This is a genomic window from Salinimonas profundi, from assembly GCF_014750655.1.
Classification (GTDB): domain Bacteria; phylum Pseudomonadota; class Gammaproteobacteria; order Enterobacterales; family Alteromonadaceae; genus Alteromonas; species Alteromonas profundi_A.
The window spans coordinates 173,014-266,202 of the sequence record NZ_JABBXD010000005.1 but is presented as its reverse complement, the minus strand read 5'-3'; the positions used below and the strand labels follow the sequence as shown (position 1 = coordinate 266,202).

Below are 93,189 nucleotides of genomic sequence, written 5' to 3'. Positions count from 1 at the left end.
GTTAAGCTAACCTGTACTAATTGCCCGAGAGGCTTAACCATACAACCCAAAGCGGCAAGGTCTGCATGGGTTGTGGACAAGCTAAGACATAAAGTAAGAGTAGTTAGGTTACTCGATAAGATTGAATATCAGACTTTCCCGAATTGTTAGTTTTTAAGTAAGGCTGACTTGACGCACAACAACGTGTACTGATAGTCCTCCTTGCGCAGAATATGAAAAGATATTCTGCACGATAAGTTTTTTGCTTGGCGGCCATAGCGACGTGGCACCACCTGATCCCATTCCGAACTCAGAAGTGAAACACGTTAGCGGCGATGGTAGTGTGGGGTCTCCCCATGTGAGAGTAGCACACCGCCAAGCTCCCATTCTACGAAGAAGCCCACTCATTGAGTGGGCTTTTTTCGTATAAGCGCAGTGTAGCTACGCACATTCACACAGAGGCTCTTGACCAGTCTGACGTTGAGTCGATGCATTCGGACACATCCATGTGGCGCAGTGCCAGTGCGTACGTCCTGTACGCCCGTTCGTTTACGCCCGTTCGTTCCTTTTGAGGTGACTTAACGTCACCTCAAATCTGCTTCGCAAACCGGAGCCTCACCCATCCCTGGTGCATCGTCCAGCTCGGCATTCATGCCTGGCGCTTTACCCATGGTGCAGCTGACAATGAGTGCGTTCCTTGTTAAAGAGTAAGTATCTATGCAGATAAACAAGGGCTAGTTAGCTTCTGACGATGAGGGGATATCCTGGCGCATATCATAGTAGCTCATACTATTTAGCGTATTATAAACGCCCTCAATATTTTGCTCGCGCCATTCTTTAAACATCTTCAAGTGACTGAACTTGGATAGTAGCAGCGATTTTTGAATTGATTGCAGGCTATGACCCTGACGCATGCGCGTTTCAACACCGTTATATAGCGCCCGCAAATAGCCTAAATAACTTTCTACATCTTCGCGGGTTCCAATATCAGCATGTCCCCCGATAAATACATCGAATGGTGGCTCATTTAACACAGCTTCTGTGGATGCAATCATCCCCTCAATGTCATAACCCTTCAGGTTTTTATAAGGCAATCGGTTAAGCGTTATCCAGTCCACTACAAACAAAACATTGGCTGGTTCAAAACGCATGCTTACTGAACCGTATCCATTGTTGCGCCCATAATATTGTAATTTTACCTGACTCTCATCCAGCTTAATTGTAAGTTCATCACTAAACGTGACGTCAGGAAGCGCTGTTGGCAATTGTGTATTGACAATATTCTTAGCTGCCTCACTTTGAGCTACTACTATCGTATCCGCTGCTTTCAGATTCTGCCCGCCCGCAGTATGATCGACGTGATTGTGGCTGTAGGCCATATAGGAAACTGGCACATCAAATTTTTCTTTTATATAGCGTCTGAGGTAGCTGGCAGACTGGGCATCAATAGGATCGGTAACGAAAGCACCTGAGCGGGTAATCATAAATGCTGAATGATATTTGCCGCTGGTAAATCGGAAGACATTATCTTTTATTTTCTCTACCTGATATTGACTGTCGGAAGCGGCGCAAATGCTACCGGAGAAGCTGAGTAGTAAAAGCAGAGCGCTAAGCCCGGGATAGTTAGACATAGATTTCTCCCTGGTATGAGGTATTTATAAAGCAAACAGGGAGCAGTTGATCAGTGAAGAAGTAAAGCGTTAATTGGCAGCGGTGTCCTGCTCGACTTTTGTGTTTAATCGCATTCTGAAAAACAACATCGTTTCTAAAGAGCAGAAAGAAACAAACGCAGCAAATATTATCTGGGGCTTTTCGATGAATTCGAAGACAAAGAATAAGATACTAGCCATAATTGAAAACAACGCGACGCTCGCGTGAATGCTTAATAACCATTTGTGTGTGTCTTTCATATGCCCTCCCTACTAATGCCAGTGAATGTCTGAAACCCGCCGCGTATGTGAACGAAAATTACTTCAGATAGCAGGGCAGATATTACCTCAACTTTTGCACTATGTAGCTATTTAAATACAGTAAAGGTAAAGAATCATAGTTACGGGCTACAAAGATAAAAGGTGCAACTTTTTTACTGTTTCTGTCTGATTGTCTTCATCAGAAAAGGTCCATTTGGTCGGCTGTAATCTGTTCGAAAGAAAGGTCTACATATGGCAGGATACTATCTGCTATAGGTTGAATCTGCTTTTCAATATAGTGCTCATAATCAAGCGGCGAGGTGACATGGTCAATGGGCTGCGGCCCCTCCAAAGTGATAACGTAATGTATGGCGGTAGCCCTGAAGGTATTCTCACTCTTTTCCGTCGGTTTTTTCTGAGATTGAAGCAACAGAGCCGCTTTGACATGCGGGGGACGGCTGCGCGTATATTCTGTAAGTGGTTTACGGAGTCTTTTTTTATACACCAGCTCGGCGTCCCGCTTACCAGTCCTGATTTCCGTGAGTGTCTGCTTGATAAAGGGGATAACGGGCTGTTCAGTAAATACGTTAAGATAGAGTGTTTCCTGAAATACTTTGGCCAACTGGGTCCAGTCTGAGCGCACACTCTCAAGCCCCTTAAAAATGAGCGATTGATTGTTGTCACCATCAGTTACTAATCCTGCATAACGCTTCTTGCTGCCAGTAGCAGCACCTCTGATGGTTGGCATAAAGAATTTGTCATAACAGGTCTCAAATTCCAGCTCCAGGGAACAATCAAGCTGATAGTTTATTTTAAGGTGCTTTTGCCATCGCTTATTTATTTCCTGCTCCAATTGCAGACCGATTTGTATTGCTTCCTGGCGAGATGGAATACCAGAAAGGGTGATGAATAAAGAATCCGTATCGCCGTAGATCACTTCATGGCCCGACGCTTCTACCCACTGAGCTGTTGTCTGCATAATCTCATGCCCGCGAATTGTGATAGAACTAGCAAGGCGGGGATCATAAAAAGGGCATCCGCCACTGCCCAGTACCCCGTAAAAAGAGTTCATCAGAATTTTTATAGCCTGCGAGCGTGGCGCGTCATTTTGCTTTTTGGCTTCATCGCGTTGTCGCCAGAGGTTGGCAATGATATCGGGCAGGTAGTGCTTGGTGCGGGAGAAGCAGGCACCTTTAAAGCCGGGTATAGCGTTGTCAGGTGTGAGTAGCCCTTCTGCTAAACCCATCGGATCTATTTTAAAGGTGCGAATTATCGACGGGTACAGGCTCTTAAAGTCCAACACAAGGACATGATCATAAAGGCCTGGTTTTGAATCCATGACATAACCGCCAGGCGAGGCCAAACCGCCATCATCAGGGCGATTTCCACTTATGTAACCACCGCGGTGCAGATGTGGCAGATAAACATTGATAAAGGCGGCGACCGAGCCGCCGAGTCGCGATAATTCCAAGCCTGTCAGTGTGCTTCGAAGCACCAGAAAGTCTATGAAATTTGTGCTGTGAGCAATCTGGTTAACAAGCTCACAGTCCTGAAAGTTGTAGTCGGCCAGGCCAGTCGGGTCGTCGTGATACAATGCTTTAATGGCGGCAAGTTGGTCGTGCTCTTTTACTAGCTTGCCGGTATTCAGGAGGCGGGCAGCGACGTTATCCAGTGAGAAACTATCAAACTGATATGTCATGGTCTTAAGCGCCTCAATGCCATCAATAACCGCACGACCCGGCAGCTCGACCCAGGTTTGGCCACTGCTCCAGTTTTTCACCTGCAACACTTGGTTATCTCTGCCAAGTGTTAGCGTGACATTGAGCTTTGCAGCACGTCTGGCAAGCACTGCAAAATCAAACTGCTTTACATTCCATCCTGTGATGACATCCGGGTCTGCGGACTGGACCAACTGACAAAGTCGGGTCAGCAGTGTCCGCTCATCAGGAACGGTTTCAAGCGTGTATCGTGTGTTATCTGTATTGACTGTTTGCTTGTGAATCAAAAGCACATGATTCAGGTCGGGGCCGGCTAGGCCGACCGAATACAGGCTTTCGTTTTCATCGCATTCAATATCTATAGAAAGGGTGGTTAAAGCCGGTCGGTAAACGGCACCTTTCACTTTCGCATCAATGAAGGTGCTGTTTGTGCTATTACTGCGTATCGCTTTATAGCTCACACTGCCATAAGCAAAGCGCTCCATTAAAAAGCGGTCCACTAATTTAATATCGGCTTCGTAAAGTGTGACCTGCGCCTCCTCACATAATCGGCGTAACTCATACAGATCACTTTCATGATTAACTTTGAGAAGACACAGTGGTCGCTGGGTGAGGGTTTTTAAGTGTGTGTCTTGAATTGAAACCGCTAACTGATGGCGCTTAAGAAGCTGTTCAATACGGTCGCGATCCTGATGGTCAGCGAAGCATACATTATACTGCGGTTCTGAGAGAAGACAGACTAGCCCCATTTCTGTTGCCAGCCAAAGCTCAACATATTGTTCACCCTGAGCCCGAATCAGTCGTCGGCTCAGAATGTGGCCTTTGCCATAAACTTCCGCTGTGTCAGCGTACTGCATCTTTGACGTGCAGTTGACCGTTATAAATACGGATACGATCTCTGCCTGCTTCCTTGGCTTCATAAAGTGCTTCGTCAGCCAATGCCATTAAGGCTGACGGTGTTTTCGCCTGCTCACCACTAATCAGCCCGATTGAAACTGACAATGTCAGTGCCTCGCGGTTGATCATCGCCGGAATATCTTTTACTGATTCGGAAAACCTGAGAAGAAGCTTGCGGGCATCCTCAACACTGGTGTGAGGAAAGACAAAGAGAAACTCTTCGCCGCCAACTCTTCCCAGTATGTCCGTACTGCGAAAGGTTTGCCGGGCCAGTGCAGCAAAGCTCTTCAAGACATCATCGCCGGCCTGGTGACCATGTTGATCGTTAATTTGTTTAAAGTAGTCCAGATCTAATACTGCCAGGCTGATATCTTCATCATGTCGATGCGCCAGGTTTAACTGTTGCTCTGTATCTTCAAGCGTTTTGCGGCGGGTCAGTAACCCGGTAAGACCGTCATGATTCGCAAGGCTTTCAAGGCGGATCTGATGTCGCTTGCTGATCCGGTGCTGCCAGAGCAGTAATAAACTGATCACTAACAGCAAAGAAACCACTATTGCGGTATACCGTTGTTGTTCCCGTTCTTGTTCTAGTTCAGCCTGCTGACGAAGGTTTTGCTCCTGAAGTAATGCATTCTGTGTGCGCTGCTTTTCAGTATCAAAGGCGGTTTTAAGCTTCATGAGTCGCTGGCTATTCTTTTCCCTCTGCAGACGTTGTTCGTCATCATGCATGGCCAGTAACAGGGTGTAGGCGTCTTCATAGTCGTTTCTTGCTGCAAAAGCTTCGGCTTTAAGATGATTTATCTGAATCTGGTGAGGTAAAAAGGCGTCTCCCTGAGCGATGCCTTCAGCTGCCTTTATCAGAGACAGCGCATTTTCATGGTTACTTTCTATCAGCGAAATTCTGGCTTGCAGCAACAGCACACCGATTTGCTGGTAAGGGTTTTGAGCATCTTCAAACAATTGCAGTGCATCATCCAGATAAGATTTCGCCTCCTCCAACTGCCCGGCTTTAATAAGCTGCTCTGAAATCTGTTGATAGCTGTATGCCGCCCCCTGAATATCCTGAATATCAAGAGCAAGACGCGCAGACTCAACCAGCAACTGCAGTCCCTTCTCAGTATGTTCAAGTTTGAGATGACTTCGACCCAGACCGAAAAGTGTATTTGCTAACTCAAGGCGTTGATCGGTCTGGCGATAGTAAGTCTGTGCTTCTTCAAAGTAAGGTATAGCAAGTGACGGTTCATCGCGGTATTCATAAACAAGTGCAATCATGCCGCTGAAATCGGCAGGGGATAATCGTAACGACGTCTCCTCAGCAAGCCGGTAGCCTTTTTGAAAACTTGATAACGCCTCATCGGTTTCACTCAGCGTCAGGCGCATATAGCCTGCCACACTGTAGGCATAGACCAACAATTCATTTGACTGATTGCGCTCTGCCCAGCGGATAGCTTTCGCTACCTCGTGTTCGCCTTCCCGGGCCCGTCCCAGACCTTTCAAAGCCTCGGCTCTGGCCAGCTCCAAATAAGAATGTAGCCATGGCTGTTCATCATAAGATAGCAACGATAAGCCCTGGTTACTGAAAGTCAGTGCTTTTTCATGCAGCATCAAAGAAGAATAGGCCCGGCTGATAATAAAATAGCGTCCTGCCTTCACCACAGGATCAGTGATTTTTGTAAGTTGGGGAAGCGAGTCGTCAATCACCTGTTGCGGATTATCTCTGACTAATGCCAGTGGCTTCAGGATAGACGGAGGCCAGTCAACGTAGCTACTGACTGCAGAGGTGGCCGTAGCCTGCGCGTACGATAGCGCTGAAAAAAAACACGCGAATGCTAAACACATAGCTCGGAGATAATGCATCCGGCCGCCAAAAAAAATCAAGGTACTCACTCGCTACTACATTTCACAGGCGCCTATAATAAGATGTAGACCGGTTGCAGACAATATTTGACGGGCGATTATGTGCCGCTTTGTATGAGGAATATTGTTTTTATTGCTGATCAGAAAGCCAGGCAGACTGGCTATTCGTACGGTTGACTTGCTGCATCGCGAGCGTATGGTTAAACAATAAATCATTGAATGGAATGATAATGAGTAAGCTCATACTTTGTCTTGATGGCGGGGGGATCCGTGGCGCAGCCACTACGCAGTTTCTGGCTCATGTAGAGAAAATTCTGTTAGATGAGCACGGTATATCGTTACGCGATTGTGTTGACTATTATGCCGGTACCAGTACCGGAGGAATTATTGCGCTGGCCCTTGCGACCACTGATATTTCAATGGCGCAAATTAACCGGCTCTATAATCACCGCAGCGGTAAAGCCATTTTCGCAGAAAACCGGGGCTTTTTTGAAATTGACGGAATAAATGCCCCACGGTATGAGGGAAAAGGAAAAACGCAGTTTTTAAAACGCTGGTTTAACGATGCAACATTATCCAATGCAGCAAAGCGTCAGCGTCACGTACTAACCGTCACGTTTGCGGTAGAACGTCATCAGCCGTTGGTCATAAAAAGCCATCACCCGGAACATGTTCATTTGAATAGTTTCGACGTAGCCGATGCAACTTCGGCGGCGCCGACCTACTTTCCCAGTCGACCCATACCGTTAGGCGCGCCACCGGAACAGCGTTGGCTTATCGATGGTGGCGTGGTTGCAAACAATCCGACACTGTGTGCGGTTGCCGAAGTGCAGCAGCTTTGGCCGGGTATCAGAACAGAAGAGATAACGGTTCTGTCTGTAGGCACGGGAAAGCGAACTCGAAAAATTAACGGCCCCTCAACGCGGGGGTGGGGGGCATACCAGTGGATTCGACAGGGGCAGATTATTGATGTGCTATCTGACGAGCAACTCGTTGCCTATCAGGCAAAAGCGATTCTGGCTGACGGAAACTATATTCGGGTTAATGCTAGTATGCGTGAGCAGCCCGGGTTGCCTATGCCGCCCGATGATGCAATGGATGATTACAGTAAGGACAATATTGCCAGGTTAAAAAAAATGGGGGACTTCTGGTTTCAACAGTATGGCAAAGCTGTGGTCGATATGCTGTTAGGCCAATATAAAGGCCCGTCGCTTGATGCCATCAATTCGCAGACTGGTCGGCCAGGCTAAGTTTCTGCAAACGTTGTAGGCACCAATCTGAGCTGCACTCTCACTATCGGGAAAGCACAAATTAGTTGTCGCAACTTATCTCTTCGCGCACAAAAAAGGGCCACTCCCTGGCCCTGGCGGTCTGGTTATTGGTCAATCAGGTCATTGAAGGCGTCCGGGTCTTCAACATCCTGCTGAAGCTCCCGTCCGTTCACAGGCAACGGTTCATCCGTTGGTGCCTGATTAAATGCCGAACGAACATATTCTGATGTTGACACCTGTTGTGTTTCAATGGTGATGGTGATCGTGGCTGACACCGGATCGTTAACGCCATCACTCACGGTATACACAAAGCTGTCTTCTCCGGTAACTTCCTGTGAAGGTGTATAGGTAAAGCTACCATCCTCAGAAAGTTCCAGCATACCCTGCTGTGGCTCTTCGCCAACCGCGTAGATCAGCATATCGCCATCAGCATCAGTGGCTGTCAGTTCTTCAGAAAATGCGGTGTCCACCTGTGTGGTAAAGCTTTCAGAAATAGCTTCAGGGGCAACATTTTCCTGTTCCGGCATATCCTCCACATCGTTATCGTCATCATCATCAAAACAACCTGATAGCGATAGTGTCAGTGGCAATGCCAGTAATAGTGATAATCGTTTATGCATAATATCTCCTTATTCCGCTGAACCGGAGATTGGCGTAGTCAGATAAGGGAAGCTCGAACCAAACATAGATGCATCAACTGGCGCACCATCAGTAAATGGTACATTACCGACAGCTGCATCTTCCGGTGCGCACAAACCTAAGTCGGTATCTTCACCATTTACAGGAATCGGATAACACAAACGACCCATGACCACACGCAAGGCGATATCCACCACATCATCGCCTGGACGGCGACCGTTGGGGAAGCCAGCAAGATCATTGCCGGCTACACCAAATGCAGATTGTTCACCCGCTGGTGTGGCAGGAATGCCGGTATTTAGACGAAGCATCTCAGATGGAGTAACCGTGGACTGTTGATTCACGCCCTCAAACCCTGTTAAAAACGCTGTTACCAGGTCATTGCGTGGGAAGTTTGTCGGTGCCAGCGTGGTCAGCTCTGTACCCAGCGTTTGATTTACCGGTTCAAGGAACAGGATGCTCAACAGTTCCGGTAATACTGGATTGGTCACATAATCAGCAAACTGACCATCGTCAGCCGGTTCTGAAGAAGAAAATTTATCCTTATCACCGATGCCAATAACCAACTCATTTACTAAAGGACTACCCAGACGCGAAACCTGTGTCATGGCACCGCCGGAAACAGCAGGCTTTTCGTAGGTTGCATTAGGATTCAGGATACGAGCCTGAGGCAGACTGGCCGTAGTCCAGCCTCCAATTACACCGTTACCATCACCGGTAACGCAAGACGCTGGTACCTCTACCGCGATAGAGGTGACATTCTTATCTTTCAGATCATCGTTCGCGCTGTCCTGCGTAATACCACCCGGGAAGCCTCCGGCATCACCAGCGCCTGGTGCGCTATCACCTTCTACAGGTACATAATTAACCAGATCGAATGTGTCTCCCAGATTTACTACGAACGGGTCTTTTCGCTGACCGACAAAAACACGCCCCTGCGTATCACAGCCTTCGATAGAGAACATGTAAACAAATTGACTGGCGTAGTTGGCGTAGGCATCTGCGTCACCAAATGTTTTATCGCCGATATAATCCAACGGCTTTTTAAACATATCAGAATCAGCCGGCATCAGTGATGTTCTGCTGCCCGAGCGCATGTCACCTGAGACCATCTCTATTTCGTAGGTTTCCATAAAATTAGCATTGGATGCGTCGCCGGCGGATACAGGCCCCACGTTTTTAAGTGGCACCTTAATCATCTTTTCTTCGCCCTCAGGTCCGACCGGTAGTGCTACTCCTTCACCTTCAGCCCCCAGCGTTTTATCGAAGGTGAATGCAAAGCTGATATCTTCTACCGCGTCACCGTTATTATCGATATGGATGACGTATTCCGCTGCCGGATCCATGGGAAAGTAATTCGGACCACCGTATGCATCCTGTAACGGGACATAATTGGCAATCATGGTGACAAAGCCTTCTTTGCCTGACTCATAACTGTTAAACATGTAGAAGTCTGTGGCATCAACAGCTGGCATTTGGGTTAAGTGAGGTGCCTCACGGTGGCTGGAGGCCTGAGCAGATGAAATAACCAGAGCACTGCTAACTGCGGCAGCAAGGTATGTAAATCTAAGCATGCGTTTTCCTTTATTTGCTTATGAATTAACCTACCGTACGGGGGCTGATCCGCTTTAGATGCAACAAAAGTAAATATAATGATTAACAATTATTAATAAAATGTAGCGTGACGAGGGTTGTTAATCCCACAGCCCTGATAGGGCATGATGTGACAATGAAATCACTCAGGCTTCGTTATTAAATATTTACAGTGAGCTCGCTGAACAATGATTGGCAGCATGAAAGTGAGACCGCTCCTAAAAAAGATGAAGTGAGCGGTCGTTTTTATCAGGTGGATTCAAGTGTTGCTGTAAACAGAACCTGAGTAGGCTGACCGGAGGGCGAGCCACCTTTTTGTTCCAGACTAACAGCCAGCGCTTTAACATTGTTTTGTGTGATTAGCGGATGAACCGGCCGTTGCCAAACGCCTGACTGAGGAATGACCCCCAATGAAACCGGTGCGCTGTTATCATCAGGAACAATCCATAATTCATAATCTTTGGAACGCTGCTCTTCAACCCGCCTTGTGGCTTTTACTACCAACTGTTCGTCACTTATCTCAACAAGCCACAATGGCGCCTGCGATTCATTATTAAACACCGCAACGGCAGAAGGCGTAATGTCTTCCGGGGTTGGCAATCGCGTCCACAATAATAGCGCTGCCAGAATAAAGGTAGCAGCCAGCCCGCCCCACATTGCCCATCCGGGTTTAGCCGAAGATCGTTTCTCGATATCGGTTTTTGTCTGGGTGTCCTGTAGTTCGAACGTGCGTGCTGCAATACGCTTCCACACCTCATCAGAAGGTGATTGCGCAGGCAGTGGTGAGGTCAGCACATTAAGTTGCCTCTCCCAGTACCAGGTGGTCCTGGCTACCGCTTCGTGCTCCATCAATAGCTTTTTATATCGATCCCGCGCTTTACCGCGCAGCGTGCCTAATACATACTCTGCTGCCAAAGCGTGGCGCCGTTCCCGGTTCAGATAGTTCATAACGAAAGACACCGCATTAGGTTGTTAAGGCCCCGGCGGATCCAGCTTTTCACTGTGCCCAGCGGGCTGCCAAGATGATGCTTTACCTGTTCATGAGAAAGACCATGAAAATAAGCCAGTGAAATAGCCTGGCGCTGATCGTTATCTAATTCTTCGATACAGTGATAAAGCTTCGTCTTCTCATCGTTAATCTGCGTGTTATCACCGATGCTGATATCGTCTTCCAGCGACTGTTCCGGTCGCACCTTCTTGTAGCGAATAATATCCAGTGCCCGGTAGCGCGCGATACTTATCATCCACGTCAGTACCGTGCCCCGGCCCCGGTGATAACTGTCTGCATGGCGCCATATTTGAACAAAGGCATCCTGCAGCGCTTCTTCAGCTAGTTCTCGCTGACGTAACATTTTCAAAAGCACTGCATAGAGATGACCATGCGTTTTTTCGTAAAGACTGGCGAATGCCTGTTGTTCGCCGCGGCCGATACGATATAAAAGGGGTAATAGCTCTTCTTGTTCCATCAATATTCTTAGCCTGTGGCTTGCCTTCATTAAAAGCGAAGCAGTGCAACATCGACAACTATCTGATCGTTGATATTGGTTATATTCAGTATGTTAAATACCTTTCTAGCATGGGGACGGTTCAGAGACCAGATAAACCGTTTTTGTCAGACTCTTGAGTTGTCTGCCTGAAAATACCACTTGAACTACGAAAGGGCGTTAATGGGCGAAGCTTACAAAAAGCCCAAATCCGCGAGCATCCCTTCAATCTTTTGTTTGTCTAGCGGTAATTGAATGAAAGTCACCGCAGCCACATTAACGTGGTCGAAGGCTTGCGCAGGCTGAAAACCTGAATAGCTCACCACGATCTTCGGATGGCATAACGCGTGAGCAACGGCGTTAAGTACAATAGCATTATCGACCTGCGATGTTGTGAGGTTCAAAAGTAATAATTCAAACTCCGCAATATTAAGTAAGGTGACGGTTTCCTGACTATTGGCGGCTTCGGTGACATCAAAGTGAAGCGTCCGGGGAAGGTGACTGATGATACTTTTTCTGGATGAATATGAGTCATCAGCCACTAATATGCGAACAGTCATGGTACCTCCACAACAAACTGCTACTACCTCTTAGTATTCGTCAAAATCTGTTAACCGCAAGTTTTCCGGGGATGTAAGCGATAAGGTAGGTACTATTGAAATGGATTGGCGCAGGAGTTTAAAGTCGCGAGCCGGCTTTTACCGCTTCAAGCTGGTCAAGTAATGCAAGAGGAATGTCTGAAATATCCAAAACGACACTTGCTGCATTAAGCGCAATGGCTGCTTTCGGCATGCCAAAAACCACGCATGACGCTTCATTTTGACAAATGGTATAGGCGCCCAGTTTATGTAGCGTTAACAACCCATTGGCTCCGTCTTTACCCATGCCCGTTAACAAAACACCCAGTGCATTGTGTCCGGCGTTTTTACTGACGGACTCAAACATGACATCTACGGATGGCTTATGCCCGCTGACCCGTGGGGAATCCTGTAATACGGTTCTGTAATCTGCGCCATCCCGTCTTATCGTTAAGTGCTGAGAGCCGGGAGCAAGATAAGCCGTGCCGGGCAGTAACCGCTCATTTCCCCGGGCCTCCCGCACGCTGATTTTGCTGCATGCATCCAGACGTTTAGCAAAGCTGGTGGTAAATCCCGGGGGCATGTGCTGAGTAATGATGGTGGCAGGCGCATTGGCAGGCAGCGATTCAATAATACACTTAATTGCCTCTGTGCCACCGGTGGATGCGCCAATGGCAACGAGTTTCTCAGTACCGGTATACGTTATCCGTGGAAGCTGCTGCACCCTGGGGCGCACGCGAGTCAGGCGAGAGCTGGCTGCAGCGCGTATTTTAGACACGATGATCGCTTGATACTCGTCGATACCTTTAGCAATATCCAGTCGTGGTTTGGGGACAAAATCCACCGCGCCCAGTTCCAGTGCACGAAGTGTTGCATCAGCCCCTCTTTCTGTCAGTGTTGATATCATGACAACCGGCGTCGGCTTTGCCTGCATCAATACTTCTAAAAAGCGCAAACCGTCGACTTTGGGCATCTCTATATCAAGCGTGATGACATCAGGCGACAGTTCAATCACCATCTTTCTGGCGACATAGGCATCCGGTGCAGTACCAGCAAGTGTCAACCCGGGGGTTTTATTTATAATATCGCTAAGTAAGCGACGAATAAGTGCAGAGTCGTCTACTACCAGAACATTGATCGTCATGACGACTCTATATTGAATAAATCAAACGCCGTGCGTGTCTTTTGTTCTTTGAGTTTACGCTGATAAATCGATTCGCGGTCGAGGATTGTGGTGTTGTGCAGACGCTTTATTTTCTTAACCCGAACTTCGCCCGACTCAGGGATAAAATAAACCTTTCGCGGATACTCTCCCAGTAAATCACTGGCTTGTATGGGGATATGCTCTGTTCTTAAGTAATCGATAACAAACTCGGCATTTTTTTCGCCGACGTTGGAGTGGGTAAGTTTGCCCATCACGCTACCCCCGCCGAAAACCTTTGCCTGAATATTACGTCGTTCAGCGCCCAGTCTGACCATATCGTTAATCAACAGCTCCATGGCATGCATCCCATAGCGGGCGGGGGCACCATATTTGTAATTATCATCTTGATAATCGGTAGGTAACAGGAAGTGATTCATTCCGTGTACTTTGTTTTTGCAGTCTCTGAGACAGGCAGCGACGCAGGAGCCCAGCACCGTGACAATCATCGTGGCACTGTTAGAGGCAAAATATTCTCCGGGTAATATTTTAACCGCCTGACGACTAAAGCGGTTGTCGTAGTAAATATTAAGCCCTGACAATCGTTCCTGCGCTGCTTCAGCCATAAGATTTGCCTTTTGCGGGCTGATAGGTGGTATTGCCAACAGGCCTGACCAAATGTGGCGCCATCGAAAAATTCTCTGAGTGGCCGGCAAAGTACAAACCCTGGGCAGGCATGAATGACACCATTTTTTCCAGAAGCCGTAGCTGTGTTTGCTTATCAAAATAAATCATGACGTTACGACAAAATATTACATCGATCTGCCGGGGGAGAGGCCATCTGGGCTCGGTCAGGTTAATGTGTCGGAATTCGACCATTTTTCTAAGCTCCGGCACAATCCGTACACTTCCTGCCTGATGCTTTTTGCCGCGGTGCAAAAAGTGTTTACACCGCTCTGGCGATAATTGACGCGTAATTTGCTCCGGATAGATGCCTGCGCGGGCTTTTTCCAGCATGTTACTGTCAATATCAGAGGCAATGATTTTTACCGGCACATCAAAATGACCAAAGTGTTCAGCAACGGTCATGGCAATTGAGTAAGGTTCCTCACCAGAGCTGCTTGCAGCGCACCAGATAGTTTTTACCTGAGGTGACACCGCCAGATGATTAGCCAGCATTGAAAAATGATGTGGCTCGCGGAAAAATGATGTCAGATTTGTCGTCAGGGCATTGATAAAGTGCTGTTGCTCTGCTGGCGTACGTTTTAGGTAACTAAGATAGTCCGAAAAGCTTTTGTGCCTGAGTGCTCTGATCCGCCGGACCAGCCGACTGTAAACCATGGCATCTTTCGTCTCTGCCAAACGGATACCGCTGATGCGGTATAGCGTTTGTCTGACGAGGTTAAAGTCTTCCGGACTGTAAGAAAACTCAGAGCCCCTGATGCGCGTGGGCGCACCAGGCTGCTCAATGACGTCAGAAACTTTCCCATTCATCGTCTTCTGGCGCCGATGTTTTTAGCTGGGTAAGTTTACTCTTAAGACGTGGCTGACCGGCTCGTGAGGCTGGCGGCAGGGCTTTAGGCTTTGTCGACTGCGGCTCGGTTGATGCATCTTCTTCCGATAGCTTAAAGGTGTCGACCCGCTCAGCCAGTTGCTCAGCCTGCTGCTGCATACTCTCTGCTGCCGCGGCCGCTTCTTCAACCAGGGCCGCATTTTGCTGCGTCATTTCATCCATTTGAGACACGGCTTTACTGATTTCATCGATGCCAGTGGCCTGCTCCGCCGATGAAGCCGCAATCTCTGACATAATATCGTTGACCCGTTTAATGGAGGTCACAACATTACCCATGGTTTCACCTGATTGATTCACCAGGGTGTTACCTGATTCGATTTTTGCCACCGAGTCAGAGATCAGTTCTTTAATGTCTTTGGCCGCTTCAGCTGAGCGTTGTGCCAGCGTCCGTACTTCGGAGGCAACCACCGCAAAGCCACGACCTTGTTCGCCAGCGCGGGCTGCTTCAACCGCAGCATTAAGGGCCAGTATGTTAGTTTGAAAGGCGATGCCGTCAATAACACCGATAATATCTGAAATCCGTTGCGCAGAGTCATTGATGCTGGACATGGTGGTCACCACTTCCTGAATCACTTTTCCTCCCTTAACCGCAATCTCGGCTGCGTCCGAGGCCAGTGAATTGGCCTGTTCGGCATTTTCTGCATTCAGACGCACGGTTCCGGTTAGTTGCTCCATACTGGAGGCAGTTTCTTCCAGACTTGAAGCCTGCTGCTCGGTGCGGGTGGACAGATCGGCATTCCCTGTGGCGATTTCACTGGAGGCCGACGTGATCGTCTCTACCGCTGTGTTGATACGTGAAACCGTACTTCTCAAATCGCGAATGAAGTGATTGATCGCCGAGCCGAGAACTTTGAATTCACCTTCCAGTTCATGGTCAATCTCACAGGTAAGATCCCCCTGGGCCAGCTGACTCATTACCGCTTTAATATCATAGATGGCGGTGGTACGCGCCGTTACGTCAGTGGCATACTTAACAACACGGAACGGGTTGCCGTTCTGATCAAAAATCGGGTTATAAGATGCCTGAATCCAGATCTGCGCATCATTTTTACCTATTCTGCGGAACTCACCAGACTGGTGTTGCCCTTTGTTCAGCCCTTCCCAGAAAGTACGGTAATCGATGCTGTTGCGCATTTCACTGTCCACAAACATACTGTGATGTTTGCCTTTTATTTCCTTAAGCGTATAACCGGTCAGACTCAGGAAGTTTTCATTGGCATCCAGCACCATGCCATCCATATCAAATTCAATGACTGCCTGCGATTTACTGATGGCCTCAATCTGACCGCCAAAATAAGCGTTTTTCAGCTTTTCCTGCGTGATATCAATGGCAAATTCAACCACTTTTACCACTTTACCTTGCGTATCCAGAATGGGGTTATAGGATGACTGCAGCCAGATTTCCTGGCCGGTTTGTGTAACACGCTTGTACTCGCCGTATTTACGCTCACCTTCTTTTAATGCTTTCCAGAATGCCTGGTAGACTTCTGGTGCCCGTTCTTTTTCATCAAGCAGGATACTGTGAGGCTTACCTACCAGCGCATCTTTGGTGTAACCGCTTAAAATAGAGAAGTTGTCGTTACAGTCTACGAATTCGCCGTCCACTGTATATTCGGCCAGTGCCTGCGCGTTACTTAATGCGTTGAGCATACCGCTTTTTACCAGCAACTCTGTTTGGTCAACCCACTCGACCATGGTGCCAATATTGTCATTGTTGTGGTCAAACATGGGATTCAGTGTCAGCTTAAAGTTAAGCGTACCGACTGTGATGGAAGATACCATCGGCTCTTTCAGCGTCGCCAGAATATCGCGCTGGTGCGCCGGATGGCGATGGAACTGATCGATGTTCTGGCCCACTAAATTATCAGCCGAAAAATTTGGCAATACTTTCTGGAGCTCTTCTTCACTTTCTTTCAGCAATCGCTGCACAGCTGTATTGGCGTAAATGATGTTACGATCTTTATCCGCCATCATGATACAGGTGGTGGTGGCTTCTAACGATTGCTCAATACGTAACATCTGAAGTTGTTGCGCTTTGATTGCCTCGTTATTGAATATTTTGAACATTCCCATGTTATAAATCCCCGGCTTGGTTATGGGAGTCGAAGAGACCCAGTTCACTACTGGATATCAGGCTTTCTATGTTGACTAAGATCACCATCTCCTCCTCGACAGAAGCTAAACCTTGCAGATATCTGCTATCGAATGCTACGCCGAACTCAGGTGGCGGTCTGATTTCGTCATCATTGAGCCGGATAACATCCGACACACCGTCCACCACTATGCCGACGATGCGATTAAGCACATTCAGCATGATGACAATGGTGAACTCGTTATAAACAGGTGTACCAATATTGAATTTAATTCGCAGGTCGATGATCGGAACGATATCGCCACGAAGATTCAATACCCCTTTGATAAAGTCAGGAGCATTTGCAATTTTCGTCACAGGCTCATAGCCTCTAATCTCTTTTACTGCTGTGATTTCCAGTGCATATTGCTCCTGGCCCAGCACGAAGCTGAGAAACTCCTGTTGCGTTTGCAAGTGCGTTTGTTCTGCGGCGTTCATGCCTGCATTTCCTCCTGATAGTCGGGACGACATTGATTTGCGATGGCGTCTGCATCCAGAATCATGGCCACTTTTCCGTCCCCCATGATAGTGGCACCGGATATGCCCGGTACTTTTCGATAATGTTGCTCAAGACTTTTGATTACGACCTGCTGCTGACCTAACAGGCTATCCACCTGAATGCCGAACTGCTGCTTGCCACTTTCCAGCAACACAACAATGCCCTGGGTCGGATCGGTAATCGCATCATCGACATCCATGAGTTCGTGAATAGCAATGAGCGGCCAGTATTGGTCCCGAATATAAAGCAGGGTGTCATTTCCCAGTCGCTTCAGTTGCGCCTCGGTCGGCTGAATGGATTCAATAATATTGGCCAGTGGCACCACAAAAATCTGCTCACCAATTGAGACGCTTATGCCATCTACAATAGCCAGGGTAAGCGGGAGGTGAATATGAAAAGCGGATCCGTTACCAGCTATGGACTCAATGTCAATTCGTCCGCCCAGCGCTTCAATATTGCGGCGAACAACATCCATTCCCACACCACGGCCGGAGACATCCGTGACTTCAGCAGCAGTAGAGAAACCAGGCTCAAAAATGAGCTGCCAGACGTCTGAATCCGGCATATCTTCACTTACACTCAGGCCGTTTTCTGCCGCTTTTGCAAGAATGCGCTGGCGGCTTAAGCCTGCGCCATCATCAATAATACTGATGACGATACTGCCGCCTTTTTGCTCGGCCCGAAGTACCACAGTTCCGCCGATAGCTTTACCGGATTGCTCACGCACTTCCGGCATCTCAATGCCATGGTCAATACTGTTTCTGACCAAATGAGTAAGAGGGTCAACCAGCTTCTCAATCATGCACTTATCAATTTCTGTCGCGCCGCCTTCGATTTTGAGTGTGACCTGCTTGTTTAGCTTTGAGGATAAGTCTCTGACAACACGGGGAAACCGGTTGAATGTCATATTGATAGGGAGCATACGCATGGACATTGCCGACTCCTGAATCTCCCGCGTATTGCGCTGTAATTCCGATATCGCAGTCTGCAGTTTTTCGCCCAGCGCGCCCTCAATTTGCTCACCAATAAGCGATAGCATCGACTGAGTAATAACAAGCTCACCGACCTGATTAACCATGGCATCAATCTTGGCCGTATCAACGCGAATTGACGACGATTCTTTTTGTGCTGTATCACGCTTAATCGGGCTAACGGTTGCTTTCGCCTGTGGTGCTTTTGATGACGCTGCGGACGCTTTTTGGCCGGCATCGAAAAAGCCGAAATCGTCAGACACTGACTGTACCGGTGTGTCTGTGTTTTCAGCGGTCTCAAAAAAGCCAAAGCCGTCGTTTTCATTGTTTGATACGTCAACCGGCGGGTGCTTGTCGGTTACGTCAGACTCAAAGAAACCAAAGGCATCGTCATCGTCGCTTTTCGCCACCGTCTCGTCGTGTTCGAAAAAGCCGAAGTCATCACTGGACGATGCTGTTGTTTCCGAAGCGGGGGAGGCTGGATCCTGTTGTATCGCAAGCGCTGCTTCCAGCCTGGCTTTTGCGTCATTTATTCGTTGCTCTGGGAGGGCAGACTGGTCCCGGTAGGCCTCAAGGATCTGTTTTAATACGTCTATTATTTCAAGCAGCAAGTCGACGGTTTCAACGGTCATGCTAAACACGCCGTTTCGGGCTTTGTCGAGCAGGTTTTCCATAACATGTGTCACGTCGCCAAGTGCGTCAAAGCCGAAAATACCGCTTCCGCCCTTGATCGAATGCGCAGCGCGAAAGATGCTGTTGAGCTGCTCAGCATCGGGAACATCAACATCCAGCGCCATCAACAGTTGTTCCATGTTATCCAGGTGTTCCTGACTTTCCTCAAAGAACACACTGTGGAACTGCTCAATATCAATAGACATAAGCGGCTATATCCTAGCTTAAAACTTTACTGGTCACGGTAAGCAGCTTGTCAGGGTCAAAAGGTTTCACCATCCACCCCGTAGCACCCGCCGCCTTGCCTTGTGTCTTCATGCTTTCACCTGCCTCGGTTGTCAGCACTACGATGGGGGTGCGCGCATACGCGCTCATTTTGCGAAGCTCACGAATGAGCGTCAGGCCATCCATTCTGGGCATGTTCTGATCAGTAAGAACAAAATCGAAGCGATTGAACTTACACTGGTCCAGTGCGTCCTGACCATCCTGCGCAGTTGTCACGTCATAACCGGCAGACTTCAGTGTCATCTCAACAACCTGCCGAATTGAGGCAGAGTCATCTACAGCAAGTATTTTTTTGCTCATAAGGGGATCTCATTAATGAATTAACGATAATTGAATTTGGGGATTGTCAGAAAAACTCGATATCTCCGGCATCCACGCTGGTGGATGACACCGGATTATGGTCGGGCCGGCCTCGCTCAGAGACGCGGTCATGATAATCTTTGAGCTGCCGGGCAATGGATTCCGGAGTATCGCCTGCATGTAAGGCTTGCGTCACGGTATGCAGAATCTCTTTCGTGTAATCAATATTCTGGCCGTTGATATCGCCAAATTGTAATGCCCGAATAGAGTCGCTTAATGCTTTATCCAGCTGTTGGCCAATGGTTTCAAGTCTCTGTGTTGTCTGTGTATCATTTTTCGCCTTGGCAATAATGCGATCCAGTTCAGCCTGAATATCCTGCTTGGCCTCAAGAATATAGCTGGTGTCCTGAGAGGCCAGTTCACGCACATGTTTTGTCAGCTCGTTAATCAGCTCACTCATACTTTCAATTTGCTTTTTAATAACATCGCTAAATTGTGTAGAGCGATTTGACAGCGCGCGAACTTCGTCGGCGACTACAGCAAACCCGCGGCCAGCCTCGCCTGCACGGGCGGCTTCGATTGCAGCGTTCAATGCCAGCAGATTGGTCTGTGCCGAAATATCATCAATGTCGCCCAGCGCTTTCATGACCGTAGGCATGGTTTCGTGCACTACATTGACCTTATCAAGGATGACGCCGGTGCCGTTGGAGATCACTTCGGTAGAAACCAGGAACTGATTCAATGATTGCTCAGTGCTATCGGCAAACTGCTGCATACGCGAAGCGTACATTTCGTCTGAATCAGCCTCTGCATGAATGAGGTTGGTAATACAGTTGTTTTGCTCACCCACCATGGTACGCAATGTCGTAAACGATGCACTTAAAGTGTCTACGGCGCTGGATTGAGTGCTCAGAACATCGCTCAGATTAGTTTCGCAGGTAGAGATAATAGTGGTCAGTTCACGCTGAAGAGGGGCGACATCACATGTTGTCGGCGCAGGCTGATGCGTTTCTGCGTGATGGGTCTGTGCGCTTTTTTGTTTCGGCGCGAAAAATCTCACTGGCGCCAGCGTACACAGTACTGCCGTAAATATCACTGCAATATAAGCCAGGCCAAAATAAACCAGCATTGCACCTGCGAAAACACCTGCACAGGGAAGCAGCCAGTTTAGCGATGAAGTGGAGGAGTTTTGTTCAGTATGAATATCTACGATGTTGCCGCTCGTCATGTTGCTACCTGTTGGGCCTTGGCCCGTTAATGCGTTCCGAATTTGCGAAAAATAAGCATCATTGCTGTACTGACCGACCGGAGCCGGTGACAGGTTCTATAAAGTTATAGACAAGATCTGTAGTATTTAAAGGAGATTAGTGAAAAAATTTTCACTATCTTGAAAGGCGATTTTTTGACAGTTTATGAGCGCTATAAATATCAGATATTTATAATATTACCGTCGTAATTTTGACGCCATTTATTGACTGACCAACACGAAAATTTTTCGACAGAAGGATGGTTATGTGAAGTGATTAACCGAATGCGACAATTTTTTCTTCCGGTGAAACAGGCTGACTTATCGCTTCCGGCAAGATGATATCTAATTGTATTGGCAGGTGGTCAGATAGAATGCGCGTACGGGCATTTTTTAGTTTGCGAATTCGCTTCACCCTAATGTCGTCGGTAGTCCACAACCGGTCCAGCGAAAACAGCGGAAACTGACTGGGAAAGGTTGCCCCAACGGTATGCTGGTTCAGCGTTTGATTTAGCTGTTTAAAGGCTGTGGTAAAAAACTGCCACTCATTGAAATCGCCCCCAAGTACCAGAGGGGTAGGGTTAACCGCTAATCGCGACGCGATATATTCATGCAACAGAGCAAATTGGGAACGGCGCTCTTTTTTCTTCAGTCCCTTGTGTGTATTTACAACGGTCAGGGGCCCCTCGGGTGTCTGCAGCACCACAGTTTGGATGTTGCGCGGCTGAAAGCCCGATTGACTCACATCCAGCGTTTCGTTGCTGATGACCGGGTAACGGGTTAACACCGCATTGCCATACCAACCGTGCTCTTCAGTCAGTGCTGGAGATGCAACCAACTGGTAAATATTGGACGCACAAATGTCGCGGATATCCTGAGAAACATTACGTGATGCCGGACGGGTATCCATTTCTTGCAGCAGCACGATGTCAGCATCGCGCTCTGCAAGAAAATTACCTATTCGGCGATAGTCGTGTTTTTTGTCTCTGCCAACACCACTGTGAATGTTATAACTGATTATGCGACACATTCTTCCGCTTTAGCCTTGTCTTTTTGTTTACGTTCCTGATACCAGCGTGCAAATTTCTGAGAGCCCCAAATCATCAGTCCCCATAATATTATTCCGCCAGCAAGGTAAGAGATAGTCTCAGGTGACGGATTACGGAATATCTGCGTAATGGAGTCACCCACCAAGCCCTTAGCAATCATTGGAGGAAACATTCCCAAAAACGTTCCCATTAAAAATTGGAACAATCCAATGGATGAAATACCTGCAACCAGATTAACCAGGCTAAACGGTGCTATCGGTAGCATTCTGATAGCAGCCACGCCAACCACACCGCTACTCTTAAGCTTTTGATCAACAGCGTCAACTTTCGGCCCGCCTATCTTTTTAAGACCTGCATTGCCCAGTAGTTTGCCAACGCCGAACATAACGCCCGAACTGAGCAGCGCCCCCAGAATTCCGTATATAGGCCCCCAGATCGGGCCGAAAACGGCAGCTACCGCAATCGATAACACCGTGACAGGGAAAAATAAAATACCACCGACCAGATATACAAGCAGCACGGTAGGCAATGCGAAGTAGGTTCCTCGACTTTCTTCTAAAAATGCGTTGATACTATCTGCATTCAGCCACGGTATTGCCTGACTTGCCCAATACATCAGGCCACCCAACACAGCGATAACGAGTATACCAAGACCAATCATAATGGTCCGGCGACGGGGGTTACGTACAGGCATAGAAGAACCGTCCATAGTTGGCATTGCAATGAGTGGCTCTTCAGGGTCTGATAAAGAGCGAAACAAGTTATCTGAGGATGGGTCGGTAAAGATTTCGTCATTAACCTGCGTGAGCACATAGCCGTGAGCCAACTGGCCTGTCATTAGCGCTCGTGCCGGATTCTCTTTTTTCATCAATACGGCGGTTGACTCAACATTCCGACCGCTATGCTCTGCCAACAAATCATCGCGAACTCGCGCAATTTGTCCGGCATTATGCTCGTCATTGCCGTAATACACGGTATCGATTTCCGTATCCAGTGTCATTGAGCGGTTACTGAGATTTGAAGAGCCAATGACAAGATACTTATCGTCAATCGTCATGACTTTGGAGTGAATACGCTTGTAGGCAGAACGACCTTGCTCATCCGTAATGGAGGAATAGGTCATAATTACTCTGTCCGGGTCGATATCTTTAAATAATATCTTTTTAAATTCTATGCGACTTGCCCAGAACGCTTCACATTCAAAGCGCCCTTTGGGTTCATAAGAACTTACGACGATGACATTTAGTTCCGGACAGGTTTTAAGACGTTTATTGAGCGCCTCGGCAATTTCCTGACGGCTGGTAAATTGATTCTCAATATAGATAACGCGTTCAGCCTGATTGATTAAATCAAGCAACATATTCCGTACTTCCTGTACCGGCTCTACTTCATCCATAAATGGAATCGTCCGCGCCAGCGCGCAATCTACATTTTCAAACCAGGGCTCATAATCATCCGGCCAGGCATCAGGCAGGCCGTCATCAAGATTGATACGGGCGTCGTCACGAAAATTAATAGGGTTTGATTCTGCAACCCGTAACCAGCGCCAGCGCACCAGCTCAGCAAATTCTTTCACTAAAGGGCCGGAATAAACGGCCTGAACATCATGTAGTGGTCCGTATTCACCGTCAGGGCCATCACGCTCTTGAGATTCAACGGGGTGATCACGGGTATCCCAGCGATTGGTAGACACATCCATACCGCCTGAAAACACAACTTCATCATCGATAATGACGATCTTCTGGTGCTGACTGCCCCCCATGGGAATCGTATCATCAAGCACCGTTTCCACATTATCAGGTGTATTTTCATCCCAGACTTCTTTCGCCCACATTTCACGCTGTGCAAAGAACGCCAGGGATGAGTCCCAGCGCAACAGATAGACTTTCAGGTCAGGATTTTGCTCAGCTTTCCAGGCGAGCAGTTCACTGATAACGGACGGGGCTTCACTGTTCGCCTCGTCGTCACCACGAATAAGACGGATTCGGCTGTCTATGTCCCAGCCTACAATAAAGATTGAGTGTTTTGCTTTTACAATAGAGGAATGCAGCGCTTTATAGTAATTAGCGCAATCAATTAGCGGAGCCGCGTAGCTTGCTTTACTACTTACCCAGCAATTCTCTCCCTGTTGAAAAATCGACGCTGATGCCGACATGACGCCTCCTGACTCTCTACGTCGCGATTAAACAAATATGAGAGTTGCAGTGCAAGAATTGCTCCATGAGAAATGGCAGTTTGTGTTTTTGTAACTGCATGTAATATATGTGTTTTTATTTGAATGGAAAGACAGGTAATTGCGTTGTTGGCGTCAAGGCGGGTGAAACCGTCAGCCTGATTGTATAATTTTCCCAGCCCGTTGTCGGTCTGAAAGGGCGCACCCAAAACCAGGCGGGGGAAAGTGGCTACGGGTGCTAAAAATTCTTTAAAGGGGCAGTACTTCCAGAACAACGACGTAACTACCGCGTCGCTCATTGACCGGTGCATTGGCCTTTGAATCACTGTACTGTGCTTCCAGCCAATACATGCCAGGATGCTTAAACGTTATCTCAACGTTCCCGTTGGCATCACTTTGAAACGTCTGCGAATCATTGGTATCGCGATATCGTTGTCCTTCGCGAACCAGTGTGACACTGACGCCCTCAGCGCGTTCGTTATTAAAATAGAAACTGAGCTGGTTGGGCTCTTGAGTGTATAAGTCGTTGGGATGGCCCTCGAAATTCAGCCACAACCCTTTGTTGTCGTCGCTTTTTGCAATATCACCAGGCGCGCCTAATGTGACATAGGTTTCTACGCGACGGGACATATCCACGATATTCAGATCCCTGGCATCCATAGGAACTGAGTTTAAGAGTGCTTCTTTGGTGCCGGTTTCGCCGCGGCCAGGCCACATTTGTCGGTTTCCGTCTTTATCCTGCCAAAATGCCATTAATGAATGGCTGGTACTGTAAACCCGATAGGTGCCTTCCTGCTGTAAGTGTAGATCAAAAACACTGCGATACTTTAATGTAGCGCGGTTTTGAAGTGATACGGACTGGCCATCCGGCCCCTGAGCGTTTAATCGCTCTAACGGATAAGCAAAATGGTCAGGGTCGAAAATACCGTTGGCAACGGCCGCATCAAAGGTTATCCATGCCTGGTCACCGGAAACCACGGTAGTATTGGGCTTTACCCAGACACGATGCGCAAAGGCCTGCGCACTTAACAGTGTTATAGCAGTTACGAAAGTAAATGTGAAAGCAGCGTGTGTTAATCTCAATGTTTATGGCTCCATAGTAAGGGTTATATTGCCCAGCTCGTGATTACCGCTACGTGTTACCGTCAGCGGCGCGGTGAGCGGTAGCGTCAGTGGAAGCTTTACCAGTTCCCGGCCACCCAGTTCTCTGGCGGCCTCAACAAAGATGAAATATTCGCCTGCTTCAAGGGATGCGAGATCCTGCATGTGGCCAGACAGGCTGATGGACATTGTGCCGGAAGGTCGGGTTGCGCCAGTCACACCATCAACGGGAAGCGCGGTTGACCGCCCACTGCGTCGCCACCACAAACGCAGATCTTTGAGCCACTTTTCGCCTTTATCATTGTCCATGGCTACGTCATACATCACTTTGATATTCATCACCTTTGTATGCCTGGCGTCCGCCAGCCATATGGCAAGGTAGGGATTATGGTATTCCGCTACCTGCTGGCGGGGCGTGGTAACTGATAATTTACCGGATGCGGCATGTGCAGCGGTGCTCATAATCAGAAGCAGGGCGGGAATTCCAACACCAGCTATAACCAGAGGCCAGGTTGAAGCGCGCCCTCTGGCATAGCGCTTTAATAACCACAGTCCGGTCAGGCTGAAAAGTAATGTTGCGATACTGAAAGCATCTATGAACATTTTCCACCAGAAGCCGGTGTTCCGGCCTTTATGTAAATCGTTGAAAAACGCGACCATTCCCCGCGCAGTACTTTCGTAGGAGACAGTGCCGCTTTCCAGATCGACACTAAACCAGCTGTTTTCACCTGGTCCGGCGCGGCTGCCATAGAGCTCATAGTCACTCCATTGTAAGCGAAACAGGCCGGGGTCGACGTTGGTGTTGTCCGTCATCCAGCGGCTAAAGCCGCGGGGTAGGGTGTCACCGTTTCGCGCCCGTTTTACTGTCTTGATCAGCGCATCGGGAAGCGTTTTCTCCACGCTGGTGACAACAGGCTGGGATTCGATACTCGAAGCGTGATTCAAAGTGATACCTGTCACGGCAAACAGCAAGAGACCCGCCAGACAAATTGCCGAGCTGATCCAGTGCCAGGTGCGCAGATCCCACCATTTACTGCGGCGACGTTTAGTTGTCATCGTAGCCTCTGAGTAACCATTGGACTAACGATGTGTTCGTTTCATCGTAAAATTGCAGAGTGCATTGGTCTAAACAGCGTATTCTCATTATACAAATCTTGTTACAAAGCTAAATGATATTTATTCTCATTTATGGTAAAGTTAGCGCGCAGATCGGGCAATGTTAAAATACTTAAAGGTTAAGTAAGGGAAACTTAAAAAATGAACAGTAAGCTGACAAAAGCCTTGCAGGTTCTGGCCAGAACCGTTGAAACAGGAAGTATGAGCCAGGCAGCACTTCAGCTCAATATGACGGCATCAGCAGTCTCGCAGCAAATTGCAAAGCTGGAACAGGATATCGGCTTGTCGCTGTTTAATCGCAGTACGCGTAAGCAGACGCTGACTGAAGCCGGTCAAATTTATTACACAACGGCCAAGCAACTACTGGCAACAGCCGAAGAAGCGCAGCGCCAGTTAGAAAGATTACAGAACACCCCGAGCGGCCAGCTAAAATTGATCGCTCCCATTGGTTTTGGCGGCGGTTTGCTTAGCCGGCCTATAAAACAGCTAATTGAAGAGTTTGGTGAGATTGAAATTGACCTGACGCTGACTGATGATCCGGTAGATATTATTGCTACCGGCGCTGATCTTGCCATCTGTATTGGGCCGCTTTCTTCTTCGAACCTAATCGCACGCCATCTGGCCAAATGGGATTTGGTTATGTGTGTAGATTCTCAACATCCTTTGGCGGTAGAGAAAGCTAAACATCCTGACGAGTTACAGGCCTACAGTTATGTAGCGCACAATGCCGTCAGTCGCAGGTTTACCCAAATTACGCATTTGCCATCCGGTGCTGCCACCGAACTTCATACTCCGCGTGTACGTGTTAACAACATGCAGGCGGTCATTCAGCTTACTCTTGACGGCTTCGGGTACGCACTTCTGCCTGAACCAGAAGTCAGGCATCACCTGCGCAGTGGCAAGCTTGTTCAGCTGCTACCAGACTGGCACATGGGAAGTTATGACGTCTATGCGGTCACACCGCAGCGTGACAGCATTGCGGCAAAGACACAGGCTGCTATCGTGAATCTTAGAAGTTGGTTTGACGATGTGTCATCCAAGAGCATCTCAGCATAAAAAAGGCCCTCTCTGGGCCTTTTTACTGACTTTAATCATTACTAGATAATTTGGGATCAGAACCGGTATTCGATACCCAGACTGGCCTGTTTCAGGTCAGTATCAAAGTCTGCATCGTCTATATTTTCAGAAAATTCGTCAGCGTCCAGGTCAGCGTCATATATGGTGTATTCGGCATTTACGCTCAAATTGCGTGTAATGGCATAATTAACACCGGCGCCAATGAACAGACTTTCATCATCAAAGCTGCCGCCGAATTCATTTATGGCGTAGTCACTTTCCCACCATAACTGTCCGCCCTTCACAAAAAGCGCAAAGTTTTCACTGATTGGCAGCATGCCTTTAATGGCGGCTGTATACCCGTCGGTATCCGCATTAGCGAGACTTGAACCGTAGTCGCCAAAATCGATATAGCTTCCTTCAATCGCGATGTAGCGATTAAAGCGGTAGCCGACCAGCCCTTGCCAGACATCATTGTCGTCATCAAAGTCATCCTGACCATCTACTTTCAAATACCCGTAGTTACCGCCTACATAAACGCCTTCGTGTTTTTGAAGCGTATTCTCGGTAACTTGTGCCATCGCGTTAGCTGAAGTTAGTCCTGCAGTTAACAGCGTAGCTGAAAGTGTTGCTGATAATTTTGTTGAAGTATTCATATGTGTCCTCCTGGCAAAATATGTGATGAAAATAGTCATCTGCATTGATAACTAATTCATGAAAACTACATTAGAAACTCAATCAAAATGTATGCCCGCTAATTCTGATTTAAAAACAAACAAGTCTTGATTAAAAAATTATCAAAACTAATGCTTTTGTATTAATTTAAAAATTCCAATTACACTTTTAACATAATGTTAACTGAATAAAGTTCATTGTATTTGTAATTAGTTCATAGGGTTTCTCTTATTATTTTCTTATTAATACTCAATTTTTATTGCCGTTTTAGTAACTTTTAAGCTTTTTTGAAAACGCCATGTGTCTTACCGTTGCGGTACGTTTATGCTGGGCTGACGAGCTTTTTTAAATTCAGTAAAACGTATTGATTATTCGTTGAGCAAATTAGATTTTCTTAAATAATAAATTTCGATTAAATTAATGTTTACGGATGTTTTTCATTCAAAAAAGTATAATTTGTTGAGTTTTATATCTAATAATCATTAAAATGTGTCTGCCTTTAAATAATAAGAAATAAAGAATTCTGCATAAGTCTTTGTGGAAAAATTAATAAAACTTTAGGAATTGAAGATGAAAAAAATTGCTTATGCTGTGCAAATGGCAATGGTCGGCAGTGTTGCACTGTCGACAGGTGTTGCCTTTGCACAACAGGACACTGCGCAGCAGGATGCTGCGGTTGAAAAAATTCAGGTCACAGGTTCAAGAATTTCACGTCAGGGCGCCATCGCGCCATCTCCGGTCACCGTATTAAGCGGTGAGTCACTGTTAAATACCGGTGCCATGAATATCGGTGAAGTGCTTAACGAATTACCTGCGCTGGCGAACACCTATTCTCTGGCAAACTCGGGCCAGTATATTGGCACTGCAGGGCTTAATATTCTGGATCTGCGTGGGATGGGAACTGATCGCACGCTGGTGCTGGTTGACGGTAAACGCCACGTTTCAAGCTCGGCTGGGACCGCGTCTGTAGATACCAATACTATTCCAACATCCTGGATAGAGCGCGTAGAAATTATTACCGGTGGCGCATCAGCGGTGTATGGCGCTGACGCGGTAACGGGTGTCGTTAACTTCGTTCTTAAGAAGAATATTGAAGGCTTTGATATTAGCGCGACCCGCGGCTACGCCAACGATAATGATTATAAAAATGAAAAATATCAGGCGTCCTATGGTCTGAATTTTGACAATGACCGCGGCAATATTGCCGTCGCCGCTGAATACAGCAGTCAGAACCGCCTGAATGCGCTGGATAATCCCTGGACTGCCACCTCATATCGCAACATGAGCTATGCCAGCATTTTTGGTCAGGAACGGACCGAAGAACAGCTTAACTCACTGGATTATCCGGACAACATCTACACCCCCAATGCCGGCTATTACGCGCTGAACAATAAAGGTGTTTTTGGTGCGGGTTACGATAAAACGTTTAACAGTGATGGTTCGCTCAAAGAGGTGTATTTAGGCGACAGTGTCGACGAACTCTCCTGCGCCGGGCCGTGTGATTTTTTCAATCTGCGACAGTTTACTGACTTACAACCGGCCTTCGATCGTACAAACTTTAATATTAAGGGTAACTACGATCTTAACGACAGCACGCAGATTTATGCGCAGGCAAAATATGCACGGACCCGCGCAGAAAGCCTGGGACAACCTGCGTTTTTCTTCTTCGACCCGCAAAATACTATCAGTCGTGAAAATGCCTTTCTGGATGATTCCGTAGCGCAATACATGGACGAGCAGGGCCTCGACAGCATCATGGTCAATCGCATGATGACCGATCTGGGCCGACGCACTGAAAATGATGAACGTGAAACAACCCGTATTGTTCTTGGCGTAGAAGGTGTCTTCAATGACTACTGGGAATACGAGGCGTTTATCAATTATGGTAAGACTGAGCTTGAGCGCGCTAACAGCAATAACATGATCATGGCAAATTACTTTAATGCGCTTAACGCCGTTGAAGTAGATGGTCAGATTGTGTGTGCTGACGAAGATGCACGCGCAGCCGGATGTGTCCCTGTCAATATCATGGGCTTCGGAGCGCCAAGCGATGCAGCTATTGATTACATCAATACTACGTCTGTCGGTACCAGCAAAATTGAACAATATAACGTGGGCGGCTCAGTGTCTAATTCAGGCATTTATGAGCTACCAGCCGGGTATGTTGGCTTCGCTGCCGGTGTTGAATACCGCAAAGAAGAAAGCCAGATTAACGAACCGGAAAATGCTGCGGGCACTTTCTTTAACGCGCTGGGTGAAGATCGCGGATATTATGAGGTATCAGAAGTTTTCACCGAGTTGACAGTCCCTGTACTGGCTGATCTGCCTGGCATCAATATGATGACAGTGGATGGTGCCATCCGTATTGCAGATTACACGTCTATCGGCAATGCGACCAGCTGGAAGCTGGGTCTGGACTGGGAAATTGTCGACGATCTTCGTATGCGTGCAACCCGTTCATCAGCGCTGCGTGCGCCTAACATCGGAGAGCTGTTTGGTGAAGCAAGCCAAACTTTCTTCAGAGTCGATGATCCATGTCGCGAGGTTAATCTGGCAGAACTGGAAGACAGTGAACAACGACGCACCAATTGTGCAGCGTTAGGCATTCCTGCCGGATTTAACTCCAACTATGACTCTCAGACGCTGGAAGGTGAAACGGGCGGAAACCGCGAGCTGGGTGCTGAGCAATCAACGTCGGAGACATTAGGCCTGGTGTATACACCAGCGTGGTTTGAAGGATTCACGGCAACGGTGGATTACTGGAAGATCGAGCTGACTGATGCTATCTCAACAGTGGGTGCGCAAACTATTCTTAATCGCTGTGTCGATTCGCAGAATGGGATTAACAATGAATACTGTAATCTCATTACCCGCAACGATGTGGGTGAGGTGACGTTAATCCGCAGTTATGCACTGAACCTTGCCGGTCAGGAAGCTGAAGGTGTGGATTTTGAATTCGGCTATGACTTTGATGCACTGGGCGGCGCATTTCGCACCAACATCATTGCCACTTATCTGGATGAGCGTAAAGAGTTCCCCTTCCAGGATGATCCTGAAGACTTTTATCAGTATGCAGGCACGGATGGTGAAGCCACATGGCAGGGAACATTCAGCCTGAACTATGATCGCGGTGACTGGGAAGCGAGCTGGAAAACACGCTTTATCGATGAAGTGAATCTTTACGATAATCAGGCTCTGGCACTGAACCCTAACCCAAGCAGCCGTATGACCTATGCGTCCTACGCGATTACTGACGTGACAGTGGGTTACAACTTTAAAAACGGCATTAGTGCATCAGTCGGAGTCGATAATCTGTTTAATCGCGCCCTACCGCTGGGAACCACCGGCACGGGAAGCGGCGACGCAGCTTACGACAACATTGGTCGCTTTGGCTATGTGACAATCAGCTATAAGATGTAATTTTCATCCAAATGCAAAAAAGCCGGCAAAACGCCGGCTTTTTTATTGGCTGTCTGAGTGACTTATGCTGCTCTGAAAGACGGCTCCATGCGCCAGTTTGCAGCGCGCAATGCCTTGGTGATAAATGATTTTTCATCAAAACTATCCGGATTGGCAAATGCATTTGTCTGCTCTACGAATGTGCGCTTAAACAGCATCGCCTCAATGGTTTCTGCTGGGGTGTTCTGATTTTCAGCTGTAACGCGAATCGCCGGGTGGGTAATAAGGATATCTTCTTCAAATCCTTCACCAAAACCAAGCGCAGTTAACGCTTCATCTATCATACCGTTATCTGTGCGAAAGGCGACATAATCACCTTCCAGGCAATCCAGTGCTTTTTGATAACAGGTATAACGGCATTGTTTGTCGCAAGCTACATAGTGTGCTTTTTTACCAAGCAATGACAGGGTTTCACGTAAACGGGACTGAGACTTGTGGGCATCACCTGAGCTATCAACGACAATAATCTTTGCCATAGGAAAAGAGGAAGATATTGCCGATACCCTGGATAATGCTCCTTCGTCATCCTCGTCAGTTGCCACTATAAAATCGATATTTTTACCCTTGTAAGACGCCATATGTCATCCTGATTCTTTTACAAAACGCTGCTTTACTACAAAAAACAGATACGAAAAAATTGTCTGCTGCAACTGTATGCAAAGGGTATGCAAAAATGTTTTTACACGCGTCTACGTATTCTTACTTAGTAAAAGAAACAGTACGTCAGGCCAGATGGTATAGGGGATGGGTCGACGCGAGGAGACGCAAAAAACTGTGCGCCCGAAGCTGAAAGATTAAAATGGCAGATGTTTATCCGGTGCACGATGTTGCAGTTTTGCACCGGAAGTAAGTAAAAAAGGGTTAGTCGGTACTGATAATGTCTGCGCGTGAGGGGAGGGCATCAAATGCGCCAAACCGGGATACTGCGACAGCGCCACAACGGGTAGCCACATCCAGTAACATCACAATATTGTCATTATCGCTTAAAAACGTTTCCAGCTGCGCGCCGCCAGAAACCGATGCTGCAAGCTGATACAGAAGCCCACCTATAAATGCATCGCCAGCCGCAGTGGTATCTTTGACGGATGTGGCTGGTACGGCGAAGCTGCCGGATGAGGCAGTACTGATGTAGGAGACTGGCTGTCCGCCATCTGTGATAAGAATGAGGGCCACGCCGGCCTCATGCCATTGCTGCACTTTATCGCTGGCATGCTCACCATACAGAGCCTCAAGCTCTTCGTGGCTGGCTTTGATGATATTCATTTGTCTGGCTGCGTTATCAATGATCGCCGGCGCCTGGGTCGGATCCTGCCAAAATCCCGGACGAAAATTGATGTCCATGCACAGCGGGGCATCGCAGGAGTGCGCGCGCTGAATCAATGTGGTGGTTGATGTACGCAGACCAGCGGTCGAAAAAGAGCCCGAACAAAGGTGAAGAAGCGTCTGCTGATCCAGCGCTACATTCTCGACATCGTCATTTGTAATATCCTTATGGGCAGCATTTTCCACATAGAAATCGAAGGTTCGCTCTCCCTGTTCATCCAGGTCAACAAAGGCCAGCGCTGTTTTTCCTTCACTGGTGGCAATAAACCGGTCATCTACCTCGTAGCTTTTTAGTGTCGTCACCAGCATTTTACCGAAGCTGTCGTTACCTACTTTAGATATCAGAGCACTGCTGCCGCCAAGTTTTGCCACAGCGACGGCAACATTGGCAGGGGCGCCACCGGCATAAGGACGGAACATACGGCTGGATTCACCGTTTTGTTCTACGTCTTGACCCAGCATATCAACTAGTACTTCACCTAAACATAGTATTTGCATCACGTCCTCTTTTCATTGTGGGTTACCGAAACGTTGCCCTGCGTTTTAATGATGTAGCAGGCGTAAGTAGTAATAAATGCAAAGCACCCCGCGGGGATGATAAACGATGTTCCGACACCCGAAGTATCCATTACATACGCTTGCAACATTGGAAACAGAGCGCCTCCGAGAATAGCCATCACCAGACCGGCAGCACCAAGCTTCGCATCATCACCCAGTCCGTGTAAGGATAGCGCATAAATTGTGGGAAACATGAGTGAGAGACAACCAGACACTAAAATCAATGCAATAACTCCAGTCACATTCAGACTCATGATAACAACAAGACATAGTGCAATGGCGGTAGCACTCATCAGAGCCAGAAGGCGGGATGGGGAATACCGTCCCATCAGCCAGGTCATAACAAATCGTGAAATCAGAAACAGGATCATGCTGTACTGCAGTACGTGACCGCCGGTAACTTCATCTGCTGAAAGTGCTTTCATCACATATTGAATTGTAAACGTCCACATGCAGGTTTGCGCACCAACATTAAAAAACTGGGCAGCGACGCCAAAGCGATAATGTGGCAGGCGTAGCAGACGGCCCATACTTTCTGTCACTAGCGCTTTTTCACTATGCGCTGATGACACGCCTGGTCGGCACAGAGCAAATGCAATCCAGAGTAATGCCAGAAATCCCGCCATTCCTACATAGGGGGTCATTACTGCATTAAGCTCGGCACTTACCACCTCATTAAGTTGCATCTGATTCATTGTCGCTCTGGCTGCTGCATTGGCACTGCTTAAGTTTGGCAGAATTAGCGTCGCCGCCAGAAATACGCCCAGATTCGTACCCAGAGGGTTAAACGCCTGGGCCAGATTCAGTCTTCGGGTAGCGGTTGCTTCGCTGCCCAGTTTCATTACATAGGGGTTGGCCGACGTTTCTAGAATAGATAGCCCGCCAGCTAAAATGAACAAGGCAGCCAGAAAATACCCGTAAGTCATGGCCTGACTGGCTGGATAAAAAAGAAAGGCACCCGTGCAGGCCATTCCCAGACCCATTAACATTCCCGTTTTAAACGAAAATACTTTGTTAATCAGCGCGGCCGGAATAGCCAGACAGAAGTAAGCGCCATAATAGGAAAACTGCACAAGTGCAGACTGTAATGCGCTCATGCTGAATGTTTTGCTAAATACGCTGACCAGCGGATCAGTCATGTTGGCAGCCGTTCCCCATGCTGCAAAACACAGAGCAAGCAGAATAAACTGAATTCTGTTACCGGCAGGGATCAGGGCGGGGGCGGTGTTGTTCAAATCAGCCAGCCTTCGTTTAACTGTTAACAATTTGCCGCCAGTATGTAAAAATTGAATTATTAAATCAACTTTGTTTACTTAAAAAATTATACGGAGTCCGGTTATTTGTTTGCGCTGCTCCACATAGCCAGTAGAAGTATATTCAGGACACATTATTGATGTTTGAAACGATAAGGGAAATTGCAAAAGGTCAAAGCCGGATTCGTCACGCCAATGAGCGCTACGTGCTCACGCTCATCAGGACAAACGGGCCATTACCTAAAGCTGAGATTGCCCGCAAAACAGGGCTTTCCGCGCAATCTGCCACAATTATCATCAATCGGCTTGAAGAGGCCGGCCTGTTACAAGCCGGTCAGCCTGTAAAAGGCAGCAAGGGCCAGCCCCGGGTGCCATTCAGCTTGGATCCCCACGGTGCGTTTTCTATTGGTCTGAAGATTGGCCGCCAGCGCCTGGTCCTGACAATCATCGATTTTTGCGGAAACGTACGGCATTGCATTGAACAGCCCGTGACGGCGCCCACACCCGGCGGGGTGCTGGATTTTGTTGAAAACAACCTTGCCTTGCTTTACTCGTGTTTGCCTGAAAGCGGCAGGGAACGCGTAGCCGGCATGGGCATTGTAATGCCGTTCGCGTTGTGGCAGTGGCCGCAATCTTCAGCATCTGATAGTGAGCTTGAGCACTGGCGCGATTTTGATATCAAGGTGGCGATGGCAGAGCGTTGCCAGCTGCCTGTCTATTTGTGTAATGATGATACTGCCGCATGCTCGGCGGAGTTACTGTTTGGCAAACTGCCTGTCAAAGACAGCTTTACCTACTTTCATATTGGTGCCTTTATCGGCGGGGGAATTGTCCTCAATGGGCAGGTGATTGAAGGACGCACCGGCAATGCGGGCGCGCTGGGCTCGCTTCCTGTAAGTGTCAACGGGAAGGTCGGCCAATTACTTGAATTTGCATCGCTGAATCAATTACGCAAGGACTTACGACAAACAGACTGGGAAACCCTGCAATCTGATATTCATGCACTGCCACCTGAGATACGTAAAAAGGTGGATAACTGGCTGGATGACGCTACCCAGGCGCTTGTGCAGGCCAGCATTATCGCCCAGGCTATCCACGATGCGGGCAATATAATCATCGATGGTAGCATGGCACCTTATTTCAAAGCGTTGATTGTGGAACGGATCGCAGCGAGTCTGGATAGCGGTGATTGGCGCGGCGTGAAAAAGCCAGTGTTTTATAGCGGTAGCCTTGGAGATCAGGCGCAGCTACTTGGCAGTGCCAACCTGCCTCTGATAGCCCGTTATTATCTGTCATCCTACGATTAAGAAAAAGACACTCCCGTTAGCAATCGTAAAGCGCAGCCAGCCGTATAAACCTGTGTAGATTAACTATTACTGGTAAGGAGGCAATCATGATCGCGGTTATCGCGACGTTGCACTGTACTGAGGATAATGAAGAGCATCTCATCAGTGCGCTAAAAACGCTGCAGTTTCATTCCAGACAGGAAGACGGGTGTCAGCGTTATGATTTACTGCAACGCAAAGTGGGTAAGCAGGTTGAACTGATTTTAAGCGAGCTATGGGAAAGCGATGAGGCCCTGGAAGCGCATTTCAATGCCGGGCACTTTAATCGCTTTACGGCGCAGGCAGAAGACATTGTCGAGAATACGGAGATTCGAAAGTTTGAGGTCGTGGAGGATTAAAAAAGGCTCCCGAGGGAGCCTTTTTTATAAACTAAATACGAACAGTTGAGGCGCAACGGTGTGATAATCCACCGCCATAGCAACGCTCAGAATAGTAATGTTAAGAATGGAAAACCCGAAGACCTGACGGGCCCAGCCATTAACATCCACATCGCTGCGGTAACCACGTAATGCCATCACCAACCACCAAATGCTGGTGGTTGCTGCTACTGCCATAAAGCCAAGGCCAGTGTAGCCGCCTAACGGTAACAGCATCGTCACCAATGCATACACGGCAATGTAAAGCACTATATGCAGCTTGGCGCGCTCAATGCCTTTTTCTACCGGTAGTACCGGTATATTGGCAGCCTCATAATCTTTGTACCGAAATATAGCGATAGCATACGAGTGGGGCATTTGCCACAGGCTGAACATTAGCAACAAAATTGCCGCGCCTGCATCGAATTGTGCCGTGACCGCGCAGTAACCCACAACTGGCGGGACGGCGCCGGAAAGGCTGCCCACGAGCGTGCCGTAAACTGAATTCCGTTTCATATACAAGCTGTAGATACCTACATAAACCACGTATCCCAGCGCAGCAAAAAATACAGCGACGGCATTAGTGAATATAGCCAGTAATGCAAATCCGGCAATTCCTAATACCACCCCATGTGCTAATGCTGCTTTAAGCGACATCTCGCCAGTTACCGTGACACGGGTTTTGGTACGCTGCATTCTGGCATCAATATCCCGGTCAATGCAGTTATTAATTGCACAGCCGGATGCCACAACCAGCGACAACCCGATGATGGTCGCAATCATCAGCAATCCGTCAACGTCGCCGCGTGAGGCCAGTAAAAAGCCGCCGGCAACAGAGATAAGATTGCCCATGATGATACCGGGCTTGGTCACTTGTAAATAACGTCGGAACATCTATTCAGTTTCTCCAGATACTTCTGCACAAATAATGTACCAGCCCGAGGGCTAGTACATCATCATCGCGTTGGATTCGTAAATAATCCAAATGGACAGTCCCACGATCATCACAATAACCAATGCACTGAAAAGGAACGAGAACGTACTTGCACGTCCGTCTTCAGTAACAAAGTTCAAATGAAGGAAGAACTTCAGGTGTACCCACAGCTGAACCACTGCAGTAACTACAACTGTCCAGATTGTTGTTGATTTCGACAGGTCACCTTCCATCACTGCCCAAAAAGGGATAGCGGTAAGAATGACAGACAGTACGAAGCCAATAACATACGATTTAACATCACCGTGGTCGGCTGAATGTGCTTCAGCCTGGCCGGGGGTGGTGGAATGCGAATGACTGTGACTCATTACATTGCTCCCATCAGATACACAACGGTAAATACACAAATCCAGACAATATCAAGGAAGTGCCAGAACAGGCTCAGGCAGCTCAGACGAGTAACTGTCTGATTGCCCAAACCGCGACGAAGCACCTCGATGATCATAATGGTCATCCAGATAAGGCCGGCACTAACGTGCATACCGTGTAAACCAACCAGTGAGAAAAACGCGGTTAAGAACGCGCTTTCGCCTGGTCCGTTACCATTTACGATAAGATGATGGAATTCATAGATTTCCATCCCGATGAACGTAGCACCAAAGGCAAAGGTGACACCCAACCAAGTCAGCGTCAGGGCCTTCTTCTGTGCATGCGCAGCTATCATCGCGAAGCCAAACGTAATACTGCTTAACAGCAGGGCTGCGGTTTCCACAGCAACAAAGTCCAGCTCGAATATATCTGCACCAGACACACCGCCAGCGGTGTTCATATAAAGCACTGCGTAGGTTGCAAAAAACGATGCAAACAACAAACAGTCAGTCATCAAATACAGCCAGAAACCAAAAATGGTATTCCCGCCAGTATCGTGATGTTCGTGGTCATGGCCGTCGCCATGACCTCCCACATCACTGTTCGGGTTTAAGCTTGATGGAATTGAACTCATGCTGTTACCTCTTTTGGCGCATTTTTCAAATGTTCATCCTCGATTTTCTTAATCTCGTCAGGCTGCACGTAGTAATCCACGTCTTTGGTATAGCAGCGCTTGATGAAGAAACCGATAGCACTGACCAGACCAACTACTGCCAGCCACCAGATATGCCAAATCATTGCGAAGCAGAAGATAGTCAGGCTGGCACTCATCGTGACACCGGCAGACGTATTCTTCGGCATATGGATTGGCTCATAGCTTTCGTAGCGCTTATAAGCTTCACCTTCTTCTTTCATGTCAGTCCATGTATCAATGTCTTTGACATGCGGGATTTTAGCAAAGTTGTAAAACTGAGGCGGTGACGCGGTTGACCACTCAAGCGTGTGTCCATTCCACGGATCGCCAGTTTTATCATCCAGCTCTTCACGCTTCATGAAGCTCACAACCAACTGGATGACCTGAGACAGAATACCGAAGGCGATAACCACTGCGCCAAAGGCAGCAATGTAAAGCCAGATATTCCAATCTGGGTTATCTGTTGAGTTCAGGCGACGAGTCATACCCAGGAAGCCCAGTACGTATAGTGGCATAAACGCAAGCAGGAAGCCGATTTGCCAGCACCAGAACGCTGCTTTACCCCACTTCTCGTCCAGCTTGAAGCCAATAGCTTTCGGGAACCAGTAGGAGAAGCCAGCCAGATAGCCAAATACTGCACCACCAATGATTGTGTTATGGAAGTGAGCAATCAGGAACAGACTGTTATGCAGCACATAGTCAGCACCAGGGATAGCCAGCAGCACGCCGGTCATACCACCAATGGTGAATGTCACCATAAAGCCTAATGTCCAAAGCACCGGCGTAGTGATGTGCAAGCGGCCGCGATACAGTGTGAAAATCCAGTTAAACAGTTTCACACCCGTCGGCACCGCGATAATCATCGTCATTATCCCGAAGAAGGCGTTGACGTTGGCACTGGAACCCATGGTGAAGAAATGGTGCAACCACACCACGAAGCCAAGAATCGCAATAGCACCACTGGCATAAACCATAGATTTATAGCCAAACAAACGCTTACCGGTAAAGGTAGAGATGATTTCTGAGAAAATACCGAATGCTGGCAGAACCAGAATATAAACTTCAGGGTGACCCCACGCCCAGAACAGGTTGATGTACATCATAGAGTTACCACCGGCTTCATTAGTGAAGAAGTGGAAATCCATGTAACGATCAAGTGTCAGCATGGCCAGTACTGCAGTCAGAATAGGGAACGACGCAGCAATCAGGATGTTACCCCAGGTACATGTCCAGGTGAAAATAGGCATTTGCATCAGTTTCATACCCGGTGCACGCATCTTAGCAACAGTAACCAGGAAGTTAACTGCCGTCAGTAGCGTACCGAGTCCGGATATCTGCAAGGCCCATATGTAGTAGTCAACACCCACCCCCGGACTGTAGTCCAGACCAGAAAGCGGCGGATAGGCAACCCAACCGGTTTTGGCAAATTCACCCAAACCAAGAGACAGGTTGATCAGAATCGCACCACCGGCTGTCAGCCAGAAGCTCAGGTTGTTCAAGAACGGGAATGCCACATCACGCGCACCAATTTGCAGCGGCAGTATGATGTTCATCAGGCCGACCATGAACGGCATGGCCATGAAGATGATCATAATGACACCGTGAGCGGTGAAGATCTGGTCGTAATGTTCAGGGGGCAGATAGCCCTCAGATCCGTTTGTAGCAAGCGCCAGTTGCGACCGCATCATGATAGCGTCGGCAAAGCCACGCAGCAGCATGATAAGTGCAAGAATGATATACATAACGCCTAAGCGTTTATGGTCAATAGAAGTGATCCAGTCGTTCCAAAGAACGCCCCACTTCTTGTATTTGGTGACCAGGCCGGCAATAACCACACCCAGAATTGCCACCACCGTCAACGTACTCATGATAATCGGATCATGATACGGGACGGCTTCGATAGATAATTTACCTAACAAAGACATGATTACTCCTCGGCCTCTGTTTCATGAGCGCCTATATGCTGCGCGTTATGTTGCGCTGCTTCGTGCTGCCCCTGGACCGCATTTTCAGGTTTGCTGTAGTAGTTCATTTCACCGTGGTCCTTCATGAACTTCATGATGATGTCGTGGAACAAGCCATCCTTCACATCAGCAAAGTATTCCACCGGGTGAAATTCAGTCGGTTCAGTCAGTGCTTCGTAAGAGGCTGAATCAAGCTCGCCACCTTCGCGTTTTACTTTTTCCACCCACGCATCGAAATCTTCGTTGGTTGGTGTAGCAATCGCGTCAAAGCTCATTCCGGTAAAGCCTTTACCACTGTAGTTTGCTGAGAAACCTTCGTAAGTACCCGGCTCATCAGCAATCAGGTGTAGCTTGGTTTCCATACCGGCCATTGAATAAATCTGACTACCTAATTGAGGAATGAAGAACGAATTCATCGTACCTTCAGAGGTGATCTTGAACGCCACCGGCTTGTCGGCCGGGAATACAAGCTCATTAACTGTTGCGATACCCTGTTCAGGATAAATAAACAGCCACTTCCAGTTCAATGAAACCACTTCCACGGTCATATGTTCGCCTTTGCCTTCAAGCGGCTTGTAAGGGTCTAATGCGTGAGTGGATTTCCACGTGATAACGCCCAGAACAACGATAATCAGTACTGGAATAGACCAGACCGCTGCTTCGATTTTCGTCGAATGAGCCCATTTAGGTGTATAAACTTCAAAATCCCGACTGGCGCGATACTTCCAGGCGAAGTAGAGAGTCAACACGATAACCGGAAGAACAACAATCAGCATTAAAAGTGTACAGATAATGATCAGCCACTTTTCTTCAACACCAACCTGTCCTTTCGGGTCGAGTACTCCGCCACTACAACCTGCTAGTGTCAGCACGACGGCGGTAAGAGCAATTGTACAAAGGTTACGAATAAGCAAAGGAATTTTCCTACAACCCAGAGGTTTACTATCCTGCCGCCCCGGTGACAGGACGACGCTCAGATTCGGGAAGTACCTTAAGGTAGTTCCCAGCTAGTTTAAGTTCACCCGCCTTTCGGCTTGCTGACAGTGTCAACCGTCAACAGGTCAAAATGCTAAGTGAAACTTAAAGGGGGCGCGCGTGAGCCATGCGATAAACGAACACGTTGACTTACGGCAAATTCGGTATGAGTAAGCGAAGACTTACTGGATATGACACCCGCGCGACGCGCCGGTGCGTATTTAAACAGGTCGCCAAATATAGCATTACGAAAAGCGCGATAAATTGCTTTGCACGCTACCAGCATGCCCAGTGAGGCAACAGTCACAGGGCCAATAAACGGGTTTTCAATCACTGCCGATACTACATCGGTAGAGTCAGCCAGCGCACCGCACAACAGCAGTGCAATGTTCAACGCAGAAATAAACAAAGCGGCACCCACACCTTTACACAGCCAATGCGTGACCGCACTCGCTTTCTGGCCAAGCTGCGCTTGTTTCCGGGTTGTCATCAAAGAAGTCAAAAAGGACATCTACCACTCACTCTGCATACGAGAACTGAACAAAAAAACAGCAGTTAAAAAATTCGCCGCAAAAGGATAGCAAAATCGCTGACCAAGTAAAATGAGAATTACTGTGTAATATGTGAAGAATCAGGTTTAAACCATTAACAATCAATTAACAATTATTCAAGTTACTGATTTGAAATGAAAATAAAGGCGGTTTTTATAATGAGTTGTTAAATTATCTACATTTAAATTTTGTCATTAAGCAAAATTAAGGCGCTAAAAACAGATGTGGTAGCACAAAAAATAAACGGGATGGACGTTTACCTTAGTCACATGTGGTCAGGGAACAAAAGCAGGGGGCTGGAAGCCAGCCCCTGAAAATTATCGGGTTTGTTCGTCGGAGAGTATACGCACCTCACGTTGCGGGAACGGAATGGTGATATTGTGCTCGCGAAGTGTTTCAAAGATCAGTAATAAGAGGTCGCCGCCGACACGGTTCCTGCCATCATCAATGCCCTCCATCCAAAACTCCACGAACATATTTACACCTGAATCGCCAAAACTGTCGATTTCGCAATCCGGTCGCTCCTCAATAGGCACGTCCTCACCACTTAATACCTGTGGGTGCTCTGCCACCGCCTCTTTAATAATTTCGACCATGGCTCTTATATCCGTTTCATAGGCCACGCTAAAATCAATGCGGTAGCGCTGCTTCGGATCCTTATGCGTCCAGTTGATCAGCAGAGCACTGATGAATTTTTCATTCGGAACAAGAATATCTTTACCATCGTAGGTTTCTAAAATGGCGTAGCGCATTTTAAATTCCCGGACAAACCCTTTACTGCCATCCTCCAGTTCTACGTAGTCGCCTACGGTCAGCGAACGATCCAGCAAGATGATGATGCCGGATATAAAGTTTGAAGCGATACTTTGTAAGCCAAGTCCAAGACCAACACCTAACGCACCACCAAACACCGCCAGGGCTGTCAGGTTGATACCCATAATATTGAGCAAAAGTAAAAAGATGACGCAGAAGACAGCCACCTCAAACAGTTTGGCAAACACCTCTTTGGTGGCAATATCCAGTGATTTTTGATTACGGATAATGTCTTTGCCCACGGTATTGGATGCGCGGCCCAGCCAGAACAGCAAGGCACCGAAAATCAGCACCCGCAGAATGCCATAAGCCGACAGCTCGATATTCCCTACCGATATGGAGATAGATTCAAGCGCCGCGATGACGGTAGGCAATACGCCAATAAGGTGTAAAAAGACAATGGGCAGACCAATATAACGCATGAATGCAGCAATGATGGCATTGGCTACAAAGCTTTTAATGCAATTATTCAAAAAGATCAGAACCGCCAGCACCAGCGCCACATCCAGCACCCAGGCATCAAGCTGAAATAAATTTCCCAGTCGCGTGGTAAGCAACAATAAGAAAACGGTGATCAGGGGAAATAGCATGGTTCCCAGCCGATAACCCAGCATTTGTAGCGAGTGGAAGCGCTGGCTTTCAGGGCGACGCATGAAGGGAACGGCTTTGCGTACCTGACTGGCAACCAGATAAGCAACCAGGTAAATTCCAAGAATTAGCAACAGCTGATATAAAAACTCTGTGCTGAGCACAGCATCCTGCACACGCGCTGCGTGCTGCTTTGCGTTGGCAAGCCAATTATCAATCACTGGCATGACGTGTTGTCCTTTAAACTACCGAATGACAAAGCGTGTTTGTAGCCTGAAGCGACACGCAGGTAAAGGAAAAGTGTGAGAAAAATTCGTGACCCTATGAACAACTTATTTTTATTGGCACTGATCCTAAGCCGAAATAATAATGCCTTAAAGCCGCCACACGGCTAGCAGTTGCGCGACACTTTCATCTTCATCGGTGCCCAGCTTGTTGTTCCAGTATTGATATTCAATACCCACGAAAACCGTGTCCTTTTTGTCAAATAGCGCGTGGCCGGCATCCCAGCGAAGCTGTACCTGCGCCAGCACCCAGTCTTTCGCTGCGACACCGGGAATTTCGGTGTCCCTGCCTGAAATGTATTCAGCATGACCTTCTACCGACCAGTGCTGTTGGCCGGTTTTTATTGGATACCGCCAGGCCGCATCAATCATATAACTGTCATCCTCGGTTGGCGCGCCGCCTGAAACCAACCCTTTACTATCATCAATATAGGCTGTGAAGAGCGTATTGAAAAAGGCAAAGCCCGGGATATTCCAGTTGATTTGCACGCCGGGCAGGTACTTCAGTACATCAGCATCTGGCGCAGCATTGACGCCCAGGACCATACCTATATCACTGATAGCGCCATCATACTTTACGTCAAACAACGTACTGCTACTGAAAAAGGGATACCACTCTGCATATAGCTCATCGCCATCATCGGTCCTGGCGTAATCAAAGAATAAAAAGTTGCCGCCGTATTCCCAGCCACTGGCATGCTGGAAAGTAACAATGGTGGTATCTGCGTCGGTGCCGGGTGTGGATGCATATGGTTGGTTCAGCTTGCCCTGCTGTAAATGAAATTCCGTTTCACTCCAGGTGGTGGCAGTTGCAGATAATGAAAAACAAAAGGCCGTGACGAGTAAACAAGCGCGCAACATGGGGGAACTCTGATGGTGAATAAAGGCGGCGATTATAAAGATTCTTAGGTAAAAAAGCGTCCCCGACGACAATTTTTTCTGTGTATGCGGCAAAGATAAAACGAATCACTTAGTGAATCACCTCGGCAAGCAGCTTGTGGTGAGTAGCCGCGCATTCGCTAAACACCGCTTGCACGAAAAGGTGTGAAATCCATGTTAATGTCGGGTAAATTGGTTGAGTAGAAAGACATCTGACCACACAGGGAGATTTATGGCGCAACCGGTTTTTCACTACGATACGCACAGTGTGTTTAATCAGCCTGCTCCATTGGCGAACTACAATGCCTTTGATGCAGATAGCATTTTGCAGTATTGGGTCAATCAGTTTGGTGGCAAAGAAGGTGTTGATCGCCTGACCGGGTTTGGCCATCATATCGGTCACACATTACAGGAAGCCGGCTTTCTGGCCAATCGTCATGCGCCGGAGTTTGAACCGCATAATCGCTTTGGTCAGCGTGTCGATGAGGTAATTTACCATCCTGCTTATCATCAGCTTATGGCTCATGCCATCGGTCAGGGACATTGCAGCTTACCCTGGACATCAGAACAAGCCGGCGCGCATGTAATACGCGGTGCAATGGCCTATTTGCACACCCATGCCGATCCCGGCTCTGGTTGTCCGCTTACCATGACGTTCGCCGCTGTGCCGGCCATCTCTGTTCAACCCGATGTCGCCGGACGCTGGCTACCCAAAATCTTATCCGGGGTGTATGACGGCAGCAACCGGCCCTGGTATGAAAAAGAGGGCGTTACCATCGGTATGGCGATGACAGAAAAACAGGGCGGCAGCGATGTCAGAGCGAACACGACGCGTGCTGTGCCTGTGGATAATGCCGGTCCTGGCCAGCTTTACACCCTAACCGGTCATAAATGGTTTTGCAGCGCCCCCATGAGTGACGCATTTCTGGTCCTGGCGCAGTGTGATGATCGGTTGTCGTGTTTTCTGGTACCCCGCTGGCGCGAAGATGGCACTAAAAATCCAATACTCATACAGCGTCTGAAAGACAAGCTGGGCAATAAGTCCAATGCCAGTTCAGAGATAGAGTTTCGCAACGCCCACGGCTGGCTGTTGGGTGAAGAAGGCAAGGGCATCAATACCATCATACAGATGGTCGCGCTGACCCGGTACGATTGTATGCTAGGTTCTGCGGCCCTTATGGCGCAGGCAACTAAAGAGGCGATTTGGCATACCGCTGGACGTGCGGCGTTCGGTAAGCCGCTGCATGAACAACCACTAATGATGAATGTGCTGGCCGATCTGGCGCTGGAGTCAGAAGCTGCGCTGGCTATCAGTTTCCGTATATCCCGGGCGCTGGATAACCTTAGTGAACCCCAGGAAGCCTCGCTGGTCAGAAGCGCTACGGCAATTGGAAAATACTGGATTTGCAAGCAGGCTGTACAACATACCTATGAGGCCATGGAATGCATCGGTGGCGTGGGCTATGTTCAGGACAATGTAACCAGCAGACTGTATCGCGAAGCGCCGGTCAATGCTATCTGGGAAGGCTCCGGCAATGTGCAGTGTCTGGACCTGTTAAGAGTGCTTAAACGTGAGCCTGATACGCTGGCAGCATTACTGTCAGAACTCAGCCAGGCAAAAGGTCGCTATTCATTGTACGACCAGGCCCTGGAGAGTGCCGTGACAATCATGGCCGATACCGCCAATCTGGAAGTCAACGCGCGCCGGTTAATGGAAATGCTGGCACTGTGCTGGCAGGCGGCCACATTGATCATTTACGGAGAGGCAGAGATCGCGCACGCCTTTGTCAGTTCGCGCCTTGATCCACAGCAGTTTCATCAGTATGGCACATTGCCCTCGCACATAGATGCCGGCGCTATTGTGCGGCGGGCAATGCCCGCGGCAGACCGCTCAAAAATAAATACGTCCCACAATCAGGAGACAAAATAGAATGTCAGTTAATGAAAACTATGCCAATTTACGCGAATTTATCGATGACCGGTTTAACCGCTATGAAGGGCGTTTGGCTTATCGGTGTCTGGGCCAGTCAATGTTGTACGATGAACTGGATAAACACGCGACGCATCTGGCACGCTACTTTGAGCATGAAATGGGGTTAAAAGCCGGTGACCGTATTGTCATTCAGTTGCCCAACCTGATTCAGTATCCGGTGGCCATGTATGCGGCGGTCAGACTTGGGCTGGTGGTGGTCAATACCAACCCGTTGTATACACCCAGAGAAATGCGTCATCAGTTCACAGATTCCGGCGCAAAAGCCATTGTGATTCTTAGCGACCTATTACCCAAACTTGAACAAATTCGTGATGAAACCGGCATTGAACAGGTATTGGTGACGAGCGCCGCGGACTTTATACAGCTCTCGACACCTCATGATACCTACCATTGCTTCACGCAGGCGCTGAGCACGGGTGAGACGCTGAATGATTTCACACCCAGTCAGGCGCAGCGTGATGACACTGCCGTGTTGCAGTATACCGGTGGAACGACCGGCGTCTCTAAAGGTGCCGTACTCTCACACGGTAACTTACTGGCAAACGCCGGACAAATGGCGGCGCGCCTGGAAGCACGATGCCAGCAAAGCGAAGGCGTGTTTGTCTGCCCGTTGCCGCTGTACCACATCTATGCATTTACCGTGAATATGATTGGGTTGTTCGGGATGGGCGAAGCAAACTTGCTGATACCCAATCCGCGAGATATGGATAGCTTCGTCAATGCGATTAAAGCGTTGCCCTTTAAGGGAATTGCCGGCATCAACACATTGTTTGTGGGTTTATGTCAGCATCCCGGATTTAAAGACATTGATTTCAGTAACCTGAAAATTACGTTATCCGGCGGCGCGGCACTCACACATTCGGCAGCACATTTATGGGAAGACGTGACCGGATGTGCCATTACCGAAGGCTATGGTCTGTCTGAAACGTCGCCGGTGGTGTCATTTAATGTGTTTGGTGAAGAAGAGCTTGGCACGGTCGGTAAGCCGCTGGAGCAAACACAGGTAGCGGCCTGGGATGAACATGATAAGCCGGTGGCTGAAGGCGAGGTCGGTGAGCTGGTGGTAAAAGGCCCGCAGGTGATGAAAGGGTACTGGCAACGTGACGATGAAACCTGCAAAGTGATGATAGACGGCTGGTTTAAAACCGGTGACATGGGACTGATTCAAAGTAATGGCAATGTGAAAATCGTCGACAGACTGAAGGATATGATTATTGTTTCAGGCTTTAACGTCTTTCCCAACGAAGTGGAGGATGTACTTAGCGAACACCCGGCCGTCATGGAGGCGGCTGTGGTAGGCGAAGCCGATGACAAGACCGGTGAGGCGGTAAAAGCATTTGTCACAGTCAGCGAGTCGGTGACAGAAGACGCATTACGGGAATTCTGTCGTGAGCATCTGACCAATTACAAGGTACCCAAACACATTGAAGTGCTTGAAGAGTTGCCAAAATCCACGGTGGGCAAAATTTTGCGCCGGGAACTGCGCAAGCGCTAGATGACAAACGCTTAAAGGCTCTGAGGCCTATTCCGGTAACAGCGGGTGCGAATTGTGGTTTGCATCTGCCGGCGAGAGCAATACGGATGTCTCAGGATAAAGCGTGTTAATGGTAAGCCGGGGCTCTGAGACATACGCTGTCGGCCCCATGGCGCCTACCGTCTGACTAACACTGAAGAATCGCTCAAGCGAATCATCAACACGCAGTTCAACCCGAAAGCTGGCCATCGGATCCAGTTGTGCGGCGCGTCTGGCCCAGTCATCTGGTAAGCCGGGCGTCGCGCATAATCGCCTGAGTCGACGCTGCATGTCGGTATCCTGCGTAAGCAACACATCCTGCTGAATACTCATCAATATCAGGCACAGGGCATCGGTATAGGCTTTTGAGCCTGAGGTGGCATCGTGCAGACTAAACAGTAAATCGAAATGGTTAGTAACACGGGCAAGGTGGTGCTTACCCACTAACCGGCTGTAAAACGCCACCCAGCTTTTATTTACCATCAGAATATCGCCGGCGCCATCAATTAACACGGTCGGGTGGGGATCGAGTGCGCGCAGCGTCAGCGTCATCGCCTTGCGTAACCATTTCAAATCCGGTGCACAGAACGTGGTCTTCTTGCCATGGGCCTTGAACCCTGCGGCAATAAGTAAGTGGTTACTGTCTCTCTCAAGCATGCCCAGCGCGCCAGCGATAGCTTCGACCATCTCAAGGCTGGGCGATACATGACCATTTTCCAGCCGGCTCAGGTGTCTGGCTGACGAGCCGGTCCGAAAGGCCAGCTCTTCCTGACTAATCTGGTGAACGCTGCGCCAGAAGCGAAGCAACCCGGAAAACGGTGAGGGGGGATCAGCGTAAAAAGCGGATGTCATCAGTATTACCTGCTGCAGATTTTCAACGGTTGTACAGATAGTCAATCACCTACCCGACATGACAGGTCATGTTATCTGTTGTCTGGCAGCGCAACAATACGCTCACGCGTTAAACCTGAGATTACCAACCGCGCCACCGGCGCAATGAGGAAAGTATGGCTGCATCGTTACTTAATGAGCGTGATATCGCATTCATGTTGTACGAATTGTTAGACGCTGAGTCGCTGACCCGGCGGGAGCGTTTTAGTGAGCATAGTCGCGAGACATTTGATGCTGCCATGGAAACAGCCATCAATGTGGCCGATAAGCATTTGTTACCCATCCGGCAGAAGACCGATCTGATAAAGCCTGAATACGATGGTAAGGATGCACACCTGATCCCGGAGATTAAAACGGCCATGCAGGCGGTGATTGATGCCGGGCTGGCATCGGCGACTGCTGACTTTGATTTGGGCGGTATGCAGCTACCCTCTACCATCGCGTGTGCGCTGAGCACACATTTGACTGCGGCAGGTATGAGTACCATGGGATACACCACCCTGACCAACGCCAATGCCAATCTGATTGAAGCGCACGGTACTGCCGCGCAAATCGAAAAATGGGTTAAACCAATGCGGGCGGGCCGCTTTACCGGCACGATGGCAATGACCGAACCGGGCGCAGGATCCGGACTGGCCGATCTGATTACAAAAGCCGTGCGACAGGACGACGGCAGCTACCGCATTACCGGCAATAAAATTTATATCTCCGGCGGCGATCACGATTTGGCTGACAATATTGTGCACCTGGTATTGGCGCGGGTGCAGGGCGCACCCAAGGGAACCAAAGGTATTTCGCTATTCATCGTGCCTAAGTTTTTGGTGACTGATGATGGCACCATCGGCGAGCGTAATGATGTCGCGCTGGCCGGGCTATTTCATAAAATGGGCGGTCACGCGATCACCTCTACATCACTGAGCTTCGGTGAGAAAGACGGCGCTGTCGGGTATCTGGTCGGCGAGGAAAATATGGGGCTCAGTTATATGTTCCATATGATGAACGAAGCGCGGCTTTTTGTAGGTACCGGTGCCGCAGTGATGGCGCTGGCCGGCTATCAGTATTCGCTGAACTACGCCAAAGAGCGTCCCCAGGGCAGGTTACTGGCAGAAAAAGACCCTAATTCCACGCCGGTTAACATTATTGAGCACAGTGATGTAAAAAGGATGCTGCTGGCACAAAAGGCCTACGCCGAAGGTGCACTGGCATTGTGCCTGTTTGGTGCCAGGTTACACGATGATGAAAAAACGGCCCCTGATGTACAGCAGCGAAAGGACGCGCATCAGCTGTTGGACTTTCTTACGCCTATTATTAAAACCTGGCCGTCTGAGTACGGGCTGAAAGCCAATCATTATGCTATTCAGGTGTTAGGGGGCGCGGGGTATACCAACGAACATCCGGTGGAAATGTTTTATCGCGAAAACCGGTTAAATCCGATCCATGAAGGGACAACAGGCATTCAGTCCATGGACTTACTGGGACGTAAAGTTCCCCGCAATCAATTTGCAGGTTATAAAGCCTGTGTCAGCGCAATTAAAAAGAGCATCGCTGAAGCCGGCGCGGTTGCAGCGCTCAGTGAGTATGCCGCAACGTTGGAGCAGGCACTTGAAACATTGGATGTCACCACACAAGCCGTGATGGGGGCATCCCAGTCAATGAATATTGATGCGGCGTTTTCAAACTCAGTGAAATACCTGGACGTGTTTGGTCATGTGGTGATTGCCTGGATGTGGCTAAAGCAGGGACTGGTGGCGCACAAGGCAGTTCAACAGGATCTCCATGAAAGCGACGAGGCCTTTTATCACGGTAAACTCCAGGCGATGCGGTTTTTCTTCATCAGCGAACTGCCGGAAATAAATCACTGGGCCGCGCTGGTGCGTAACCTGGATACCACCAATTATGATATGCAACCTGACTGGTTTTAATCAAAGGAGATTCACCCATCATGCAGATTGTCTCTCAGGATGATTTACTGGCCAGCGCCGGTAAAGCGTTACCCGTAACGGACTGGTTCACCATCACTCAGTCTCAGATTGATTGTTTTGCAGACTGCACGCACGATCATCAGTTTATTCATGTTGATCCTGATAAAGCGGCGCAAACCCCGTTTGGTGGTACCATTGCCCATGGCTTTTTAAGCTTATCCATGCTGTCTTATTTTGCGCAGTCTTTTGGACTTCAGGTGAAAGGCGCGGTGATGGGCATCAACTATGGGTTGAACAAAGTAAGGTTTATCACACCGGTTAAGGTAGACAGCCGCATTCGCTGCCATGCTACCGTGGTGGACGTCAATGAACACAAACCGGGCCAGTTTTTTGTGACCTATGACATTACCATTGAGCTGGAAGGCAGTGATAAACCTGCGCTGATAGCACAGTGGATTGGCGTGCAGGTCACTGACACCAATAATAAGCAGGAAAGGTAATGACAATTTCATATGAAGGGCAGGTTGCCATTGTAACAGGTGCCGGCAACGGACTAGGTAAGACGCATGCGTTAGCACTGGCCGCGCGAGGCGCAAAGGTGGTGGTTAACGATTTTGGCGGTGCGCGCGACGGCACTGGCGGTTCATCTGCCGCCGCTGAGGCAGTTGTCGCGCAGATAAAAGAAGCGGGTGGGCAGGCAATAGCCAATGGTGCCAATGTGGCCGACTTCGGGCAGGTGCAGCAGATGGTCAGTCAGGCGATGGACGCCTGGGGTCGGGTGGATATCCTCATTAATAACGCCGGCATATTGCGTGATAAGTCCTTTGCCAAAATGGACCTTGATGATTTTAAGACCGTGATGGATGTGCATGTCATGGGGTCGGTCAACTGTACCAAAGCTGTGTGGGATATTATGCGCGAGCAGCAGTACGGGCGTATCGTGATGACCACATCATCAAGTGGTCTTTATGGTAATTTCGGTCAGGCCAATTATGGTGCGGCCAAAATGGCGGTCATTGGACTGATGAACACGCTGGTTCTTGAAGGGGCGAAGCATGGCATCAGAGTCAACGCGCTGGCACCCACCGCCGGAACGCGAATGACTGAGGATATTATGCCGGCGGAGGTTTTCGCGCTTCTGACAACCGAGGCTGTCACCGCCGGCGCCCTGACCCTGTGTGATAAGGACGCGCCGAACCGCATGATTTTGTGTGCAGGTGTGGGTGGCTACTCCGTCGCCCGCATGATGGAGACTGACGGGATATTCCTGCCGGAAGCAGAGCAGCAACCAGAAGTCATCCGGTCGCACATTGAGGCTATCGAAAATGCAGATGGTCAGAAAGCATTAAAGGCTGGTGGCGAGCAGGGCGAAAAATTTCTTAAAAAGGCCATGGCGTTTATGCAGTCTCAGGGGTAACCCACGTTCGTTCTGACCCTCGAGCGGAGCGCCGCACCGGTTCTGGGCACATTAATGCTGTTCAATCAGCCCTGAGATTTGTATGATTTCCTTACTAAGAATAAGCGCAATGGTTTGTTTGCGCAGGAAATGACAAATGAAGGAAACAATGATGAAAGCAGGGAAAATAGTAATTGCCGGGCTATTGGCAGGGTTGTTATCTGCATGTGGCGGTCACGGTTACGAAGGGACATGGAAAGCAACCTCAGATAACGCCATGCTGGAAAAGCTGATTAATCAGACCGGTGGCGGCACGCTCGTCATCGGCGAAGATTACATCGAAGCAAATGGTCAGCGTAATCAGGTCGATGAAATCTTCACTCGTGAAAGTGGTGGCAAAAATTATCTGGTTTTCGCCAAAGAGGGTGAGGAGCAGGTGTTTGAGATCAATGACGAGGACAACCTGGAAATTGGCCAGATGGGTGTAACATTAACCTATACCCGTGCTGATTAATCCATCATGCGGCGCTGGCAATGCCAGCGCTATTGTCATCTGCCCCGTGTCTGGTTACCAGCAGCCAGCAGGTAACTTATTCATAGACTGATCAAGACTTAGCGATGTACATCCCGTATCGCCCGATTGCCCACCTTTTGCTGCGGCGTTTAGTGTATACGTTGTGGCTGTTACGTTACTTACCGTGAAGGTATAAAATTCAGAAGTGGGTATACCAATTTCACTGGTCGCAGCATAGCTGGTATTCTCAAGCCTGTAGGATTCCTGCTGCAATTTTAGCTGCAACAACGCGTTTTGTGCTTCAGCCCGTCTGGCGCTGGTGACATGAGACTGGTAACTGGGGATCGCAATGGTTGCAATAATTCCTGCTATAGCGACAACAATCATCAGCTCGACCAGCGTCCAGCCACCACCCTGTTTTTTGAACTTTGCGTGCTTCATACGTGAACATCACTTCTAATACTTAGGTTAGGAAAAATTTCGCTTAGTATACTTCCTAAGAACCTGAATGTTTCTTTTTTGGGAACACAGAGCATAGACCACATTCCGCTGGAATAAGGTTTCAGGATTTATCCGAAGGTATAGGTGTCAGGGTGAGTAATCAAAAAGGGCTGTCTTTGCTGGAACTCATGATAGCAGTCGCTATCGTTGCCATCGTCGTTACACTTGGCGCGCCGACGATATCCGGTGTCCAGCGCAGTGCAGCACTATCCGGTGCAGTTGAAAATGTGTATTTCGGGATGCAGCAGGCACGTAGCCATGCGGTGCGTCAATCCTCGGATATTCAGGTCGATTTTACGGCTGGTCAGAACTGGTGTGTGGGCACCACCGATCAGACCGATTGTGATTGTGCGGTCGCGAACAGCTGCACAGTCGACGGTGTTGAAAATGTCCTGCGCGCGCAGGATTTTCCGGGCATCACGCTGCCTGCTCTTACCTTTGGTACCGATAATCAGACATCGTTTGATGGTACCCGGGGCCTGACCCTGAATAACAGTGGCTCGGCAAGCTTTTCCAATGGTACCGATACCGTTCGTATTAACCTTAACGAAGTCGGCAGGGTGCACATCTGTGTCGTCTCTGGCGAGTTGGGAGATTATCCACCATGCGCAAGCTAGCTTCACATCGCGGCTTTACTCTTGTTGAGTTAATGATAGGTATGGCGCTGGGTGTGGCTGCCCTGACCGCGTTAGGGTCGCTGGTGGGATATGGCGTGGGCGTGAACGTGAATCTTTTGAAAAGCGCCCGGGTAAATGAAGAATCTTCTATGGTCCTCTCCCTTTTGCAGCGAGATATCAGACGAGCGGGGTACTCTGGCGACACGGTGGCGATGCTCACCGATCCCACTGCCAACCCGTCTGATTTCTCTGATTCACTGGTTATCAGTGCATATACCGGCGAAGCTGCCGGTAGCTGCATTCTTTTTTCTTATGATGCGAATGACAACGGCGTTCTGGACACCACCGGCAACAGCGAAAGTTTTGGTTACAGGTTGCGTGGACAGACGGTTGAAATGCGCCAGAATAATCTGTCCTGTACGCAGGATGGCTGGCTCCCTCTGACTGACAGCGACATTGTTCAGATACAGGGTCTGTCGTTCACCATGGGCCAGACGCTGAGCAATAATATTCCAACCACATCAATTACAATAAACCTTCAGGCTGAACTTGCGGCCAACACGGATATATCGCGTCAGTTCACAACTGAAGTACTGGTGAGAAATTATGATGGATAGTACGGTTACCTTCGCCAGACCGGCTCAACAGCGCGGCGCGATGATGCTTACCGCAGTCTTGCTGTTACTGATACTGGTTACATTAGTCACCTTGTCCACGGGTCGGGTCAAATCGTTCGAACATAAAATTATTCTTAATGCACAGAATTATCAGCTGGCTTTCAGCAGTGCTGAAGCCGGACTGGCGCGCGCCATTAGCCGATTAACCGAAGATCCGGGTTGGGATGGCACGGCAATTACAGGTTCCTTGCCTGGGCAGGGCAGCTATAGTGTGCAGGGTGTCAGACAGACCATCACCCGGGAATCCACCGTGTTGCAACTGGTCACATTGACCGCCCGGGGCATGTCGCCTGACACCTTGTCTACGGTCGATCAACAGCAGCAGGTCATTCAGTATTCGGTACTGGCCAATCCCCCGGATGTACCGCTCATTGTAGCGGGTGGCCTGGGTGTAAGCGGTAACTTTGAAGTGGTTGCTAATCCTAATGGCGGTGGTGAGGGCGTTCCTCTTTCTATTTGGACGGATAAGCCGGTGAATATGCAAAGTGGAAGCGGAACCACTTGTGGATTGCAGGAGTTCAGGGATGGCAACTGTTCAGGTTCGCCATACTCTGAGAAAGGCTTTAAAGACCTCGATATTCTTGATGATGACGTTAACTTTCCGCCAGATATGATGGAATACCTTTTCAATATTCCGGAAGCTGAATGGCCCACACTGCGCGCCGATGCGGATCTCAGACTCACCGACTGCAGCACACTGGGGCCGTCTTCCACCGGGTTGTTATGGGTTGATGGCGATTGCACGGTGAATTCAAATACTATCATCGGCAGCCCGGATGATCCGGTAGTACTGGTTGTTGCTGATGGAAATTTAAGAATGAACGGTGGTGCGCAAATTAATGGCATGGTCTTTCCGTTCCGCAAGCCTACAACGGTGGCAGATTTTGACATTGATATGGTCGGTAGCGCGCGGGTCAATGGCGTGGTTGCATCGAACCATCCGGTGGGGAACTCCGGCGGTACCTATAACTCGGTTTACGATGCTGAGGTACTGCAGGGGCTACGCCTAAGTGATGCCTTTCAGCGGGTAGCCATCGTACCGGGAAGCTGGCGGGATTTTTAGGAGTACTGACGTGATAAGCCATAAAAAAAATATTAAAGGGTTCTCTCTGGTAGAAGTATTAATCGCTTCGTTAATTATCATGTTGGGTGTTACAGGCTTTGTCACCCTGCAAACCGAATATATGCGCAGCGATGCCAAACTTAACTTACGTCAGGTGGCCTTGCAGCTTGCACAGGAAAAACTGGACGATTTGCGTCAGTTTGATGTGTTGCGCACCACCGCCGGTCTGCCGGCATACAACGATATCGGCGACGATGCCGGCGGCGGTCTGAATGCCGGAAGTGTGGTGGTGGACATAAAAACTGATGCCACTAAAACTTACACCTTTACCAGAACCTGGGCGGTTGAGAATCAGTTTTATACCGATACAGACAGTGACGGCGTGCCGGACACCTGGTTAACAGAAGGCGACATTGGCATACCGGTGCCCGCCCCGGATGTTCCCGGGCAGAAAATCGTGACGGTCAATGTCAGCTGGACTGATCCACAGGGTGAGACAAAATCCATTGCGGTCGAAGGCAATGTAGCTCCGGTTTTGTTAGCCAGAAGCTTTCAGGCCAATAACGAGTCAGACGGTGCCAAGAATCAGCCCAAGGTGGCGTACACACCCGGTCTGGCACCTGATGTAATTTCCTACGAACTGGGTAATGGCGAAAGTATCGAAACCAGTAAGCCGGTACCGGATATTGATAAGCAGGGTGACAACAACCTTGTCCAGTTTGAAACCATCCGTTATATCAATCTGCCCGATCAGACTGACAAACTGGAGCAGGAAGATTTTTTAACTGTAAATTGTTCGTGCACGCTGGCCGGCTCAGGTGATGGCTACACACCCAGTATGACCGACTACGATGGTAGTGAGTTGGTGGTTAAACCCGGTGAAAAGATAGAAAAACAAACCGGTAATGCTGACGGTAGTCAGCAGCCTGCTATCTGTAATACCTGTTGCCGCGACCATCATGATACACCGGCAATGGTCGAACAAGAGCAATACTATCGCAAAGAAGGCGGCAAGCCACACGGCCACTATAAGCGGATGAATGATGGCAGTTTCCTGCCGGCTTCATCAGTGGGCGATGCTTACGATGAGGTATGTCGGTTTAAGCGTGTAGATGGCTATTTTCAGATGTATCCGGACTGGCAGTTGCTGGACGTTATTCAGTTCAGTGACAGATATTTGCTGGATACCCAGACTCTGACCAACTACACCGCCTATACTGAAGCCGCGATAGCCGCCAGCGTACAGGGCGAGGGGACACCCACCAAACCGACCGACCGCTCTATTACAATGGGTCCCGGTGGTCAGCAGTTAATTTCGCGCGGTATTTATCTGGACAGAATGACTGCCAGCCACAAGCAGGCACTTAAAGCGATGATCGAGGCCGGCAAGGAGGACTGGAAAGCCTACGCACCATTTTATGATGTCAACCTGACGTTATTGTCCCAGTGGAGTTCAAAATATTCGGCTATTGCCACGGTAACTAATGAAAATATTCAAACGATTCTTGATCCGGTGAACGATTTTTACGGCACCTACAGCCGGGGCCGGGTCGAAGCATTAAGTGACGGAACCACGGCTATTACCAATTTTGCCATGGGCTATAACGCAGGTATCACGGGTACACCGGGTATTTCTCCCACCTACTTTTTGGGCGGTAAGCTGGATAATTCGCTGCTGGTGACGGTAAACAGTAAGGCCGCATCAGAAAAATTCTTTGCACTGATTGGTAATATCAACTGCCTGATTACGCTAAATGGTGAAACGCAACCCTGTGAAACCAATAACAGCAAAAAGGCCAGCTATGTTGATCTGTCTAATCTGACAATTACTAACTCACCGTCGCAGTTTAATTGCCCAATTACGATCCCTAAAGGGAAATCGACACCGTTCTTTAGTTGCGAAAATATGTCAGAAAACTGGAAAGGCGACATTATCTTTGCGTTTGAGAAAAATTACTTCAATGTCACGCTGAAAGTGCAGTACCCGGATGGCACCATTGTGGAAGCTGACCGGATTTCATTGAGCACCGGCTTGAATGCAACGTCTAATCAGGAATACAGTCTGATTATTGAGCTGACGCAGATTTAACGCTTGTACGCCCCGCTTGTATCTTTGTGATTAAACGGGGCGTCTTTTTTGACATAGAAAGTACTTCATCAATCTTACTGTTGTTTTTTGATTAACATGCCAACGCCTGCTCTGACCGGAGCCGACAGTAGAATATAAAAAATCTCTCGTTCTTCCTTGAAATTGTGTAAACCTGATCTACGCTTTGGGCAGTCAGCAACGTTCGCGCTGCGTTTATTTTTCAAAGTATGCTGCGCTACCACTACATGCAACTTTTTTCAAAATCCCACTCACTGCCTGTAATTGTCTTTCTAAAATAAACATTTACGTAATTTTACGAATAGGTCTGACGCAGACCGGAAAGTACATTGGCGGGCTATCAAAATAGGTAGAGCCTGTATTAATGCTTATTTCGACGGTCATTCGACTATGTTTTCTGATAGCGGTCACTATGCTGTCGGGCTGCAAACCTGACCCGGCTCCCGCTACGCTTACAATTGGGTATACCCACGAACCGCCTTATTCGTACATAGATGAGGCGGGGAAGGTAAAAGGTATCTACCCGGATGTTGCTCGTCAGGTTGTACAGCAGATGGGTATAGATAAGGTCAAATGGGTGTTACTGTCCTTTGACAAGCTTATCCCTGCGCTTATCAATAACCGCATAGATGTTATCGCCGCCGGGATGGCAGTAACCCAATCCCGGATTGAACAGAACTTGTGTTTTTCTATGCCATTATCACAATCAGACACTGCGGTGTTATGGCGCAATGATAATCAGAATTATGTGCCACAAACGCCAATTGCCTCACAGGACCTGCAGTTTGTTGTGATTAATGGTTCGTCAGAAGAATCAATATTGCAACAGCATCATCAGTCCGGGTCCTTGTTATCGGTGGAAGATATCAGGCTGAGCTTATTAGCACTTAAATCAGGCCGGGCTGATTTACTGGTGATGACACGACCAACGCTGATGAAGGTGCTGCACGAAACCCCTGAACGCTATCAGATTAAAAACGGCGACGGATTTTTGCAAAACAGACAAATATCAGCGTTTGTTATTAAAAAGCAAAACACGGGGCTGGTTGCGCGATGGAATGCAGCCCAGTCATTTATCAGCCATCAACAAGACGTGAAAATGGCACTGCACCAGGCGGGTATGTCGACAGTTGATACCGCCTCCGATTACGACCGGTGCTACACACTATGAGACTCTCATTGCGCTATTTGCAGGATAAAAGTCGCTGGATATTACTGATTGTCCCGGCCATGCTGATTATATCCATAGCAACCGCAGTAATATTTCACATACGCGAAAAGGAGGTCGATTATCGGGTTTCCATGGTCTATGCCATTGAACAGGCTGAAAGCGATTTTACTAATGGCCTGATGCACTTCGCGCTTAGCGGCGAGGCTGAGAGTCCGTGGCAGCGACGCGTTGGTATGGCTCTGATTACGCAGGCGTTAAGCGAATACCAGAGCATCGCACACCGGCTCAACAATCAAAGTAGCTCTCAGGACATGTTGAAAAACGTGAAGGAGATGTCACTCAAGCTCAACACACTGGTTGAGAGCGGAGACAGGGTAGATGCGGAGTTTCGCGAAGAAATCTATCAGATTTCAAGTCAGGCAGATCGTATTGAACGTCAATTGGCCGAAAGCCTGGAAAAACGCCGTGTTCAGCAGCGTCACTGGTTTATGGTTATCATTGTATTAAGCAGTGTTCTTTTGGCGTTTCTCGGACTGGCGTTATTTCGTTCAGAACGATACCGTTTTGCACTTAGTTCAAGTCTGCAACTTAGCGAGCAGCGCTTTTTGCGGTTATTACAAAATACAGATGATGTCTTTTGGCTTGAAACATTTGATAGTGAGAAAGCGCTTTATGTGTCTCAGGCTTTCAGCAAGATGGTCGGGCGCGATGCCAAAGCCGTTCTGAACCAAAAATCAGCCTGGCGAAAGCTGGTGCATCCTGACGATATCGACGCTGTAGAAAAGGCTCGCACAGAAGCGCGCCAGAGCCCGCGCGATTTTAAATGTCGTATTGTTCGGCCTGACGGACAAACCCGGTGGATAGAGGGGCGAATGTTTCCAATCTGGAAGGAGCAACACGAAGAGCCAGGCCGTAAGCCGGATTTCATGGCATCAATCAGTCGTGATGTTACCGAGAAGCGGGATATTGATTATCGGCTGTTTCAGGCACAGAAAATGGAGTCGTTGGGACAGCTGACTGGTGGCGTTGCTCACGATTTCAATAATCTGCTGACCGTCATTTTGATTAACACCCGTCATCTGATTGGTCGGTTACAGGACGCGCCGGATCTGGCCCGAATGATGACCCTGATTATGCGCGCTGCAGAGCGTGGGGCACGCCTGAACCAGCGACTGCTGGCATTTGCCAGTAAGCAGCAGCTACAGCCTGAGGTGACTCTTGTCGAGGAGTTGATCGACGAATCTGTCGAAATGCTGGCACGCACCCTTGGCGAGAAGTACCAGCTAACCTTTCAGCGACCTGACCAGCCGCTGTGGGTTAGGGTCGACCCGGGACAGCTACAGAATGCGCTGGTAAATTTATGCCTGAACTCCAGAGATGCAATGCCTGATGGCGGCAGAATTACTATCCGGCTGGAGAAATCCGGCCACAAAAAATTGTTTGGTATTGCCGGCGACACAGTGCACATTTCTGTGAAAGATGATGGTGAGGGGATTGCTCAGGATGTGCTGGATCGGGTTTTAGAGCCGTTCTTTACGACCAAAACCAGCGATAAAGGCACAGGGTTAGGGTTAAGTATGGTGTTTGGGTTTGTACGCCAGTCTGGCGGCAACATGCATATCAACTCTATGGCAGGCAGAGGAACGACAGTCCATATGGTTTTGCCAACCTGTGCGTCGGGCAACAAACGCTTACCAGCAAAGCCTCTTCAACCCACCAGAGGGACAACCATATTGCTGGTAGAGGATGATGAACTGGTGCGTGAAAGCACAACCTCTACATTGCAGAAAGAAGGATACCGGGTTATTCAGGCAGAAACCGCAGAAGACGCACTGAAAGTACTGGACGCTAAAGCTGACATCGACCTGGTGCTGACAGACGTTGTAATGCCCGGCGCGCTATCGGGCTTTGAGCTTGCTGAGTGGGTACAAACGACGCATCCTGCACTGCGCATTCTGGTAACGTCAGGCTTTGTGGGTAACAAAAGGAGCAACTCTGAGCGCTGGTTTTTTTTACAAAAGCCGTTTTCCACTCAGAGCCTGTTAGCACACGTTAATCAGGCTCTGAACACGGCGGACTCAGCTACGAATAATGATATGTGATGAGCGCGCTTTTTCAGGCTGACAGAAAATATGTTGCAGACTATCGCCAAACATAGCATCTGGCGAATAATGCGTAATGCGCAGGCTGTCGATCATCGGTGACTGCTGTTCAATATCTTTTAACTCCAGCTCCGCTTTTACCAACAGCTTTATGACTTCGTCCTTGCGGCGGCCGATAAATAGTGCAGTTACCTGCGTCTCGCCAGTGCGCCCAAGGTCGTCAGCGTCAAAAAGAATACTTCTGGCCATTTTGCTGATTCGTTGAATCACATCATCTACTGTCACCTGGTAGGAAAGCGCTGTGATTTTTACCACGTGCACAGCATGCTCAGCACCGGCTGCAATGTGAACCAGCGCATCAGCGCGGCGGGTAAAGGCGTCGTTGTGACTTATCTGGCTCACGGCGTCAAGACTGGCCGCAGCATTATAGTGAAATTCTTTTTCCACAACGCGTACGATCATTTTCAGCGTTGATTCCTGTTTATCCGTCCAGTTCCCGGGTGTACGATCGGCGGCAAAGACACTTCCCAATATACAGCCGTTGTTTGCCCGCACCGCATGGGATACAAACAATCTGTAAGGAGGCCGGGCATTTACCAGTGATGTGCCGGCAGCATGTTCGTCTCTTAAAAGGTCAGGAATAATAATGCTGTCGGTGTCCGGCAGTAAGCGGTAACACAGTGCGCTGCCAACTGGCATCGTTTCGGCATTCAGACCGATTTTTGCTTTCAGATAACAGTGCGTTTCTTCAAGTACAGCGATGCCACAGACAGGCATATTAAAAATACGACTGATTAACCTTACAAGTCGGTCGAACCTGTCTTCAGGTTGTGACGGGTGAGGTTTCATCGCACGAAGGGTAGCGATGCGGTAGGGCAGCTGTTCACTGGCATGTTTGGTCAGCCACTGCGAAAAAGCATCCGGCGTCAATGCAGGTGCAAAGTGGAAACCTTGCGCAAACTGACAGTCTATTTGTTCCAGCATTGCCACGGTATCGGCATCTTCAACGCCCACGGCAGTGACATTTAATCCCAGCCCCTGACCCAGCTTAACCAGTGTACTGGTAATGAGTGATGACTCATAAGCGCTCGTTGTCGTTGTGACAAATCGCCGATGGATTTTAAGCTCTGAGAAGGGCAATCTGACCAACTGCTCAATAGACGCCAGCCCACTGCCAATATCGTCCACCGCCAGGCGATAACCTCTAAGTCGCAGGCGGGTCAGTATCTCCGGGGCGACAGCATGCTGACCGATAGCGACTGATTCGCTCATCTCCAGCATAAGGTGCGAAGGCTGCACACGGTAATCGCCAATCAGGGTGTCCAGTTTATTTAAGAAGTTAGTATCATTTAATGACAGTCCAGATATGTTGATAGACAGGTGAAAGTCCTGGCTCACCAGCCCGGCCGGGTAACGGGATTTTATCTTCAAAAATTCGGACAGCCACTGGATAGCGCTGATAAGCACATATTCCGTCAGGGCAATAATACTGTTGCTGCGTTCAGCCATCGGAATAAACACATCAGGTGCAATAGTGCCGAACTTTTCACTATGCCACCGACAAAGTACCTCTGCGCCAGCCAGTGACTGAGTATGGATATCTAATTTGGGCTGAAATTCCAGTGATAACTCACGATTCAGAATTGCCTGGTGAAGATCCCCGTCTGTCACTGACCTGTCAGTATTGGTTTGACCACAGACGCGCCTGGCATCTGCTGATGTGGCTTCCCGGATAAGCTGAACCAGTGATTTTAATGCAAAAGGCTTTTTAAGCATGCCGGCAACATCCAGGCCCTGGGCAGATGCAGCCTGACAGGCGGCATCGATAACATCCATATCGGCGCCACTGATAACAATAATTTTTGCCGCGCTGTTATGTTCTGCCAGCGCTGAAAATGCATCCAGTCCATCTTCGGCACCCAGACAGAGATCAACCAGGATTACGTCAGGATTTAGCGCACGACTAGCTTTAATCAGCTCAACGATACTTGCACAGGCCGAACAGGCAAACCCTTCTTTCGTGAGGGCATGGAACAATGAAAGCCGGATAATCTTATCATCATCCAGAACAAGCACTTTTGCGGACATTTTCACCCCTTTTTACGAGAGGCTGAAATATAGAGAACATCCGCACAACAATGTATTCGGGAAATTACGTAAATTAGGCGGCAGCCATTATCGTTCGGCCTGAAGTACCACGCGCGTCAGTGATGCCACAGAATGAACATCCAGCTTACTGAATATATTTGATTTGTGCGCCTCGACAGTACGGTGACTGATATATAACTTATCGGCAATTTCTGATGCGGAGTAGCCTTCTGAGACCAGTTTTGCGACATCCAGTTCACGCTCGGTCAGATGGGCTATTAACGCTTTAGCGTTGCGTGTTTGCTCCAGCTCCAGAAGCAGTGATTTACGCTGCACAATGGCTTCCTGTGCTTTTTTGATAAGTCGCTCGGGCGTTGCGGACTTTTGGATAAGCGTAACAGCGCCATCTTCCATGGCTTTCACGGCGGTGATGACATCGGCTTTTCCCGAATAGATAAGTACCGGTAAACCAGGATGTGATTTTTTAAGTGCAGCCAGCACGTCCAGACCGGTATGGTAGGGCATATTCAAATCGAGAATGACACAGGCATTATGGGTATCGATATCGCTTTTCAGGAAGGCACGGGTATCACTGAAGGTGTGAACAGAGAAATGGGACTCATTAAAGATCCTGGCCAGCGTCTCTAAAATCAGCTTGTCGTCATCTACCAGATACACCTTGGAAGGCGTGGTCATGAGAGGATCCTTATTAAATTTTAAATATATCTAAAAATCAATGTGTTGCGTTTTTTGCAGTCTGTTCATTAAGACATGCGTGTTGTGATAAGTCAAATCTGAACGGTGTGCATTTTAAGGTGGTCACTAATATCAACTACTTACAGTTGACAGACTGCATTCTATACCATTCTGAATGGCGTACGGTTGCACTTACCTGACGTGTCTGTCTGAAGTGAATGAAAACGGATCGTGGTATAATAATCGTAGAAGTTGCGAAAAGAATTATCAAAGTGAAGAATCGCATTTCAACATCAGCGATGCGTTACGAAAGGGGCGATGATATTGTATATCGTGAGCAGGACACCCACGATATACAGACTCTGGATTAGTTGTCGTCTTTGTCGCGCGACTTCGCTTCTTCCTCTGAAATGTCTTTAACATCCACCGAGCCGCGATTCATCTCGTGCTGTACTTTTAGCTTTTGCAACATCTCAAGCTGCACGGCAGGGAATCGGGTAGCCATCCGGGCCTTTTGTACCATTGACTGGTCCAGCGAAGTCTCTATACCAGTCATACCTGCACCGCCACCTTCGTTATATAACATCTGCTCTGAACGCACGGCATCCAACAATGCAGCACTATTTATCATTGCTGAACCGCCATAATTGCGTGCGCCGCCAGTCAAATCTGCAATCTGCCAGTCGCTCATTTCAAACTCCAGCTCGCGGGCATTTTCGATTTGTTCATAATACCGGTCATCGTCAACATAATTCAGGATATGGGTTTTCAATTTGGTTTTGTCATTATCAAAGAAGGGCAGATTGTGTTTGTAATAAACCGATATCTCTCCGTCATAGTAAGTACCGCGATTAGAATTTATAAATTCAACTGCGTTATCTTCCAGTTGGCGCCATACCCGGTTGCCTGTATATGCTTCATCACGAATGCTGGGGCCACCGATGTTTCCCTGAAACAACCCGTAAATAACAACAGGTTCCTCATACTTTTCTTTTAAAATAGTAAACTGGATATCGTGCAGACTTAGCTTTTCGCCGGCAACGGTAAGCACCTTATCATGTAAAAGGGGGCTCTCATCCCCGTAAGCCAACGCATCCTGAAGGCTACCATTGAGCTCACGCTGGCCAATCTCGTATATCATTGTAAAGTTATACAGATTCAACCAGTAAGCCAGTTGCTCATCTCTGGGAAGCATTGAAAGCGGGATTTGAGAGGGTAAAACCTCCAGACTTTCCTTCAGCGTTGTCAAAACGTCCATAACCTCTTCATCCTGCAACGACTCGAAATGAAACCTGTTTCCCTCTAGCGCGGTAAGCCTGTTTATCCGGGAACGCATCCGGGTACCCGTTGTGGCCTGCCGGGAGACTTTTTTGCGGGTGGAGCGACCCACCACCAATACCTCTGCTTTCAGAAAGGCGTCCAAATCATCGTAGCTGACTTCCAGATTTGAATCCTCCTTAGCGCCCTGGAATGGCTCGGGTAGCTTTTCTTCCGCAGCAAAGGTAAATGGACTGGCCAGTGACAGGGCGAGTGCTAAATATATCGGTTTCATGTGAACTCCTTGTTATGGATATTCCGGCATCAGTTACGAAAAAGTAAATTTCATCATACACTGTGAGAACAAAAATTGAACTACTAAAGCAATGGGGATGGAAAGTACTGTTTTTACAGGCCTATCCGAAGCCACGGAAAACGAAAATACGGCGGGAATAATGGCGGAGAAAAAGTGAGTTGTCACTCACCTGATGGTAAGTGACAACGCAACATCAGCTTATTGAGATTCAGATTTCTTTCGTGCTTCCTCTTCTGAAATATCTTTGACCTCAACCGAACCGTTATTGATCTTGTATTTCACTTTCATATTATTTAGCAACTCAAGCTGTGCAGGTGAAAATCTTCTGGCAATAGGTGATTGCTCCACAAGCGTATCAGCAAGCGAGTTCTGGACATTGCCTGCGACTTGTTGTTGGGCTGACCGTACAGAGTCCATCAGCGCTGCACTGTTATTCATTACCGAACCGCCATACGATCGTGCCCCACCAGTCAGATCGGCGATTTGCCAGTCGCTCATAGCGAATTCAAGATCATCAGCAGATTCAACTTCGTCGTAGTAGCGGTCTTCATCTATGTAATTAAGTAAATGCGTTTTAAGCTTTTTCTTATCGTTATCGAAAAATGGCATACTGTGCTCATAAAACACAGAAATTTTACCATCATAGTAAGTGCCACGGTTTGAGTTTATAAATTCCATGGCGTTATCTTCCAGCTGACGCCATACCCGCTTACCAGTGTAGGCTTCGTCACGAATGCTGGGGCCACCAATATTGCCCTGAAATAACCCGTAAATGACTACGGGCTCGTCATATTTTTCCTTCAGGATAGTAAACTGAATATCGTTAAGGCTGAGTTCCTGGCCCGCCACAGTCAGAACCTTGTCATTGAGTAGTCTGCCATTATCATCATAACCAAGATCGTCCTTCAGGCTGCCTGAAAGCTGCCGTTTAGCGATTTCATGCAGCATGGTGAAGTTGTACAGATTAAGCCAGTACGCAAGTTGCTCATCTCTGGAAAGCAGTGATAAAGGGACTTCGTCAGGTAAATTTTCCAGACTTTCCTTTAACGTGACGAGCATATCGCTGACCTTTTCATCACTTAGCGATTCAAAATGAAAGCGATTCGCCTCTAATGCAGTAAGACGATTTACCCGAGAGCGCATGAGTGTACCGGTCGTCACTTGTCGTGTCGCTTTTTCCCGGGTCGAACGGCCTATAACCAGAACTTCAGCATCCAGAAAAGCGTTAAGGTCATCGTAGCTCACCTCGAGCTTTGAATTTGCGGTAGCCCCCTTAAATGGGGTGGGTAATGCTGACTCCGCTGTAAACGCAGAGGCTGAAAAAAACATCGCGGAAAGTAAACACAGATACCTGGTTCGCATAATCATTGTTCCTTAAAATCAGTTTCCCTTAAGAGCATGCCGCTCTATTTCTTACTATATACAAACAATATGTTATTTAAAGAGTAAAAAAGTGTTAATTTTTTAAAAGAGAGGAGGGAAGAGAAGGTAAAGGAAACGCTAAATACGCAAGTGTGAAAGAAGCCCGACATCATTTGAATGCCGGGCGGATAAAGGATGTTATTGCTTTACAACCAGCGGGCTATCAGCAACAAGCGCGAAGTTTTTACTTATCAGATGATTATGTGATGCCAGCGCGTTTGCCTGTTTTAGGTCCTGATGACACCCAGCCGGCTCACCACTGGTGCACTTAAGTATCGCACGATTATTCAGTGCTATTGCTTTATTGTTGGCAGTATCCACAGCCTGGTCACATACTGATTCTGCCGAGGCGGTATCACCGCTGGCAATATGCGCGACACACAGGTTGTTCAGCAGCGGCGCCCGGCGTGAACCGACCGACGTTTTCGCCAACGCGGCGTGGGTTTTGCGAATGCCGGATTCGTAGTTACCTGATTCAATTTCTCTAACGCCATTTACATCCTCAACACTGGTTTTCAGCTGTAGGCTGGAGTGGCCTGCACTTGCAAGCGCTGAAGGGACTGCACAGACAGATGCAGCAAGAAAGCTACTGATTAATAACTTGCGACCGGGTAATTTCATAACCATTCCTCAACATGTTGTAATTGGTAGCGAGTTCATCAATCAGCCAATAGCGTAAAAGCATCAGCTATGATTGTGAGTCACCGTGCAAATGAGTATGGTGTGACACAGTTTAACCTGCCTGATGATTGCGTGCGTAAAAGCTAATGGTTTTCTAAGGTTTGGTAATGTTTTGAATTTATTTATGTTTTTGATTAGCTGGAAGCGTTGACGTGCACGAAAAATTTAAAATTAATCATTTTTCGATCGATCCTGATGACAATACTGTTACCAGTGAAGGCGTCAAACGGCATGTTGAGCCCAAGGCGATGCAGGTGCTGCTGGCGCTGGCGGAGCATGCAGAAAAAACAGTAAGCCGACAATATTTACTGGAAACTGCCTGGGGAAACCGGGTGGTGGTGGATGAGGCGCTCACCCGTATTATTTCGCAGCTTCGTAATGTGTTTGATGACAGTAAATTAAGAACGCTTATACAGACCGTGCCCAAAAAAGGGTATCGGCTCAACGCACGAGTAACGCTCGCTGAAGACGCACAAAAAGAAGCGTCTCATTCGGAAGATGCGCCGGCAAACATCCAGACAGATGACGCTCAGGTAATATCGCCTGGCAATACAGAAATTGTATCGCAGGAAATTATTGCACAAGAGGCTGACAATACCGGTTCGACCACCGATGATGCGAGAGTAACTGTTCGTAGCCAGCGTAAATCGCTTATTATGCTGATTGAGGTGTTGTGTGTGGTTGTGCTCATCTTCCTTTGGTTCAGCTCCAAAGAGCCTGATACGTCACCATCACAGGTAAAATCGGTAGCAGTATTGCCGTTAGCACCTATTGGTAATAACAAACAAACAGAATATCTTGCACAGGGGTTATCAGAGGAGCTTCAGGGGGCGTTGTCCGGTTTAAAAGGACTTCGTGTCCCCTCTCGTTATTCCACGTTTGCTCAGGCTGACAATTATGACGCGCCGACCGAAATAGCGCGGGCACTGGATGTCGAGTATCTGATTGAGGGGTCAATCGCACAGCGGGCTGACACGTTCAAGGTGGTTTATCGTCTTATTGATGCAAAACGTGATGAGACATTGTGGTCGCATTCTTACGAGGGGGAGGCTGTTTCATTACCTCAGATCACACACAATGTTGCCAAACAGGTAAAACAGTACCTGCAGCCAGATGCTTCGCCATTAGCTGCGGAGAAAGAACCTGCCAACAGTACGTCAGTGGCAGCTTACCAGGCCTACATGAGAGGCAAATACTGGCTTATGAATGGCAAGACCAGTGAATGGTTTATGCAGGCCAGTGCAGCATTTCATCAAGCCATTGAATCTGATCCTGAATACGCTCAGGCCTATGGCAGTCTGGCTTACATTTATGCACGGTACAATTTTCATGATGCTTATCTGCAGCCTGACGAGGCCACCCAAAAAGCTCAGTGGGCCATAAATAAGGCGCTGGCCCTGAATCCTGACGAGCGAAACGCACTGTTAGCAACCGCTATTTTATCGACTACCGGGCAGGCGTTTACAAAGGCCGAATCGGCGCTGAATAAGGTACTTGGTAAAAATGCTCAGGACAGCACGGCCCTGTATCTGTACTCTGAATTGCGACTTGCGCAGAACCAGTATGATCAAGCACTTGAATTAGCACAAAAGGCCAGACAGGCCGATCCGCTGTCCCCCTGGATAAATGTTAATCTCGCGATAGTCTATTTTCATCGGGGGCAATATGCACAGGCACTAGAAGCCGCAAATACTGCGATTGATGTTGATAAAAGTTACACCTGGGCGTATGTATGGAAGGCCAAAACGTTATTTGCCTCTGGCCAGGTCAAAGACGCTATCCAGAGTATGCAGATATGTCTGGATATAGATAATGCGTCACCGGTTAATAACGCTTTTACCGGACTCCTTTACCTTGAGTTAGAAATGCCAGAAAAAGCTGATGCGTATTTCAGGCAAACCGCAACACTGTTCGGTGATTCGGTCGACGCACGGTTCTGGAAAAATTTTACGCGCTTTGGGTATCATCATCAAAAGCCTGAGATTGCGCGCCAATTATTAATAAACGTGAAGCTACTGGATAACCGAATCTTTACTTTAATGCCGTTGTTAACATCGTTATATCTTCAGCAGGATTTATCCGAAGAAGGTGTCGAACAGATTGCATTACGCTACGGTATATCAACGATAGACGGACAGCAGCTGAACCATCTGAACAAAGATATTGTTTCTGCCTTCGCCGCGCTGTCTGGTAACGATGTCTTTTTCAAGTCACAACATTCATTCAGCGATGCGCGGCTACAAATTCCGCCTGTTTACCCACTGCTAGCCGCTAGCCAGCAGGCAGAAACATTTCAGACAGTAAACGTTGCGCCCGGCGACAAACCATGGTGGTCATACATGTGGGTGTTGCCAGACTTAAGCACATTGCAATTAAAGGGTAATTTGAAACAACAGTATCAGCAATTCACCATTCAAAGGGCGCAGCAGCGCGAGCAGGTAGAAGCAGCATACAAATAAACTGGCGCTGTTCATACAGCGCGAAAGCTTAGCCCATCAGTTTTGAGCAAACTTGCTTGCAGCACCAAATGCGGCTTGATGAGAAGCCTCGTATTTTTGCTTTGCAGTCACCATTTCTACGAAACTATCACGAAAGCGGGCATTTTCTGCATAAAGCTTTTTAATCAGGGACAGCTTTTTCGCCTTAAGTGTGTCTAGCTCTTCTGAGCCTAACTGTGCAGATGCACTGCCTAACATCAGATTCTCCATAGTGTCCCCCGGACGGGCACTGTATTCCTGCAACAGTTCACGTCGAATTCGGATATCAAACGCATCACGACACACTTTTTGTCGGGTGTTCGAGCCCTTACGCTTTTCCCGGGTGCAAACATAGTGCATATCCGGGTCTTCCATAAGCGTGTTAAACGTGTCAAAAAGCGCATACTGGGCGAGCATAAACTCTTCTTTTAGTAATGAGAGAGGGCGTTTTCCTATTACCTGAATGCGTTCTGCGTTGCCATTATCTTTTGTATTTGAGGTATTTTGCGCCTCAGCGTCACGAGTAAAGCTTAAGATGACTCCGGCGATAACAAAAACTAAGATAGACTTATATATCTTCATGACGTCTCCCTGTCATAATTTGGTTTGTACTATTTGTTTCCATGTACTCCCGGCTCTGTGATTAACAAGCATTATCCGCGTTGCATAGATGTGACGCGTCAAAAGTAACGGAAATGATGTCTTCACACAGTATTCCCAATCGGGAGGCTATAAGCAATGATCAAAAGTCCAGGTTTTCCATGTCTGTCAATCTTGAGCAAGAAAAAATCATTGGATAAAGTGAAAACCACACTTTTGTATTTTCAAATTCGTCCGTAATGACAGATTGAATCGCACAGCACCAGTGAATGGCCGACTATATTGCCTGGCAAAGATAGAGAATAACCACGTAAAATATAAAGGTATGCATTTTAATACCAGTTTAAGCTTCTAAAACCTTTAATTTACGTCTAGAGTGCGCCTGTCAAATTATGACAACCTGGTATTTATAAGGATTATACTCGGATGAAACGCACTTTACTTGCAATGGCAATCGCCAGCTTTTCTTTCAATGCAATCTCTGCGCAACCGTTTTCTAACGGCCCCACATGGAACTATGCTGAAGTTGGTTATCAGACAACAGATATCGACGGTCTTGATGAATTCGAACCGGCTGGCTTTAGCGTTAAAGGCGCAACTTCAATAGGCGAAAACTTTTTCCTTACCGCTTCTTACCGCGATTTAAGCGATGATGAGATGGGAATCGATCTTGATATGAGTCAGTTTTCTGCGGGAATAGGTTACCGTTACAGCGTTACCAGAAGTACTGATGTCTTTGGTGTTGCCAGCTTTGAAAATCTTGATGTGGAAGCTTCCGGTGCGGGTGGTTCTATAGGTGATGATGAAAGCGGTTTCGGGATCGCAGCAGGTGTCCGTTCTATGGTCATTGATCAACTTGAGCTATCGGTAATCGCTAAGCATATTGAGCTGGACGATACGGGCGACACAGGTATCGAAGCTGGCGCGACATTTTATATAACGCCGTCAATTGCAATTGGTGCGACTTACGAAAAGCTAGACGACTTTTCGTTTACCGGCGCTAATATCCGTTATAGCTTCTAACGGTAACGCGGGCTTTTACGCCCGCGCTTCGTAATCTGCAAACACACCTACCGACTTTTCCTATCAATCACAGTACAGTTTTACAATATTCATAATGACACTTACTAGCCTGTCCGGATATGAGAGTGTGCGCGTGGCTATTTAAAGTACGTTATAAACGCTCAATGAGCGTTCCGTCATCACTTTTACTACTTAAGCGATGTATCAGACTCGTCAGCGTGATTAGCGTTGCAATTTCCTGCCATCGCCAGTGCGACGCCATTCAAAATAATCGTCCAACACCTTCAACGCGTTGATGTCGGCCACAGGACCAGTCTTGGGGATATCATTGAAGTGCATGACTGTCGGTGAGCCAGGTTCAAACACAGGCCATTGTGGAAGGTCCGCTCCATTTGGATTACCTGACTTTACAAAGTTCGTCCAGTAAGTGGCCATTGATTCTGAAAGTTCCAACGCATGCTTTTCAATATCGGGATTGCTTTCATCCAGGTGTTTAAAGACGTACGCAATTTCCTGGCCGTGCGCAGAGCCTTCGTTGGAGTTTTCCGATCCTTTCGAATGATTCGGTCGCTGGTCAAAATAGTACAGATAAGCGTCACTATTGCCATGTGCAGTTTGCAGCTTAGCCCAGCTCCAGGTGTGCCAACCAAAAGCTGCGTCCCGTACCAGATTACGGGCGTTACGTGTCACTGCTTCACGTGATATGGAATACGCATTTATTAGTTTTGATGAAAACTTGTCAAACCTTTGATCCATGCCCTCTATAAAGTGTTGGGGATCGGGATCTCTGACAAAACTGAGGCCTTCATCTGAGTTGTATCCTATGAGTACTGGGGTATCGTTAAATTTACCCTGCTGATAAAGTGTATACTGGTCATCGGGAATGACATAGCCGTCAATAATCGGCCATCCGCCTGGTAAAGACCAGCCTTGCGGAATAAACGTTTCTGCATCCATTTTTCGTAGTGCGTCGATGGACGTCGTGCCAAACTGTTTGACGTACTCTTTGCCTTCTGACTCTGCCTGTTCCAGCAGTGACATATTTTCACCCGGATAATTCACCTCGCGAGGCGGGCCAAAAGATCCACCGCTTTGCGAAATTGCTTTTTCAAAAAGTCCTTTTGCTAGTGGGGATGCGGAAAGCATACTTACAGATATTCCCCCGGCGGACTCGCCGGCTATAGTAATATTATCCGGATTACCGCCAAACTGACTGATATTTTTCTTTATCCACTTTAGCGCAGCTATCTGGTCCAGGATGCCGTAGTTACCTGAAACACCATGCGGGCTTTCCGCGGAGAGTTCCGGATGAGCAAGAAAACCCAACTGACCGACACGGTAAGCGATGCTTACCACAATAACGCCTTTATTAGCCAACGCTCGGCCATCGAAGATAGGATCAGATGATGCACCAAAGCTAAATCCTCCTCCATAAATCCATACAAAAACAGGGATATCGTCATCAGGTGACGTGGCGGGTGTCCAAATATTCAAATACAGACAATCTTCACTTTTTCCAGAAGGCGGCTCGCCCGCCTGCATCGGCGCAGGCGCATAAGCTTGAGCTGTCTTCACGCCGTTCCAGTGTTGCGCAGGCTGTGGGGCTTTCCAGCGTAATTCGCCCACCGGCGGACGAGCAAAAGGTACGCCTTTGTAGATAGCGATATTCTTCTCTACAGTGCCTTTAAGTTTACCTTCCTCTACCGTGACCTCATCCATGAATGCCGCCATAGCCGAATGGCAGGCTAATACAGAGAAAAGCAGTAGAAAAATACTTATGACAGGTCGTGTTTTTGTTTGGCATCCGCATGCGTTCATTGCGCTTATCCTTCAGGAGGGCATTTATTGACCTTTCCCTCTTTATCGGGGAGAGGCTTATTGATCATCTCAAAAGTTTTTCGATTTCATCGTCCAGTCCGGGAATGCACTCAAATCACTTTTTAGAAAAACCGCTGAATTTTCATTTTTACTTTTCAGTTGCCAATCGAGCCATTTAAGCGCCATTTGTGCAAAAGCGCCGCCATTGGGCTCTTCAAACGTACCGGAGTGTCCGGCGTTGACAGCGTTGGCGAAGGCAACGGGAACCCTGGTAATACGCTGGTAATCTTTCAGCGCATTTTCGTACGCGACATCGGATTCACCGCCAATAAGGTAGAGCGTTGGCGTGTGTAATTGTTGAAGAGATTCTTGGTCAGCTTCTGCCATGGTCATGTCGCCGATGCCCGAATTAAACATCAGGTAGCTGGTAACACGAGGATCATCGGCCATTGCCAGTACCTGGGCACCACCACAGGATTGACCGGCAAATGCAACATGCGCCATATCTATTTTATTAAAGTAAGCGCTGGACGCTGTTTGATTTTGTGATTGTGCCCAGTCGATAGCCTGAGGCATTTGTTGATTGGGCGACTTATTTAATGTGCGGTCATCCAGACGGCGCTGCATTGAGCCAAGTGCTACAACCAGGTACCCGTGAGAGGCGACTTCTGAAAGCATGCGTTCAAAAGGATAGGAGGTATCCTTGCAGCCACCATTTGCGAAAACGATCAACGGCAATGCTTGCTGTTTTTTTGCTACAGATTGCAGGTCTTTAGGTCGGTATACCACATAATCAGGAAGACTGGATTCACTGGCGGCGATAGCTTTGAACGGGCCCGATCCACCGTTGTCGATGGTTTTTTTATCCAGAACCTCTGCGGTGACTGAAAACGTCAAACAGTATAAAAGTAGTGCACTTGCCGTTTTCATCGGGCTGGTCCTCTTGACATAAAAACAATAAATTACACATCTATGTATTATTGTATTAACAATATGTCAGGTTGTGTCGTCAAGATCAACTTCGAGCACTAATGCTTATACAGCGTCAATGGATGGGCCTTTTTCGCAACAGAAGATAGATAAACAGTTGGACTGAGATAAGGAGCATTGTGTGTTTAGCTGTTCTACTAATAACTATCTGTAGTGAACATCCCGTATCAATAACGTTTGATCAGGTACACTAAAATGGAAAATGCAATGGCACTTCCAACTAGACAATCTGTTTGTTAAGAAATTATAGTATAATATGTTAATATTGACTGGGTACGCGGTTGTGAGTATACGGGGCGTATCCCACTTTTTAAAATACAACTCAACGTCAATTAAGGGTGAATAATGACCAATAAAACAAACAGCCCTCTGGTAGAGCAGAGAGCCGATCCATTTGTTCATAAGCATACAGATGGGTATTACTACTTTACTGGTTCAGTACCTACTTACGACCGTATCGAGCTTCGAAAGTCTAAAACGCTGGAAGGGTTGCAAGACGCCCAGACTGTTGATATCTGGTTCAAGCATGATAGTGGGCCGATGAGTCGCCACATCTGGGCCCCGGAAATCCATTATCTGGATGGTAAATGGTACATTTATTTTGCCGCCAGCGAGGAAGAAGATATCTGGGCACTGCGTCCTTATGTGCTCGAATGCAAAGGCCAGGATCCCCTCAATGACGAATGGCAGGAACTGGGCATGATGCAGGCTGCAGAGGGTGACGATAAGTCATTTACCGATTTCTCTCTGGATGCCACAATTTTTGAAAACAAGGGCAAACGCTATTTTTGCTGGGCCGAAAAAACCGGAGGGCAATTCGCTGCTTCAAACCTTTATCTGGCTGAGATGGCATCGCCCATCAAACTAAAAACAGTACAGTTTATGCTGACAACGCCCGATTATGACTGGGAGCGGATAGATTTCTGGGTCAATGAAGGCCCTGCAGTCATAAAACATGATGGCAAGATTTTTATCACTTTCTCAGCCAGCGCGACAGGTGCCTGCTATTGCATGGGCTATATGGAAGCTGATGAAAATGCCGATCTTCTCGACCGGAATTCGTGGACAAAAACGCGCCATCCGGTGCTTGAAACCGATACTGCAAAGAAAATCTATGGCCCTGGTCACAACTGTTTCACTGTGGCTGAAGATGACAAAACCCCATTGTGTATTTATCACGCCAGAGATTATGAAGAAGCCGTAGGCGATCCGGCGGTAGTGCCCAAAACCGATACCCGGCCTCATGAGGAAATTGTGAAGGACCCGCTTTACGATCCTAACCGCCATGCCCGGATGCTGGAAGTTAACTTTGACGAGCAGGGCAAGCCGGTGTTCGAGTTGTATTAGTGCCTGAAAAGGGTGGGGGATGAAAAACCACGCCCTTCTTTTAATTTTTGTGTTTAAAGGATCATTGCCGGCTGAAAAGCTTTTGTTACACAACCACACTCGAGATTGCCTTACTTCTCTCATACTTTTATAGTCTGTTCAAACTGATTCATTGATAGTGGCAAGATTGAGCAAAACTAACCGTCACAGTATGACAACGCCCGCTGCCAATACCGGCCCGAAGATGGGGCGTATTAGTCTGACTGAGTTCGTCGGTAAATGGCGTCTGACACGGGATATTCAGGAACATACAGGCGGCATAACCACGTTTAGCGGTGAAGCGGTTCTAAGTGAATCGGACGCTCAGTTGGAATATAGAGAGTCAGGGCGGGTGACCCTGGCGAATAGCAAAACGATACACGCTGAGCGGATCTATATTTGGCGAAACGGCCTGAATGGGCAAATTGATGTGTATTTTGCTGACAAGCGATTCTTTCACAGCTTTTCTGCCGACAAGCCTTACGCTGAGCACCTGTGCGGCAATGATCTTTATAAGGTGACCTATGATTTTACTCGTTGGCCTGTGTGGGAATCGGTATGGCAGGTAAAGGGGCCTCGCAAGGATTACACCATGGTTAGTCACTACGCACCCTTGTAACAGGTCATAGTCGCGCACGACGCTTGTCAGTAGACAGCAGGCTTGCGATTTCTTTCGTTGTGACGATGAGACAGCCACAATGCTAAGGCGATGATACTTCCTCCCAATAACAGGCGGGGTAAATCAACGTCCTTTTGCCATAGCAGCAGATTTACCAGCAGTCCTGCAGGAATCAGTGCATTGTTCATGATCGCCAGTGTTCCTGCAGACACCTTCAGCGCGCCCTGATTCCAGAAGTAATACCCTAATCCCGACGCTACCACTCCAAGCCAGGCAAGTACGCTCCATTGTGTAGTGGTCGTCGGAAGCTGGCTGTGATTACCGAAAAGAAAAAAGGCGGGTAATGCAATGGCCAGCGCACCAAGATAAAACCAGCCGAATATCTGATGGTGGGCTACCGGTGCTGTAAAGCTTGCGACCAACTTACGATAGCCTACCTGACCAAGCGCAAAGCAAATATTGGCGCCCTGTACGATAAAAAAGCCAGTCCAGAAGTTGGTACTTACGCCCTGAAAACGAATAACGGCTGCGCCGCCCATCGCAATCAATGCACAGACAATATGAAACGGCGTAAATCGAAAGAACAGAGCGTCGTTAAGGACAGCAACATATAACGGTGTAATGATAGTAAACAGAAGGACTTCCGGGACCGACAAATACAAAAATGCGTGATAGAAGAAGATATACATGACGCCTAACTGGACCGCGCCAAGTAAGGCCAGAATAAGCTTTTGAGATGTGGTTAATACTGAAAACTTTATAAAAGGCAGAAACACCAGAGCGGCAAGCAGCACACGGGTAAGTACTGAAAAATAACTGTCGACACTGCCGGCCAGATACTCACCTATCAACGAAAACGAAAATGCCCATAACAGGGTAACTGCCACCAGTTGAAACATGTCACTACTCTATTGCCATCAGTTGCGCGCTAACCTATTGCATTTGAAAGCGTGAATCAATATGGCAATGACAATAAAACCGTTGGCGCAGCATTACCAGGCGTCATTGGCTGGCATGCTTTGAGTTGGTATTTCTTACTTTGTCATGATGCTTCGTTGGTTACAGAACCAACAATAAATGGCACTACAGAATACGTAAAATTGCACTCGTTCCCCGGATTAGTTCACTGACGAGCCGGTGTTGTAGTGCGGGCGCTCATCGACCGCATTATCCATCTTGCTACCGCACAGCGAACGGCAATGCTGACAAGCTTTATTCTGTTTGCGGTTAATACCATCGTGGCACCCAAATTTGCTGCTATGCATGCACTGGGTGATATTGATGGCATCAGGCGCACGGCACTGTTATCTGTTCGGATTATGCTTCTGGTTTCTGTGCCGGTAACACTCTTCATACTGCTTTTCCCGGAATGGTTAATGAGTATGTTCGGCGAGGCATTCACCGCGGCCGCCACAGCGTTGATGATTATGACCATCGGTCAGTTTGTGAATATTGCTACCGGTTCAGTAGGCTATTTACTTAGCATGACCGGCAACGAAACCAAAGTACGCGATAATGTCGTTATCGCGGGTATTCTGAGCGTAGGTTTAGGCATTATTTTAATTCCATACTTTGGCGTGATAGGGGCGGCCATTGCCTATGCCTGTGGTGTTGCATCACAAAATCTGTTGGGCGTTTATCAGGTCAAAAAGTATCTTGGGTTTAATACGCTGTGCTTCTGGAAAGCATAAGCGATGGCATAAAACCTGAACGATGCGAAAGTACATGGTAGCATTCGCCTGACAGATTACTAACAGGTAACTATTAATCATCTGGCGCTACCGCTAAACTGAATTTTCACTCTCTTTCATCAGGGTTATCCGTGTTCAGGCATTCACAATACCTTATTCTTTTTACTTTATTGTTATTGGTCAGCCGCCCGGGCTTTGCCCATCCACAAGATGAGGCGGTTGATACTTCACCAAATCGTAATTTGACCGGATTTGAAGCGTTAAATGAGAAGCAGCCGCTGTGGGAGGTGGGTGTAGGTGGTGGCGTGATTGAGGTGCCAAATTATCCTGCATCCGGCGAGCGAAACACGGTGGCGTTAGCATTACCCTATGCAATATACAGAGGCGATATCTTTCGTATTGGCGGGCAGGGCGGTGCCCGCGCTGTTTTTATAGAAAATCAGAAGCTGGAGCTTGATATCAGCTTTGGTGGCGCATTTGCTGCAGACAGCGAAGATAACACCGTGCGCGAAGGCATGCCTGAACTGGATTACTTGTTCGAGGTAGGACCGCAACTGATCTATAAAATCAAAGACTATTCGTTTAACGGTGGGGGAAATGCGCGACTCAATGCACAGCTACAGACAAGAGCAGTATTTTCCACAGACTTTGGTCATATCGATGCCAGAGGCTACGTCTTCGAGCCAACATTACGGTATCAGCAGCGCGGTGTATTCACGCCTGATACCGGCTTTAACCTTGCCGCCCGAATGACATGGGCAACTGAAAAATTACACGATTATTTTTACTAGGTTGCACCCGAATACGAGACTGGATTCAGGTCTGCTTATAACGCCGGGGGAGGGTACCTTGGCGCTGAACTGTCAGCGAGTCTGGCTTTTCCTGTCATGAAAAATTTGCGTGGCTTTGTTGGCGCTTCAATGCAGTTTCACCACGGCGCGAGCAATGAAGAAAGCCCGTTGTTCGAAAAAGATATTACCTACAGCCTGGGCGTGGGCTTTGTCTGGCGAGGCTATCAGAGCGACGCTAAAGCGAGTTGGTAATTGCCGATGTCTGGTCGGGATTATGGTAAATTTTTTGTAGAGCTGGGGGCTGGGAATATTAAAAGAACGGTACGTTAGCGGTGAGTTTCAGTTGTATATGACTCTACACGCTGACCGGGCTCTCGAGTGAGTGCCGCGGCCGGACTGCATACTCTTAACGAGGCTGGGTTAATAACGTTAACAGCAGGAGATAGCTCAGCTTTTATCTTTTTTACCTACCTCGGCGACGATTATCCAGTATAAAACCAGCATAATAACAATAAAAACGACCGTAAAAATCATACCTAGCATGGCGTCTCTCCGAGCATGAGCAGGTGTAGTAATAAGCAGCGTCAATGGTAGTGAATACAATTTTATAGTCAATCCTATATTCGCTCTATCGTTACGCTGAAGTGATGACTTACATAGCAAAGCTTTCCCTCCGTATAATTTTCGTATAACACCTTATGTTAATGCAAATAACACAAAGTCCCGGTCAGTCAGGTAAAAGTACTAAGTCAGGAAGATGTCGGTTGAAAGAGCCTGAGAGGATAGTGAGAACGGAACTACAGTTGTTTATTTTGAATATCAGCGCCTGACCTGGATAAGAGTGGAGAATGGAAAGCCAAGTCGCGCCGCACACATACACACGCTGAAGCCTAAAAAGAGCTTCACATATTTGTGGATATCAGTAGCTGTCAGGAGCTCATCGAATAACAGCCAGGCGGGTACACCTAATAAGCAGGTTGCGAGCACAGCTGAAAAAATACTAACGACTAACGTAGCTTCACAGCAATGGCATGTGATTGTTTCATGTACCATTAGCCTTAATTTTGCTCGTAGTCTTACCTGACTGTCGCAGCACGGACAGTGACACTCATTTATACGCATCTTTACACGCCAAAAAGCGCGTACGGATTTGGCCGTACGCTTGTACAATTATGGAATCATTGACTTTGCACCGCCGTACAAGGCGTCTCCAGCCATTGCTTGCGAAACAAACCGCACTGTTTTATATGAACGATAAGCCCATACTGCACCTACTCCTACCCAATAAAGCGCCACTATTCCACCGCAGACATTATTTGCTTCGTCGAAAGTAAGTTCTCTCATTCAATTTTCCTTTTGATAGATCCCAATATTCTGCTAATCAGATGAACGATAGCGGAATAAACTTATAAGTGCTTGAGGCCAAAAGTAACTGAACTTTGGGTCAATATTTTTAGATGAGGTAGATAGTCAGCTAAACTTGAATTTCTTAAAGTAAGAGAAACTTTTTGGCGTGCAGTATTTATTTGTATAGTCTGCAGAAAAGTAGTAGGAAAATGGTGGTTCTGTTGGAATGCTTGTGCAAATCGATGCCTAGACAAAAAAGCTGAATGGTTATTAAAGAGAAAATGCAAAAACCAGTAAGCATTAGTCGCGAGCAAGTCATCCTGACCACGGAACGTTATTAATGCTCATTCAAATCAAGACTGATTGCCATTAATCGGTTTTTAGGGCGTTGTCGCGCCACTCTGACGCAATAGTCCTCGGCCAAGCCATAGACAACATTACACTGTTGATTGAGCTCGACAGGAAGCGGATGGCCCTTCATTATATCGAACCTTCTTATCTGCGCGTCCGATGTTGTTTGGGTGTAGAGACTATCGCCAACAATTTCCCACTCAAAACTAAGCGGGGTGGTATTTATGGCTATTAATCTTACCTCATCACTATCGTTTACCCGCCATATTCCGTCTATGTTTTGCTTTTGTATAAAAAGGCCATGCTCGGTGTTTGCAATCCGACGGGCAGGTGGCAAACCAACTTTATGATGCTCATTAGTCCGCGGGTTCATTCTGAAAACCACACCCTGACCATCGTGATCGTTGATGTATAAAACAGAGTGTGAATCAAACGTAGGTGAGCGGCCGTCAAACTGCTCGCCCAATGTTATTTTATTCTTTTCCAGATCGCAGAGGGTAATTCGGCCCCGTCGGATGAGCGCGCACTTGTTGCCATCTGAGCTGATGTACATTTGAAGCGCATCAATGCCTAACGGTGCACGAGTGAGTTGAACGTGTGAGTGGGTGTTAGTATCGAACTTCCAAATCTGCGTTGTGCCAGTTCTGTCCGAACTGTAAAAAACATCACTTTTATGAACAGCCAAAAGGTAATTTGCCGATGATTCGTCAGTTGTTACAGGTTGATTTACCGGGGCGATTCTCTTATTACCGCTCATTAATAGATTACTGGCGCTGAAATTACCATCAATAAAAGCGAAGCCATCCGGATGGTAAGTAGGATAATAGGCCGGGTGTGTTAACGTTACCAGGGGAGTAAGCTGTAAGTTGTGGTATTTCAGCCCCGTAAATACCCCGTTGTCGTGTTTAAAAACAAGATAGGTATTGTGCATTGCTATACTAAACATCGTATAGTCGATATCAGTTCGCCAAAGACTGTCGTATAGGTTATCTGCATCGTAAAGCTCTACGATAGTGGAGAAATTATCCTCTGTTCGCAGTGTTGTTAAAAACTTACCATCAGGTGATGTATATACGGCATAAATGCCAATGCCTTGTTTACTTGGAACTCGCTGAGACAATAGCTCACCAGTCGAGTAATCATAAACATCAAGTTGAGATTGGCTTTTGCCGGGCGGAATCTGAGCCAGCAAAATACGGTCACCTTTGAGATAAGCGATGTCTATTGTAATGCTTGCAGGGTTACAAGATATAATCGGTTTGCTGCTGTAAGTGACTTGCTCATAATCAAGGCTGGCCTGCATAATCTCACAGGATTTTGCGCTTTTCTCGACATATAGTAGCTGCTTTTTGTCAAGCCATACGGGTTCTCTAATATCTGCATTAGGGGCTGTTATTTCTATACTGCCAGCATTTGAAGATTCATAAGCGAGGACGTGCCAGTTTTCATCGCCCTCGCTTTTCACGCCATAAGCATACTCATCGCTAAATGATGAGAATGCAGGTTCGCGCTTATCGTTCGATGAGTCAACATAACCGACAGTGGCTCCGGCTGTGAATTCTGACAGATCTTTATCGAAATAAAACGCGCTTACTATTGCAGTTAGAATGACGCAGGCAATTGGCAAAAGTAGCCATCGAACTACCCTTAAGGCATTGCTTTCTTGTTTTGGCTCATCCCGCTCAACTGTAGGCGCTTCTGAGACAATCTGAACATGTGCAATAAACTCATACCCAACATTTTGAACTGCTTTGATGAAGTTCACGCCCGGCTCGCCAGTTGCCTGATTAAAATTTTTGCGAAGCCTTGATATTGCAGTGGCGAGTTGTTGTTCTGACGCTATACTCTGTGCTGGCCATAGTTCAAATAGCGTTTCTTTCGTAACGGGGTCGCCGTTACTTGTTAGAAACAGCTCCAGAATCTGTCGCTGGAGGTTTGCCAGTTCAATTTTCCCACCTTCATAAATGATGATTCCACGTTTGGGAATATAGGTGAGATTATGGGCAATGATGTACTTCTGCTCCATGCGATTCCTGTCTCAATGAGAATAAATAAGCTTTACGTAATAAAATGTAATGTGCTGTCAGGACTTATTATCACTTTGTAATAATTGGTAAAGGTTTCGTCAAGCAGCGTTTGCATAGCCATAGTATAACTTGCGCTCTCAAAATAAAAATTAAGGAGCGTCCCAATGACCAAACTCATCAAAGCACCTACTATAGCAATTCTTTTAACTGTATTTTCCCTTCCTGCATTTGCAGCCGGTGATAAAGAGAAGACTTCGTCTGAAACGGTTATAACCACAAGTGGGATGGAAACGATAGGTCGCTGTTCGAGCTATCCAGAGTGTAATAAAAGATTTGCCGGTAACTAAGTAATGGCCGGAGAGGGGCATCGCTTTATATGGCGTGTCGAAGAAGTATTTGCTTCGGGTGACAGTCGTGTAATAGCTGAAGCGACTGACTTAAAAGATTTATCAATCTATCGGGATACAGATTTAGAACTTGTCCTGGTGGTTTTATATTACGACTCCGAGGGGATCACGGATGAGGACCCTCTTTTTATTCAAGATGATGAGATACCTTCAAGGGCTCGTCATGACCTGGATGTCCCCCTTACTTACCAATTTGAGTATAACGAAGTGTGGTCAAACATAACGGATAACGTTATATGAAAGTCACATCTAGGATGTGCTCAATCTCTAAGTAACAGCGCAGCCCGGTTCAGTTTTCAAGTTTGAATTAATGACTGGCCCGGGCATCGCTCTATACATACATCGCAATATCACCACACCCGTTCTCGGGCACCTTTGAAGCACCGGGATTCTCTTTTGAATAGCGACTGAGACAAAAGCATTGCCATGGGCACGATTATCGGGCGCTGAAAATAATCCCGCGACGCGGGGCTTTATTGAAGCCACCCCTGTTTAGACTACAAAAACGTTCTCAGATTTGAAAGTTGCACTACCTTAACTATCGGAACTTGCAAGTGAAATCGATAATTTTCCGCGGAGACGTAATGTTTTTTTAAAGCTGCTAAAAAGAAACTGTTAGATCGCAATCATTTTGGGACGATAACGCACAATACTTGTCGTTCCTTTTCCCCGCTGGCGAGACATTTCAAATACAACCGGTAAGCTAGCTACGACATCGGTTACCTTTTTTCCACCATAAGTGCGAGGGTCGAAATCCGGCTTGGCGCGTTTCAGGAAACTACCCGCAGGGCCAACGTTAACCCAGCCATCTTCGTTCTGATAGAGTTCCCAAGCTTTAAGAAAAGCCGGGATAAGCTCTTCAGCACCATTTGTAGAGCTGGCCGAAGCAGGACCTGGCACTGCTTTTTCTGTTTTATTTGCCTGAGCTGTTTCCAGGTTTTCGGTAAAAACGAAATCATCACAAGCGTTTCTGAAGGATACCGGTGTTTTCTTTTCTCCTACACCGAATACAAATTTCTCAGACTCTCTAAGCCTGGATGCTAGCTTAGTAAAATCGCTGTCGCTGCTTACGAGAGCAAAGGCATCAATGCGGTCGGTATACAGTAAATCCATTGCATCAATTATCATCGATGCATCGGTCGCATTTTTTCCGGTGGTATAGGCAAACTGTTGTATGGGCTGAATCGCCAGCTCATTCAATGGTTTCTTCCAGTTTTTAAGTGTATCGGCCGACCAATCACCATAGGCTCGTTTGATCAATACGTGTCCGTGGGCAGAAATCTCATCCAGAATTGCAGAAAGCCTCGCTAGCTGGGCATTATCGGCATCTATAAGTACAGCAACTTTTTTATGAACATCCAAGTCTTTCATTGTTTTTTCCTTAATAACACTAATTAGTGTAACGGCACTTGGGAAAGTTAGCACAGCCCAAGAAAATATTGCCCGCTTTGTTGCCACGCTTCGCTTGCCGTTCTACAAGCTCACTACCACAACGCGGACAGGATATCTGTTTTTCAGGTTCTATTTTGGGCTTCGTTTGCACGTCATAAACCAAAGACAATAGCTCCTTTCCACTAAGTAAAACGATAGATTTACCAGCTGCGAAGTCGATTGCCTGCTGAGTAAAGTGGCCTGAACTAATAACAATTACCTTATCTGCATGACTTGCTATCAGTACACCAAACATCTCACGCACTACACTCACGCCTACCTTTTGAGCTTTCCATTGTTTACACTGAACAAGTACCCATTCTTTGTTTTTTCTCAACTCAAGGTCGATACCACCGTCTGCACCAAATCCGCCTTCTGCCACTCGATAGCCTTGTCTGCGAAATGCTTCTGCGACTAGCTCTTCAAAATTGCGCCAGTGCAGTTGTCGAATGGTCTCAATACTCTTTTGAGAATCTAGTTGCTTGGCCTTTCGTCGTGAATTGAAAAACGAAAAAGGCGCGATGAGTAATATGAAAAGTGTGAAAAGCGGTGCAGGAACAGCAAGCGCCTTAAACACCATATTGATAATCGGGTTGTCGGTCTCAGTAGAGGGGAGTAAATGGCCCATCACAAAATAGGTGATTGCTGCAGTTACAATGGATACCCACCACGGCGCTTGAAGCAGAAGGTCAGCAAAAGATGGATTCTTTCTAGGCACAATCAAACATCCTTGTTCAATAATGATTTGATATTAACTCAGTCAATGTCCTGATTGGGTATTAATTCCAATTGTGTAGTATTGTTTGTAGCGTGGTGCAAACTATAGAGCGAGAGGCGAGGAAAACACGGATGTGTTTATTGGTATTGATGTCGCTTGTGCGAAAGGCAAGCATCTGCCATTAGTGATTTGTCGTCAGGAAAAGGGGCGACTGTTGCCAATACCCTTAGCTAATCACCAAATAAAACCCCCTAAAGGTTTGGGTAATGTCTTAACACTGCACGACGAAGTGAATATGGCGTTTTCAAACGATGTCGCGAACTACATCGAAACGATATGCGATGAATTTCACTTGAACCCTATTCGGATAGGCATCGACTCACCACTTCATCCCCGAGACAACCTTCTAAAGCGCAGAGTCGCAGAGCAGGCACTAGATAAAGCCGGCATCAGTTGTTATACCACACCATCTTCAGACGATTTTGAAAAGATTAAGGCAAAAGGTATTGCTCATCTTGAAGCGAATAAGCCGATACAGAATCTGCCACATGCTCACCAAATATTTATGCTGCTAGGTTTTGCTTTGAATGAAAGGCTGAGCAAAGTAGCTGAATGCATAGAAGTTTACCCGCACGCCACAGTCAAGCAGTTAGGTGTGGCGAATATCCACAAAACCAAAAAGAATCAGGCAGAGTGTCAACTGTCTGCGATGTCGCATTGCACCGGTTGGCCCAAGGCAGAGAGTGATTGGGCGCAGGTAGATAAGATATGTCTGGGACCGATGCACGACAAAGTGGATGCCTACAGTGCAGCCTGGGTAGCAAGTTTGCCCGAGCAGGACCGAATCTGTTTTGGTGATGCACAGAAGGGGGATGCCATATGGATACCAAATGTTGAGCCAATACGACGTCCAGCAGCACATATACGAACAACGTTTCAGCCCAAGACGATAGAGCAAGCCTCAGCAACAAGCCATCAACGGCCTTGCCCAGCCTGTCACCAGCACCTATTCAAGCGATGGCCGTTTGGATGGGACGCGCATGCTGCACACAAGTGCAAAGGCTTAAAAGAGGCGGAGCCTGAGGCCAGGAAAACAGAATTTAAACGTCGATTTATGTAGTGGCTAAGTCTTATAAGCAAATATTGAACAATCATTTTTCGCATCTTTAGCAATAAAGTCCAGACACAAAAAAACCGACTTGCGTGGGCTTATTGTTTCTCTTTTCTGTAGACGTGAAAAGAGTGATACCAGTGGGCGGACTTTAGGCTGGTCGCCACGCGATGGGCCGACACTCGGACGCCACGCCCGAAGGCAACGGATTTTGAAAAGTTAGTGTGCATTTTTATTGCTCAAAATCAGTATGTTAATTCTTTTTTTAAAAAACTTTGCAAATTCTTCGCAAGCACATTGTTTTTGATGTTGCAAATACAATGTGCTTGATAGCAATAGCTTGGTTGCAATTTAACCTGGGAAGTGAGTCTAACTCACCTCACACGGGTTCTACCCAGATTGTACGGTCACATCCATAAAGAGGCATAATGGGCCAACGATGGTGCTGAGTTGTTGTCTCAGTTTACCGCGTCAACGCAGTTACACCGGGCTCAGGCTAACGGGAGTAAGCGGACTATGGGTCCTACTGCCGTATGAATGCCTTATGTGTTTTAACGGGATAACCACATCAGCCATTGCGGTACCCAACAGCTTCCAATTAATTCAATCTGCTCAGGGCTGGAAAATACACTCGTTAATCGATAACGTCTTCGAGGGAGGATGTTCCGTATCTATCCAACAATGTGTAGAACATAAAGAGTATCCACGATGACAGAGACACAATCAAACACAGCTGAGATATCTGATCTTCATGACTTTGCGCGCCTAACAGATTATTCCCTGTTAACAGCGTTAACCCCCGATCCTCAGTCTACCGAGGACGGCGCTGACCACAATGCAAGGCAGGTGTTTTCTGGCCACTATGTTCCTGTAACTCCGACTCCCCTGAATAATCCGGTCTACCTTTCTCACAGTCAAACTTTGTTTGATGAACTGGGGCTAAGCAATGAACTGGCGCATTCCGGTGCATTTATCCGGCTTTTTTCGGGGGATATGACGCAGCTGCCTGAGCCAATGAAACGGGTGGGCTGGGCAACAGGCTATGCGTTGTCAATTTATGGGACAGAGTATATTCAGCAGTGTCCGTTTCAGACCGGTAATGGCTATGGTGACGGCCGGGCGATGTCGGTTGTAGAGCTGGTGGCTAATGGACAGCGCTGGGAAATGCAGCTTAAAGGCGGCGGACGTACACCCTATTGCCGCGGTGCCGACGGTCGTGCAGTATTGCGCTCCAGCGTGCGCGAATTTCTGGCCCAAGAGTTTATGCATGCGCTTGGGGTGCCCACTTCGCGTTCACTGAGCTTGATCATGTCAAAAACCGACACAGTGGAACGGCCATGGTATCTGGAAGGCTCAACATCTGTTGATCCTGAAATTCTGGTGTCTAATCCGGTTGCCATAACAACCCGAGTCGCGCCTTCATTTTTACGGGTGGGGCAACTAGAGCTGTTTGGCCGTCGCGCTCGCAGTCATGAGCATCCTGATGCTATGAAAGAGCTGGAACAGATTGTCCGTCATCTTATAGAGCGTGAATACATAAATGAGATTGATATTACCCAACCTTTAGCAGCACAGGTTCTGCAACTGGCCGAAGCCTTTTGCGATCGCCTGACGTCGTTGGTAACTAACTGGATCCGCGTAGGGTATTGCCAGGGGAATTTCAATAGTGACAATTGTGCTGTGGGTGGGTTTACGTTGGATTACGGCCCATTCGGTTTTTGTGAAATCTTTGACCCGAAGTTTCAGCCATGGACCGGTGGTGGCCAGCACTTTTCGTTTTTCAATCAACCAGCCGCAGCTTTTAAAAATTTTGAGATGTTCTGCCAAGCGGTGGCTCCACTATTGTCAAAATCCAATGAAGACATATCAGCGCTCGAGGCGGTGCTTAATGGGTTTCCAGCTATCATGGAAGAAAAGCTCAATACCATGTGGGCAGCGAAACTTGGACTCGCTGAATACGATAGCGAATTGCTGATGTCTCTTTGGCAGCTTATGGCGCGCACGCCTGTAGATTATACGATATTCTTTCGTGAACTGTCCCAACTGCCCGACGACATCGCAGCTACAAGCAAGAGTTTTTACAAACCCGTCAGCAAGGCTCTTCTTAGTGACTGGAATGGCTGGTTAGCAACTTGGCGCAAACGTGCTCTTCATACCCCAGACAGCAACAGTGTTGCTACAAAAATGAAGCGTGTAAATCCTAAATACACCATGCGAGAGTGGCTAGTGGTGCCAGCTTATCAGCAGGCAGAAAAGCAGGATACATCGCTACTTGGTGAATTACAGCAGGTGCTTTGTGCACCTTATGATGAACAATCACAAGCTATGGAAGAAAAATACTACTGCTTGCGGCCTGATGAATTTATGCACGCAGGGGGTGTCGTTCATTATAGCTGTTCTTCTTAAGTAACGAGCATGACTCCGACAAAGTGGCCTATTGCCGAGATAGCCGTATTGAAATCATCAGAACCAAACCATTGGGTTGAGAGCACATCGAAGGCGAAATACTGAAGTGTTTAGCACCATAAATAGTATCGCTTTAAGAGTGAAGCCAGTCGCAGCGTCAATAATTGATCGAAAAAAAGCCCTAGTATTCACATATTGATACATCCCATGGCTTTTTATGCAATAAGGTAGGACTGCTAATTGCAATCCCAAAACGAAATAGGTGAATAGGTGCAAAATAGTGAAAGGCAAAAGAATCAAGGGCAAGAAAACGAAGGACATATTCAGGTACGCGGAGCTCGTGTACACAACTTAAAAAACATCAATATTGATATACCTCGAAATGAAGTGGTGGTATTTACGGGGGTGTCTGGTTCCGGTAAGTCTTCTTTGGCTTTCGGTACGCTATATGCGGAAGCTCAGCATCGCTATTTAGATTCTATATCTCCCTATGCCAGGCGCTTAATAGAGCAGGTAGAAAAGCCTGATGTAGATGCTATTGAGAGTCTACCGCCCGCGGTAGGTCTTCATCAACGTCGCGGTGCCCCTTCTGTTCGCTCGTCAGTTGGAAGTATCACTACGCTTTCTAACAGTCTGCGCATGCTGTATTCACGTGCCGGCGATTATCCCGAAGGTCAAAGTATTGTCTATGCAGACGGGTTTTCTCCTAATACGCCTGACGGTGCATGCAAACACTGTGACGGTATTGGCAAAGTTTTTGACACTCAAGCCCATCGCTTAGTGCCCGACGCTAACCTTACTATACGTGAAGGAGCTGTAGCTGCGTGGCCTGGAGCATGGCAAGGGAAAAACCTCGTTAGGGTGCTGCTTTCCCTTGATATCGACGTTGATATTCCGTGGCGAGAGCTACCGAAAAAAACACGAGATTGGATCTTATTTACTGATGAAATGCCACAGGTGCCAGCATATCGAAATTATAATCTAGAGCAAACTCGTAAAGCACGAAAAGAGAAAGAACCTGCAAGTTACAATGGGAAGTTTATAAGCGCACGACGTCATGTACTCGATACTTTCAAAACGTCTCAAAATGAGAAAATGAAGCAACGAATAACCCCTTTCATTTCTGTTGAAACATGCCCGGTTTGTCGGGGTAAAAAGCTTAAGCAAAAGGCACTGGCTGTTAAAATTGATGGTTTAGATATTATCGATTTTTCAAGGCTGTCACTACAAAGTGTTTATGAAAAGCTTAAGGCGTTGCAACACTCGGTCGAAGGCGATACCTCAGAGCGGGGCAAAGTTATACAAAGTATAACGGGCGACATTGTTGAAAGACTAAAGCCGATAATTGCGCTGGGTCTTCATTACCTTTCGTTAGATAGAAGCACTACAAGTACCTCTGTAGGTGAGCTGCAGCGACTGCGCCTGGCAACGCAGCTAAAATCAAAGTTGTTTGGTGTGATGTTTGTCATGGATGAACCTTCATCAGGGCTTCATCCTCGCGATGTAGAAGCACTTATTGACGCGCTTCACAATATTACTGCTTCTGGAAATTCGCTGCTTGTTGTTGAGCACAACCCTTACGTCATCAAAGGCGCGAATTGGGTAGTGGACGTTGGACCTGGAGCAGGTATTAACGGAGGAGAGCTTGTTTACAGTGGTCCAGCTAATAAATTGGTAGGCGAGAAAAGCTCAGCTACTGCAGAATATGTTTTTAACAACAGAGCACTTTGTACTCGCTCTAAGCGTAAGCCAATTGAGTTATTGCGCCTTAATGATGTGTCGATAAATAATGTCAATCATGTCTCTGTGGATATTCCTCTTGGTGTGATGACGTGTGTAACTGGGGTTTCTGGTTCAGGAAAATCGAGTTTGATTAGCCAAGCGCTGGTTGAACTAGTTAAAGACGGTTTAAACACTGCTGTGAAAGATGAGAAAAAAGCGAAAGAAACAAAAAAAACAAGAGATGCTAAGGAGGTGCTCACTGACGCCAGCTCGCTTTTTGCACAAGACACGACACCGAAACAAGGTTTTATCGATGCTGGGATTGATCAGTTAAGCCGAATAGTTGTGGTAGATCAATCGCCCATAGGTAGAACCCCGCGCTCAACTTTGGCAACCTATACCGGAATATATGATCAGATCAGAAGCTTATTTGCATCAACACAGGAAGCAAAGACTCGTGGATACGATGCAGGTCACTTCTCATTCAACGTCGCAAAAGGGCGGTGCTCTAATTGTGAAGGGTTGGGTGTGGTATCAGTAGAACTACTGTTTATGCCGAGCGTTTATTCACCCTGCACCGTTTGTAACGGTAAGCGTTATAACAATGAAGTATTGGAAGTTCGCTACAACGAGCGCTCCATCGCCGATATATTGTCGCTTACAGTTGAACAGGCAATACCCGTATTTGAAACTAATCAGGTTATTACACGCGGACTTCAAACAGTAATGAACGTAGGGCTTGGCTATCTAACCTTGGGTCAAAGTGCTACCGAGTTGTCGGGCGGTGAGGCGCAACGAATTAAACTGGCGTCAGAACTTAAACGCGCGCAAAACTCCAACACCCTTTACGTGCTCGATGAGCCTACAACAGGTTTGCATCTTTCAGACACAGCGTTACTTATGCAGCATTTAGCAAAGTTAGTTGAAGGTGGAAACACGGTTGTGATGGTTGAGCATAATATGCAGGTGGCTGCAGCTTGCGACCACATTATAGACATGGGGCCGGGCGCGGGCGGTGAGGGAGGCCGGATAGTTGCTCAAGGTACACCAGAGAAAGTTGCTAATGCTAAGGACAGCGCCACAGCTACATTTTTAAAAGCGAGCTTAAGCGCTTAGCGGAAAGGCCTGAATTACCTAAACACTTTCTGTGTCCTTAAAATACGGCATATTGAATCGCCAGCCGCTGGCCCGACACTCGAGCGTCACGCCGGGGTGTGGCGATTTTCGTATAAGCAGTCACAAAAAAACCGACTTGCGTCGGCTTATTTTTCTCTTTTCTGTAGACGTGAAAAGAGTGGTACCAGTGGGCGGACTTGAACCGCCACGCCCGAAGGCAACGGATTTTGAATCCGTCATGTCTACCAATTCCATCACACTGGCATTGTCGACGTGGGTCGATGTGCTTTGCATTATAGCGATGTGCGAATGACACTCAAGCTTTTTTTGGTGTGTAGCACACCTTTCGATTAATTGATGCGCAACTGGCGCCGAATTATTGCTGCCTACCGTGTATAAACTGCTATCAAAACTTACCCGCTGCCACTAGTTGGCTATTTCAAACTCTTTGCCAGTAAACTGCAGGCAAAAAATGAAAAAGCATAACAAATTGCTTACGTTATGATGAAAATGGTATTTATTGCTGACTGCGCTAAGTTTGTTTCAGACTGCTTTAAGTTGTGTCATTCTATGAGCGCCACTAAATGGAACGCGCTGTGAAAAAACATAAGCAAAAGAAACAACAGGTTAACGATAGCGAACCGCAGATAATGCCAAGGGCGACCTTCTTTCGCCGGTTGCTGGCAATGGTATATGACACGCTGGTCGCAACAGCGGTAGGAATGTGCGCGGCCATTGTGTTAATCGTTACATTGGTCATCTTGCTGAAAAATGGCATCCTTGACCTGCGGGGATACGCTGAACCAGCAGACCTGATCCAGGCTTCTTTGGGCTACAAATTGGTGATTCAATTGTGGGTTGGGGCGTGGATAGCCGGATTCTTCCTCTGGTTCTGGAAAAAAGGGGGGCAAACCCTGGGCATGCGCGCATGGCGACTGCGCATTTACTCAACCACCGACGCACCAATGACCTGGAGCAGGCTGGTCCTGCGGCTGATTTGTGCTTTAGGTGGTCTGGGTACCCTGCTGGTGCTTATTGATTTTAAAAATAAGCAGTCGTTGCAGGACAGGGTAGCCAACACGGAAGTGCTGCTGTTAACAAAAGAAGCCAACCACCATAAGAACTGGTAGCGGCTTCCTGTTTTATCTATTTACGCAGCAAAAATGCAGCAATCGCTGCGAACAGTAAACTGGGTAGCAGAGCACCCACAAACGGCGGAAAGCTATACACCAGACTCAGCGGCCCGAATACTTCATTGGTAATGAAAAAGCCAAAGCCTGTCAGCACACCCAGTATCACCCGTGCGCCCATTGTAACACTGCGCAGCGGGCCAAATATAAATGACAATGCGGTAAGCAGCATTACGCTGATAGAGACCGGCTGCAGAACTTTACGCCAGAAGGCCAGCTGATACCGGCTGCTATCCTGGTCGTTGTTATCCAGATACTGAATATAATCATCCAGGCCCTGAATGGATAGTGCTTCTGGTTTCACTGCCACGATACCCAGTTTGTCCGGGGTCAGGCTGGAGTCCCAGCGCTGCTTGTCCTGATGTTCCACGGAAACCTGTTTATCGGTAAATTGTGTCAGGGATACATCGCTGAGAAACCACACATTGTCTTCAAAGTAACCTTCATGTGCGAAGGTAATATCTTTAAGTTTGAGCGCATCATCAAAATTGTAGATAGTAATATCACGCAGTTGCTCGCGGGTAACGACCTGGCCAATACTGACAAAATGCTCGCCATCCTTCGCCCACACCAGCTGATCTGAAGAAAACAGCGAACCGCCTGAAATGGCCTCGGTGCGGACTTCTTTGGCTTTTGACTCGGCAAACGGTGTCACCCATTCACCCACTGCCATGACCACCAGAATCATTACCACGGCGGATTTCATCGCCGAACTGATAATGTTCCAGCGGCTTAAGCCAGATGCCTGCATCACCACCAGTTCGCTGTTGCTGGCCAGCACGCCCATGCCCACCAGACCACC

The 93,189-nt window shown here is 47.8% G+C and carries 76 protein-coding genes, 1 tRNA gene, 1 rRNA gene and 2 pseudogenes (1 of these 80 only partly in view); 30 read left to right on the top strand and 50 right to left on the bottom strand.

Features of this window, described 5'->3' with window-relative positions; genetic code table 11:
* The first annotated feature begins 244 nt into the window (after positions 1–244).
* Positions 245–360, top strand: a 5S ribosomal RNA gene (rrf, locus tag HHX48_RS11190).
* Between the two features lie 353 nt (positions 361–713).
* On the opposite strand, the gene HHX48_RS11185 is transcribed toward rrf, so the two are convergent.
* The 4 genes from HHX48_RS11185 to HHX48_RS11170 form a co-directional block, all read right to left on the bottom strand.
* Entirely contained in the window at positions 714–1,610 is an 897-nt protein-coding gene (locus tag HHX48_RS11185; protein WP_191025126.1) for an MBL fold metallo-hydrolase, read from the bottom strand.
* A gap of 69 nt (positions 1,611–1,679) precedes the next feature.
* Positions 1,680–1,889 carry a hypothetical protein gene (locus HHX48_RS11180; protein ID WP_191025124.1) on the bottom strand — a complete coding sequence of 70 codons (210 nt, stop codon included), beginning with the start codon at positions 1,887–1,889 and terminating at the stop codon, positions 1,680–1,682.
* A gap of 199 nt (positions 1,890–2,088) precedes the next feature.
* Positions 2,089–4,464, bottom strand: coding sequence for a DNA polymerase II (locus HHX48_RS11175; protein WP_191025140.1), 2,376 nt, complete (start codon positions 4,462–4,464; stop codon positions 2,089–2,091).
* Positions 4,451–6,343: a sensor domain-containing diguanylate cyclase gene (locus HHX48_RS11170; protein WP_191025122.1), complete on the bottom strand. Its 1,893-nt coding sequence runs from the start codon at positions 6,341–6,343 to the stop codon at positions 4,451–4,453. The genes HHX48_RS11175 and HHX48_RS11170 overlap by 14 nt, the downstream gene beginning before the upstream one ends.
* A gap of 248 nt (positions 6,344–6,591) precedes the next feature.
* On the opposite strand from HHX48_RS11170, the gene HHX48_RS11165 reads away from it, so the two are divergent.
* Positions 6,592–7,611, top strand: coding sequence for a patatin-like phospholipase family protein (locus HHX48_RS11165; RefSeq protein WP_191025121.1), 1,020 nt, complete (start codon positions 6,592–6,594; stop codon positions 7,609–7,611).
* A gap of 125 nt (positions 7,612–7,736) precedes the next feature.
* Here the strand turns inward: HHX48_RS11165 and HHX48_RS11160 are convergent, their stop codons facing one another.
* From HHX48_RS11160 to HHX48_RS11080, 17 genes and pseudogenes are all read right to left on the bottom strand, one after another.
* Complete coding sequence (locus tag HHX48_RS11160; RefSeq protein WP_191025119.1) at positions 7,737–8,252, bottom strand: Ig-like domain-containing protein; 516 nt, start codon at positions 8,250–8,252, stop codon at positions 7,737–7,739.
* Between the two features lie 9 nt (positions 8,253–8,261).
* Positions 8,262–9,845, bottom strand: a complete 1,584-nt coding sequence (locus HHX48_RS11155) for a DUF4331 domain-containing protein (RefSeq protein ID WP_191025117.1) — start codon at positions 9,843–9,845, stop codon at positions 8,262–8,264.
* A gap of 268 nt (positions 9,846–10,113) precedes the next feature.
* Positions 10,114–10,812, bottom strand: a complete 699-nt coding sequence (locus tag HHX48_RS11150) for an anti-sigma factor (RefSeq protein ID WP_191025115.1) — start codon at positions 10,810–10,812, stop codon at positions 10,114–10,116.
* A complete protein-coding gene (locus HHX48_RS11145; protein ID WP_191025113.1) occupies positions 10,809–11,330 on the bottom strand; it encodes an RNA polymerase sigma factor in 522 nt (173 codons plus the stop codon). The genes HHX48_RS11150 and HHX48_RS11145 overlap by 4 nt, the downstream gene beginning before the upstream one ends.
* 212 nt (positions 11,331–11,542) lie before the next feature.
* The gene (locus HHX48_RS11140) at positions 11,543–11,908 is read right to left on the bottom strand and encodes a response regulator (RefSeq protein WP_191025111.1); all 366 of its coding nucleotides are present in this window, start codon (positions 11,906–11,908) and stop codon (positions 11,543–11,545) included.
* Between the two features lie 118 nt (positions 11,909–12,026).
* A complete protein-coding gene (locus tag HHX48_RS11135; protein ID WP_191025109.1) occupies positions 12,027–13,070 on the bottom strand; it encodes a protein-glutamate methylesterase/protein-glutamine glutaminase in 1,044 nt (347 codons plus the stop codon).
* Positions 13,067–13,693, bottom strand: a complete 627-nt coding sequence (gene cheD / locus HHX48_RS11130) for a chemoreceptor glutamine deamidase CheD (RefSeq protein WP_191025107.1) — start codon at positions 13,691–13,693, stop codon at positions 13,067–13,069. The genes HHX48_RS11135 and cheD overlap by 4 nt, the downstream gene beginning before the upstream one ends.
* A complete protein-coding gene (locus HHX48_RS11125) occupies positions 13,686–14,561 on the bottom strand; it encodes a CheR family methyltransferase (protein WP_191025105.1) in 876 nt (291 codons plus the stop codon). Before HHX48_RS11125 ends, cheD begins: the two co-directional genes overlap by 8 nt.
* On the bottom strand, positions 14,542–16,713 hold the full coding sequence (locus HHX48_RS11120) for a methyl-accepting chemotaxis protein (protein WP_191025103.1): 2,172 nt from the start codon (positions 16,711–16,713) through the stop codon (positions 14,542–14,544). Before HHX48_RS11120 ends, HHX48_RS11125 begins: the two co-directional genes overlap by 20 nt.
* A gap of 1 nt (position 16,714) precedes the next feature.
* Positions 16,715–17,209 carry a chemotaxis protein CheW gene (locus tag HHX48_RS11115; RefSeq protein WP_191025101.1) on the bottom strand — a complete coding sequence of 165 codons (495 nt, stop codon included), beginning with the start codon at positions 17,207–17,209 and terminating at the stop codon, positions 16,715–16,717.
* A complete protein-coding gene (locus tag HHX48_RS11110; protein WP_191025099.1) occupies positions 17,206–19,119 on the bottom strand; it encodes a chemotaxis protein CheA in 1,914 nt (637 codons plus the stop codon). Before HHX48_RS11110 ends, HHX48_RS11115 begins: the two co-directional genes overlap by 4 nt.
* A 13-nt stretch (positions 19,120–19,132) precedes the next feature.
* Positions 19,133–19,498 carry a response regulator gene (locus HHX48_RS11105; RefSeq protein WP_139755320.1) on the bottom strand — a complete coding sequence of 122 codons (366 nt, stop codon included), beginning with the start codon at positions 19,496–19,498 and terminating at the stop codon, positions 19,133–19,135.
* A 46-nt stretch (positions 19,499–19,544) separates the two neighbouring features.
* Positions 19,545–20,132 (bottom strand): annotated as a pseudogene (locus HHX48_RS19165) (methyl-accepting chemotaxis protein); the annotation flags it as partial.
* An 889-nt stretch (positions 20,133–21,021) separates the two neighbouring features.
* Entirely contained in the window at positions 21,022–21,774 is a 753-nt protein-coding gene (locus tag HHX48_RS11095; protein WP_191025095.1) for an endonuclease/exonuclease/phosphatase family protein, read from the bottom strand.
* Positions 21,762–23,948, bottom strand: coding sequence for a VTT domain-containing protein (locus HHX48_RS11090; RefSeq protein WP_191025093.1), 2,187 nt, complete (start codon positions 23,946–23,948; stop codon positions 21,762–21,764). The genes HHX48_RS11095 and HHX48_RS11090 overlap by 13 nt, the downstream gene beginning before the upstream one ends.
* Before the next feature lie 267 nt (positions 23,949–24,215).
* Positions 24,216–25,049: a DUF4198 domain-containing protein gene (locus tag HHX48_RS11085; RefSeq protein WP_191025091.1), complete on the bottom strand. Its 834-nt coding sequence runs from the start codon at positions 25,047–25,049 to the stop codon at positions 24,216–24,218.
* A 3-nt stretch (positions 25,050–25,052) separates the two neighbouring features.
* Positions 25,053–26,123 carry a PepSY-associated TM helix domain-containing protein gene (locus HHX48_RS11080; protein WP_191025089.1) on the bottom strand — a complete coding sequence of 357 codons (1,071 nt, stop codon included), beginning with the start codon at positions 26,121–26,123 and terminating at the stop codon, positions 25,053–25,055.
* A gap of 201 nt (positions 26,124–26,324) precedes the next feature.
* On the opposite strand from HHX48_RS11080, the gene HHX48_RS11075 reads away from it, so the two are divergent.
* Positions 26,325–27,239: a LysR family transcriptional regulator gene (locus HHX48_RS11075; protein ID WP_191025087.1), complete on the top strand. Its 915-nt coding sequence runs from the start codon at positions 26,325–26,327 to the stop codon at positions 27,237–27,239.
* 56 nt (positions 27,240–27,295) lie between these two features.
* Here HHX48_RS11075 and HHX48_RS11070 read toward each other — a convergent pair whose 3' ends face one another.
* Entirely contained in the window at positions 27,296–27,895 is a 600-nt protein-coding gene (locus HHX48_RS11070) for a porin family protein (RefSeq protein ID WP_191025085.1), read from the bottom strand.
* A 589-nt stretch (positions 27,896–28,484) separates the two neighbouring features.
* Between HHX48_RS11070 and HHX48_RS11065 the strand changes: the two genes are divergently transcribed.
* A complete protein-coding gene (locus tag HHX48_RS11065; protein ID WP_191025083.1) occupies positions 28,485–31,334 on the top strand; it encodes a TonB-dependent receptor domain-containing protein in 2,850 nt (949 codons plus the stop codon).
* A 62-nt stretch (positions 31,335–31,396) separates the two neighbouring features.
* Here the strand turns inward: HHX48_RS11065 and HHX48_RS11060 are convergent, their stop codons facing one another.
* The 3 genes from HHX48_RS11060 to fucP all read right to left on the bottom strand — a co-directional run bounded on the left by HHX48_RS11060 (position 31,397) and on the right by fucP (position 34,489).
* Positions 31,397–31,951, bottom strand: a complete 555-nt coding sequence (locus HHX48_RS11060; protein WP_191025081.1) for a hypothetical protein — start codon at positions 31,949–31,951, stop codon at positions 31,397–31,399.
* A gap of 283 nt (positions 31,952–32,234) precedes the next feature.
* Entirely contained in the window at positions 32,235–33,194 is a 960-nt protein-coding gene (locus tag HHX48_RS11055; RefSeq protein WP_191025079.1) for a carbohydrate kinase family protein, read from the bottom strand.
* Entirely contained in the window at positions 33,194–34,489 is a 1,296-nt protein-coding gene (fucP, locus tag HHX48_RS11050; RefSeq protein ID WP_223858287.1) for an L-fucose:H+ symporter permease, read from the bottom strand. The genes HHX48_RS11055 and fucP overlap by 1 nt, the downstream gene beginning before the upstream one ends.
* A 158-nt stretch (positions 34,490–34,647) precedes the next feature.
* On the opposite strand from fucP, the gene HHX48_RS11045 reads away from it, so the two are divergent.
* Both HHX48_RS11045 and HHX48_RS11040 read left to right on the top strand, forming a co-directional pair.
* Positions 34,648–35,814 (top strand): ROK family transcriptional regulator, encoded by a 1,167-nt coding sequence (locus HHX48_RS11045; protein ID WP_191025077.1) that lies wholly within the window; start codon positions 34,648–34,650, stop codon positions 35,812–35,814.
* Between the two features lie 86 nt (positions 35,815–35,900).
* Complete coding sequence (locus tag HHX48_RS11040) at positions 35,901–36,191, top strand: putative quinol monooxygenase (protein WP_191025076.1); 291 nt, start codon at positions 35,901–35,903, stop codon at positions 36,189–36,191.
* A 24-nt stretch (positions 36,192–36,215) separates the two neighbouring features.
* Here HHX48_RS11040 and cyoE read toward each other — a convergent pair whose 3' ends face one another.
* From cyoE to HHX48_RS11000, 8 genes are all read right to left on the bottom strand, one after another.
* Positions 36,216–37,103: a heme o synthase gene (cyoE, locus tag HHX48_RS11035; protein ID WP_191025074.1), complete on the bottom strand. Its 888-nt coding sequence runs from the start codon at positions 37,101–37,103 to the stop codon at positions 36,216–36,218.
* A 51-nt stretch (positions 37,104–37,154) separates the two neighbouring features.
* Positions 37,155–37,511 carry a cytochrome o ubiquinol oxidase subunit IV gene (cyoD, locus tag HHX48_RS11030; protein ID WP_139755334.1) on the bottom strand — a complete coding sequence of 119 codons (357 nt, stop codon included), beginning with the start codon at positions 37,509–37,511 and terminating at the stop codon, positions 37,155–37,157.
* Positions 37,511–38,146, bottom strand: coding sequence for a cytochrome o ubiquinol oxidase subunit III (gene cyoC / locus HHX48_RS11025; protein ID WP_191025072.1), 636 nt, complete (start codon positions 38,144–38,146; stop codon positions 37,511–37,513). The genes cyoD and cyoC overlap by 1 nt, the downstream gene beginning before the upstream one ends.
* The gene (gene cyoB / locus HHX48_RS11020; RefSeq protein WP_191025070.1) at positions 38,143–40,131 is read right to left on the bottom strand and encodes a cytochrome o ubiquinol oxidase subunit I; all 1,989 of its coding nucleotides are present in this window, start codon (positions 40,129–40,131) and stop codon (positions 38,143–38,145) included. The genes cyoC and cyoB overlap by 4 nt, the downstream gene beginning before the upstream one ends.
* 2 nt (positions 40,132–40,133) lie before the next feature.
* Positions 40,134–41,084 carry a ubiquinol oxidase subunit II gene (cyoA, locus tag HHX48_RS11015; RefSeq protein WP_191025068.1) on the bottom strand — a complete coding sequence of 317 codons (951 nt, stop codon included), beginning with the start codon at positions 41,082–41,084 and terminating at the stop codon, positions 40,134–40,136.
* A gap of 155 nt (positions 41,085–41,239) precedes the next feature.
* Positions 41,240–41,656 carry a hypothetical protein gene (locus tag HHX48_RS11010; RefSeq protein WP_191025066.1) on the bottom strand — a complete coding sequence of 139 codons (417 nt, stop codon included), beginning with the start codon at positions 41,654–41,656 and terminating at the stop codon, positions 41,240–41,242.
* A gap of 357 nt (positions 41,657–42,013) precedes the next feature.
* Positions 42,014–43,324, bottom strand: coding sequence for a mechanosensitive ion channel family protein (locus HHX48_RS11005; protein WP_191025064.1), 1,311 nt, complete (start codon positions 43,322–43,324; stop codon positions 42,014–42,016).
* Between the two features lie 147 nt (positions 43,325–43,471).
* Positions 43,472–44,242, bottom strand: a complete 771-nt coding sequence (locus HHX48_RS11000) for a hypothetical protein (protein ID WP_191025062.1) — start codon at positions 44,240–44,242, stop codon at positions 43,472–43,474.
* Between the two features lie 250 nt (positions 44,243–44,492).
* Here HHX48_RS11000 and HHX48_RS10995 point away from each other — a divergent pair, with 250 nt between their 5' ends.
* Together HHX48_RS10995 and HHX48_RS10990 are read left to right on the top strand one after the other, a co-directional pair.
* Positions 44,493–46,190: an acyl-CoA dehydrogenase family protein gene (locus HHX48_RS10995; RefSeq protein WP_191025060.1), complete on the top strand. Its 1,698-nt coding sequence runs from the start codon at positions 44,493–44,495 to the stop codon at positions 46,188–46,190.
* A gap of 1 nt (position 46,191) precedes the next feature.
* Positions 46,192–47,748 carry an AMP-binding protein gene (locus HHX48_RS10990; RefSeq protein WP_191025058.1) on the top strand — a complete coding sequence of 519 codons (1,557 nt, stop codon included), beginning with the start codon at positions 46,192–46,194 and terminating at the stop codon, positions 47,746–47,748.
* A gap of 27 nt (positions 47,749–47,775) precedes the next feature.
* On the opposite strand, the gene HHX48_RS10985 is transcribed toward HHX48_RS10990, so the two are convergent.
* Positions 47,776–48,618, bottom strand: coding sequence for a helix-turn-helix domain-containing protein (locus HHX48_RS10985; RefSeq protein ID WP_191025056.1), 843 nt, complete (start codon positions 48,616–48,618; stop codon positions 47,776–47,778).
* Between the two features lie 155 nt (positions 48,619–48,773).
* On the opposite strand from HHX48_RS10985, the gene HHX48_RS10980 reads away from it, so the two are divergent.
* The 4 genes from HHX48_RS10980 to HHX48_RS10965 all read left to right on the top strand — a co-directional run bounded on the left by HHX48_RS10980 (position 48,774) and on the right by HHX48_RS10965 (position 52,489).
* The gene (locus HHX48_RS10980) at positions 48,774–50,579 is read left to right on the top strand and encodes an acyl-CoA dehydrogenase (RefSeq protein WP_191025054.1); all 1,806 of its coding nucleotides are present in this window, start codon (positions 48,774–48,776) and stop codon (positions 50,577–50,579) included.
* A gap of 20 nt (positions 50,580–50,599) precedes the next feature.
* Positions 50,600–51,079, top strand: coding sequence for a MaoC family dehydratase (locus HHX48_RS10975; RefSeq protein WP_191025053.1), 480 nt, complete (start codon positions 50,600–50,602; stop codon positions 51,077–51,079).
* Positions 51,079–51,996: an SDR family NAD(P)-dependent oxidoreductase gene (locus tag HHX48_RS10970; RefSeq protein WP_191025051.1), complete on the top strand. Its 918-nt coding sequence runs from the start codon at positions 51,079–51,081 to the stop codon at positions 51,994–51,996. The genes HHX48_RS10975 and HHX48_RS10970 overlap by 1 nt, the downstream gene beginning before the upstream one ends.
* Positions 51,997–52,132: 136 nt before the next feature.
* Positions 52,133–52,489 (top strand): hypothetical protein, encoded by a 357-nt coding sequence (locus HHX48_RS10965; RefSeq protein ID WP_223858285.1) that lies wholly within the window; start codon positions 52,133–52,135, stop codon positions 52,487–52,489.
* A 54-nt stretch (positions 52,490–52,543) separates the two neighbouring features.
* Here the strand turns inward: HHX48_RS10965 and HHX48_RS18740 are convergent, their stop codons facing one another.
* Positions 52,544–52,930 (bottom strand): type IV pilin protein, encoded by a 387-nt coding sequence (locus tag HHX48_RS18740; protein ID WP_191025049.1) that lies wholly within the window; start codon positions 52,928–52,930, stop codon positions 52,544–52,546.
* A 152-nt stretch (positions 52,931–53,082) separates the two neighbouring features.
* On the opposite strand from HHX48_RS18740, the gene HHX48_RS10955 reads away from it, so the two are divergent.
* The 6 genes from HHX48_RS10955 (at position 53,083) to HHX48_RS10930 (ending at position 60,727) form a co-directional block, all read left to right on the top strand.
* Positions 53,083–53,607, top strand: coding sequence for a GspH/FimT family pseudopilin (locus HHX48_RS10955; RefSeq protein WP_191025048.1), 525 nt, complete (start codon positions 53,083–53,085; stop codon positions 53,605–53,607).
* Positions 53,595–54,224 carry a prepilin-type N-terminal cleavage/methylation domain-containing protein gene (locus HHX48_RS10950; protein ID WP_191025047.1) on the top strand — a complete coding sequence of 210 codons (630 nt, stop codon included), beginning with the start codon at positions 53,595–53,597 and terminating at the stop codon, positions 54,222–54,224. The genes HHX48_RS10955 and HHX48_RS10950 overlap by 13 nt, the downstream gene beginning before the upstream one ends.
* A complete protein-coding gene (locus HHX48_RS10945) occupies positions 54,214–55,347 on the top strand; it encodes a PilX N-terminal domain-containing pilus assembly protein (RefSeq protein WP_191025045.1) in 1,134 nt (377 codons plus the stop codon). Before HHX48_RS10950 ends, HHX48_RS10945 begins: the two co-directional genes overlap by 11 nt.
* A 10-nt stretch (positions 55,348–55,357) precedes the next feature.
* Positions 55,358–57,436 carry a prepilin-type N-terminal cleavage/methylation domain-containing protein gene (locus HHX48_RS10940; protein WP_191025043.1) on the top strand — a complete coding sequence of 693 codons (2,079 nt, stop codon included), beginning with the start codon at positions 55,358–55,360 and terminating at the stop codon, positions 57,434–57,436.
* Positions 57,437–57,818: 382 nt separating this feature from the next.
* Positions 57,819–58,625 (top strand): substrate-binding periplasmic protein, encoded by an 807-nt coding sequence (locus HHX48_RS10935; RefSeq protein WP_191025041.1) that lies wholly within the window; start codon positions 57,819–57,821, stop codon positions 58,623–58,625.
* Positions 58,622–60,727 carry an ATP-binding protein gene (locus HHX48_RS10930; protein ID WP_191025039.1) on the top strand — a complete coding sequence of 702 codons (2,106 nt, stop codon included), beginning with the start codon at positions 58,622–58,624 and terminating at the stop codon, positions 60,725–60,727. The genes HHX48_RS10935 and HHX48_RS10930 overlap by 4 nt, the downstream gene beginning before the upstream one ends.
* Here HHX48_RS10930 and HHX48_RS10925 read toward each other — a convergent pair.
* From HHX48_RS10925 to HHX48_RS10905, 5 genes are all read right to left on the bottom strand, one after another.
* On the bottom strand, positions 60,704–62,815 hold the full coding sequence (locus HHX48_RS10925) for an EAL domain-containing protein (protein ID WP_191025036.1): 2,112 nt from the start codon (positions 62,813–62,815) through the stop codon (positions 60,704–60,706). The two genes, HHX48_RS10930 and HHX48_RS10925, sit on opposite strands and share 24 nt — an antisense overlap.
* Positions 62,816–62,902: 87 nt before the next feature.
* Entirely contained in the window at positions 62,903–63,511 is a 609-nt protein-coding gene (locus HHX48_RS10920; protein WP_191025035.1) for a response regulator transcription factor, read from the bottom strand.
* 367 nt (positions 63,512–63,878) lie between these two features.
* On the bottom strand, positions 63,879–65,063 hold the full coding sequence (locus HHX48_RS10915; RefSeq protein WP_191025033.1) for a DUF547 domain-containing protein: 1,185 nt from the start codon (positions 65,061–65,063) through the stop codon (positions 63,879–63,881).
* Positions 65,064–65,282: 219 nt separating this feature from the next.
* Complete coding sequence (locus HHX48_RS10910) at positions 65,283–66,446, bottom strand: DUF547 domain-containing protein (protein ID WP_191025031.1); 1,164 nt, start codon at positions 66,444–66,446, stop codon at positions 65,283–65,285.
* A 198-nt stretch (positions 66,447–66,644) separates the two neighbouring features.
* Positions 66,645–67,127, bottom strand: coding sequence for a hypothetical protein (locus tag HHX48_RS10905; RefSeq protein ID WP_191025029.1), 483 nt, complete (start codon positions 67,125–67,127; stop codon positions 66,645–66,647).
* A 212-nt stretch (positions 67,128–67,339) separates the two neighbouring features.
* On the opposite strand from HHX48_RS10905, the gene HHX48_RS19065 reads away from it, so the two are divergent.
* Positions 67,340–69,646 carry a tetratricopeptide repeat protein gene (locus tag HHX48_RS19065; protein WP_191025027.1) on the top strand — a complete coding sequence of 769 codons (2,307 nt, stop codon included), beginning with the start codon at positions 67,340–67,342 and terminating at the stop codon, positions 69,644–69,646.
* Positions 69,647–69,682: 36 nt separating this feature from the next.
* Here HHX48_RS19065 and HHX48_RS10895 read toward each other — a convergent pair whose 3' ends face one another.
* The gene (locus HHX48_RS10895) at positions 69,683–70,246 is read right to left on the bottom strand and encodes a hypothetical protein (protein WP_191025025.1); all 564 of its coding nucleotides are present in this window, start codon (positions 70,244–70,246) and stop codon (positions 69,683–69,685) included.
* A 444-nt stretch (positions 70,247–70,690) separates the two neighbouring features.
* On the opposite strand from HHX48_RS10895, the gene HHX48_RS10890 reads away from it, so the two are divergent.
* A complete protein-coding gene (locus tag HHX48_RS10890) occupies positions 70,691–71,287 on the top strand; it encodes an outer membrane beta-barrel protein (RefSeq protein WP_191025023.1) in 597 nt (198 codons plus the stop codon).
* 222 nt (positions 71,288–71,509) lie between these two features.
* On the opposite strand, the gene HHX48_RS10885 is transcribed toward HHX48_RS10890, so the two are convergent.
* Entirely contained in the window at positions 71,510–73,006 is a 1,497-nt protein-coding gene (locus HHX48_RS10885) for a carboxylesterase/lipase family protein (protein WP_223858283.1), read from the bottom strand.
* A gap of 168 nt (positions 73,007–73,174) precedes the next feature.
* Positions 73,175–74,035 carry a poly(ethylene terephthalate) hydrolase family protein gene (locus tag HHX48_RS10880; protein ID WP_191025019.1) on the bottom strand — a complete coding sequence of 287 codons (861 nt, stop codon included), beginning with the start codon at positions 74,033–74,035 and terminating at the stop codon, positions 73,175–73,177.
* A gap of 405 nt (positions 74,036–74,440) precedes the next feature.
* Between HHX48_RS10880 and HHX48_RS10875 the strand changes: the two genes are divergently transcribed.
* Positions 74,441–75,442 carry a family 43 glycosylhydrolase gene (locus HHX48_RS10875; RefSeq protein WP_191025017.1) on the top strand — a complete coding sequence of 334 codons (1,002 nt, stop codon included), beginning with the start codon at positions 74,441–74,443 and terminating at the stop codon, positions 75,440–75,442.
* Positions 75,443–75,608: 166 nt separating this feature from the next.
* Positions 75,609–76,079, top strand: coding sequence for a DUF6314 family protein (locus HHX48_RS10870; protein WP_223858281.1), 471 nt, complete (start codon positions 75,609–75,611; stop codon positions 76,077–76,079).
* 26 nt (positions 76,080–76,105) lie between these two features.
* On the opposite strand, the gene HHX48_RS10865 is transcribed toward HHX48_RS10870, so the two are convergent.
* Positions 76,106–76,978 (bottom strand): EamA family transporter, encoded by an 873-nt coding sequence (locus HHX48_RS10865; protein WP_191025015.1) that lies wholly within the window; start codon positions 76,976–76,978, stop codon positions 76,106–76,108.
* A gap of 246 nt (positions 76,979–77,224) precedes the next feature.
* Between HHX48_RS10865 and HHX48_RS10860 the strand changes: the two genes are divergently transcribed.
* Positions 77,225–77,770: an MATE family efflux transporter gene (locus tag HHX48_RS10860; RefSeq protein ID WP_191025013.1), complete on the top strand. Its 546-nt coding sequence runs from the start codon at positions 77,225–77,227 to the stop codon at positions 77,768–77,770.
* A 131-nt stretch (positions 77,771–77,901) separates the two neighbouring features.
* Positions 77,902–78,813 (top strand): annotated as a pseudogene (locus tag HHX48_RS10855) (MipA/OmpV family protein).
* A 918-nt stretch (positions 78,814–79,731) separates the two neighbouring features.
* Here HHX48_RS10855 and HHX48_RS10850 read toward each other — a convergent pair.
* Together HHX48_RS10850 and HHX48_RS10845 are read right to left on the bottom strand one after the other, a co-directional pair.
* Positions 79,732–79,905, bottom strand: a complete 174-nt coding sequence (locus HHX48_RS10850; protein WP_191025011.1) for a hypothetical protein — start codon at positions 79,903–79,905, stop codon at positions 79,732–79,734.
* A gap of 340 nt (positions 79,906–80,245) precedes the next feature.
* Positions 80,246–82,285 (bottom strand): winged helix-turn-helix domain-containing protein, encoded by a 2,040-nt coding sequence (locus tag HHX48_RS10845; RefSeq protein WP_191025009.1) that lies wholly within the window; start codon positions 82,283–82,285, stop codon positions 80,246–80,248.
* A gap of 165 nt (positions 82,286–82,450) precedes the next feature.
* Between HHX48_RS10845 and HHX48_RS10840 the strand changes: the two genes are divergently transcribed.
* Together HHX48_RS10840 and HHX48_RS10835 are read left to right on the top strand one after the other, a co-directional pair.
* On the top strand, positions 82,451–82,633 hold the full coding sequence (locus tag HHX48_RS10840; protein WP_191025007.1) for a hypothetical protein: 183 nt from the start codon (positions 82,451–82,453) through the stop codon (positions 82,631–82,633).
* Positions 82,634–82,636: 3 nt separating this feature from the next.
* Entirely contained in the window at positions 82,637–82,933 is a 297-nt protein-coding gene (locus HHX48_RS10835) for a hypothetical protein (RefSeq protein ID WP_191025005.1), read from the top strand.
* Positions 82,934–83,308: 375 nt separating this feature from the next.
* Here the strand turns inward: HHX48_RS10835 and HHX48_RS10830 are convergent, their stop codons facing one another.
* Both HHX48_RS10830 and HHX48_RS10825 read right to left on the bottom strand, forming a co-directional pair.
* Positions 83,309–84,064, bottom strand: coding sequence for an NYN domain-containing protein (locus HHX48_RS10830; RefSeq protein WP_191025003.1), 756 nt, complete (start codon positions 84,062–84,064; stop codon positions 83,309–83,311).
* Between the two features lie 19 nt (positions 84,065–84,083).
* On the bottom strand, positions 84,084–84,842 hold the full coding sequence (locus tag HHX48_RS10825; RefSeq protein ID WP_191025001.1) for a restriction endonuclease: 759 nt from the start codon (positions 84,840–84,842) through the stop codon (positions 84,084–84,086).
* Positions 84,843–84,975: 133 nt separating this feature from the next.
* On the opposite strand from HHX48_RS10825, the gene HHX48_RS10820 reads away from it, so the two are divergent.
* From HHX48_RS10820 to HHX48_RS10810, 3 genes are all read left to right on the top strand, one after another.
* On the top strand, positions 84,976–85,962 hold the full coding sequence (locus HHX48_RS10820; protein WP_191024999.1) for a DUF429 domain-containing protein: 987 nt from the start codon (positions 84,976–84,978) through the stop codon (positions 85,960–85,962).
* A gap of 699 nt (positions 85,963–86,661) precedes the next feature.
* Complete coding sequence (locus HHX48_RS10815; protein ID WP_191024997.1) at positions 86,662–88,359, top strand: protein adenylyltransferase SelO; 1,698 nt, start codon at positions 86,662–86,664, stop codon at positions 88,357–88,359.
* A gap of 270 nt (positions 88,360–88,629) precedes the next feature.
* On the top strand, positions 88,630–91,197 hold the full coding sequence (locus HHX48_RS10810; RefSeq protein WP_191024995.1) for an excinuclease ABC subunit UvrA: 2,568 nt from the start codon (positions 88,630–88,632) through the stop codon (positions 91,195–91,197).
* 179 nt (positions 91,198–91,376) lie between these two features.
* Here the strand turns inward: HHX48_RS10810 and HHX48_RS10805 are convergent.
* Positions 91,377–91,461: transfer RNA gene (locus tag HHX48_RS10805), tRNA-Leu, on the bottom strand.
* Between the two features lie 386 nt (positions 91,462–91,847).
* Here HHX48_RS10805 and HHX48_RS10800 point away from each other — a divergent pair.
* On the top strand, positions 91,848–92,327 hold the full coding sequence (locus tag HHX48_RS10800) for an RDD family protein (protein ID WP_223858303.1): 480 nt from the start codon (positions 91,848–91,850) through the stop codon (positions 92,325–92,327).
* A gap of 16 nt (positions 92,328–92,343) precedes the next feature.
* Here the strand turns inward: HHX48_RS10800 and lptG are convergent, their stop codons facing one another.
* Positions 92,344–93,189 carry the 3' portion of an LPS export ABC transporter permease LptG gene (gene lptG / locus HHX48_RS10795; protein ID WP_191024991.1) on the bottom strand. Its footprint extends 216 nt past the window's final position, so 846 of the gene's 1,062 nt are visible here — the last part of the coding sequence; its start codon lies off the right edge, out of view; it ends in the stop codon at positions 92,344–92,346.

What these genes read in the sequence shown, in the direction of transcription:
- HHX48_RS11185 (WP_191025126.1), bottom strand. Translation starts at nt 1,610, where the DNA reads ATGTCTAACTATCCCGGGCTTAGCGCTCTGCTTTTACTACTCAGCTTC.
- HHX48_RS11180 (WP_191025124.1), bottom strand. Translation starts at nt 1,889, where the DNA reads ATGAAAGACACACACAAATGGTTATTAAGCATTCACGCGAGCGTCGCG.
- HHX48_RS11175 (WP_191025140.1), bottom strand. Translation starts at nt 4,464, where the DNA reads ATGCAGTACGCTGACACAGCGGAAGTTTATGGCAAAGGCCACATTCTG.
- HHX48_RS11170 (WP_191025122.1), bottom strand. Translation starts at nt 6,343, where the DNA reads ATGTGTTTAGCATTCGCGTGTTTTTTTTCAGCGCTATCGTACGCGCAG.
- HHX48_RS11165 (WP_191025121.1), top strand. Translation starts at nt 6,592, where the DNA reads ATGAGTAAGCTCATACTTTGTCTTGATGGCGGGGGGATCCGTGGCGCA.
- HHX48_RS11160 (WP_191025119.1), bottom strand. Translation starts at nt 8,252, where the DNA reads ATGCATAAACGATTATCACTATTACTGGCATTGCCACTGACACTATCG.
- HHX48_RS11155 (WP_191025117.1), bottom strand. Translation starts at nt 9,845, where the DNA reads ATGCTTAGATTTACATACCTTGCTGCCGCAGTTAGCAGTGCTCTGGTT.
- HHX48_RS11150 (WP_191025115.1), bottom strand. Translation starts at nt 10,812, where the DNA reads ATGAACTATCTGAACCGGGAACGGCGCCACGCTTTGGCAGCAGAGTAT.
- HHX48_RS11145 (WP_191025113.1), bottom strand. Translation starts at nt 11,330, where the DNA reads ATGGAACAAGAAGAGCTATTACCCCTTTTATATCGTATCGGCCGCGGC.
- HHX48_RS11140 (WP_191025111.1), bottom strand. Translation starts at nt 11,908, where the DNA reads ATGACTGTTCGCATATTAGTGGCTGATGACTCATATTCATCCAGAAAA.
- HHX48_RS11135 (WP_191025109.1), bottom strand. Translation starts at nt 13,070, where the DNA reads ATGACGATCAATGTTCTGGTAGTAGACGACTCTGCACTTATTCGTCGC.
- cheD (WP_191025107.1), bottom strand. Translation starts at nt 13,693, where the DNA reads ATGGCTGAAGCAGCGCAGGAACGATTGTCAGGGCTTAATATTTACTAC.
- HHX48_RS11125 (WP_191025105.1), bottom strand. Translation starts at nt 14,561, where the DNA reads ATGAATGGGAAAGTTTCTGACGTCATTGAGCAGCCTGGTGCGCCCACG.
- HHX48_RS11120 (WP_191025103.1), bottom strand. Translation starts at nt 16,713, where the DNA reads ATGGGAATGTTCAAAATATTCAATAACGAGGCAATCAAAGCGCAACAA.
- HHX48_RS11115 (WP_191025101.1), bottom strand. Translation starts at nt 17,209, where the DNA reads ATGAACGCCGCAGAACAAACGCACTTGCAAACGCAACAGGAGTTTCTC.
- HHX48_RS11110 (WP_191025099.1), bottom strand. Translation starts at nt 19,119, where the DNA reads ATGTCTATTGATATTGAGCAGTTCCACAGTGTGTTCTTTGAGGAAAGT.
- HHX48_RS11105 (WP_139755320.1), bottom strand. Translation starts at nt 19,498, where the DNA reads ATGAGCAAAAAAATACTTGCTGTAGATGACTCTGCCTCAATTCGGCAG.
- HHX48_RS11095 (WP_191025095.1), bottom strand. Translation starts at nt 21,774, where the DNA reads ATGTGTCGCATAATCAGTTATAACATTCACAGTGGTGTTGGCAGAGAC.
- HHX48_RS11090 (WP_191025093.1), bottom strand. Translation starts at nt 23,948, where the DNA reads ATGTCGGCATCAGCGTCGATTTTTCAACAGGGAGAGAATTGCTGGGTA.
- HHX48_RS11080 (WP_191025089.1), bottom strand. Translation starts at nt 26,123, where the DNA reads ATGACAACTAAACGTCGCCGCAGTAAATGGTGGGATCTGCGCACCTGG.
- HHX48_RS11075 (WP_191025087.1), top strand. Translation starts at nt 26,325, where the DNA reads ATGAACAGTAAGCTGACAAAAGCCTTGCAGGTTCTGGCCAGAACCGTT.
- HHX48_RS11070 (WP_191025085.1), bottom strand. Translation starts at nt 27,895, where the DNA reads ATGAATACTTCAACAAAATTATCAGCAACACTTTCAGCTACGCTGTTA.
- HHX48_RS11065 (WP_191025083.1), top strand. Translation starts at nt 28,485, where the DNA reads ATGAAAAAAATTGCTTATGCTGTGCAAATGGCAATGGTCGGCAGTGTT.
- HHX48_RS11060 (WP_191025081.1), bottom strand. Translation starts at nt 31,951, where the DNA reads ATGGCGTCTTACAAGGGTAAAAATATCGATTTTATAGTGGCAACTGAC.
- HHX48_RS11055 (WP_191025079.1), bottom strand. Translation starts at nt 33,194, where the DNA reads ATGCAAATACTATGTTTAGGTGAAGTACTAGTTGATATGCTGGGTCAA.
- HHX48_RS11045 (WP_191025077.1), top strand. Translation starts at nt 34,648, where the DNA reads ATGTTTGAAACGATAAGGGAAATTGCAAAAGGTCAAAGCCGGATTCGT.
- HHX48_RS11040 (WP_191025076.1), top strand. Translation starts at nt 35,901, where the DNA reads ATGATCGCGGTTATCGCGACGTTGCACTGTACTGAGGATAATGAAGAG.
- cyoE (WP_191025074.1), bottom strand. Translation starts at nt 37,103, where the DNA reads ATGTTCCGACGTTATTTACAAGTGACCAAGCCCGGTATCATCATGGGC.
- cyoD (WP_139755334.1), bottom strand. Translation starts at nt 37,511, where the DNA reads ATGAGTCACAGTCATTCGCATTCCACCACCCCCGGCCAGGCTGAAGCA.
- cyoC (WP_191025072.1), bottom strand. Translation starts at nt 38,146, where the DNA reads ATGAGTTCAATTCCATCAAGCTTAAACCCGAACAGTGATGTGGGAGGT.
- cyoB (WP_191025070.1), bottom strand. Translation starts at nt 40,131, where the DNA reads ATGTCTTTGTTAGGTAAATTATCTATCGAAGCCGTCCCGTATCATGAT.
- HHX48_RS11010 (WP_191025066.1), bottom strand. Translation starts at nt 41,656, where the DNA reads ATGTCCTTTTTGACTTCTTTGATGACAACCCGGAAACAAGCGCAGCTT.
- HHX48_RS11005 (WP_191025064.1), bottom strand. Translation starts at nt 43,324, where the DNA reads ATGCCAGTGATTGATAATTGGCTTGCCAACGCAAAGCAGCACGCAGCG.
- HHX48_RS11000 (WP_191025062.1), bottom strand. Translation starts at nt 44,242, where the DNA reads ATGTTGCGCGCTTGTTTACTCGTCACGGCCTTTTGTTTTTCATTATCT.
- HHX48_RS10995 (WP_191025060.1), top strand. Translation starts at nt 44,493, where the DNA reads ATGGCGCAACCGGTTTTTCACTACGATACGCACAGTGTGTTTAATCAG.
- HHX48_RS10990 (WP_191025058.1), top strand. Translation starts at nt 46,192, where the DNA reads ATGTCAGTTAATGAAAACTATGCCAATTTACGCGAATTTATCGATGAC.
- HHX48_RS10985 (WP_191025056.1), bottom strand. Translation starts at nt 48,618, where the DNA reads ATGACATCCGCTTTTTACGCTGATCCCCCCTCACCGTTTTCCGGGTTG.
- HHX48_RS10980 (WP_191025054.1), top strand. Translation starts at nt 48,774, where the DNA reads ATGGCTGCATCGTTACTTAATGAGCGTGATATCGCATTCATGTTGTAC.
- HHX48_RS10975 (WP_191025053.1), top strand. Translation starts at nt 50,600, where the DNA reads ATGCAGATTGTCTCTCAGGATGATTTACTGGCCAGCGCCGGTAAAGCG.
- HHX48_RS10970 (WP_191025051.1), top strand. Translation starts at nt 51,079, where the DNA reads ATGACAATTTCATATGAAGGGCAGGTTGCCATTGTAACAGGTGCCGGC.
- HHX48_RS10965 (WP_223858285.1), top strand. Translation starts at nt 52,133, where the DNA reads ATGAAGGAAACAATGATGAAAGCAGGGAAAATAGTAATTGCCGGGCTA.
- HHX48_RS18740 (WP_191025049.1), bottom strand. Translation starts at nt 52,930, where the DNA reads ATGAAGCACGCAAAGTTCAAAAAACAGGGTGGTGGCTGGACGCTGGTC.
- HHX48_RS10950 (WP_191025047.1), top strand. Translation starts at nt 53,595, where the DNA reads ATGCGCAAGCTAGCTTCACATCGCGGCTTTACTCTTGTTGAGTTAATG.
- HHX48_RS10945 (WP_191025045.1), top strand. Translation starts at nt 54,214, where the DNA reads ATGATGGATAGTACGGTTACCTTCGCCAGACCGGCTCAACAGCGCGGC.
- HHX48_RS10935 (WP_191025041.1), top strand. Translation starts at nt 57,819, where the DNA reads ATGCTTATTTCGACGGTCATTCGACTATGTTTTCTGATAGCGGTCACT.
- HHX48_RS10930 (WP_191025039.1), top strand. Translation starts at nt 58,622, where the DNA reads ATGAGACTCTCATTGCGCTATTTGCAGGATAAAAGTCGCTGGATATTA.
- HHX48_RS10925 (WP_191025036.1), bottom strand. Translation starts at nt 62,815, where the DNA reads ATGTCCGCAAAAGTGCTTGTTCTGGATGATGATAAGATTATCCGGCTT.
- HHX48_RS10920 (WP_191025035.1), bottom strand. Translation starts at nt 63,511, where the DNA reads ATGACCACGCCTTCCAAGGTGTATCTGGTAGATGACGACAAGCTGATT.
- HHX48_RS10915 (WP_191025033.1), bottom strand. Translation starts at nt 65,063, where the DNA reads ATGAAACCGATATATTTAGCACTCGCCCTGTCACTGGCCAGTCCATTT.
- HHX48_RS10910 (WP_191025031.1), bottom strand. Translation starts at nt 66,446, where the DNA reads ATGCGAACCAGGTATCTGTGTTTACTTTCCGCGATGTTTTTTTCAGCC.
- HHX48_RS10905 (WP_191025029.1), bottom strand. Translation starts at nt 67,127, where the DNA reads ATGAAATTACCCGGTCGCAAGTTATTAATCAGTAGCTTTCTTGCTGCA.
- HHX48_RS10895 (WP_191025025.1), bottom strand. Translation starts at nt 70,246, where the DNA reads ATGAAGATATATAAGTCTATCTTAGTTTTTGTTATCGCCGGAGTCATC.
- HHX48_RS10890 (WP_191025023.1), top strand. Translation starts at nt 70,691, where the DNA reads ATGAAACGCACTTTACTTGCAATGGCAATCGCCAGCTTTTCTTTCAAT.
- HHX48_RS10885 (WP_223858283.1), bottom strand. Translation starts at nt 73,006, where the DNA reads ATGGATGAGGTCACGGTAGAGGAAGGTAAACTTAAAGGCACTGTAGAG.
- HHX48_RS10880 (WP_191025019.1), bottom strand. Translation starts at nt 74,035, where the DNA reads ATGAAAACGGCAAGTGCACTACTTTTATACTGTTTGACGTTTTCAGTC.
- HHX48_RS10875 (WP_191025017.1), top strand. Translation starts at nt 74,441, where the DNA reads ATGACCAATAAAACAAACAGCCCTCTGGTAGAGCAGAGAGCCGATCCA.
- HHX48_RS10865 (WP_191025015.1), bottom strand. Translation starts at nt 76,978, where the DNA reads ATGTTTCAACTGGTGGCAGTTACCCTGTTATGGGCATTTTCGTTTTCG.
- HHX48_RS10850 (WP_191025011.1), bottom strand. Translation starts at nt 79,905, where the DNA reads ATGAGAGAACTTACTTTCGACGAAGCAAATAATGTCTGCGGTGGAATA.
- HHX48_RS10845 (WP_191025009.1), bottom strand. Translation starts at nt 82,285, where the DNA reads ATGGAGCAGAAGTACATCATTGCCCATAATCTCACCTATATTCCCAAA.
- HHX48_RS10840 (WP_191025007.1), top strand. Translation starts at nt 82,451, where the DNA reads ATGACCAAACTCATCAAAGCACCTACTATAGCAATTCTTTTAACTGTA.
- HHX48_RS10835 (WP_191025005.1), top strand. Translation starts at nt 82,637, where the DNA reads ATGGCCGGAGAGGGGCATCGCTTTATATGGCGTGTCGAAGAAGTATTT.
- HHX48_RS10830 (WP_191025003.1), bottom strand. Translation starts at nt 84,064, where the DNA reads ATGAAAGACTTGGATGTTCATAAAAAAGTTGCTGTACTTATAGATGCC.
- HHX48_RS10815 (WP_191024997.1), top strand. Translation starts at nt 86,662, where the DNA reads ATGACAGAGACACAATCAAACACAGCTGAGATATCTGATCTTCATGAC.
- HHX48_RS10800 (WP_223858303.1), top strand. Translation starts at nt 91,848, where the DNA reads ATGCCAAGGGCGACCTTCTTTCGCCGGTTGCTGGCAATGGTATATGAC.